Raw genomic sequence first — 115343 nt, forward strand, 5'->3', positions numbered from 1 at the left:
GGATGATGCGGGCGAAGACGTTGAGCGTGAGCATGATCGCGATGATCGATCCGAACACGCCGGCGGCCTTGTTTCCGGAGAAGAGGTTGACGAGCACGGTGGAGAAGTTGATGAGGATGAGGAACGCGGTCGCGCCGATGAGGGAGCCGCGGTTCTTCGCCTGTCTGTCCACCGGCTTCTCCGGCAGCATCGTGAACAGGAACCAGAAGATCAGCCAGGCGGCGGCGAACGTGAGCAGCAGCGGAACGATGAAGAGCAGACTCCCGGCGAATCCGGAGAGACCGAGGAGGTCAGCGATCATCGACCGCAGACCGGTGCCGACGACCGTGAGTGCCACGGCCAGCAGGAGGCCGATGATGAGGCCGATGAGCGTGACGACGTTGTTGATGACCTTGCTGACGAAGGACTTCTCCGGCACGGCATCGTCGAAGTCGTCGTGCAGCTGTGCCCGCACCGCGGAGCCGAGGTTGCCGATGAACCCCTGACCCGTGTAGAGGCCGGTGAGAATACCGATGATTCCCACTGCCTGCCACTGCAGCAGGTAGCTCTCGAGCTGCTCCGTCAGCGAGTCGTTGCCCGCCGTGAAGGTCTCGATCTGCTCGGTCACCTCGGGGAGGAGCTCGGGACGCGCGATGTCGAGGACGAAGCCGATGGACGCGAGGGCGACCATGGCGATGGGCATGACCGCGAGCACCAGGAAGTAGGTGATGGCGGCACCGAACTGATTGCCCAGACGCTGACCGAAACGTTGGACCGCGCGCATGAGATGGGCTGGTCCAGGTCTGTTGACGGCATTGTGTCCGACCTCAGCGACGGTGTTGCGCGAGGCCAGTACTTTGGCAGGTGCCACGTGTGCTCCTTCGATGCGTATCCGCAAGGTGCGTTCGTTTTCCGGTCCGAGGTGTTCGTTTCCACACTAGCCGCTGTGAGCGCACTGTGAGCGACAGGCCGCGCCCTTATCTACACTTTTGACCATGCCGATCACCGATTCATTCGCCTCCGCCGCCGGTTTCACACCCGCCGCAGCCGGCAGCCTCTCCAGCGGCGCGCCTGCAGGCGGAGTCTCCTCCGACGTGCTCGCAGCCGGCGGCAGCGCGGCGGACAGCCTCAGCGGGTTCTCGGCATGGACCGTGACGATCATGGAGACCCTGGGCCCGATCGGCGTCGGATTCATGGTCTTCCTCGACAACATCTTCCCGCCCATCCCCAGCGAACTCGTCCTCCCCCTGGCCGGCTTCACCTCGAGCCAAGGGCAGATGAACATCGCGGCCGCGATCGTCTTCGCCACGATCGGCTCGGTCGTCGGCGCGGTTCTGCTGTGGGCTGTGGGCAAATGGATCGGCATCGAACGCATCGCCCGCATCGCCGTGAAGATGCCGCTGGTCGATGTCGATGACGTGCACAAGACCGTCGACTGGTTCGACAGGCACGGGGACAAGGCCGTGTTCTTCGGGCGGATGATCCCGATCTTCCGGTCCCTCATCTCCATCCCAGCCGGGATGCGGGACATGCGACTGGCCAAGTTCCTGCTGCTGACCACGGCCGGCAGCACGATCTGGAACACGATCCTCATCGTCGCCGGTTTCGCCCTCGGTGAGAACTGGTCGGTCGTCGAGACGTACGCGGGCTACTTCCAGAACCTCGTCATCGTCGCAATCGCCGTCTTCGTCATCGTGTGGATCGCGCTCAAGGTCCGCAGACAGCGGCGGAAGAAGGCCGCCGGGCTCGATACGACCGAAGACGACCATATCGAGCCCGGACAGTTCGATTCCTGAGACCGAGGTCTCAGCTCACCCAGGAATCAACTGGCCCAGGTCTCAGCTCATCCAGGCAGATGCCGTATGAGCAGGTGAGACCTCCTCACCGGGCTTGACCGGGCCGGGAGCAGTCCCGTCGCCGAAGGGCGAACCGCCGAACTTCCGGTCACGGCCGTGATCGCTGAGCCAGCCGGAGAGATCCGGACCCTTGGGCACGATCTGCGTCGGGTTCACATCCTCGTGGACGATGTAGTAGTGCTGTTTGATCTGCTCGAAGTCGACCGTGTCCCCGAATCCCGGGGTCTGATAGAGGTCGCGGGCGTAGCCCCACAGGTTCTCGAAGGCCGTGAGCGGCTGACGATTGCACTTGAAGTGGCCGAAGTAGACGGGATCGAAGCGGACGAGGGTCGTGAACAGACGGACATCCGCCTCGGTGATGGTCTCACCCATGAGGAACCGTGATCGGCTCAGCCGGTCCTCGATCGTGTCCAGGGCGGTGAACAGGCGGTCGAACGCGGCATCGTAGGCGTCCTGGGAGCCGGCGAATCCGCAGCGGTAGACGCCGTTGTTGATCTCCGTGTAGATCAGCCCCATCACCTTCTCCATCTCCTCCCGGGATCCCTCGGGCCAGAGATCCGGCGCACCCTCACGGTGGTAGTCGGTCCACTGAGTGGAGAAGTCCTCCGTGATCTGCAGGAAGTCGTTGGTCACGACGACGCCAGTGGGCACGTCGACGACAGCCGGCACGGTGATTCCCCGCGGATAGTCCGGGTACCGGGCGAAGAACGCCTGCTGCAGCCGTTCGATGCCGAGCACCGGATCCACCCCGCCCGGGTCGAGGTCGAAGGTCCACGACCGCGCATCATGAGTGGGACCCGGCAGGCCGAGGGAGATGGCGTCCTCGAGGCCGAGGAGACGACGGACGATGATCGTCCGGTTCGCCCACGGGCAGGCGCGGGCGGCGATGAGACGATACCGGCCCGGTTCGACGGGCCACTTGGCATTCGGATCATTGAGGATCCGATCGTCGATGTAGTTCGTATCGCGGTTGAATTCCGCGCCCTCGGTCACGTAGCTGGGCGTGTGATCGGTGTTGTCGGACATGACGCTGCCTCCAATGAGCTCGGTTCGAACGACTTCTGCCCTCAGCTTACGACGCTGAGGCAAGCCCTCGCCGAGGCGGCCCGACGTCACCGTCGCCACGTCCGCACCGGTGGGGGAGCCGACCCCCGCCGAGGCGGGACGGCGACGGCCCGGGTGCGGACGATCGACGTCCGTGCCCGGGCCGTGCCCCGAGGCTGTGCTCAGCGATTCATCGTCGTCGGCAGCGGCTGTGTCTCAGCCGGCGTAGAGCGCGTCGATTTCGGCGGCGAAGTCCTTGCTGATGAGATGACGCTTGACCGACTGCTTGGCTGAGAGATAGCCGTTCTCCTCGGTGAGTTCGATCGGCAGGATCGTGAACTTCTTGACCCCCTCGGCACGCGAGACGGTCCTGTTCATCTGCTCGACGGCCTTGGCCACTTCGGCCCGGATCGCATCATCGTCGGCGGCCTCGCGCAGATCCATCGGCGGCAGATCATGGTTCTTCAGCCAACCCGGCAGCATCTCCGAATCGAGGAAGATCAGTGCGGAGACGAACTTGCGGTTCTCACCGACGAGCACCGGCTGGCCGATGATCGGGTGACGGCGCAGCACGTCCTCGAGCGGCGCCGGGGCGATGTTCTTGCCGCTGGAGGTCACGATGATCTCCTTCTTGCGGCCGTTGATCGTGAGATACCCGTCTTCATCGAGGGAGCCGAGGTCACCGGTGCCGAACCAGCCGTCGTGGAACTCCTTGGACGTGGCCTCCGGGTTGTTCCAGTATTCGCGGAAGACCGGCACGCCCTTGGTCAGGATCTCACCGTCGGGAGCGATCGCCACCGAGACACCCGGCAGCGGCACGCCGACGGTGCCGATCTTCGACTTCTCCGGAACGTTGACGGTGATCGGGGCGGTGGTCTCGGTGAGGCCATAGCCTTCGAGGACGATGATGCCGAGCCCGCGGAAGAAGTGGCCGAGGTGAGCGCCGAGCGCACCGCCTCCGGAGACCGCATGAGTGACATTGTCGCCCATGACCGCACGCAGCTTCGAATAGACGAGCTTGTCGAACAGGGCGTGCTGGAGCTTGAGGCTGGTCGGAACCTTGCCGGTGTCCAGAGCCTTGGAATACGCGACGGCGACCTGCTCGGCGCGGCGGAAGATCTTCTCCTTGCCGCCTGCCTGAGCGGTCGCCAGTGCAGAATTGAAGACCTTCTCGAAGACGCGGGGCACACCGAGGATGAACGACGGGCGGAAGCTGCCCATGGCATCGGTGAGCTTCGTCAGGTCCGACTGATGGGCGAGTAGAGCGCCGTTGCTGATGGCCAGGACCTCGATGAACCGGGCGAAGACGTGGGCCTGCGGCAGGAACAGCAGGCAGCGCATCTTCGTGTCCAGAACACTGGGGATCTGGTGGCGGGCGGCCTGGGACGTCTGGACGAAATTCGCGTGGGTGAGCACGCAGCCCTTGGGCTTTCCGGTGGTGCCGGAGGTGTAGATGATCGTGGCCACCGACTCGGAACCGACCTGCGAGCGGGCGGCTTCGAGTTCCTCGTCGCTGATGTCCTTGCCGGCCTCGGCGAGATCGGCGAATGCACTGTCCTCCCAGACCCGCAGGGCCGGCTCTTCGCGTCCGCCGGCCGCAGCCGCGGCCCGCACCCGATCGGCATGGTCGCCGGTGGCGACGAGCCCACGCGTGACATCGGCGTCGGTGAGCATCCACGTGAGCTGGCTCTCTGAGGAGGTGTCGTAGAACGGCACGGAGATTCCGCCGGCGTACCAGATGGCATAGTCGCTCAGCGTCCATTCATAGGAGGTGGGCCCGAAGATCGCGATCCGATCGCCGACTCCCACGCCCAAGGCGATGAGCCCCTTCGCCGCGGCTTTGACCTCGGCGAGGAATTCGGCACCGGTCGTGTCGATCCACCCGTCACCGTCGGGCTTGGCGACCAGAGGGCGGCTGGGATCCTCCGCGACTGTGCGGAGGAAGACATCGGTGGTCGACGAGGTGGTATCGACCTCGAAACCGACGACGGGTGTTGACGACTGCGGCATGGTCGTTGAGCTCATGGGTCTCCTTCGAGGACGTAAGTTACTGCTCGGTTATCTTACAGTTCGGCCGGGTCTCAGTGAAATCGGTCACGTTTGCCGAGATATCCGGCGTCCGCTGCCCTGTGGGCAGTCTAGCCAAGTCGAATCAAGGGGCGTTCAGAGTACGATGGTCGGAACCCGCTCACGTCTGTTCAGCGAAGGAAGGTAATGACGACGAACCCTGAGGAGACCGGTTTCCGCTACGATGCGGCGCTGGCCGAAGAGATCGAGAAGTCTTGGCAGCGCACTTGGGAGGAATCGGGCACGTTCCACACCCCGAACCCCACCGGAGACCTCGGCGAGCTTGACTCCCAGGACACTTCGTCGCCCTACGGCCCTCCGACCGACCTCAGCGAGCGCGAGTCCCTGTACATCATGGACATGTTCCCCTACCCCTCCGGAGTGGGACTGCACGTCGGCCACCCGCTGGGCTATCTGGGCACCGACGTCTACGGCCGCTACCAGCGGATGCGCGGACTCAACGTCATGCACGCGCTGTCCTATGACGCCTTCGGGCTGCCCGCCGACCTCTACGCCGTGCAGACCGGTCAGCACCCGCGCATCACCACCGATGCCAATATCGCGAACATGACCGAACAGCTGCGTCGTCTGGGGCTGGCCCATGATGTGCGCCGTCGCTTCGCCACGACCGACGACGAATTCGTCAAGTGGACCCAGTGGATCTTCCTGCAGATCTTCAACTCCTGGTACGACCCGGAGGCGACGACCCCCGATGGTGAGGCCAAGGGCGCGGCCCGTCCGATCGAGACGCTCATCGAACAGTTCGCCTCCGGCACCCGACCCACCCCCGATGGTCGCGCCTGGTCGGATCTGAGCCCGGCCGAGCGAGAGAACGTCCTGCAGGGATTCCGCCTCGCCTACGTCTCCGAATCCCCGGTCAACTGGTGCCCCGGACTGGGCACGGTGCTGGCCAATGAAGAGGTCACCGCCGACGGCCTGTCCGAACGTGGGAACTTCCCGGTCTTCACACGTCGTCTGCGGCAGTGGAACATGCGGATCACCGCCTACGCCGACCGCCTCATCGACGACCTCGACGTGCTGGACTGGCCGCATGCGATCCACGCGATGCAGGTCAACTGGATCGGCCGGTCGAAGGGTGCGCTGCTGCGACTGCCCATCGCCGGTGACGATTTCGCCGGTGACGACGTCGCCGACATCGAGGTCTACACCACCCGCCCGGACACCCTGTTCGGCGCCACCTACCTCGTCCTCAGCCCCGAACACCCGCAGGTCGCCCAGCTGACCGCGCAGGCATGGGATGAGTCCACGCCCGAGTCCTGGCGTGGGGGAGAAGCCACCCCCGCCGAGGCGATCGCCGCCTACCAGCGCGCCGCAGCCGCCAAGACCGACGCCGACCGGCAGCAGAGCCGGGAGAAGACCGGCATCTTCACCGGCTCCTATGCGCTCAACCCGGCCACAGGGGACCGGGTGCCGATCTTCGTCGCCGACTACGTGCTGATGGGGTACGGGACCGGCGCGATCATGGCCGTGCCCGCCGAAGACGCCCGTGACTGGGACTTCGCGAAGGCCTTCGGACTGCCCTATATCCGCACCGTGCAGCCCCCGGCCGACCACGACGAGGATGCACCGTTCACCGGCACTGGCGTGATGATCAACTCGGCCAACGCCGAGATCGACATCAACGGCCTCGGCATCGACGCGGCGAAGGCCCGAGTCACCGCATGGCTGGCCGGCAGGGGACTGGCCACCGAATCGACCCAGTACCGTCTGCGCGACTGGCTGTTCTCCCGCCAGCGCTACTGGGGTGAGCCCTTCCCGATCGTCTACGACGAGAACGGCACCCCCATCGCACTGCCCGACGAGATGCTGCCCGTCCAGCTGCCCGAGGTCGACGATTTCGCACCGCGGACCTACGCACCCGATGATGCCGACAGCCGTCCCGAACCGGCGCTGAGCCGAAACCAGGAATGGACGAGCATCGAGCTCGACCTCGGTGATGGTCCGAAGACCTACCAGCGTGAGACGAACACGATGCCCAACTGGGCCGGATCGTCGTGGTACCAGCTGCGCTACGCCGACCCGCACAATGACGAACGCCTCGTCGATCCGGCCAATGAGAAGTACTGGCTGGGGCCGCGGGCCTCGAAGCCGCGCGGCGGTGCCGACCTCTATGTCGGCGGGCAGGAGCACGCTGTGCTCCACCTGCTCTATGCCCGGTTCTGGCACAAGATCCTCTTCGACCTCGGCCACATCTCCTCGTCCGAGCCGTTCCACCGTCTGGTCAACCAGGGCTACATCCAGGCCTATGCGTACACGGATTCCCGTGGTGTCTACGTCCCCGCCGCCGAGGTGGAGGAGCGGACCGAGTCGAACGGTGAGCTGACCTTCTGGTTCGACGGCGAGCAGGTCAACCGGGAGTACGGAAAGATCGGCAAATCGCTGAAGAACTCCGTCATGCCCGACGAGATGTACGACGCTTTCGGGGCCGACACCTTCCGCGTCTACGAGATGTCGATGGGCCCGCTGGAGCAGGACCGACCGTGGGACACCCGTGCCGTCGTCGGCGCGCAGCGGTTCCTGCAGCGGGTGTGGCGGCTCTTCGTCGATGAGACCACGGGCGAGTCCGTGATCTCCGACGACGAGACCGATGCCGAATCGCTCAGGGTCCTCCACCAGGTCATCGACGGCGTGCGCGAGGACATGGACCATCTGCGGTTCAACACTGCGATCTCCAAGCTCATCGTGCTCACCAACCATGCCACCAAGCAGGGCGGTGCGACCCGGGAGGTCCTCGAACCGCTGTCCATCATGCTCGCGCCCTTCGCCCCGCACCTGGCCGAAGAGCTGTGGTCGCGTCTCGGGCACGAGTCGACCGTCACCTATGCGTCCTTCCCCGCGGCGGATCCGAACCATCTCGTCGCCGAGACGGTGACCTGTGTGGTTCAGGTCAAAGGCAAGGTGCGTGCACGCCTCGAGGTCGCTCCGGACATCTCCGCCGAAGAGCTGGAGACGCTGGCCCTCGAGTCGCCGAACGCCGTCAAGGCCCTCGGCGGTGCCGGAGTGCGCAAGGTGATCGTGCGCGCACCGAAACTGGTCAACATCGTTCCCGACGCTTGAGCAGCGGCCGGGGCATCCGCAGGAGCAGGAGTCTATGAGAGTCGAAACCGTTCAGGAGCAGATCCGTGCCCAACTGGGGGTCCGGCCGACGATCGACCCGGCCACCGAGGTCGCCCGGAGGGTCGAGTTCCTCGTCGACTATGTGCTGACCACCGGTGTCAAGGGGCTGGTGCTCGGCATCAGCGGCGGGCAGGATTCCACCCTGGCCGGCAGGCTCTGCCAGCTGGCGGTGGAGGATCTGCGCGACCGCGGCGCCGATGCCGAGTTCTGGGCCGTGCGTCTGCCCCATCATGTGCAGACCGATGAGGCCGATGCTCAGGACGCATTGTCCTTCATCGCCGCCGATCATGAGCTGGCGATCAACATCGGTGCCGCCACGGATGCGGCCGCCGAGGAGTACGAGAAGGCCACGGGCACGCCGATCACCGACTTCGGCAAGGGCAACGTCAAGGCCAGGATGCGGATGATCGCCCAGTTCGAACTGGCGGGGGAGAAGAAGGCCCTCGTCGTCGGAACCGATCATGCCGCCGAGGCGGTCACCGGCTTCTTCACGAAGTTCGGAGACGGTGCGGCCGACGTCGTCCCCCTGGCGGGTCTGAACAAACGGCAGGGACGGGAACTGCTGCGCCACCTCGGCGCTCCCGGCCATCTCATCGTCAAGGCTCCCACCGCGGATCTGCTCGACGACGAACCGGGACAGACCGACGAATCGTCACTGGGCCTGACCTACGACCAGATCGATGACTTCCTAGAGGGGAAGGAGATCGAGCCCGCGGCCGCCTCGGCGCTCATCGAGAAATACCGCAGGTCAGAACACAAACGCCGCACCCCTGTGGCCCCGTTGGATTCGTGGTGGATCCGGCACTGATCCTCAGTCGTTGAACGGCGGGGTGCCCGAGACGAGCCCGAGTTCGAGTGCTGTCTGATTGAACTCCCACCGGGAGGAGACGAAGTCGTCGCTGAGGCGTTCGCCGCGGCTCTGGGCCTCGGTGTAGCCGCGCCAACCGTCCTTGCGGGCATCGCCGGGTCGGATCTCACGGGTCCCGGAGTCATCGGGCGAGATCTGGGTCTCCTCCTTCACCCAGATCGACAGACCTTCGGCCGCCCGATAGAGGTTCATGAACGCCGTGTGCGAACGCGGATTGTCGAAGCTGGCCGTCTTGAACTCGGCGCAGAAGGTGTAGAGCGGTTCGAGCTCGTCGACGGCGACGGTGGCGAAGGTCGCATCGAGTCGCAGGGACTGGACGAGGCCGGACGAGTCAGGGATGAGTTCGAGGATCCGGCGGGCGCGACGCTCGTCGGGAAGCAGTTCGACCGTGTTCTCCACCGGAGTCAGTCCGGGCGTGTCCATCCGGCCGCGTTCGAGGCTGAGCTGCTGCCGCAGCGCGTCGATCTGGTGCTGAGCGCGCCGCCATTCGCCGTGGAACATCAGCAGCGCCGCGATCACGCCGAGGCACAGCACAAGCCCGATGATCCACGCCGCAGAGTGCAGCCCCGGAATGGCGAAGGCCACGATGCCGAGCACGGTGAGCACCGCAAACGTCACGGCGGCCGGTGAGTTGGTGAGGAAATCAAGGAAACGCTTCACATTCCCAAGCGTACTGTTTCAACCTCCACATATCGTGCAACCGGGTGGCATATAGTGTGGTGCGAAAACGCATGCCAATTCCCAGGAGAGCTCGGTTTGAAGATTTCAGTCGTCGGTTGCGGATATCTGGGCGCGGTCCATGCGGCGGCCATGGCGTCCCTGGGCCACGAGGTCACGGGAGTCGACGTCGACACAGAGAAGGTCGAGGCCCTGACCTCCGGCCGGCCGCCCTTCTTCGAACCGGGACTGAGTGAACTCCTCGTGAAGGCTCAGGAGCGCGGGAAGCTCGTTTTCACCACCGACATCTCCCGTGCCGCCGACGCCACCGTGCACTTCGTGTGCGTGGGCACTCCGCAGAAGCCCGGCGAGTTCGCCGCCGATGTCACCTATGTCGATGCGGCCGTGGGGTCGCTGCACCCGCACCTGACTGAGACGTCAGTGGTTGTGGGCAAGTCGACCGTTCCCGTGGGCACCGCCGAGCGCCTGGCCGGCATCATCGCCGACACCGGGGCCGCGATGATGTGGAACCCGGAGTTCCTGCGCGAAGGCCATGCCGTCGAGGACACGCTCCACCCGAATCGGCTGGTCTACGGAGTCGCCGACGGCGAGCCCGGCCACGCCGCTGCCGCGACCCTCGATGAGGTCTACGCCTCGATCCTCGCCGACGACACCCCGCGGATGATCACGGACTTCGCGACCGCCGAGCTCGTCAAGACCGCGGCGAACTCGTTCCTGGCCACGAAGATCTCATTCATCAACGCCATGGCCGAACTCTGCGAGGCCTCCGGTGCCGATGTCACCCAGCTCGCCGATGCGATCGGCATGGACGACCGGATCGGCCGCAAATTCCTCAACGCCGGGCTCGGGTTCGGCGGCGGCTGCCTGCCCAAGGACATCCGCGCCTTCATGGCCAGGGCCGGAGAGCTCGGCGCCGATCAGGCGGTGGCCTTCCTCAAGGAGATCGATTCGATCAACATGCGCAGGCGGGTGCGGATGGTCGACATCGCCCGTGACGCCCTGGGCGGGTCGTTCATCGGCAAGAAGATCACCATCCTCGGTGCCGCGTTCAAACCCGACAGCGACGATGTCCGTGACTCCCCGGCCCTTGCCGTGGCCCGACTCATCGCCACGCAGGGCGGACTCGTGACCGTCACCGATCCGCAGGCACTCGGCAATGCGCAGAAGTCGTTCCCCGAACTCGCCTACGTCGCCGACACCGGTGAGGCGCTCACCGGGGCCGAAGCGGTGCTGCTGCTGACCGAATGGCGCGAATACCGCGATCTCGACCCGGCGGCGACCGCTGGACTCGTGAGCGGAAAGGTGCTCGTCGACGGCCGCAACGTGCTCACTCCGGAACTGTGGCGGGCAGCGGGCTGGACGTATCGGGCCCTGGGCCGTCCATGAGAATCGGACTGGTCACCGACTCCACGGCACAGCTGTCCGCGGCCGAACGCGAGGAGCTGAGCGGGGCCACCGGCGGCCTCTTCGCGGTGGTGCCGCTGACCGTGCTCATCGGCGGAGTCGCCTTCGCCGACGGTGAGGTCGGTGCCGGGCATCTGTGCGCGAAGATGACCGACGGCACCGAGGTCACCACCTCCATGGCCACGCCGACGCAGTTCTCCGACGCCTATGCGCGGCTGCGCGAGGACGGGGCCGAGGCCATCATCGTCGTGACCATGTCCGCGGAGCTCTCGGGGACCCGCGATTCCGCGGTCAGAGCCGCCGAAGCCGAGGACATCCTCGTCGATGTCGTCGACTCGAGGACGACCTCGGCGGGTTTGGCCGGGGCGCTGGCCGTGGCCGTGGCCGGGATCCGGCAGGGACTCGACGTCGAATCGATCGCCGGCACCATCGCCGACTGGTGCGCGGGCGAGACCCGCTCGGTGTTCGCCCCCGGCAGCCTCGAACACCTGCGCCGAGGCGGCCGGATCGGTGCCGCATCCTCCTTGCTGGGCAGGGCCCTGCAGATCGTTCCGGTGCTCGGTCTCAACGCCGGCATCGTCGTTCCGCTCGCCCGGGTGCGCACTCGCGCCAAAGCGCTGGAGAAGATCGTCGCACTCGCCGCGCAGGCCGCCCCCGAGGTCGCCGACCCCGAGGACACCGTGGAGGTCGAGGTGCAGAATGCCGAAGGGGAGATGGACACGGCCGATGCCGAACTGCTGAGCTCACGGCTGCGCGACCTCGGATTCGACACCTCGTTCAGGACGCTGTCGACGATCATCACCGCGCATGTGGGCCCCGGCACCGTCGGCGTGACCGTGCAGACGAAACCCTGACTCACACACCGCTGCCTGGGGACGCTCACGTGACTTGACCGCCTCAGCCCTGTGGATGCTGGGGCCCTTTCCACAGGCGACTTCAGCTTCCTGGCAGTGAATCGACGCGGGCCTTAGCGTCGGACCATGGCTGTGTCCCCGGATGATCGCTTCGCCGGCCTCCTCAACGCCAGTGCCGAGCGCGGCGGTTGGGTGCCGGGCGATATCTACACCGCCGACACCGCCGGTGAGGAAGAACCCGTCGAGGCCCGTCGGGTGCGTCTGCCTGTGCTGGCGGCGGTGGGCATCGCCACGGTCGGAATCCTCGTGCTCGCCTTCTTCCTCTTCCGACCCGCGCCACAGCATTCGCCGGCCGGGGAGGGCAGCGGCCCCGGACAACCCGCAGAGGCCGGACAGTCGCCTGCCGCGACAGCCGGTGGGGTCGAATCGGGTGACGCCGGCGCACCCGGTGCGGGAACGACCGGCGGCCAGGAGGGAGCCGCCTCGGCGAAAGGGACGACGGCCGATGCGAACGGGGAGGTGATCGTCCACATCACCGGGGCGGTGAGGAATCCCTCCGTGGTCACCCTCAAAGCAGGAGCGCGGGTCCACGACGCAGTCGAGGCCGCGGGTGGGCTGAGCGCCGGAGCCGACGGCGAATCGGTGAATCTGGCGCGAGTGCTCGCCGACGGTGAGCAGATCCATATCCCGAAGGAGGGAGAGGAACCGGCAGACGGTGTCGACGGTGCTGGGGCGGAGGGGGCCGGACCGGAGGGAACGACGCAGGACGGGGCCGGGGGAGCGGAAGCGGGACCAGGAGGAGCCGGAAATTCATCCGCTGGTGCCGCGAACGGTTCAGCCGGGGCCGATGGCGGGGCGCCAGGTCAGGCCGGAAAGGTCGATCTCAACACCGCCGATGCCACCACCTTGGAGACTCTGCCCGGAGTCGGTCCAGTCACCGCCGAGGCGATCATCAGCCACCGCACCCAGCAGCCCTTCGCAAGCGTCGAGGATCTGCTGCTCGTCAAAGGCATCGGACCGAAGACCTTCGAAAGCCTCAAAGACCTTGTCACCGTCGGCTGACCCGGACCGCCGGACACCGCACTCGCGGCCGCGCAGGCGACAGCCCCCGCGAGCGCAGTCGCTGAGACACAGACTCGGGGCGCTGCGCCGAGCGAGTGAGTCCCTGCTCGCGTGGGTGCGGGAACGGGGTGCGCTGTGGCCGGGCTCCGTTCGTCTTCTCTGCTGTGCCGCCGGCCTGTGGGCCAGCGCACTCCTGTCACCGGAACCATGGGCGCTGTTCGGCATTCCCGTGCTCGGGCTCGTCGGGATCCTGACCCTGAGACGCCATCACCACCTCGGTGTCGGTGTCCTCGTCTTCACCTGTCTGCTGACGATCCAGATCACCGCTCTGGCCGCCGCTCACGGACCGGACAGACAGGTCGAGACCACGGGGCTCGTCGTCGGCCACAGCGAACCCGGCGCCTCCGGGTGGACCAGGCTGACACTGCTCACACCCACCGGCTTCACCCACGTCCTCAGCCCCGACGTCGTCGCGGACGGAGCGAAGGTGCGGATGCCCACGGAACGCCTCGACGACATCCGCTCGACCGACGCAGAACCCCAGGTGCTCGAAGAACCTGACGGGCTGTGGCAGTGGCGAGACCGCCTGCGCACCGAACTGCGCGACGACTCGCTGGCCGCCGGCAGCGATGGAGGTCGTCTGCTGCCCGGGCTCGTCGTCGGCGACACCTCTCCGCAGGACGATCGGATGGTCGACGACATGCGAGTCGTCTCCCTCACCCACGTCTCGGCCGTGTCGGGCAGCAACGTCGCGATCGTCAGCCTCGGTGCCGGACTGCTCGCCGGAGCCTGCCGAGCAGGACCCCGACTGCGCGTGAGCATCGGGGTGCTCACCTGCATCGGCTACGTCTTCATCGTCGGATTCGAACCCAGTGCCATCCGAGCCGCCGGTATGGCGATCGCGGCGGCACTCGTGTTCCTGCGCGGCGGCGGGATCTCCCCGGTCGCGGTCATGTGCTCGACGGCGAGCCTGCTTCTGGCATTCGTGCCCGTGTTGGCCACCTCGGTGGGGTTCGTCCTGTCCGTGGTCTCCACGGCGGCGATCATGTTCGTCGTTCCGATCCTGCTGCGCCGCCTCGCCGTGCACCTGCCGTTGCTGCCGACGGTGCTCGTCACCGCGCTCATCGTGCCCTTCGTCGCCCAACTCGCGTGCACCCCGGTGCTCGTGGCGATCGATCCGCGCATCGGACTGTGGTCGGTGGCCGCCAACGCCCTGGCCGCACCAGCGGTCATGCCGGCGACGGTGGCCGGCTTCCTCAGCCTCGTGACCACCGGCATCGGAACATCGGGCCTGCCCGGAGCGGACTTCGCCTCCGCTCTGCTGGCGTGGATCGGATCCTTCCCGGCGTGGTGGATCGTCGTCGTGGCCCGAGTCTGCGCCGCACTGCCCGGAGCCGCCCTCGACTGGCCGCTGCCGCCGGTCGGAACACTGCTGGCACTCGGTCTGCTCGGACTGGCCGTGGCCGGAACATGGATGCTCGTGCGCCGACGCCTCTGGGGTCTGCCCGTGCTCGTCCTGTGCTGCCTGCTCACCGCCGCCGTCATCGTCACGGTCAGGGCGAAGCCGCCGGCGGCGGACTGGCTGGTGCTCGTCTGCGATGTCGGTCAGGGCTCGGGGGCGGTGATCAACCTCGGTGACGGTCGGGGTCTCGTCGTCGACACGGGGCGCGAGCCGAAACCCATCGACACCTGCCTCGACGAATCCGGCATCGAGGAGTTCGACCTGCTCATCTCCCACTTCGATGCCGACCACTTCGCCGGATACGCGGGCACGACGTGGGGGCGGAAGGTCGACCGGCTGTTCGTCTCCGTGAATGTCGTGGGCTCGCCGGAGGCGCAGCGCATGATCACCGACACCGGCGCCGAGGTGGTCCCCACCCACCGCGGCCAGACGCTGAGCCTCGATACGGCCACCGTGGAGGTGCTGTGGCCGCCGCTGCGTTCGGTCGTGTCGGCGGAGGACGAAGAGCTGCGCAACGAAGACTCCCTGGTGGTGCGGGTCGAACAGGCTGGGCTGAGCACTCTGCTGCCCGGCGATGTCGGGGCCGAGGAGCAGTATCTGCTGGCCCAGCAGGTGCGGCCGGTCGATGTGCTCGTCGCGCCGCACCACGGCTCCTCCGACCTGGCGCCCGAATTCTTCGCCGCCGCGGCTCCCCGTCTCGGCGTCATCTCGGTCGGGGAGAACAGCTACGGGCATCCGAGCACGAAGTCGGTGCGGTCCTTCGGCCCCGTTCCCGTGCTGCGCACCGATCGCTGCGGTTCGGTCGCGCTCTACGCGCAGAGCCGATACAGCACAGGACAGAGCTGTCCCGAGAGCAAGGGCTGAGACTCCCGTCGCCCAGCGGCTCTCATCGAGGACCGGTCGGGCCGAGATCGTACGCCGGTCGGGCCGCGAAGGCACTGGTGGTGACTGTCGTGTCGGTCGGCCACGATAGGCTGGGGACCATGGCAGCGAAGAAGACCCTGATCCCGTGGAGTTCGGCGAAGCCCGCCCCCGTCGTCATGATCTCCGGTGGCGAATCGGTGCTCGTCCGCATGGCCAAGGACCGCATCGTGTCGGCCGCGCGGAAGCAGGATCCCGAAGAGATCGAACTCGACGCTGCCGGATACCAAGCCGGTGAGCTGGCGATGGCGGCCTCACCATCCCTGTTCTCCTCCTCGAAGCTCATCATCGTCGATGCCGTCGAGAAGTGCTCGGAGGACTTCTTGGGCGACGCCGTGGCTTATCTGGACGCACCGAACGACGACGCAGTAGTGGTGCTGCTGCACGCCGGCGGCAATCGGGGAGCGAAGCTGATCAAGAAGCTCGACTCTGCCGGCTTCCCCCGCATCGACGCGGCAGTGCTGAAAAACGAAAGCGATCGGGCGAAGTTCGCGCAGACCCGGTTCAAGACCGCGAAGCGGCGCATCGACGAAGCCGGAATGGCCGCTCTCATGTCGGCGCTGGGCTCCGACCTCGCCGAACTCAATGCCGGAGTCGACCAGCTCATCGAAGACACCGAAGGCACCATCACCGCCGAGGTCGTCGACCAGTACTACGGCGGCCGCGTCGAGGCCACCGGCTTCAAGGTCGCCGATGCGGCAGTGGTCGGAGACGCGAAGAACGCACTCAGTCTGCTCCGACATGCGCTGTCGACCGGTTCCGATCCGGTCCCGCTCGTGGCGGCAGTGGCGATGAAGCTGCGCGGCATGGCGAAGGTGCAGGGATTCTCCGGCACCAGCGGCGAGCTGGCATCCGAGCTGAAGATGGCTCCGTGGCAGGTCGACCGTGCCCGCCGCGAAGTCCGTCGGTGGAATGAGGTGGCACTCGGCCAGTCGCTCATCGCCGCGGCCGAAGCCGACGCTGCCGTCAAGGGCGGGGGACGAGACCCCGTCTACGCCGTCGAATGGTTCGTCTCCGAAGTCTCTCGCCTCGCCCGCCTCCGCTGACCAATTACTACCTGACGGCGGCCCAGCAACCTCGCGCGAGGTTGCTGGGCCGCCGTCAGGTAGTAATTGGGGAAAGAATCAGGGCCCGACCCTTTCGGATCGAGCCCTGAGAAGCTACAGCCTCAGTCGTCTGCTCAGAGAGCGTTGATCTGCGTGGCCAGGCGCGACTTGCGGTTCGCAGCGTTGTTCTTGTGCAGAACACCCTTCGAAACAGCCTTGTCGAGTCTGCGGGCAGCCACAGCATAAGCCTGCTGCGCCTCTTCCTTGTTGCCGGCAGCGATGTTCTCGCGAACGACGCGGACGTAGGACCGAACCTCGGACCGGACAGCCTTGTTGCGCTGACGAGCCTTCTCGTTGGTCTTGTTCCGCTTGATCTGGGACTTGATATTAGCCAATTTCAACACTCTTCCGTGTTAGTGGTACATGGTCGTGAGGGCGCATCGAACCGACATGATCATCTCCGCGGGGAAACACATCGACGACATCGAATCCGACGGCATCTTCACCCGACCTCGGCGAGACACACGCCTTGATGAAGACACAATCACCCATGATACAGGCTCGGGCCCCGGGCCGGAAATCTCTGTCCTGTCCTGCCCCGCCGCGGATGCAGGGGCGCGATCCAGCTGCTCTGCCGGGTCTCAGCCGGCGAGGTTCTCGGCCACGTGATCGAACACTTCACGGGGCATGACCGCACCTTCCCGGCGGATCGAATCCGGGTCGAGTCGGATGACCCGATCAAGACGGAGCTCAGAGGGCCGACCCCGCGAATCCCAGTCCCCGGTGCCGATGTTCATCCACTTGGCATGCCGGTCCTCACGGACCTCGCCGATCCCGCCTGGAATGTGATCTTGGCTGGTGAGCATGAGCGCGAGCACCCATCTGCCGTCGCGACCGACGACGAGGGACGGCCGATCCTTGCCCTGCGAATGGTCCTCCTCGAAGGGGATCCACCCCCAGACGACCTCGCCCGGATCGGCGTCGCCGTCGAGATCGGGAGAGTAGCTGACCGTGAGCGGACCCGTGTAATCACCGGGGTACGAACCCGCCCCGCCCGAGACGGAACGCTCACCAGGCCGCGCCGAGGCGGCACCGCCTCCGCCGTCCGACTGCGCGGGAGTCTGCCGGCGGGCATCCGTGGGCTGCGAGGCACCCCCGGAGCTCTTCCTCGACTGCGACTGACGCAGGTAGCGCAGCCCCTGACGGACTCCGATTCTCGCGGCCCGATTGACCAGTGATCTCCAATTCATACGTCCAGCCTAAACGAGTCGCCTGCCACGGACCTGAAGAACAGCGAACCCGAAGAACAGCGAACCGGTCGGGCAGGGGGATGCAGCGCGCCGACACGGTCATGTGAAGTCGAGAACCGCCTCGACGGGGAAGTGGTCGGAGGGATACTTCCCGTCGTCGTCGAACGTGTCGATGCGAGTGGACACCGTCCGCAGGCCCGGGGTGGTGAGGATCCAGTCGATGCGCGGTTCACCGACTTTCGGACCCTTGTAGCGGTGGAAGGTGCCGATGTCCTCACCGGGCATCTCGGCGGCGGTGTCGGTGAGCCCGAGCTCGGTGCAGAAGAAGTCGTAGACCGGGGAGCCGGTGGCGACGTTGAAGTCACCGGTGACCACGCAGGGGTGGGCCGCCTCGGCGATGGTGTCGGCCATGAGCCGACCGGATTCGAGTCGGGCGCGCTCGGACTTGTGATCGAGGTGGGTGTTGAGCACCCGCAGCCGCCGGTCGGAGCCGATATCGCGGACGTCGACCGTCGTCAGGGTGCGCGCATGGGAGACTCCCCACGATTCCGAAGCCACGGTGTCGGGCTGTTCCGAGAGCCAGCTGATGTCCACGGCTTCGACGTCGAAGCGCTTCGAATCGAGGATCACGGCGGTGAACTCACCGGAATTGCCGCCGGAATGCCCCTCTCCGAGCCAGATGTACTCCTCGGGCAGGAGGCTGATGAGCGTCTCGAGCTGGTCGAGTTCGCCCTCCTGGGTGCCGATGATGTGGGGGTGGGCGCGCCGGATGAGCTCGGCGGCGATCGGCAGCCGCTCGGCCACCGGATGACCGTCCATGGCGGGATAGCGGAGGTTGAAGCTCATGACCCGGAAATCGCTCATGACACCATCTTCCCCGATCTGTGCCGACCGGCAGAGGTCCGAACGGAGAAAGTCAGGGATGATCATGATGCGCACGCCGCGGATTCCAAGTCCGTGCGCAAGTCATGAAAGAATGGGAGATCGGGTCTGTCTGGGGACCTGGTCTGTCAAAGGAAGGGCGTTCATGTCACCTCAGGTGAATAAGGAAGCTGCACAGCGGATCTCACCGTCTGCCACCTCACCCGAGCTGATTCGCAATTTCTGCATCATCGCTCATATCGACCACGGCAAGTCGACCCTGGCCGACCGCATGCTCCAGATGACCGGTGTCGTCGAGAACCGCGATATGCGTGCCCAGTACCTCGACCGGATGGACATCGAACGCGAACGCGGAATCACCATCAAATCACAGGCCGTGCGCATGCCGTGGGAACACGAGGACACCCCGTACGCGCTCAACATGATCGACACTCCCGGCCACGTCGACTTCAGCTACGAGGTCTCGCGTTCCCTGGCCGCCTGTGAAGGTGCGCTGCTGCTCGTCGATTCGGCTCAGGGCATCGAGGCCCAGACGCTGGCGAACCTGTACCTGGCCATGGAGAACGATCTGACGATCATCCCCGTGCTCAACAAGATCGACCTGCCCGCCGCACAGCCGGAGAAGTACGCGGAAGAACTCGCCAACCTCATCGGCTGCGAACCCGAGGACTGCCTGCTCGTGTCGGGCAAGACCGGCGAAGGCGTCGAAGAGGTCCTCGACCGCATCATCACCGATATCCCCGCCCCCGTCGGCGACGCCGACGCACCGGCACGCGCGATGATCTTCGACTCCGTCTACGACACCTACCGCGGTGTGGTCACCTATGTCCGCGTCATCGACGGTTCGCTGGCCCCGCGCGAGAAGATCGAGATGATGTCGACCGGCACCACCCATGAGCTGCAGGAGATCGGTGCCTCCATGCCCGAGCCCAAGGCGACGAAGGGCCTGGGCGTCGGCGAGGTCGGCTACCTCATCACAGGGGTCAAAGACGTGCGACTGTCGAAGGTCGGTGACACCGTCACCGCCGCGGCCACCCCGGCCGATCAGCCTCTCGACGGCTATCGCGAACCCAAGCCGATGGTGTTCTCCGGACTCTTCCCGATCGACGGCTCCGACTATCCAGTGCTGCGAGACGCCCTCGACAAACTCAAACTCAATGATGCCTCCCTGGCCTACGAACCCGAGACCTCGACGGCTCTGGGCTTCGGATTCCGCTGCGGATTCCTCGGTCTGCTCCACCTCGAAGTGCTGCGTGACCGCCTGGAACGCGAGTTCGACCTCGATCTCATCTCCACCGCACCGTCGGTGATCTACGACGTGACCATGGAAGACGGCTCGGAGGCCGTGGTGACGAACCCGAGCGAATACCCCACCGGCAAGATCAGGGAAGTCCGCGAACCGATGGTTCAGGCCACCATCCTCACCCCCAGCGATTACATCGGTGCGGTGATGGAACTGTGCCAGGACCGCCGCGGCAAACTTCAGGGCATGGACTACCTGTCCTCGGACCGGGTGGAGATCCGCTACCGGCTGCCTTTGGCAGAGATCGTCTTCGACTTCTTCGACCAGCTGAAGTCCCGGACCAAGGGCTACGCCTCTCTCGACTACTCCGACGACGGTCAGGATGCCTCCGACCTCGTCAAGGTCGACATCCTGCTGCACGGCGACCAGGTCGACGCGTTCTCCGCGATCGTCCACCGTGACAAGGCGTACTCCTACGGGGTGGCGATGGCCGGGAAGCTGCGCAAGCTCATCCCGCGCCAGCAGTTCGAGGTGCCCATCCAGGCGGCCATCGGATCCCGGATCATCGCCCGTGAGACCATCCGCGCCATCCGCAAGGACGTGCTGTCGAAGTGCTACGGCGGCGACATCAGCCGTAAGCGCAAGCTGCTCGAGAAGCAGAAGGAAGGCAAGAAGCGGATGAAGATGGTCGGCACGGTCGAAGTGCCGCAGGAGGCATTCATCGCGGCCCTGTCCTCGGACGAGCCGGAGACGAAGGACAGCAAGAAGTAAGTGCCCGCACAACCGACCGGCGAGGTCCCTCCGCGCGACGGTTCCCTGCCGCCATCGGCAGGAATCGGCGCCGCCGAGCGGGGACTGAGCCTCTACGTCCACGTCCCGTACTGCCGGGTCCGCTGCGGCTACTGCGACTTCAACACCTATACCGCCGAGGACCTCGGACCGGGCGCCTCCCGGGAGGACTACCGCAGCAATCTCGCCCGTGAGCTCGACCTGTCCGTGTCCACCCTCGCCGAGGTGGGGGCAGGCGATCGTGAGGTTTCGACGATCTTCTTCGGCGGAGGCACCCCGACGCTGCTCGCAGCCGACGTGCTCGCCGGGGTGATGGACGATATCCGTTCTCGCTTCCGCCTGGCGGAGAACGTCGAAGTCACCACCGAAGCCAACCCCGACACCTTGGATCCCGCGTACATCGCGACGCTGGCCGGAGCCGGTTTCAACCGCGTCTCCATGGGCATGCAGTCGGCTGTGCCGCATGTGCTCGCGACTTTGGATCGCACGCACGATCCGAAGAAGATCCCCGAGGTGGCTCGCTGGGTCAAGGAAGCCGGCCTCGAACTCAGCCTGGACCTCATCTTCGGCACCCCGGGGGAGTCGATCGACGATTGGCGCAGATCCCTCGACGTCGCGCTGGGAAACGACGTCGACCACATTTCGGCCTATTCCCTCATCGTCGAACCGGGCACGAAGATGGGCTCGCTGGTGCGCCGCGGGCAGCTGCCCATGCCCGATGAGGACGATCTGGCCGACAAATACGAGATCGCCGACGCCGCGATCTCCGCTGCCGGTCTGCACTGGTACGAAGTGAGCAACTGGTCGACCGGTTCCGATACGCGCTGTGAGCACAATCTGGCCTATTGGCGCAATGCCGACTGGTGGGGCTTCGGCCCCGGCGCTCACTCACACGTCGGGGGAGTCCGGTTCTGGAATGCCAAACACCCACGTGCCTGGGCCGACCGGCTGTTAGCGGGGGAGTCCCCGTCGATCGGCCGTGAGGTCCTCGACGACCAGACCCGGGAGATCGAACGGATCATGCTCGCCGCCCGAATCGACCGGGAGCTGCGTCTGGATTCCCTGGCACCAGGCAGCGAGCAGGCGATCAGAACATTCGTCAGACAGGGACTGCTCGACGCCGATGGCGTGGAGGCCGGCTGGTTCCAGCCGACTCTGCAGGGACGTCTGCTGGCCGACCACATGGTCCGCGTCCTCACCGAATACGTGTGAATGAGTTTCGCCCCGCCACCCGGACCGGGCGGTGGGGCGAACTGCTCAGCGACTCTGCTGGGGTGAGACCCTCGCGGAGCGACAGATCACTTGATCCAGTTCGGAGTCATCGGGATCCGGTAGCCCTCACCTCGGTTGGCTGCCAGTCCGGCGATGATCTCGATGACGATCATGTAGATCGAGAGCACCGGCAGGAGCAGCAGGATAAGCAGTCCGATGCCGACGATGGAGAGAACCCCTCCGATCAGCCCGATGCCGAACCCGGCGATGACACCGATGATCAGCAGGTTGAGTGACTGCGCACCATGATGGCGGAGGAACGGCGACTTGTCCTTGTTGATGATGAAGAGGATGAGAGTGACGATCCAGCCGAGTCCGATGACGTAGGTGGCCGCGTGGGCGAGGTGCGACCACAGGGCCGTCGTCCGTTCGGTCTGGTCGGCTTTCCAGAACCCGACAGAGCTCGGACCATAGGCCGCATCAGGCAGTTCGGAGCCCATGGGCACACCGGCCGCAGGTGAGTGCGCGGAGGACGCTCCCTGGAATCCGTACCCGGCCTGAGGCTGACCCTGCGGAGCGTCGTAGGGCTGCTGAGGCCCGTAACCGGGCTGACTGCCATAAGCCTGCTGCGAGCCGTACCCCGGATGGCCCTGCTGAGGGTTCTGCGGCTGAGAACCGTACGCCGGGTTCGGCGGCTGGGAGCCGTACTGAGGTCGGCTTCCCTGTTGAGGCTGCTGAGTGTGCGGCTGCTGCGGGCCCGACTGCGGCGAATAGTTCGGCGGCATCGGCTGCGACTGTCCGTTGTTCGGCTGCTGCGGGTTGTCCGACATGAGAGTCCCTTCAGAGTTTGCGATCACCCCACACTAGTCCAGAGAGTGCGGGGTGACGGGGAATGGTCACTTCACGAAGTTGATGGTGAGCGGGAACTTGTAACCCTCGCCCTTGTTCGCTGCGACGGCCGCGATGATGTAGAGGACGACGTAGAAGAGCGGGACGATGAGCGCTGCATACACGAGGAGGATGCCGATACCGAATGTCACAAGTGCCAGCATGAAACCGAGGATGCCGAAGACGAAGAGGGCCCCGAAAGTGACGATCGTGTTCGTGATCAGCGCGTTGAGGCCCTGACGGGAGTGCTCCCGGACGAAGGGCGATTCGTCCTTCTTCACGAGGAACATGATGAGCGGCATGAAGCCGAAGATGATCGCGCCGAGGTGGGTCCACAGTGCCGTGGTCCGGTCGGGTTCGTGAGCCATCCAGAACTGTTCGGAACCAGGGCCGTAGGCCTGCTCGGGCAGAGAGCGGAGTCGAACATCGCCGGATTGTGCATCTGCGGCATTCCGTACCCGGGCTGAGCGCCGTAACCCGGCTGACCGCCGTAACCCGGTTGAGCGCCGTAGCCGGGTTGCGAGCCGTAGCCGGACTGGCCGCCGTAGCTCTGCGGCTGAGAGTACTGCTGGTTCTGCGGAGCGTAGGGCTGTTGTGGTCCGGAGGCCTGAGAGTAGTTCGGGGGCATCGGACGGCTGCCGGGCTGTTCGGGGGTGAACGACATGGGGATCCTTTCGACGGACGCTTGCCATTCACCCTAGCGGAGCGACTCACACCGAGGATGTCGGGAAAGCCTCACTCCTGTGACAGTTTCGGCACACGGCGACCGCGTCGGGCCACCGGAGACGCTCAGCCGACGGTGACGAAATCGATGAGCTCCTCGACCCGCCCCGACAGCGTCGGTTCGACATCGGCGATGGTGCTGACCTTCCCGAGGATGCGCACCCACCCGCGAGCGACATCCCGATGGTCGGCATGCGGCCACCCGATGCGACGCAGGATTCCCGTCTTCCAGTCCTCGCCCCGGGGGACGACCGGCCATTCGCGGATTCCGACGACATGGGGCTTCACCGCCTGCCAGATATCGACGTAGGGGTGACCGATGATGTGGACGACGTCGCGATAGCGCGGATCGGCGCGGACCGCCTCGGCGATCTTCGATTCCTTCGTCCCACTCACCAGGTGGTCGGCGAGGACACCCACCCGGTGGTCCTGGTCCGGACCGAAGGCCTCCAGCTTGTCGGCGACATCGTCGAGACCGCCCAGAGGTTCGACGACGACGCCCTCGATGCGCAGATCATCGCCCCAGATCTTCTCGACGAGTTCGGCATCGTGCTTGCCTTCGACCCAGATCCGCGATCCGCGTGCCACCCGTGCCTTGGCACCGGCCACGGCGCGAGAGCCCGAAGCGGTCCGTCCGGGCTCTCGCGCCCGCTTCTTCGGCAGCTGCACATCGACCGGCTGACCTTCGAGGAGGAACCCCGGCCCCAGCGGGAAGGCGCGCACCTTTCCGACGCGGTCCTCAAGCTTGACGACGACCCCGGCCGTGGTCTTCTCCGCACCGACGACAGCGCCGACATAGCCGCTCACGGCATCCTCGAGGACCATGCCCAGGCCGAGCTCGACCTGGCGGGACTTCTTCGGCCGGTGTGACGAGGGTGAGGAACCGGAGAGCACATCGGGGCCATAGCGATCAAAAGCATTCACGGGCAACCACCCTAGTCAAGGACGGTCCCGCATGGGCGCAGACCCGCAGGCCACCCCAGAAATGAATTCCTGGAACGAGAGGCGTAGAATTGGCACTCAGGCCCAAGGAGTGCCAAGCGCAGGCGCGGAACCGCGATCGGCCCGGCGAGACGGAGAGGAGACCCGCGATGAACGACAGCAGACGAGCACAGGTGCTGCGCGCCATCGTCGAGGACTTCGTCGCCACCAACGAACCCGTGGGATCGAAGGCGATCGTGCAGCGCCACACCCTCGGCGTCTCTCCGGCCACGATCCGCAACGATATGGCCCAGCTCGAACTGGAGGGCTATATCGCCCAGCCCCACACCTCGGCCGGCCGGATCCCGACCGACCTGGGGTACCGGATGTTCGTCGATCGCATCGACGAGTTCAAACCGCTGACCACCGCAGAACGCCGCGCGATCCTCCAGCTCATCGACGGTGACGTCGAACTCGACGAGATGCTCGACCGCACCGTCCGCGTCCTCTCCGGCCTCACCCGCCAGGTGGCCCTCATCCAGTACCCGACGGTGTCACGGGCCCGCATCAAACACATCGAGATCGTCGGTCTCGGTCCCGGCCGGATCCTCGTCGTCCTCATCACCGATGCCGGACAGGTCGAACAGAAGACCGTGATCACCCCGACCCCGGTCGACGAAGACGCCGTGCGCGGGCTGCGCGATCAGATCAACGCCGAGTTCGCCGGGCGCACACTCGCCCAGATCTTCGGATCGACCTCCGCCGCCGAGGCGGCCGCCCCCGAACCGAGTGAGGCGGCTGCTCGTGACGACTCCGGACTCAAGCAGGTCCGCGCCGCCGTCGTCGACCTCGTGGCCGCGACCCGTGAAGAGCGCATCATCATGGCCGGCACTGCGAATCTCGCCCGCTCCGGGAGCGAATTCGGAGAGAAGATGGCCCCGATCCTCGAAGCCTTCGAGGAGCAGGTGGTCCTGCTCAGGCTGCTCACCTCGATGGCCGAAGACCACGAGGAGATCAGCGTGCGCATCGGGCGTGAGAATACTCACGAATCGTTCAGCTCGACTTCCGTCGTCGCCGCCGAATATGGTCATGACGCGGGTTCCTCGGCCAGACTGGCAGTGCTCGGCCCGACCCGAATGGACTATCCGACGACGATCTCGGCAGTCCGTGCCGTCGCGAAATACGTGTCCTCGATCCTGGATCGAGGGTAGGGCCCGAAGTGACGACGACCAGAGGCGCCCGGAGCCGGGCAGCACAACATCGGTGAGGACCGCGCAGCAGCGCAGCCGCCACCACCACGAACAGAGAACACCACTACGTCAGGGAGAGAGAAGTTTCTGTGGCCGATCACTATGAAACACTCGGAGTGTCCAAAGATGCTTCCGCGGCTGAGATCAAGGCGTCGTACCGGAAGCTGGCACGCAAGTACCACCCGGACGTCAATCCAGGTCACGAAGACGAATTCAAAGCCATCTCACTGGCTTACGATGTGCTCTCCGATCCGGACAAGCGCCGCAACTACGATATGGGCGGCGGCGAGAACGGCCAGGGCTTCCCCGCCGGCGGCGGATTCGGCGGATTCGGCGACATCTTCGAAACCTTCTTCGGCGGTGGCGGCGGCCAGGCCGGGGGCCCGATCCCGCGCACACAGCGTGGCAAGGACGCCCTCGTCGGCGTCAACATCGACCTGAAGACCGCAGCCTTCGGCGGCACCGTCGACCTCGATGTGACCACCGCGGTCGTCTGCGACACCTGTTCCGGTGCCGGCACTCAGGAGGGCACCAAGATCGAGACCTGCTCACTGTGCCACGGTGCCGGCAGCGTCCAGCGCATGACCCGGACCCTGCTGGGACAGATGGTCACGAACCAGACCTGCAACTCCTGCCACGGCTTCGGCACCGTCATCCCGAACCCCTGCCTCAACTGCCAGGGCGACGGACGTGTGCGCAAGCAGCGGACCATGAAGATCCGCATCCCCGCCGGCGTCTCCGACGGCACCCGCATCCAGCTGTCCAGCCAGGGCGAGGTCGGCCCCGGCGGCGGACCCGCCGGTGACCTCTTCGTCGAGGTCATGGTCACCCGCCACGAGGTCTTCCAGCGCGACGGCGACAACCTCCGCGCCGCCGTCTCGGTGCCGATGACCGCCGCGACTCTGGGCGCGACCATCCCGTTCGAGACCTTCGACGGCACCCAGGACCTCAACATCGCCTCCGGCACCCAGTCCGGCACCGTCGTCAAACTCTCCGGACTCGGTGCCGCCCGTCTGCGTTCGGAGACCCGCGGGGACCTGCTCATCACCATCGATGTCCTCACCCCGGACAAACTCGACGACGACCAGCGGGAACTGCTCGAGAAGCTCGCCCAGCTGCGCGGAGAGGAGACACCGCGCGCCCAGATATCGACCGAGAACCGGGGAATGTTCTCCCGCATGCGTGAGAGGTTCGCCGGTCGGTGAGTCGTCCCGTCTTCCGCTCCGCCACGGCCGCCGAGGCTGCCGTCGGTTCCGCACTCACCCTCGGTGAGGACGTGGCCGGGCACGCGGTGCGGGTGCGTCGGATCGGTCCCGGCGAGGAGATCGACATCGTCGACGGCGCAGGCACACGGGCCCGCGGAACCGTCACGGCCGCCTCGCCGAATGAGGTGACGATCGACGTCACCGCGGTGACGAACGAGGACAGCACGGGTCCGCGCCTCGTCCTCGTCCAGGCACTGGCGAAGGGCGACCGGGACCTGCAGGCCATCGAGACGGCCACGGAGATCGGCGTCGACGAGGTCATTCCCTGGGCCGCCGAACGCTCGATCGCGGACTGGCCGGCCAAGAAGCGGGAGAGGATGGCCGCAAAATGGGAGAACCTCTTGGCTGCGGCCTCCCTCCAGGCCAGACGTTCACGGTTCCCGGTCCTCCACGATCTCGTCCGCGGATCCTCCCTGGCCCAGACCGTCGGCGACACCGATGCCGTCTTCGTCCTCCACGAGACCGCGCAGCGCAGACTCTCCGACGCCCTGGCCGACCTGGCCGACCTGGCCGCAGGTGACCCCGCCCAGCTGCCGGCACGCATCGTCTTCGTCGTCGGACCCGAAGGCGGCATCAGCGACGGAGAACTCGACGCCCTGACCGGTCGCGGAGCGCTGCCGGTGTGCCTCGGTCCGACGATCCTGCGCTCATCATCGGCGGGATCGGCGGGTCTGGTCCTGGCCCAGAATTCATTGGGCCGTTGGTGAGGCGTCGGACTAGGATGGAAGCACATTCAGGCGCCGCCGGTGACGGTGCGCTCACTCGCAAAGGAACATTCTGGACATCACCCCACCCAATTCGAACCCCATGAACCCCACCGACCCGGACACCGCACACAACGACGGTGCCGTTGAGAATGACACCGCGACGGACACACGCGGCTCCGCACGCGACACCGTGCGCCTCGTCATCCCCGACTCCATCGACCTCGTCGCCTTCTTCGGCCCCGGAGAGTCGAACCTGCGCGCTCTGGAGAAGACCTTCGACGACCTCGACATCCACGTCAGGGCCAACCAGGTCCAGGTCACCGGCGACCCGAAACGCGTCGAAGCTTTCGTCAGCGTCATCGGGGAACTCAAGAAGCTCTACACCGCCGGCCATCGCATCAACGAAGAGACGATCGACCGGGTCGCGACATTCTCCTCCGAAGGCGCGGCCGCCTCGACGGTGCTGGGCACGAACATCCTCTCCACCAGGGGCAAGTCGATCCGTCCGAAGACGATGGGCCAGCACGACTACGTCAAGGCCATCCGCAATCACACGATCACCTTCGGCATCGGCCCGGCCGGAACCGGCAAGACCTACCTGGCGATGGCCATGGCCGTCAACGCCCTCCAGCACAAAGAGGTCTCGCGGATCATCCTCACCCGGCCCGCCGTCGAAGCCGGGGAATCGCTGGGCTACCTGCCGGGCACTCTCAACGACAAGATCGACCCGTACGTGCGTCCGCTCTACGACGCCCTGCACGACATGGTCGATCCCGAGTCGATCCCGCTGCTCATCGAGACCGGCACGATCGAGGTCGCTCCCTTGGCGTACATGCGCGGTCGGACCCTCAACGACGCCTTCATCATCCTCGACGAAGCCCAGAACACGACGGCCGAGCAGATGAAGATGTTCCTCACCCGCCTCGGATTCGGATCACGCATGGTCGTGACCGGCGACATCTCCCAGATCGATCTGCCGGGCAAGACCCGCAGCGGGCTCAAGGTCGTCCGCGACATCCTCGACGGGATCGAGGACCTGCAGTTCTGCGAACTGGGCAGCAAGGACGTCGTCCGGCATTCGCTGGTGACGAAGATCGTCGATGCCTACGACCTGTGGGGGAATGCCGAATGAACACCGAGATCCTCAACGAGACCGACGCCGAGGTGGACCTCGACGAAGTCGTGGCCCTGAGCGAATACTTAGGCGTTGCTCTGCACATGCACCCCGGTGCGGAGCTGGCCGTGACCATGGTCGACTCGGCGGCCATGTCCGAACTCCACGTCACCTGGATGGACCTCGAGGGCCCGACCGATGTCATGTCCTTTCCCATGGATCAGCTCCACCGTGGCGAACCGGACGATCCGACCGAAGGCCAGATGGGCGATGTCATCATCTGCCCCGAGGTGGCCGAAGCCCAGGCTCGAGCGGCCGGCCATTCGACGATGGATGAGATCCTGCTGCTGACCGTCCACGGATTCCTCCACCTGCTCGGCTACGACCACGGTGAGCCCGAAGAGCGGGAAGAGATGTTCGCCCTGCAGCGGCATCTGCTGCTGACCTTCTTCGCGGCCCGCTATGACGGTCGCACCGACATCCCCACCCCCACCGAGGTCTGACCGTGTTCGCGTACTTCCTCGGTGCGGCCCTGTGCCTGATCATCGCCGCCACTCTCTCGGCCGTGGATGCGGCCCTGCTCAACGTCTCCCACCACGCGGTCGAAGAGGCCAAGGAGGAAGGCAGACGGGCGGCAGTGCGCGTGGAGAAGATCCTCGCGGACCTGCCGACGAACATCAACGTCATCATCTTCGTCCGCAACTTCCTCGAAGCACTCGCCACGGTGTTCATCGCCCTGGCCTATGACTCCTACTACTCCGTGGGCCCGCTCATGGTGTTCCTCACGGTGCTCACCGCCTCGGTGGCGGTCTTCATCATCGCCGGAGTCTCTCCGCGCACGATCGGCAAACGCCGGTCCCTGGCCGTGAGCCTCAACCTCAGCTGGGTCGTGCGCATCGTCCTCGTCGCGCTCAAACCGCTGACCCGCATCCTCGTCGTGCTCGGCAATCTGCTCACCCCGGACCAGGTGTACAAGGACGGTCCGTTCGTGACCTCCGAACAGCTGCGCGACCTCGTGGAGCGTGCCAGCGAATCCGACATCATCGAAGACGGCGAACGCGAGATGATCCAGTCGGTGTTCAACCTCTCGGACACTTCGGCGAACGAGGTCATGGTTCCGCGCACCGACCTCATCACCGTCGACGCCGAGGTGAGCCTGCAGAAGACGATGAACCTGTTCTTCCGCTCCGGCTTCTCCCGCATCCCCGTCTGCGGCGAGGACCTCGATGACGTCCGCGGCGTCGCCTACCTCAAGGACGTCGCCCGCCGCCTCCACCTCCACCCCGAGGAAGCCGACCGACCTGTGGGCAACCTGGCCCGCACCGTTCTGTTCGTCCCGGAGACGAAACCGGCCGATGACCTGCTGCGGCAGATGCAGGTCGACTCCACCCATCTGGCGATCCTCATCGACGAATACGGCGGCACCGCCGGACTTGTGACCATCGAGGACATCGTCGAAGAGATCGTCGGTGAGATCGAAGACGAATACGACAACGGCGATGACGAACTCGTCGCCGCCGCAGACGGATCGTTCGTCATCAGCACCCGCATGTCGATCTCCGATTTCGCCGAGTACTTCGATGTGCGCATCGACGAAGACGATGTCAACAGCGTCGGCGGTCTGCTCTCGAAGCTCATCGACCGGGTGCCCATCGACGGATCGCGCGCTCATATCGCAGGGCTCGACATCGAAGCCATGGAGGGTCAGGGTCGCCGCCACCGGATCACCCATGTGCGGGTCACCCGCACCCACGACGACAGCAGAGACGACGTGCAGACCGCCGCAGCCGATGGTTCGGGGACGAAGGAAGAGGACTGAGATGGAATTTCGCACGGACTATCCCGAGGACTACCGGGCCGGCTTCGCCTGCTTCGTGGGACGGCCCAACACAGGCAAATCGACGCTGACGAATGCGCTGGTGGGGGAGAAGGTCGCGATCACCTCGGCCAAGCCTCAGACGACCCGGCACACGATCCGTGGAATCGTCCACAAGGACGACCACCAGCTCATCCTCATCGACACCCCCGGACTGCACAAACCGCGCACCCTGCTCGGTGCCCGGCTCAACGACCTCGTGGCCTCCACGCTGGGCGAGGTCGATGTCATCGGCTTCTGCCTGCCCGCCGACGAGCCGATCGGTCCGGGAGACCGCTATATCGCCTCCCAGCTGGCGCTGTTGGACGGGCGGACCCCGATCGTGGCGCTCGTGACGAAGGTCGACCGGGTGCCCAAGGACAAGATCGCCGAGGCGCTGCTGGCTGTCGGCGAACTCGCCGACTTCGCCGATGTCGTCCCCGTCTCCGCGGTCGAGGACTTCCAGGTCGAGACCGTCGATTCGGTGCTGGCGGCCCATCTGCCGAAGTCTCCTCCGCTCTATCCCGACGGGGATCTCACGGATGAGCCGGAGGAGAAGATGATCGCCGAGCTCGTCCGAGAAGCGGCACTCGAAGGGGTGCGTGACGAACTGCCGCACTCCCTGGCCGTGCAGGTCGAGGAGATGTACCCGCGTGAGGGTCGCAGCGAGGACAACCCGCTGTGGAACGTCCACGTCAACCTCTACGTCGAACGTCCCAGCCAGAAGGCCATCATCATCGGCAAGCGCGGCAGCCGACTCAAGGCCATCGGTTCGGAATCCCGTCAGGGCATCGAACGGCTCCTCGGCACGAAGGTCTACCTCGACCTGCACGTCAAGGTGGCCAAGGACTGGCAGCGCGATCCCAAGCAGCTCGGCCGCCTGGGCTTCGACTTCAACAACTGACCGTCTGCGTCGTGCGTCACTGACCGCTCTGTGACGGGCGCCACCTCGCTCGGGCCGAGTTGAACCGGGCGCTTCAGCCTGCCTTAGACTGGGCCGAGTGAATGCCGAGCAGACTCTGGTCGCACTGAGCGACCGTTCCCCACAGGTTGCCCCCGAAGAGCTCATCGCAGGTCTCGTCCCGCCGCCTCAGTTCGAGGACGTGTCCTTCGACAGCTATCGCACCGATCCGGCCGAGCCCTCGCAGGAAGAGGCACGGAACAAGCTGCGGGAATTCACCGAACGCTCGACGAGCAAGGGATTCTTCGGCAGACTCTTCTCGAAGGGCCGAACCGGTGCCAAGGGCGTCTACCTCGACGGCGGCTACGGCGTCGGCAAGACCCACCTGCTGGCCTCGGCCTGGCACGCGAATGAGAAGCCGGCCACCTTCGGCACCTTCGTCGAATACACGAATCTCGTCGGAGCCTTGGGCTTCGCCCGGGCCCGCGACGACCTGTCGAAGATGAAGCTCGTCTGCGTCGACGAGTTCGAACTCGACGATCCCGGCGACACCGTGCTCATGTCGCGGCTGATGCGGGAACTCACCGACGCGGGAGTGAAGATCATCGCCACATCGAACACTCTGCCCGGATCTCTGGGGGAGGGGCGCTTCGCCGCTCAGGATTTCCTGCGCGAGATTCAGGCGCTGGCCGAACAGTTCGAGGTCTACCGCATCGACGGCAAGGACTACCGTGCCCGTGAGCTCACCGCTCCGGCCGATCCGCTGTCTGAGTCCGAACTCGACGCGGCCGCGAGCCGGCTGGAGGGAGTCGTCGCCCGGGATGACTTCTCCGAGCTGCTGAGCCACCTGTCCACCGTCCACCCCTCACGCTACGGGCGGATGGTCGACGGCATCGATGCCGCTGTGTGGGAGAACGTGCGCACAATCGACAACGAGAGCGTGGCTCTGCGCTTCGTCGCTCTCGTCGACCGGCTCTACGACCGCAATGTCCACATCATCAATTCCGGAGCCGCCCTCGACGCTGTCTTCACCGAGGAGTCGCTGGCCGGCGGGTACAAGAAGAAGTACATGCGTTGCCTCTCGCGCCTCACCGCCCTGTCGTCCTGAGCAGGGTCGGTGTTCTGCAGAACCCCGCCGGCGAAGACAGGTGATCGCCGGCGCTCATCTGCCTCTGCCGGAGGAGACCGCCCGGACGACCGACGCCCGTCACAGCTGCGATCGAGGTGTGATGGGCGTCGGTCGTCTCAGCGCAGGCCGATCACATCGAAGATGCGCAGGTCCGGGACCCAATCGGGCAGACCCGTGAGCCTGAGAGCGAACCACACGATGACGGCCACGAACGCTGCCGTCACCGCACCGACGGTCCACCGCACCCACAGCCGCTGCGCCATGATCCAATGCGTCCAGCGTTCGACATTCACCCGGACGAAATGCAGAAGGCGCTGAGCCCAGCGGAACTCGCTGGAGATGATGAACAGACCGATGATGACGATGAGCCAGCCGGGGCCGGGCAGCGGAACGAGCACGAGGCCGATGAGCACGATGAGCGTGCCGAGACCGCCGACGATGCTGCGATAGATGCGCGCAGTGTGCGGATTGGCCAGCACCGTGCGACGCCAGCGGAGGAAACCCAGACGCAGCTTGCGCCACGGACGGGGGCCTTGTCGATGGTGGCGTGACAACCAGCCCTTGGGGCGGGTCTGCGGACTCTCTGGGTTCACCCAACCACTATAAGAGGGTGACCCTGAAAGCTTGATCGACGGTTGTGACCACGATCACCCGATTCTGATTTTGCGTATGCCTCCACCTGCGTATAGAGTTATATCTCGTTGCCAGGGAAACCGGGCAGCGAGAAATGCGGATGTGGCTCAGTTGGTAGAGCATCACCTTGCCAAGGTGAGGGTCGCGGGTTCGAGTCCCGTCATCCGCTCGGAGGCGTCATGGCACTGCCTTGGCGGTGGCGTGGCCGAGAGGCGAGGCAGCGGCCTGCAAAGCCGTATACACGGGTTCGAATCCCGTCGCCACCTCGGAAGGTCAGCAGAAATGCTGATCGACCAGCGCGATTGGCGCAGCGGTAGCGCGCTTCCTTCACACGGAAGAGGTCACTGGTTCGATCCCAGTATCGCGCACAGGGACCCTCGGGTTCCGGTGCAACAAATGAATAGAGCGCGATTGGCGCAGCGGTAGCGCGCTTCCCTGACACGGAAGAGGTCACTGGTTCGATCCCAGTATCGCGCACAGAAGAAGCCCCGAGTGATCCACTCGGGGCTTCGTGCATTCACGCTTGGGTACTCTCTCAGTACCTGCTTCTTCGCTGCAGCCCAGTTTCGGACGAATAGCCTGCGTGAGGCTGAGTAGGGGTCCCTGTTGTGGTCGTGTCTTCTCTGAACTCATCACGTTCTTCGGTGGGCAGTTCGGAAGAAGGTGCACCGATTCGCCGGATCGTACCGTTGCCACGACGCCGCTGGGACCATGCCAGGGTCGAAATGCGGCGGTTCGGCCCGCCGACGCGAACGGATGTGACTCAAGTGGGCTCCGGGGCCGGCGAAAGTATGTCGTGGTGCGTGGGCCAAGGCCCCAGGCAATCGCACCGGTGTCCCATGTACACAGACGTGCCGAAGAAGTGTGTCAGGACTGTGTCCGGTAGGTGTGCAGGGACACTGTCCGAGAAGAGTGTCAGGACCGTGGCCGGTCGGTGTGCTGGGGCACTGTCAGTGCCTGCTCTTTCGCCGCAGCCCAGTTTTGGACGAATAGCACAAGTTTGAACATGGGCTGCTCACCTCAGAGCGTGCTGAACGCACGAAGCTGGGCTGTGTGCCTCCGCCGTCTGCGAACGATGAGTGGATGACTCTCGAAGCTCAGAACGCTGATGCAGGCTCAGGTCGCTGATGCGGATTGTGTACGAATTGTTCACCGTGTTCCAGGGCTGAAACGCAGTAGGCATGCGGTATCACACAGGTTTGCTAGTACGCTAGGCGTTGTACAGAACGACGATGACTTCGGAGCACCTATGTCTACTCCTCAGAACCCGTACGGATCGGGTGACGGTTCGCCCGACAACCCCAACGGGCAGAACCCGAACAACCAGCCGCCGAACGCCCCCGATTACGGCAACGATCAGAACGCCGGACAACAGCCCGGTCAGTACGGCGCGGAGCAGTCCGGTCAGCAGTACGGATCGTCAGGCAACCAGCCCTACGGCTCGCAGCCGAACTACGGTCAGGGCGGCAACGACGGCTCGCAGCAGTACGGGCAACAGCCTCCCCAGTATGGCTCGCAGCCGAACTACGGTCAGGGCGGCAACGACGGCTCGCAGCAGTACGGGCAGCAGCCTCCCCAGTATGGCTCGCAGCCGAACTACGGTGCGTCGTACGGCCAGGATCCGAACAGCCAGAACCCGTACGGCCAGGGACAGCCTGACCAGAACCCGTACGGCCAGAATCCCTACGACGCCAACGCGCAGGGATACGACGCCAATCAGTACGGCCAGCAGCCGGCCTACGCTGGCGCCGAGGGGTCCTCCGATCAGTTCATGCCGGCCAACCCGAACGCCGCCTACGGTCAGTACCCGTCGGGCAGCGGCGGCAACACGTCGAAGAACATCTGGGGCATCCTCGCTCTCATCGGCGGCATCGTCGGCATTCTCGGGGCCTTCGTCTTCGGCGGCGGCGCACTCTTCGGCATCGCCGCGGTGATCTTCGGCTTCGTCGGCCTCTCTGCGGTCAAGAAGGGCCTCGCCAGCAACAAGGGCCTCAACATCACCGGCATCATCCTCGGCATCGTGTCGGTCGTCATCTCGATCATCGTGATCGTTGCGACCATCATGTTCGGCGCGTTCATCTTCAAGGCCGCCGACGAAGCCGCCAGCTCCTCTGCTTCGCCCGGCACGAGCCAGGGCGCCGGTCAGGACCCGAGCCCGGGATCGGACGGCGGAGAGGCCGCACCCGCTCAGGCAGGCGAGGTCGAGATCGGTGACGACGTCACCGCCGCGATCAATGTCCGCCCGGGCACCGCATCGTCGTCCGCTTCCGGTGCCGAGTCGACGAATGGTGAGATCGCCGTCGTGACGATGACCGTGAAGAACAATTCGAGCTCCGACGTGGAGATGACTCTCACGAATCTCGCTGCCACCGACGGAGGCAGCAAGGAATACGACGACGTCTTCGACGGGTCGAACTACAAGGGCTCGCTGGCCTTCACCGATCCCGTGCCTGCCGGCGGCGAAACGACCTATGAACTCGCCTATGCCGTTCCCAGTGCAGAGATCGATGGGATGCACCTCAAGCTCGAGCTCGTCGACGACCTCGGCAAGGGCAAGGACTTCGAGTTCTACAAGCAGTGACGGTCTGAACGCCGAGGTGACAGGGCCCACAAGGTCCTGACACTGCGGGCGCACGGATCAGCGGAGTCGGTATGGGTGGCAGTCGAACGACTGCCACCCAACTGATCTGTCCCAGCGAAATCGGTACTAGAATCTCAGGGTGAGCAGCCCACCGGACGGGCTGCTCGAATGAACACTCAACGAACGGAGAAGATCAGTGGCAGACAGCATTGACTGCGCGGGCGAAAGCATTCCCTGGAAAGAGGGGCTGACCGGAACGGAGATCTTCTCCGCCGACCGCACGGTCGTTGCGATGTGGTTGAACGGCGAACCCGCCGACCTCAGCCGCGAACTGCAGCCAGGTGAGCGGATCGCACCGATCACCATCGACTCCGACGCCGGACTCGACATCCTGCGCCACTCCACCGGTCACGTCACCGCTCAAGCCGTCCAGGAGCTCTTCCCCGGCACCAAGCTCGGCATCGGGCCCTACATCACCGACGGGTACTACTTCGACTTCGACGTCGCCGAGCCCTTCACCCCCGAAGACCTCAAGGCGATTCAGAAGAAGGCCGCCCAGATCGTCAAGTCCGGTCAGACCTTCAACCGCGTCGTCGTCACCGAGGACGAGGCACGGGAGCGCATGGCGAACGAGCCCTACAAGCTCGAACTCATCGACGACAAGGGCAAGGGCGCCGACGAGGAGACCTCCGTGGAGGTCGGCGGCGGTGAGCTCACCGTCTACGAAAACGTCGACCGCAAGGGCGAAGTCGTGTGGCAGGACCTGTGCCGCGGCCCTCACCTGCCAAACACCAAGCTCATCGGCAACGGCTTCGCCATCACCCGATCCTCGGCCGCCTACTGGCGCGGCGACCAGGCGAATGCGAGCCTGCAACGCGTGTACGGAACCGCCTGGGCCTCGAAGGACGACCTCAAGGCCTACCAGGACCGCATCGCCGAGGCCGAACGCCGCGACCACCGCAAGCTCGGTGCCGAAATGGATCTGTTCTCCTTCCCCGAGGAGCTCGGCTCCGGTCTGCCCGTCTTCCACCCCAAGGGCGGTGTGATCAAACGGGAGATGGAGGACTACGTCCGCGCCCGCCACATCGACGAGGGCTTCGAATACGTCGGCACCCCGCACATCTCGAAAGAGACTCTCTACTTTACCTCGGGCCACCTGCCCTACTACGGCGAGAACATGTTCCCCTCGATCGCCGTCGATGAGGTCCGCGACGAATCCGGCGAGGTCGTCAAGGAGGGCACTCCGTACCGGCTCAAGGCCATGAACTGCCCGATGCACAACCTCATCTACCGGTCCCGCGGCCGCTCCTATCGCGACCTGCCGCTGCGCCTGTTCGAGTTCGGCACCGTCTACCGCGACGAGGCCTCCGGAGTCATCCACGGCCTCACCCGCGTCCGTGCCCTGACTCAGGACGACTCGCACTCCTACGTGGCCCAGGAAGACGCCGCCGCGGAGATCCGCCACCTGCTGGGCTTCGTGCTCAGCCTGCTGCGCGACTTCGGCCTCGACGACTTCTACCTCGAGCTCTCCACCCGAGACGAGGACGGGAAGAAGGCCGACAAGTTCATCGGCTCCGACGAACAGTGGGTCGAAGCCACCAGCGTGCTCGAGGAGGTCGCCCAGGAGACCGGGCTCGAACTCGTCCCCGACCCGGGCGGCGCGGCCTTCTACGGACCGAAGATCTCCGTCCAGGCCCGCGACGCCATCGGCCGCACCTGGCAGATGTCGACCGTCCAGCTCGACTTCAACCAGCCCGAGCGCTTCGGACTCGAATACGTCGCCGCCGACGGCTCCCGCAAGCAGCCGGTGATGATCCACTCCGCGAAGTTCGGCTCCATCGAACGCTTCCTCGGCGTGCTCACCGAGCACTACGCCGGCGCCTTCCCCGTGTGGCTGGCACCCGTGCAGGTGACCTGCATTCCCGTGGCCGATGAGTTCGACGACTACCTCGCCGAGGTGGCCGACCAGCTGCGCAGGGCCGGAGTCCGGGTGGAGATCGACGACAGCGACGACCGGTTCCCGAAGAAGATCCGCAACGCATCGAAGTCGAAGGTGCCCTTCACCCTCATCGCCGGAGGAGAAGACCGCGACGCAGGTGCCGTGTCCTTCCGCTTCCGCAGCGGCGAACAGGAGAACGGCGTGCCCGTCGCCGAGGCGGTGCGACGAATCCTCGACGCGATCGAGACCAAGGCCCAAGTATGAGCGGAGGCGACGAGGACCCGTCCGCATCGGAGCACCGAGGCGGCCGCCTCGGCGAGGGGATTCCCTATCCCGAGGCCGCCGCCGGGTTCCCCGGGGAACCCGATGGATTCCAACGCCTGTGGACCCCGCACCGGATGGTCTACATCGACGGTCAGGACAAACCGAAGGACGACGGTGCCGGCGAATGCCCGTTCTGCACGGCCCCGTCGAAGACCGACGAGGACGGCCTCATCGTCGCTCGCGGCCGGAACGTGTTCGCGGTGCTCAACCTCTATCCGTACAACCCCGGCCACCTGCTCATCTGCCCCTACCGCCACGTTGCGGACTACACGGACCTGACCGCGGACGAGACCGTCGAACTCGCCGAATTCACCCAACAGGCGATGCGCGTCATCCGGGCCGTGTCCGGACCCCACGGATTCAACCTGGGCATGAACCAGGGACCGGTCGCCGGAGCCGGAATCGCCGCGCACCTGCACCAGCACGTCGTCCCGCGCTGGGGCGGAGACGCGAACTTCCTGCCCGTGATCGCCCAGACGAAGGCCCTGCCGCAAGTGCACGCCGATGTGCAGGCACGCCTGTCAAAGGAATGGAACCGATGAACCCTGAAGACCTCGGCACTCTTGCCGAGTACTCCTCGCCCGTGCTGCGCGGCGCTGACACCGTCATCACGATCCGGCGACCCGATCTGGAGACCAACAGCTACCTCGCGCAGCTGTTCTCCCTGACCGAGGACGGCTCCCGGCGGCTGACCCACTCATGGTCGGACTCGGCCCCGCAGTGCGGCCGAAGCTGGTCGGGCTACCTGAGTGCAGAGAGGAAAACCGCCCCGCAGCTCTTCGTCGGCGACAGCCTCGAGACGGCGCACCAGATCACGGACAGCCACCTCGGCGTCTCCGAGTTCGCCCTCGACGACTCCCGGGCCAGGGCTCTCTACGTCGCCCGGGTCGCCGAACCCGGCCGCTACGGACTCGACGAGTCCATCCCGGAGACCGAAGAATCCCCACGGCGGATCACCTCGGCGTCCTACCTGGCCAACGGCCTCGGCTATACGAACGACCGACCGGCCCGTGCCTTCCTCGTCGACCTCTCCGAACCCGGTCTCGGCACGGTCGGCCTTCGCGGAGCCTCCGAAGTGCCGCTGTCGACTCTGCTGACCACCCCGGACACCGATGTCCACGATCCGCAGTTCTCCCCGAACGGCACACGCGTGTCCGTGGTCTCCGCTCTCCACCCCGACCAGGGACAGCCCGATCTGCGCTCCACGGTATGGCTGCTCGAGGGTGAGGGCCCGACCCCGCTCGAGCTGCCCTCCATGGACGTCGGTCTGCACCGGTGGCTCGACGAGGACACCGTGCTGCTGCTCGGCAACGCTCTGACCCGAGACGAACTCGACTTCGTCGGGCAGATGCCCGGACTCTTCGTCCACGACCTGACAACGGCTTCCACGAGGCGGCTGACGGACCCGGAGACTGTGGCCATGGCATCGATCCCGCCGCGAATCGACGGGGGAGCGATCATCGCCGCCGTCGACACCGACGGAGCCACCCGTGTCGTTCGCATCGGCCTCGACGCCGCAGAGATCGGCTTCGACGAACTCGAGTTCCTCACCGACGACACCACAGTCGTCAACGGCTTCGACCTCAACGACGCGGCCCTCGTCTTCACCGGGGCGACCCCGCAGTCCCCGGCGGTGCTCGGCCGCATCCCCATCGATGGCCGCCCGGATTCCGGGACCGCCTCGGCGCCGGGCGACGTTGTCGTCGTCAAGGAACATCCGGGGCCGGCGAACTCCGTCCTGCCCCAGGTGCTGCGTGTGCCCGGCGAATCCGGCACGATCACCGGCTGGCTGGCCAAACCGCACGGTGAGGGGCCCTTCCCGGTCATCCTCAACATCCACGGCGGACCCTTCGCCCAGTACACCCACTCGTGGTTCGACGAGACCCAGGTGCTCACCTCCGCGGGATATGCAGTCGTGTTCTCGAACCCGCGCGGCTCCGGCGGGCGCACCCGCAGCTGGGGGATCGCAGTCCAAGGCGACATGGCGGCACCGGCGATGGCCGACGTGCTCGCCGTCCTCGACCACGCCCTCGAATCCGATCCCACCCTCGACAGCAGCCGTCTGGGCATCCAGGGCGGATCGTATGGGGGATATCTCACAGCCATGACGATCGCCGCGGACCAGCGCTTCCGCGGAGCCATCGTCGAACGCGGCTACCTCGACCCCGACAGCTTCGTCGGAACCTCCGACATCGGCCGCTTCTTCACCGAGGAGTACACGAGCCGCAGCCGTGAGGCGATCGTGCGCCAATCGCCCCTGGCCCATGCCCCGCAGGTCGGCACACCGACCCTGGTGATGCATTCGGAACGCGACTTCCGCTGCCCGCTGGAACAGGCCCAGCAGTACTATGCGGCCCTGCAGCGAGCCGGAGTCGACACCGAGATGCTCATCTTCCCAGGCGAGAACCACGAGCTCTCCCGGGCCGGCCAGCCTCGCCACCGCAGGCAGCGCTTCGAAGCCATCCTCGACTGGTGGGATCGGCATCTGAGCGGCCGGAAACGGACGCAGCCAGAGGGCGAGCGACATCGCCCGCAAGCGGCTGACCCGAGCGCCGCCGCAGCGCCCGACTCCGCGTCATGAGCGTCGAGTTGGTCGGGAAAGCACAGAGCCGATATCGTTCTCTGGACCGCTGTCGCGCTCTTGCCGAAATCCCCCAGCATCATTATTCTGCAAACACTTGCCTCCTCTCGCCGCCGACCACTGGAGAAACATGAAACCTCGTAAAGCCTCAAGGGTCGTTTTACTCAATGAGCGCGACGAGGTTCTCCTGATCCGGGCCCAAGATCTGCTCACACCCAGTCACCAATGGTGGATGACCTGCGGCGGCGGCTCCGAACTCGGCGAGTCGGCTGCGCAGACGGCGGCCCGGGAGCTGGCGGAGGAGACCGGGATCGAATGCGAACCGCACGAACTCATCGGCCCCCTGGCCACTCGTGACGAGGTCTTCGAGTTCACGGAGAAGTCGCTGCGCCAAGTCGAGACGTACTTCGCGTTCCGCACCGCTGAGGACATCGAACTCGAAGACGCGGTCTGGACGGACATCGAGAAGCGCAGCCTGCTCGAATTCCGCTGGTGGACCCGCGAGGAGCTTCTGGACACGACGGAGACGATCTATCCGAAGAATCTGCTGGGCCTCATCGATCTGGCCACCGCCGGGTCCGTTCCCGAAGTGCCGCTGGTCATCGACTGAACCCGCGTCTGCGGCCGAACACCGGCCGGCGCAGACCTCCGCACGGGCGTCTGCACAAGTCTCCTCGGTCAGCGTATAGACTTGAGAGGCTGTAACTACAGGAAGGAACACCAGTGTCAGGTCATTCCAAATGGGCAACGACTAAACACAAGAAAGCTGCCATCGATGCCAAGCGCGGCAAACTCTTCGCCAAGCTGATCAAGAACATCGAGGTTGCCGCTCGCAACGGTGGACCTGACCCCGACGGCAACCCGACGCTGTTCGATGCGATCCAGAAGGCGAAGAAGAACTCGGTCCCCGCCGACAACATCACCCGCGCGGTCAAGCGCGGCGGCGGCCTCGACGGTTCCGGAGTCAACTACGAGACGATCATGTACGAAGGCTACGCCGCCGGCGGTGTGGCGCTGCTCATCGAGTGCCTCACCGACAACCGCAACCGTGCGGCCTCCGAGGTGCGCGTGGCCGTGACCCGCAACGGCGGGAGCATGGCCGATCCGGGCTCCGTGACGTACAACTTCAACCGCAGGGGCGTCATCACCGTGGGTGCGGACGAGACCGATGAAGAGGCCATCCTGCTGGCGACCATGGACGCCGGAGCCGAAGAGGTCAAGGAAGTCGGCGAGAAGTTCGAGATCATCTGCGAGGCCACCGACCTCGTGGCCGTGCGCACCGCCCTCGTCGACGCCGGAATCGACTACGACTCGGCCGAAGCCTCATTCGTTCCCGAGCTCGAGGTCAGCCTCGACGCGGAGACCGCGCAGAAGGTCTTCACCCTCATCGACGCGCTCGAAGACAGCGACGAGGTGCAGAACGTCTACTCGAACGCCGATGTCAGCGATGAGGTCCTCGCCGAACTCGATGCCTGATGCGCATCCTCGGCGTTGATCCCGGTCTGACCCGGTGCGGGCTCGGTGTCATCGACACCCTGCCCGCCCGGAAGGCGAAGATGGTCGCCGTCGACGTTCTGCGCACCCCTTCGGCCGACTCTGTCGACCTGCGTCTCGGATCCATCGCCGAGTCGTTCGACACCTGGTTGGACAGGTACCGTCCCGACGTCGTGGCCATCGAACGGGTCTTCGCCCGCAACGACGTGTCCACGATCATGGGTACGGCCCAGGCATCGGGACTGACCATGGGGCTGGCGGCCCGCCGCGGACTGCCCGTGGCCATGCACACCCCGTCCGAGGTCAAGGCCGCGATCACCGGCTCCGGTCGTGCCGACAAGAAGCAGATCACTTCGATGGTGACGCGGATCCTCGGACTCGACGCACCGCCGAAGCCCGCCGATGCCGCCGATGCTCTGGCGATCGCCATCTGCCATTCCTGGCGCGGGGCCCTGTCGGCCCAATCGACACCGGGCATGAACAAGGACCTCACCGAACGCAAGGCCGGCGGCCGCCAGGGCAGCGGACTGACGAAGGCCCAGCAGCAGTGGGCCGAGGCTATGCGGCGCGCCAAATGAGTGTGGGGGAGCGGGTGCCTGCTAACCTGGATTCGTACACGTGTTCCCTTAAGAAAGGCTGTTCGTGATCAGTTTCCTCAGCGGTACGGTGCATCGGATCGCAGCTGACCACCTCGTCGTTCTCACCTACGGAGTCGGCCGCAAGGTCCACGTCACCCCCGATACACTGGCCGGAACCCGGCACGGCGCCGAGATCGAACTGGTCACCAGCCTCGTGGTGCGCGAAGACTCGATGACCCTCTACGGCTTCACCACCGAAGACGAGAACCACACCTTCGACGTGCTCCTGTCGATCTCCGGAATCGGCCCCCGTCTGGCGATGGCGATCCTGTCGGTCATGGGACCCGACGAACTCGCCGCCGCGATCACGAATCAGAACGCCGATGCGCTCACCCGGGTGCCGGGAATCGGGAAGAAGGGCGCCTCGCGCATCATCCTCGAACTCGAGAACAAGCTGCCCAAACTCACCGCGTCCGCTCCCGGACCGACTCTGTCCTTCGGCGGCGGCAATCAGCAGGTCGTCGACGCTCTCGTGGGCCTCGGCTGGAAGGAACCGCAGGCCGAAGAGGTCGTCGCCGAGGTCGTCAAGGAGACCGGCGCTGAAGCCGGCACTTCTGTGGTCCTCAAGGCCGCACTGAAGGTCCTGGGTGCGAAGAGATGACGAGTTCCTTCGATCCTGGCTCCTACGAGATGGACTTCGGTGATCAGGACCTGACCGGGGCCGAACAGGACAGACTCGTCTCCGGCCGCGCCGAGACCGCCGAACGCGATGCCGAAGCTGCACTGCGCCCGAAGGGCCTGGCCGACTTCATCGGCCAGCCGCAGGTGCGGGAACAGCTCTCACTCGTCCTCGATGCGGCAAAGGCCCGGCAGAAAGCACCCGACCATGTGCTGCTCTCCGGTCCTCCCGGACTCGGCAAGACCACTCTGGCGATGATCATCGCCCATGAGATGAACTCGAGTCTGCGGGTGACGTCCGGACCGGCCGTCCAGCATGCCGGTGACCTTGCGGCCATCCTGTCCTCCCTCGAAGAGGGCGAAGTCCTCTTCATCGACGAGATCCACCGGATGGCCCGCGCCGCCGAAGAGATGCTGTATGTGGCGATGGAGGACTTCCGGGTCGACGTCATCGTCGGCAAGGGCCCAGGTGCCACCGCGATCCCGCTCGACCTCCCGCAGTTCACCCTCGTCGGGGCCACCACCCGGTCCGGTCTGCTGCCGGCACCGCTGCGCGACCGCTTCGGCTTCACCGCCCTGCTCGATTTCTATTCGAGTGCCGACCTGCTCACCGTTCTGCAGCGCTCGGCCCGGATGCTCGGCATCGATTCCGAGCTCGCCGGGCTCGAAGAGATCTCCACCCGTTCCCGCGGCACCCCGCGTATCGCGAACCGACTGCTGCGACGCGTCCGCGACTGGGCGCAGGTGCGCGGGAGCGGAATCATCGACGAGGAAGCCGCCACCAAGGCCCTGCGCGTCTACGAGGTCGACGAACTCGGTCTCGACCGCCTCGACAGATCGGTTCTGCAGGTGCTGTGCCGGCGTTTCGGCGGCGGACCGGTGGGCCTGGGAACCCTCGCAGTCTCCGTCGGCGAAGAAGCCGACACGGTCGAAACCGTGTCCGAACCCTACCTCGTGCGGGAGGGCCTGATCAGTCGGACTCCACGCGGACGCGTGGCCACCTCTGCGGCCTGGAAGCACCTGAAAATGCAGATCCCAGCAAACTATGAGTTCTGAACCCCGCATTTGAGTTCGCTATGAGAGGTGAGGACGAACTAAGCTGGTTCACTGATTCATTCATATGAAAGGCTGATATCTGTGGATTTGCTGATCCCTCTTGCGCTTGCCGCGCTGCTGATCTTCTTCCTGTTCAATTCTCGGCGTAAGCAGAAAGCGCGTGCGGAGCAGATCAAATCGGGTCTCGTGCCCGGCGCAACCGTGATGACGACCTTCGGTGTCTTCGGCACCGTGCTCTCGATCGACGAAGAGAACAACCAGGTGACGATCGAATCCGGCCCCGGAACGGTTCTGCGCGTCCACCGCCAGGCCATCGGCCAGGTCGAGAACAACGAGGCCGCACCCGTCGACGCCCCCGGCGCCGCCGCTCCCGCCGCCGATTCCGATATCGACGCCGACGCCGTCGAGGAGAAGCCGGCCATCACCGATGCCGAGCTCGACGCCATGAACGAACGCAAGCGCGCCGAGACGGACGCTCCGGACGAGGACGCCGCTGAGGAAACAGTCGCGGACGACTCCGCTGCGGGTGCCGAGGACGTCGACGCCGAGACCACCGCTGAGATCGATGCCGATTCCGCCGATGCGGACGACGATTCCACGGACTCCACGGACTCGGATTCCGACAAGAAGAACTGATCCGTTCTCGCACTCTGCTCCCGACTGAAAGCTGAAACGTGTCCGATATCGAAGAAAAACCACGACCTGGTTTGCGCTTCCTGTGGCTGACTATCGTCACCGTGGCTCTCGCCGCAATCATCGCCGGCGGTGTCATCTGGTCGAATGCCACGACGACTCCCAAACTCGCACTTGACCTCGAGGGCGGAACGTCGATAATTCTGGAACCGCAGGTGTCCGAGGGCACGGATATCAGCAAGGAGCAGCTCGATCAGGCGGTGGCGATCATCCGCCAGCGTGTCGACTCGACCGGTGTCTCCGAAGCAGAGATCACGACGCAGGGCGACCGCAATATCGTCGTGAATCTTCCGGGCAACCCCGACGAGGAGACACGTAACCTCGTCCGGTCGTCGGCTCAGCTGGTGTTCCGCCGCGTGGCGCTGGTCGGTGACCCGCGTTCGCAGGAGCAGATCCAGAAGGAGCAGGAGAAGAGCGGCGAAAGCGGAGACAGCGGGGATTCCTCGGGATCCGATGACGGACTGAGCGACGAAGAGCGCAAACGCCTCGAGGATCTCACCGGTGCCGATTCGAAGGGCGATGGCCAGGGCGAGGAACAGGCACCGTCCGGCGGCGGCGATGCCGTCAACGCCGGCGGCTCGACCGAGAAACAGGCCGATGAGGCCCCCGAGCAGACGAAGACCTCGGAGTCGGAGAGCAAAGACGCGGAGAAGTCCGGCGAAGGCAGCGGGTCGAGCGAAGGCACGAAGGTCACCGACTCGACACCGCGGCCTCTCTTCGATCCCGAGAAGGACTCCTCCGAGTGGCAGACCGAAGGGATCATCAAGGAATACACGGAGCTCGACTGCACGAACAAGAAGAACCGGACGGGAGGCGAACAGCAGCCTTCCGACAAACCGGTCGTCTCGTGCTCCCAAGACGGACAGGCGAAGTACATCCTCGGACCAGTCGAACTCTCCGGTGATCACCTCGCCGATGCCAACGCGGGCTATGCCTCAGGAGCAAATGGCGTGCAGACCAACAACCCTGCCGTCAACCTGTCCTTCGATGCCACCGGGCGTGAGATCTTCAAGCAGATCACCTCGGACATCACCGGCAAGCAGCAGCCGTACAACCAGTTCGCGATCGAGCTCGACGGCCTCGTGCTCTCGGCTCCGTCCTCGAACGCGGTGATCACCGACGGCAACGCCCAAATCACGGGTGACTTCAGCCTCGACGAGGCGCAGACTCTGGCCAACCAGCTCAAGAACGGTTCGCTGCCGCTGAGCTTCCAGGTCCAGAGCGAGGATCAGATCTCGCCGACCCTGGGTTCGAACTACCTCAAGATCGGTCTGCTCACCGGACTCGTCGGACTCATCCTCGTCGTCGTCTACTCGCTGCTCCAGTACCGGGTGCTCGGCCTCGTCACCGTCTCGAGCCTCGTCGTCGCCGGTGTGCTCACCTATCTGCTGCTGCTGTTGGCATCGTGGAGATACGGCTACCGCCTGTCCCTGGCCGGTGTCGCCGGTATCATCATCGGCATCGGCATGGCGGCTGACTCGTTCATCGTCTACTTCGAACGTGTGAGAGACGAGCTGCGCAGCGGGCGCAATCTGCTCTCCGCAGTCGAAGTCGGCTGGGACCGGGCCAAGCGGACGATCTACGCTTCGAAGGCCGTGAACATGCTCGCCGCGGTCATCCTCTACATCCTGGCCGTCGGATCGGTGCGAGGCTTCGCCTTCACCCTGGGTCTGACCGTGATCATCGACGTGCTCATCGTCTTCCTATTCACCCACCCGATGCTGCAGGTCCTGGCCCGCACGAAGTTCTTCGGCGAAGGCCACCCGCTGTCGGGTATGGACCCGCGTCTGCTCGGAGTCAAACCAGCCGCATATCGCGGTGCCCTCAACCTGTCCATCGATGACCAGGACAAGACGCCCGAGGCCAAGCGTCGTGAGAAGGCGCGGATGCGCAAGGCGGGAATGACCGCCGAGGACACATCCGGCACGACCGCAGCGGCGACGGCTGCGGCCGAGTCAGAGGAGAGCACGACGACGTCCACGACCGACAAGGCCGAGTCCGGGAAGTCGAAGGCCGCGAAGTCGAAATCCGCGAAGACCGCAGCGTCGACGGGCGGTATGACCATCGCCGAGCGGAAGGCCGCGGCCCGACGCGCCGAAGAAGAGGATGCCGCCGAAGACTCGGCGGCTCAAGACGGCAAGGAGGCTGACAAGTGAAACGGTTCTTTGCCTGGGGCAACCGGCTGCACAGCGGCGAATCATCGATCCCATTCGTCGGCAAGGCGAAGCTGTGGCTGAGCATCGCCGGAGTCCTCGTCCTCCTCTCCCTCCTCGTTCCCCTCATCTTCGGATTCAACTTCGGCATCGCCTTCAAGGGCGGTTCGCAGTTCCAGGTCGACCATGTCACCGACACCTCCGCTGCCAAGGGCGAAGGCATCGTCAACGACGTCGTCTCCGGGTCCGAGCCGCGCCTGACGCCGACCAGTGACACGGCCGTCCAGATCGAGACGAACCAGCTCACCGACCCGCAGATGCAGGAAGTCCGCGACGGTCTCGTCGCCGGCTACGACGTGAAGGTCGAAGACGTCACCTCGACGTTCGTCGGGCCCGAATGGGGCCAGGACGTGACGTCGAAGATGATCCGCGCGCTCGTCATCTTCGTGGCCATCGCGCTCATCGTCATGGCGCTGTACTTCCGCACGTGGAAGATGTCGGTCGCGGCGATCGTGGGCCTCTTCGCCGTGATGATCGTGACCATGGGCATCTACTCGGCCACCGGCTTCGAAGTCACTCCGGAGGCCATCATCGGCTTCCTCACCGTGCTCAGCTTCTCGCTCTATGACACGGTGGTCGTCTTCGACAAGATCCGAGAGAACACGACCCGATTCGGGGAGAAACGGAACCTGAAGTTCTCCGAGCTGGTCAATCTCGGTGTGAATCAGACGACCGTGCGCTCGATCAACACCTCGGTGGTGTCCGTGCTGCCGATCGCCTCGATCCTCTTCATCGGTGTGTTCCTGCTCGGTGCGGGAACACTGGTCGATATCTCGCTGTCCCTGTTCATCGGTACTATAGTGGCAGCCGCTTCGACGCTGTTCGTCGCGAGCCCCCTCTACGCCGTCCTCCGGGCAAACGAACCGGCGGTCAAGGAACAGGAGGAGGCCGTGCGTGAATTACGCTTGAAGAACGGGGGAGCAGACGTCCCACCGGTGATGCACGCCGAAGTCTGATTCCCGAGAGAGGAGATGTTGTGGCTTCGTCCGCCGATTCGCGCCGTCCGCGAGGCATCTCCCGCTTAGCGTGGTGGGCGGCCAGGGCGCAGAACAACCCCGGCTACCCGAGAGTGCTCGGTCCGATGATCCGGGCTCTGCAGTCGAACCATCCGAAAGCGGACATCGACCTCGTCGTCCGAGCCTATAAGGTCGCCGAGGAGGCTCACCGCGGGCAGACCCGGAAGTCCGGTGACGCCTATATCACCCACCCCATCGCGGTCGCGACCATCCTCGCCGAGATCGGCATGCTGCCGGTCACGCTCGCCGCCGCGCTGCTGCACGACACGGTCGAAGACACGTCGTATTCGCTCGCAGAGCTCACCGAGGAATTCGGGGCCGAAGTCGCGGCCATGGTCGACGGGGTGACGAAGCTCGACAAACTCACCTACGGCCAGGCCGCGCAGTCCGAGACCGTGCGCAAGATGATCGTGGCGATGGCCAAGGACATCCGCGTGCTCGTCATCAAGCTCGCCGACCGTCTCCACAACGCGCGCACCTGGCGTTTCGTCCCGGCCTCGTCGAGCACGAAGAAGGCCCGCGAGACCCTCGACATCTTCGCCCCGCTGGCACACCGGCTGGGCATGAACACGATCAAATGGGAACTCGAAGACCTGTCCTTCCAGGTCCTCCATCCCAAGGTCTATGACGAAGTGGTCCGGCTCGTCGCGGACCGGGCTCCCGAACGCGAGAAGTATCTGGCCACGGTCTCCGAGGAGCTCCAGGGCGAGCTCAAGGAATCCGGGATCGAGGCCTCCATCACGGGACGACCCAAGCACTACTACTCGATCTATCAGAAGATGGTCGTGCGCGGACACGAGTTCGCCGACATCTACGATCTCGTCGGAGTCCGCGTCCTCGTCGAATCCGTGCGCGAGTGCTATGCCACCCTCGGCATCGTCCACGCCCGCTGGAACCCGGTTCCCGGGCGGTTCAAGGACTATATCGCAATGCCGAAGTACAACATGTACCAGAGCCTGCACACCACGGTGATCGGGCCGGCCGGCAAACCCGTCGAGATCCAGATCCGCACCCACGAGATGGATCGACGCGCAGAATTCGGCGTCGCCGCTCATTGGAAGTACAAGGACCTGAACAAGTCGTCGAAGGCCGTGACCTCGAACACCGCACGCTCGGTGAAGGTCTCCGACGCCGGCGAGGTCGACGACGCGGCCTGGCTGCGGCAGCTGCTGGACTGGCAGCGTGAGGTCTCCGACCCCGATGAGTTCCTCGACAGCCTCCGCTATGAGGTGAATTCGAAGGAGGTCTACGTCTTCACTCCCAAGGGCGAGGTGATGAGCCTGCCATCGGGAGCCACCCCCATCGACTTCGCCTATGCCGTGCACACCGAGGTCGGGCACAAGACCATGGGTGCCCGCGTCAACGGCCGCCTGGTCGCTTTGGACACGGAGCTGAAGAACGGGGACTCCGTCGAGGTCTTCACCTCGAAGGACGAGAACGCCGGGCCCAGCCGCGACTGGCTCGGCTTCGTCAAGAGCCCGCGGGCCCGGAGCAAGATCCGTCAGTGGTTCTCGAAGGAGCGCCGCGAAGAGGCGATCGAGAACGGCCGCGAACAGCTCGCCAGAGCGATGCGCCGCCATACCTTCTCCGCGGCCACGCTGATGAGCCAGGAGGCCCTCCAGGTCGTCGCCACAGAGATGCGTCTGCCCGATGTCAGCGCCCTCTACGCCGCGATCGGCAACGGTGTGTCCTCGGCCCAGCACGTCGTCGACCTGCTGGCCAAGGAAGTCGGGGAGGACGACGAGTCGGTCGCGCTGCCTCCGGAGCCGCGCAACCGCACCGGTCAGTCCTCGGGGCACCATTCTTCGTCCGAAGGCGTGATCGTCAAGGGCGTCGACGACGTGCTCGTCAAACTCGCCCGCTGCTGCACCCCGGTGCCGGGAGACGAGATCCTCGGCTTCGTCACGCGCGGCTCGGGCGTGTCCGTGCATCGTGTCGACTGCCCGAACGTGGCCTCACTCAGACGTGAACCCGAACGCATGGTCGAGGTGTCCTGGGGTGAGAAGACGAGCGGAATCTACCTCGTCCAGATCCAGGTCGAAGCTCTCGACCGTGCCGGTCTGCTCTCCGACATCACGAAGGTCCTCACCGAGACCCATGTGAACATCCTGTCGGCGACGGTCGGCACGTCCCGGGCACGCGTGGCCCAGTCGAAGTTCGTCTTCGAGATGAGCGATGCCAGCCATCTGGACACGGTGCTCTCTGCCGTGCGCAAGGTTGAAGGCGTCTTCGACGTCTACCGCATCTCCGGCGGCTGATCCTCCCGGTCGATTCCGATCCCGTCGAGGGCATGGCCGTCTGCGGCGGCACTGTCCAAGGCGGCGCGCATCTGGGCGACGAATGGTCGACGGGCCACCTGAGAGAGGTAGTCCCGGAGACGATGGCGCAGGCCGGTGGGGATCTCCGCAATGATTCCCCGCAGCGCCTGCGGTGACTCTGCGGTGCGGAACCGGAAATGCGGGAAGAGCAGATCGTAGAGCGTCCGTTCCTCCGTTGTGATGGGCAGTCCGTCGATGAGGCACCATTCGTCGTCCGCCAGCGTCGTCTCGTGGACGTCGAAACCGTCATCGGCGATCCACCGTCTTCTGGGCAGAGTGATGCAGTTCAGCGGAGCGGGAGCCCGGCCGAGACCGCGATGCACCCACCAAGCGCTGTCATGGGAGACTGCGAGCCCCGGTGGGATGAGCGAATGCAGAGCGGCCATCCGCTCCGCGGGGGAGAGGATCGCGCCCTTGCGCACCCACGTCGATTCGGTCAGTCGGATGAGCAGACCGTCGAGGGTGAGCTCGGTGAGCTGCTCGTACCCGAAGTCCCGCAGATGAAACAACGCCTCCATACCCGCACTATCGTCGGGTGTGGAGGCGTTGACAAGACGTCGGCTGCCGCCTGTGGACAGTTGGGGACTCGAACGCCCGAACCTGTGGACGAGCGGAGAGTCCTCAGTCGAGCTCCGCGGCGGTCTGTGCGAGCTGATCCCTCCAGGCGCGGCGGGCGTCAAGAGCTTCCTGCGCCTCCGCGACGGCTTTCCCATCGCCACCGGACTTCGCGGTCTCGAGCTTCTTCTCGAGTTCGACGATCGACTCGTCGAGCTGATTGAGCGCACCCGAGGTGCGGGCCTTCGTCTCCGGGTTGCTGCGCTGCCAAGCGGCTTCCTCGGCATCGGCGAGCGCACGCTCGACATCGCGCAGACCGTTCTCCATCCGGGAGACATCGGCACGGGGGACCTTCCCGGCTTCCTCCCACTGGTCCTGGATGGTGCGCAGATCACGCTTGGCCGCCACCGGATCGGTGATCGGCAGCAGCGCCTGCGCCTTCTTCAGCAGCTCTTCCTTGACGACGAGGTTGCCCTTGAACTCCTCGTCCAGCGCGGCGTTCTCCGCATCGCGAGCGGAGAAGAACACGTCCTGTGCGGCTCGGAACCGTGCCCACAGAGCGTCATCGTCCTTGCGGGACGCACGCGGGGCACGCTTCCACTGGCTCATCAGGTCCTTGTACTTCTGGGACACGGTCCGGAAATCGGTCGAGGCCGACAGCGACTCCGCCTCGGCGACGATCTTCTCCTTGATCCGCTTGCCCTCGGCATTGACCTTGTCGAGTTCGGCGAAGAACTCCTTGCGCTTGTGTTCGAAGCTGTTCCGGGCCTGCGAGAACCGGCCCCAGAGCTCCTGATCGACGGCACGCGGCAGACGCGGTCCGCTGCGCTGCATGTCCTTCCACTGTGCGAAGAGCTCGCGCAGACGGGCACCCGACTGCTTCCACTGGATCTTCGACGGATCCTGTTTGGCCAGGGACTCGGCCTCGACGACGAGAGCCTCACGGTCCTCGGCGGCGGCGAGCTTCGCAGCCTGGGCGCGAGCGGCCTGTCGGGACTCCGTGGCCTCGGCATCGGAGATGAGAGTGTCGAGGGTGGTGCTCAGCCCTTTGAGATCACCGACGACATTGGCCTCCGGCAGCGACTCCTGCAGCGTCTTCGCCGCCGCCACGATCTCACGGCCGGGAGCACCGGCGGAGAGGCGATTGCGCAGCAGGACCGCACTCTCGGCGAGTTCGACGTACTTCTTCGCGAAGTACTCGAGCGCCTCATCGGGAGTGGCATCCGGGTACTGACCGACGGCCCGCTCGCCCTCAGCGGTGGTGACGAACACATTGCCTTGTGCATCGGCCCGACCATGAGTCACTGCGCGAGCCACCTCGGCGTCGTGGTCGATATGGCTGGCGTTGACCACCTGCGCCGCCTGCGGACGCGGCAGCGACGACGGACGGGGGGTCGGCTTCGGTGTCGGGGTCGACATGGTTCTCACCTTGTTTCCATCGGTCGAACCGGCAGGTCTTCACACCCGCCGATCACTCGATTGTGGGATAGACGTTATCCCAGCATAACCATCGGCGCGCGTGTAGATAGACTTTGCACATGGATGTGTTCTCGACCAACGCCGAATTCCTCGACGTCAACTGCTATGCCGTGCGCGCAGACGGCTCCAGCGACTGCATTCTCATCGACTCCGGATACGACTGCGCCCCCGGACTCGACAAGCTGCTGAGCGAAGAGGGACTGGAGCCGCAGGCGATCTTCCTCACCCACGGCCACCCCGACCATATCCTGGGCCTGACCAACGTGCTCGCCCGCTGGAACGTGCCCGTCCACCTCGGCACCCCGGACAAGTACCGGCTGGACTCACCGGCGACGACGCTCAATCCGCAGTTCGCGGCGATGCTCGCCCCGCTGGTCGAAGACTGGAACGCACCCGCGGCCGAGGACATCACCGACGGGCAGAGCTTCGAGATCGCGGGGCTGACCATCACCGCGGTCGCCGCACCCGGCCATACCGAAGGCTCCATGCTGCTGCGCGTCGTCGACGGCGAGGAAGAGGCCATCTTCACCGGTGACGTCGTCTTCGCCGGAGCCGTCGGCCGTGTCGACCTGCCCGGGGGAGACCCGCAGGCGATGCAGGAGTCGCTGCGGGCATTCACGACGCTGCCCGATGCGCCGATCTATCCTGGACACGGCCCGGCGACACGGGTCAGCACGGAAATCGCGACGAACCCGTTCTTCTGAGCGGATCCGACCGAGCGGTCGCACCCGCCCGACCAGCCACCGGAACTCACCCGAGACCACCCGATTCAGCGGTGCCCCACGGCATCGCATCAGCACCGAAAGCAAGGAGCACCATGGCGAAGTCAGCCCGTCTGTCCGGATTCCCGGAACGACTCCCGGCCGAACGCGTGATCGAGAAGGCCATCATCGACACCCTCGAACACACCTTCGCCCTGCACGGGTTCTCCGCCCTCAACCACCGCGCCGTCGAACCCATCAGCCAGCTGGCCAAGGACGGAGAGATCGACAAGGAGATCTTCGCCGTCTCCCGTCTGCACTCCGACGGCGCCGAACGCAACCCGCTCGGCCTCCACTTCGATCTCACGGTTCCCCTGGCCCGCTATATCGCCGACAATGCCAACGAACTGAGCTTCCCGTTCAAGGCCGCCCGCGTCCAGCCCGTCTGGCGAGGCGAACGGCCACAGGCCGGCCGCTACCGCGAGTTCATCCAGGCCGATATCGACGTCATCGCCGATGGTGAGCTGCCCGGACACTTCGAAGTCGAGATCCCCCTGGCTGTGGCCGACGCATTCTCCCGGCTCGCTCCTCTCGGCGTGCCCGGAATCAAGATCCTCGTCAACGACCGCAGGCTGCTCGAAGGCTTCGCCCGCGGAATCGGACTGACGGACATCCAGGCCGTGCTGCGCTGCCTCGACAAGTACGACAAGATCGGCCCCGCCGAGGTCGGTGAGCTGCTCGCCGCCGAAGCCGGCGCCGACGAGGAACAGCAGCATCTGTGCCTGGCGCTGGCCGCCATCGAATCCGACTCCCCGGACTTCGCCGATCAGGTGCGCGCCCTCGGCGTCGACCACCCGCTGCTCGACGCCGGACTCGAATCGCTGACGACCCTGCTGCGTGCCGCAGCCGAACGGGCGCCGGGAGTCGTCGTCGCCCAGCTCAAGATCGCCCGCGGCCTCGACTACTACACGGGAGCGGTCTACGAGACCCAGCTGATCGGCCACGAAGAGCTCGGCTCCGTGTCCTCCGGCGGACGCTACGATTCGCTGGCGACCGTGGGCAAGAGGAACTATCCCGGGGTGGGCATGTCCATCGGCGTCTCGCGTCTCATGGCGTTCATCCTCGGCGAAGCTTCGGAGATCCGCGCCACCCGCGGCACCCCCTCGGCCGTCGTCATCGCCGTCACCGAGGAGGCCCGGCGCGGAGAGGCCGACGCCGTGGCCGCGACTCTCCGGTCCAGGGACATCCCCTGTGAGGTGTCGCCGAACGCCGCGAAGTTCGGCAAGCAGATCCGCTACGCCGAACGCCGCGACATCCCGTTCGTCTGGTTCACCGACGGTGAGTCCGGCCACGAGGTCAAGGACATCCGCTCGGGAGAGCAGACCACCGCCGATCCGGCCACGTGGACTCCTGCAGAGGACGACCTCTGGCCACGCGTGTACCGGAGCTGACGGAAGGGCGACTATCATTGTTCAGGCGCTAGACCACAACATCACAAAGGAGCCCTAGGTGCTGCGAAGCCACGAAGCCGGAAGCCTGCGAGCCGCGAACGCAGGAGAAACCGTCACCCTCACCGGGTGGGTCGATCGTCGTCGCGATCACGGAGGTGTGGCCTTCATCGATCTGCGCGACGCTTCGGGAATCGTGCAGGTCGTCGTCCGCGAGGACGACGCCCACCAGCTGCGCAACGAGACCGTCGTCAAGGCCACCGGCACCGTGTCGGTCCGCCCCGAGGGCAACACGAACCCGAACCTGCCGACCGGTGAGATCGAGATCATCGACACCAGCGTCGAAGTGCTCTCGCAGGCGGCTGCGCTGCCGTTCCAGGTCTCCGACCACGCCGAGGACTCCGGTGCCGTGGGTGAGGAGACCCGTCTGCGCTACCGGTACCTCGATCTGCGCCGCTCCGGCCCGGCGAAGACCATCCGCCTGCGCTCCGACGTCAACAAGGCGGCACGGTCGGTCCTCGATGCCCACAGCTTCGTCGAGGTCGAGACCCCGACCCTGACGAAGTCCACTCCGGAAGGCGCCCGCGACTTCCTCGTGCCCGCCCGCCTCAAGCCCGGCTCCTGGTACGCCCTGCCGCAGTCGCCGCAGCTGTTCAAACAGCTGCTGCAGGTCGCCGGCATGGAACGGTACTACCAGATCGCCCGCTGCTACCGCGACGAGGACTTCCGCGCCGACCGTCAGCCCGAGTTCACCCAGCTCGACATCGAAGCCTCCTTCGTCGAGCAGGAGGACATCATCGCTCTGGCCGAAGAGATCCTCACCGCACTGTGGAAGCTCATCGGCTACGACATCACCACGCCGATCCCGCACATCACCTACCACGAGGCGATGGAGAAGTACGGTTCGGACAAGCCGGACCTGCGCTTCGGCCTCGAGCTGCACAACCTCACCGAATTCTTCAAGGACACCCCGTTCCGCGTCTTCCAGTCGCCGTACGTCGGTTCCGTCGTCTACCCCGGCGGCGGATCGCTGCCGCGCCGTCAGCTCGACGGCTGGCAGGACTGGGCCAAGCAGCGCGGCGCCAAGGGACTGGCCTACGTGCTCGTGGCAGAAGACGGCACGCTGTCCGGCCCCGTGGCCAAGAACATCTCCGAGGAGGAGAAGACCGGACTCGTCGCCGCCGCCGGAGCGAGCCCGGGCGATGCCATCTTCTTCGCCGCCGGTGAGGCGAACTCCTCCCGCGCCCTGCTCGGCGCCGCACGCAACGAGATCGCTGCCCGCACCGGTCTGATCAAGGACGGCGACTGGGCCTTCGTGTGGGTCGTCGACGCGCCCCTGTTCGAATCGGCTGCCGACGCTCAGGCCGCCGGAGACGTCGCCGTCGGCGGTGGTCAGTGGACGGCCGTCCACCACGCCTTCACCGCACCGAAGCCCGAATTCCTCGACACTCTCGAAGAGGACCCGGGCGCGGCACTGGCCTACGCCTACGACATCGTGTGCAACGGCAACGAGATCGGCGGCGGCTCCATCCGCATCCACCGCAAGGACGTGCAGGAACGCGTGTTCGAGATCATGGGCATCTCCGAAGAGGAAGCCCAGGAGAAGTTCGGCTTCCTCCTCGAAGCCTTCAAATTCGGTGCACCCCCGCACGGCGGCATCGCCTTCGGCTGGGACCGCATCGTGTCCCTGCTGGCCGGGGTCGACTCGATCCGTGAGGTCATCGCCTTCCCGAAGTCCGGCGGCGGATTCGACCCGCTGACGCAGGCACCGGCCCCGATCACCGACGCCCAGCGCGCCGAGGCCGGAGTCGACTTCGCACCGGAAGACGACGACGCCGAGGCCTGATGAGCCAGGAACCGAATCTGTTCTCCGCCGGCCCGGACCAGGAACCTCCTGGTCCGGGCTTCGCCGGTTCCTCCGGAGCCTCCTCGGGGCGGGCCCTGGACCCGCTCGCGGTGCGGATGCGCCCGCGGACATTGGACGAGGTCGTCGGCCAGGAGCACCTGACCTTCCCCGGATCCCCGCTCAACCAGCTCGTCGAAGCCAGCGGGGGAGACCGGGCGGGGGCCTCCTCGGTGATCCTGTGGGGCCCACCCGGAGTCGGGAAGACGACTCTGGCCCATGTCATCTCCCACGCCCCGGGCCGCACCTTCGTCGAGCTCTCCGCGATCACCGCGGGAGTCAAGGACGTGCGTCAGGTGATCGAGAACGCCCGCCGTGAACGGGAGATGTACTCACGCACGACAGTGCTCTTCCTCGACGAGATCCACCGCTTCTCCAAAGCCCAGCAGGACGCCCTGCTGCCGGCAGTGGAGAACCGACTCGTCGTGCTCGTGGCCGCCACCACGGAGAACCCGTCGTTCTCCGTCATCTCACCGCTGCTGTCGCGGTCGCTCATGCTCACTCTGCGACCGCTCGACGACGAAGCCGTCGGCAAGCTGCTCGACCGCGCCGTCGACTCCGACCGCGGTTTGGCCGGGCAGTTCACCCTCACCGAGGAGGCCCGGAACTTCATCGTCCGCATCGCCGGAGCCGACGCCCGCCGGTCACTGACGGTCCTCGAAGCCGCCGCCGGCATCGCCGCCGCCCAGGCCGATGCCGCTCAGCTCGCCGAGGATGCCAGCGAGGACACTCTGTCCGACGACAGCCACGGTGAAGGGGATGACGACGGAGACGGCAAGACCGGTCCGATCCTCATCACCGAATCCGCCTGCGCCGAGGCGAGCAGTGAGACCGTTCTGCGCTACGACAAGAACGGCGACCAGCACTACGACGTGGTCTCCGCGTTCATCAAGTCCATCCGCGGCTCAGACGTCGACGCGGCATTGCACTATCTGGCGCGGATGATCGTCGCCGGTGAAGACCCTCGCTTCATCGCTCGACGAGTCGTCATCTCCGCCGCCGAAGACATCGGCATGGCCGACCCGCAGGCGCTGCCCATTGCCGTGGCCGCCTCGACGGCAGTGCAGAACATCGGCATGCCCGAAGGACGGATCCCGTTGGCCGAGGCGGTCACATACCTCGCCCTGGCACCGAAGTCGAACGCCAGCTACCGGGCCCTGGACGCCGCGATCGCCGATGTGAAGAACGGACTCGCCGGACAGGTGCCGATGCATCTGCGCGACGCCCACTACCCGGGTGCGAAGGAACTCGGCCACGGTGAGGGCTACAAGTACTCGCACGACTTTCCGCACGGAGTCGCCGATCAGGAATACCTGCCCGAGACTCTGCGCGGAAAGCGCTACTACACTCCGACGACGAACGGGATGGAACGGTCCATGGCCGAGAGGTTGGAGAACCTCAGGCGTCTGCTCCGCCCCTGATAGCTTTGTAGTGAGACGCGGTGACGGGCTGGGCCGTCGCCGACGGCGCCGAGCGAGGAGGACGGCATGGCAGACATCGTCATCACCATCGCTGCCGCGCTGGCGCTGGGACTCATCGCCCATGAGCTGCGCATCCCGCCCCTCGTGGGATTTCTCGCGGCAGGTTTCCTGCTGCACGTCGTCGGCTTCACCGCGTTCGCAGGACTGCAGCAGGTATCGGACATCGGCGTCGTCCTGCTCCTCTTCACCATCGGATTGAAGTTCGACCTGCGCTCCCTCCTCCAACCCGAAGCACACGGCACGGCGGCCCTGCACATGATCACGGTGGTCCTCCTCGGCGCCGGGACGATCGGCGCAGCAGCCGCCATCGGCATCGTCAGCGTCAGCGGGGGAGCGGGCACCTTGGCACTTCTCGGCTTCGCCCTTTCGTTCTCCTCCACGGTGCTCGTGGTCAAGGTGCTCGAGGACCGCTCCGACGACGGGTCCTATTACGGTCAGATCGCCATCGCGATCCTCGTCCTCCAGGACCTCGCAGCGGTCGCCTTCATCACGATCGCCGGCGAAGAGCCGCCGAGCCTGTGGGCGTTCGCTCTCGTCCTGCTCATTCCCGCCGTGTGGGTGCTGCGACGGATCCTCGACCGCGTCGGACGTGGTGAGCTGCTCGTCCTCTTCGGCGTCGTGATGGCGTTGGGCCCGGGCTATGTCGCCTTCGAATCCGTCGGCATCCACGGCGACCTCGGTGCCTTGGTGCTCGGACTGCTCTTCTCCAACCACCCGCGGGCCGTAGAGATGTCGAAGTCTCCCTCTTCAGCGTCAAGGAGCTCTTCCTCGTCGGATTCTTCGTCGTCATCGGACTCCAGGCGGTTCCCACCTGGTCGGATCTGTTCATGGCGCTGCTGCTGTGCGTCATCCTGCTGCCATTCAACTTCGCGAGCTTCTATCTCATGGGCCGCCTCTTCGGGCTGCGCAACCGCACCAGCGTGCGCACCAGCCTGGCCCTGAGCAACTTCTCCGAATTCGCCCTCATCGTCGTCGCGGTCGGCGTCGACAACGGACTCTTCGAGGACAATTGGCTGACCGTCATCGCACTCGCCGTGGCCCTGGGCATGATCGGCTCCTCCCTGGCCAATGCCTACAGTCTCCAGATCGTGGCGAGACTCGACGCGATCCTGCCGGACGAGAACGAGGACCGGCTGCGGGCCAACGACCGACCGCTGGACACCGGAGATGCGGAAGTCGTCGTCCTCGGCATGGGGCGCATCGGCCGAGGCGCCTACGAGCGTTTCGTCGAACGCGGAGACCGCAGCGTCATCGGCCTCGACAACGACCTCAACGTCATCGAATCCCTGCGCGCCGACGACTTCACGGTGCTCGAAGGCGATGCCACCGACCACGAGTTCTGGCACCGCCTCGTCGTCGGCGGCAGTGCCCACACCGTCGTGCTGGCCATGGCGCTGCATGATTCGAACACCTTCGCCCTCGAACAGCTGCGCATCGCCGGCTTCCCGGGAACCATCGCCGCCGTCGTCCAGCGTCCCGACCAGGCCGAGCATTTCGCCCATGCCGGAGTCCACGCGGTGATCAACATCTACAGCGGTTCCGGAGCGGCCGTGGCCGACGCCGCCATCGACAGCCATGAAGACGACTGTCGGCAGTGAGAAGAGAAGTCGGTCGAATCGAATCGGCTGCTCGAGCCGATGGTACGGTCGAGCAGGTCGAGCCGACGGTACGGTCCGGCAGATCAGGTCGACGGCCCAGTCGCGAAGATCACAGCCGCGAGTCCGCCGATCGGCTTTGCGGCGGTCCGCCTGCACCCGCTAAGATAGACAGCTGTTGTGCCTGCACCCTAAAGGCGGTCGGTGCGAGCGGATCTCGACGCTCAACCCCTCTTTCCCATCCGGGGAAACAACAGTCGCGTTCGGGGCGAGAACCTCATGGGCCCTTCGTGACAGAACTCATTGATGAAAGGTAATACAGTGCCAGCACCAGCACGTAATCGCCGGATGACGCGCCTCTCGCGCGCCCTCGGCATTGCTCTGACACCCAAGGCCGAGAAGTACTTCGAGCGTCGACCGTACCCTCCAGGCGAGCACGGTCGCGCCCGCCGTCGCAACGACAGCGACTACTCGGTCCGCCTCAAGGAGAAGCAGCGTCTGCGGGCGCAGTACGGCATCCGCGAGGCACAGATGCTCAAGACCTACAAGGAAGCCAGCCGTCTGCCCGGTCTGACCGGTGAGACCATGGTCGAGCTCCTCGAATCGCGTCTCGACGCGCTCGTCCTGCGTGCCGGCTTCGCCCGCACCATGGCCCAGGCTCGTCAGTTCGTCGTCCATCGTCACATCACGGTCGACGGACAGCGCGTGGACCGGCCCTCCTTCCGCGTGAAGGAAGGCCAGACCATCCAGGTGCACGAGCGTTCGGCTTCGATGGATCCGTTCCAGGTCGCCGCCGCCGGTGGTCACAAGGACGTCCTGCCCGCCACGCCGGGTTACCTCAACGTGAACCTCGAGGGCCTGCAGGCGACCCTGCTGCGCACCCCGAAGCGCGAAGAGGTGCCGATCACCTGTGACGTTCAGCTCGTCGTCGAGTTCTACTCGCGCTGATCGGCTGACTACAGCGCACCGCGCCACCACGACTGCCCGGGACCACAGGTTCCGGGCAGTCGTGCATTCACCCTGGCGAGTGTGCATTCGCTTTGGGCACTCGTGCAGCCACCTCCAGCACGCCGACGGCGCATCGCACCAGCCTCGGCGAAGGCTGTGTTGTCACATCCTCCTCTGAAATCACCACTTTCCTCCCTGAGCATTTCAGAGAAAGGTGTACCGAACCGCCGGACAGGACCGGGAATGACTTGCCGACACGGGAGCGGTCTGCCGCGAGGCGCAAGCGCGGCGTAGGCCGGCACCGGCCCCGGCACGCCGCGCCACATCGCATATTGCGACGGAGCCATTAAACTGGTCTCTGTTGAGTGCAGGTGCGCACGAGTGAGTGTCGTGCCGGGCGCAACAGTCACGCGACTCACAGGCAATATCTGAAAGGCCCAGGATTGAAGACGGCAGAGATCAAGCAACGCTGGTTGGACTACTTCGAAGCGAACGGGCACATCGTGGTCCCCTCGGCGTCGGTGATCAGCTCCGATCCGTCCATCCTGTTCAACATCGCGGGAATGGTGCAGTTCATTCCCTACCTCACCGGCCGTGAACCGGCACCGTTCAACCGTGCCACCAGCGTGCAGAAGTGCGTGCGCACCGGAGACATCGAAGAGGTCGGCAAGACGACCCGCCACGGCACGTTCTTCCAGATGAACGGCAATTTCTCCTTCGGCGACTACTTCAAGCGCGACGCCATCAAATTCGCTTGGGGACTGCTGACGAACCCCGTCGCCGAGGGCGGACTGGGCTTCGACCCGGAACTGCTGTGGGCGACGGTGCACGAGGACGATGCCGAGACCATCGACATGTGGCTCGACGAGACGTCCGTGCCCCGTGAGCGCATCCAGCTGCGCGACAACGAAGACAACTTCTGGCACACCGGCCAGCCCGGACCGGGAGGCTACTGCTCCGAGATCTACTACGACCGCGGCCCCGCCTACGGCGTTGAGGGCGGACCGGTGGCCGACGAAGACCGGTATATCGAGATCTGGAACCTTGTGTTCATGGAGTTCGAACTCTCCGAGGTCCGCTCGAAGGTCGATTTCGACATCGCCGGCGACCTGCCCGCGAAGAACATCGATACCGGTATGGGGCTCGAACGTGTCGCCTTCCTGCTCCAGGGCGTGGAGAACATGTACGAGATCGACGAGGTCTACCCCGTCATCGAAGCCGCCAGCCGCTTGGCCGGTCGGACCTACGGCGAGGACGAGCACACCGACGTGCAGCTGCGCGTCGTCGCCGACCACGTCCGTTCGGCCCTGATCATCATCGGTGACGGAGTCCGCCCCGGCAACGAGGGCCGCGGATACATCCTCCGCCGACTGCTCCGCCGTGCTGTGCGTGCCATGCGTCTGCTCGGAGTCAGGGACGAAGTCCTGACCGAGCTGCTGCCCGTATCCATGCACGCCATGAAGCTGTCCTACCCCGAGCTCGAAACCGACTTCGACAGGATCTCCCGGGTGGCCTTCGCCGAGGAGAAGGCGTTCCTGCGCACCCTCGAATCCGGCACCCAACTGTTCGCCAACGCCGCACAGTCACTGAGCGGTGGAGACACGACCATCAGCGGAGACATCGCCTTCGCCCTCCACGACACCCACGGATTCCCCATCGACCTCACCCTCGAAATGGCCTCCGAGGCCGGGCTGAACGTCGACGAGGCCGGATTCCGTGACCTCATGAGTGAGCAGCGCACGCGCGCCAAGGCCGATGCCAAGGCGAAGAAGGGCGGCGGTCACACCGACCTCTCCGCCTATTCGGCGCTGCTCGACGACGGCGCCAGCGAATTCGTCGGCTACGACCGGCTCGAAGCCGATTCCAGGATTCGGGGAATCGTCACGGACGGTGTCGCAACCGAGGTGCTCACCACCGGTCAGAGCGGGGACGTCGTCCTCGACCTGACGCCGTTCTACGCCGAGTCCGGCGGCCAGCGCGCCGATATCGGACTCATCTCCGGTCATGGCTTCACCGCCCGGGTCACCGACGTGCAGAACCCGGTCAAGGGTCTGCCCGCCCACCGCGTCGAAGTCATCGACGGAGAGCTCCACGTCGGTGACGAAGTCCTCGCCGCCGTCGATCACGACCACCGGTTCCAGGGCGCCCAGGCCCATACCGCCACCCACCTCGTCCACGCGGCGCTGCGGGAGATCCTCGGCAGCCACGCCGTGCAGGCCGGGTCGCTCAACCAGCCCGGATACATGCGCTTCGACTACTCGTTCCCCGAAGCCCCGAGCACCCAGATGCGGGCCGAGATCGAAGAGGTCGCGAACCTCGCGGTGCGCTCGAACTACGAAGTCGGCACCGAATACATGTCCTTCGACGACGCGAAGAAGTCCGGTGCCATGGCCCTCTTCGGGGAGAAGTACCCGAACGTCGTGCGCGTCGTCGACATCGGCGGCCCCTTCTCCCGCGAACTCTGCGGCGGCACCCACGTCGGAGCCTCTGCCGAAGTCGGACCGATTTCAGTGCTCTCCGAAGCCTCCGTCGGCTCCGGAGTCCGCCGCATCGAGGCCGCCGTCGGCATGGACGCCTTCCGTTCCCTGGCCACCGAGCGGACCATCGTGTCCTCGCTCTCCGAGATGCTCAAGGTCCCCGGAACCGATGTCACCTCACGAGTCTCCGACCTGATGAGCAGGCTCAAGGACGCGGAGAAGGAGATCGCCCGACTGAACGCCCAGCAGCTGCTGGCCTCGGCCGGGAGGTTCCTCGACGAGGCACAGACCGTGGGCCAGACCCTGTTCGTGCAGGCCGAACTCGGCGACATCGCCAACGCCGGAGACATCCGCACACTGGTGACCGACCTGCGCAACCGGGTTTCGGACCGTCAGGCCGTGATCTTCGGCATCGGTGTCAGCAACGGCAAACCCGTCGTCGTCATCGCCACCACCGAGGCGGCCCGGGCCGCCGGTCTGCAGGCCGGCAGGCTCGTGTCGCTGGCCTGCGGCGAACTCGGCGGCGGAGGCGGCGGCAAGCCCGACCTCGCGCAGGGCGGAGGCAGCAACCCCGGCGCCATCCCGTCCGCCATCGCGGCGGTCAAGGCAGCCATCCAGTGAGTTTCCGCCGAGGTCGCCGGCTGGGTCTCGACATCGGTTCCGTGCGGATCGGTGTCGCCTCCAGCGATCCCGACGGGATTCTGGCCACCCCGCTCACCGTCGTCCGGCGCAGAGACGAACCGGCGGCGCTGGGACAGCTGCGCGACATCGTCGACGAGTACGAACCCATCGAGCTCCTGGTGGGGGACCCGAAGTCGCTCGACGGGGCCGCCCGGGCCGCAGCCGCCTCGGCGCTGGAGTTCGCCCGCCGGATCGCCGCGGCCACCGGCACATCGGTCCGGCTCGTCGACGAACGATTCACCACGGTCGAAGCCCACCAGGCTCTCGCCGCAGCCGGAAAGTCATCGCGCCAGCGACGCGAGATCGTCGATGCCCAAGCCGCCGTGATCATCCTTCAGAACGCCCTCGAGTACGAACACAACACCGGTGTTCCCGCCGGTCGTGAGATGCCCGACGAGGAGAGCGACGTATGAGCCCCATCACCGAAGAGTTCTCGTCCGACGAAGGACTGACCCGGGCGGAGATCCGTGCGAAGAAGCGGCGCAGGATGATGCGCCGGCGACGGACGACGACGATCGTCATCATCTGCGTCCTCGTCTTCGGCATCGGCGGATTCTTCGGCGTGCGCGCCGCCGGGGGCGTCTTCGACGACCTGTTCGGACCCAAAGGCGACTATGAGGGTCAGGGCACGAACGAGGTCTCGATCGAAATCGCTCCCGGCTCCTCGGCCCGCACTGTGGCCAACCAGCTCGTCGAAGCCGGAGTGATCATGAATTCCGAGCCCTTCCTCGACGAGATCGAAAGCCGTGACGCGACCATCCAAGCCGGAACGTGGACGATGCGGGAGAAGATGAGCTCGAAGGCCGCGGTCGAAGCGCTCATCAACCCCATCGCCCCGCCGAAGATCACAGTCGCCGAAGGCAAGCAGGTCGAAGAGATCAAGGCGATCATGATCGAGTCGGGGATGAACGCCGATGAGGTCGACAGAGCCATCGACGACAAGACCCCGAAGGACTACGGACTCGACATCGAGGCCCCGAGCCTCGAAGGCTACCTCTACCCGGCGACGTACGACCTGAACAAGCAGAAGACTGCCGAAGACATCGTCCAGGAGATGGTCGACAAGACCGAGACCGAGCTCGACGAGCTGGGAATCGAGAGCAAGGACGCCAACCGCATCCTCACCCTGGCGAGCCTCGTGGAGAAGGAGTCCCCGGGAGACCCCGAGGTGCGGTCGAAGGTGGCCCGGTCTTTCCTCAACCGCATCTCCGATGAGTCGCGGACCGGGGGACTGCTCCAATCGGATGCGACAGTGGCTTATATCCACGGAGCCCGCTCCGACCTGACGACGACGAAGAAGGAACGCCAGTCGGACTCGCCGTACAACACGTACAAGAAGAAGGGTCTGCCTCCCGGACCGATCAATTCGCCGAGCCGAGGCGCTGTCGAGGCAGCGCTCGAACCCGCCGACGGCGATTGGCAGTTCTTCGTCGCGACGAACCCAGACACGGGGGAGACGAAGTTCGCCGACACCTACGAGGACCACAAGAAGAACGTCGAGATCTACCGCAAGTGGCTGCGTGAGCACAGCAAGGACGACGGATAGCCAGTGAGGATTCTCGCCGCGGTGCTCGGCTCGCCCATCGCACACTCGAAGTCCCCGCTGCTCCATCGGGCTGCCTTCACGGCCCTCGGCATGGAATCCAGCGAGTACTCCCGGTTCGAGCTCGGAGCCGATGAGCTCGAGGGATTCCTCGACTCCCATCCCGACCACACCGGGTTCTCGCTGACGATGCCGTTGAAGGACCGGCTCGTCTCTCTCGCCGCCGAACGCGGGTGGAGGGTCGACGAGACGGCCGCACTGACGGCAGCCGGCAATACCCTGGTCCGCCGCGGCGGTCGGGTGCAGGTGGCGAATACCGACGTCGAAGGCATCGTGCGTGTGATCTCTGCGCGCGCGGATGCGGAAGTCGAAGGTGCGGGAGACGGTCGGGCGACGATCCTCGGGGCCGGAGCCACGGCCGCCTCGGCGCTCGTGGCCTGCCGCGATCTCGGGATCACCCATGTGGACCTGCGCGTCCGCAACCCCGACCGCGCCCGCCGGGTCCTCGACCTGGCCGAGCGGATCGGACTGACCGCCTCGGTGGGGGATCTGACCCGGATCGGCCCGTCGGCGATCGTCATCTCGACCCTCCCCGCCGAGGCGGCCCCCGACCCGGTCTGGGACGATTCCCGCACGAGGGGCGGCATCGCCCTCGACGTCGCCTACGCCGGTGATTCGACCTTCCTCACCGGGGCCGCCGCCCACGGTCTGCGACCTGTCGCCGGAACCGCCATGCTCGTCGAACAGGCCGTCGCCCAGTTCGAGATGTTCCTCGGTGCGGCACAGTCGGCAGCGGGAGACGCCGGGAACGGATCCGCGATCGACATCCGGGATCCGGGACTGCGGGAACGCATCACCCGCGCCATGTACTCGGCCCTCGACGATCACGCTCCTTCGGCCCAAGGCTGAGACGGTCACAGTGGTGGAGACCGGGGTGATGCATGGGATGGTCATCGGCGTGTCCGTACTCATCGCTGTGGTCGTCGGCCTGGTGCTGGCGCGGACTCTGCGCACCTGGATCGCCGATGACGCTCACGCCGCCGTTCTCGAGGGCTCCCGCGGGAACGTCGGACTCGTCATCGTCGGAACCCTCATCGCGGCGATCGGCAGCCTCGCGCTGCCCGTCGGTGAGGCGCTGAAGACTCCGGCCGACCACATCGGCGCAGCACTTCTGCTGGGCGCCGTCGCCGGGAGCACTCCGTTCCTCGTCCGCGCCGACGTCCTGGTCCGGCGACTGCCCGATCGGATCGTCTGGCCTCTCATCGGCATCGGTCTCGTCACCGCTGTCGTCGCCTCGGTTCTGGGCGGTTCGAGCGTCTGGTTCCTCGTCCTCTTCGCCGGGGTCACCGCCGCACTCCTCTTCGCCGGTCTGCACCTGCTGGGACGGGCCATGAACGCACGGACCATGGGGCTCGGCGATGTCAAACTCGCCTTCGTCGTGTTCTCCACCGCCACCCTCTTCGATCCTTTCGCACCGGCCCTCGTCCTCGTGGCCATGATGTTCATCAGCGGGATCTGGGCGCTCATCGGCGCGATCCGGGCCGGTCGGGTGCGCGGGGTGACCATCGCCTTCGGACCCGCGATGCTATCCGGCATGTGGCTCGGGTGCCTGTTCGCACCGATCCTTTTGTAGAATCGGTGGAATGTTGAGATGGCTGACTGCAGGCGAATCCCACGGCGAAGCGCTGACCGGGATCATTGAAGGGCTTCCCGCCCATGTACCGATCACCAGGGACGATATTCGTGCGAGCCTGGCTCGCCGCCGACTCGGCTATGGTCGCGGCGCACGAATGAAGTTCGAAGCCGACGATGTGCGCCTCCTCGGCGGCGTCCGACACGGGGAGACCTTGGGCTCACCCGTGGCGATCGAGGTCGGCAACACCGAATGGCCGAAATGGGAATCCGTGATGAGCTCGGACCCCGTCGACGCGTCCGAACTCGAAGGACTCGCGCGCAACGCCCCACTGACCCGTCCGCGCCCGGGCCATGCCGATATCGTCGGCATGCAGAAGTACGGCTTCGACGAAGCCCGCCCCGTGCTCGAACGGGCCTCGGCCCGGGAGACCGCGATGCGCGTGGCACTGGGCACGGTGGCCGCGAAGTTCCTCGGCGAGCTGGGCATCACCCTCGTCTCCCACACCGTCGCCATCGGCGGCGCCGAACATGCCGCAGATGCGCTGCCCGAACTGCCGACCGCAGCCGATGTCGACGCTCTGGACGCCGATCCGGTCCGCTGCTTCGACGCCGAACTCTCGGCGGCGATGGTGACCGAGATCGACGCGGCGAAGAAGTCCGGGGACACCCTCGGCGGAGTCGTCGAAGTCCTCGCCTACGATCTGCCTCCGGGACTCGGCTCCCATGTCCATTGGGACCGTCGTCTCGACTCCCGCCTGGCCGGTGCCCTCATGGGCATCCAGGCGATCAAAGGAGTCGAGGTCGGGGACGGGTTCCTCACCACGAAGCGTCCCGGCTCGAAAGCCCATGACGAACTCGCCGTCGGCGAGGACGGTCTCCGCCGCACGAGCAACCGCGCCGGCGGCACCGAGGGCGGAATGTCCACGGGCGGTCCGCTGCGTGTGCGGGCGGGAATGAAGCCGATCGCCACCGTCCCGCGCGCCCTGTCCACCGTCGACGTCGAAACCGGTGAAGCCGCGAAGGCGAACCACCAGCGCTCCGACGTCTGCGCGGTGCCCGCCTCCGGAGTCGTCGCCGAAGCCATGGTGGCTCTCGTGCTCGCCGAGGCGGTCGTCGAGAAGTTCGGCGGAGACTCCGTCGCCGAGACGAAGCGGAACCTGGACGCCTACGTCGCGGCCATTCCGGAGAACCTCCGTATCGGGCGATGAACCACACCCCGCTGCCCAAACCGGTTCCACCCCTGGAACCGGTCCCCGCCGCGCTGTCGCGCATCGTGCTCTCCGGCCCGCCGGCGGCAGGGAAGTCGACGATCGGTCGGCTGCTCGCCGATCGCCTCGGCCTGCCGCTGACGGACACGGACGCGAATATCGTCGACAAGTACGGGGTCATCTCGGAGATCTTCGTCGAACGCGGCGAAGACCACTTCCGGCGCATCGAACGTGAGGTCGTGCGCAGAGCACTGCGTCGTCTGCTCGATCGGCCGGGCATCGTGTCACTGGGCGGAGGGGCGATCCTCAACCCGGGCACGCGGGCACAGCTGAAGCATCCGGCGATCAAGGTCGTGCACATCGATATCGACCTCGACACCGTGGCACAGCGGCTCACCGCCCCGCATCGGCCGCTGCTGCGCGGCGCCGGAAGCCCGGTGGAGAACTGGCTGGCGCTGGTCACCGAACGCGAACCGCTGTACGAACAGGTCGCGACCTTCCGGGTGCAGGCCTCGAACTCACCGCCGTCGACGGTCGTCAACCGCGTCGTCGACGTGCTCACCGGTCTGCAGCGGGCCGAGGAGTATGCGAAGTACGCCAGCCCGGACGAGGACGGACTCCGACCCGAGAACTGAGCTCAGACCCGGCGGTGAGACGGTTCCGACCAAACCGGTCAGGCGTTTCGCCGCCGGGTGCCTGTGAGGGCTAGGCTGGGTCCGGCCGGCGGATTCGGTTCCTCGACCCCGTGCACCCACCGGCCGACAAGCGCTTGAGAGAAGACGATGAACGATCAGGAAGACGGACGAATGAGCCTCACACGCATCAATGTGGACGCCGGCGGGAACTACCCCGTCCTCGTCGGCCAGGGCCTGCTCGGCGAACTGCCGGAGCTGCTCGGAAACCGCGTCGAGAAGGTGCTCGTCATCCACCCCCGCGCCCTGCGCACCACCGGCGAGACCGTCCGCGACGACCTCTCCGCAGCCGGCCTCGAGGCCGTGGCCGCGGAGATTCCCGACGCGGAAGAGGCCAAGCACGTCCAGGTCGCGGCCTTCTGCTGGCAGGTCCTCGGCCAATCCGACTTCACCCGCAGCGATGCCATCGTCACCGTCGGCGGGGGAGCCGTGAGCGACCTCGGCGGGTTCGTCGCCGCCACCTGGCTGCGCGGACTCAAGGTCATCCACATCCCCACCACCGTCCTCGGAATGGTCGACGCCTCCATCGGCGGCAAGACCGGAATCAACACCGCCGAAGGCAAGAACCTCGTCGGTTCCTTCCACGCTCCCGCCGGAGTCCTCGTCGACCTCGACACGCTGGGAACTCTGCCGGAGAACGAACTGTTCACCGGACTCGCCGAGGTGGTCAAGACCGGATTCATCGCCGACCCCGCGATCCTCGATCTCGTATCGAACCATTCGAAGGACGAGATCGCCGATGTGCACGGTCCCGTTCTGCGCGAACTCATCGAACGCTCCATCCGGGTCAAGGCCGATGTCGTCTCCAGCGACTTCAAGGAATCCGGACGCCGGGAGATCCTCAACTACGGACACACGCTCGGCCATGCGATCGAACACAAGGAGCGCTACCAATGGCGCCACGGCGCCGCCGTATCCGTGGGCATGGTCTTCGCCGCCGAGGTGGCCTCGATGATCAAGAGCCTGCCCTACGAAGTCGTCGACCTCCACCGTGAGCTGCTCGGCAAGCTCGGACTGCCCGTCGGCTACCGCTCCGATGTGTGGCCCCAGCTGCTGGACACGATGAAGAGGGACAAGAAGGCCCGCGGAGCGATGCTGCGGATGGTGCTGCTGGGCGGTATCGGTGAACCCAGCACGGTCGAGATCCCCGACGCCTCGATCCTCTTCACCGCCTACCAGGAGATCGGCGAGGATTCGCCGACGGTTCCCCTCGGCATCGGCCTCGGGCTCAACTGACCTCGCCGGGATGGAAGGCTCCCGCTGAGCTTGCTAGACTTGCCCAGTGGCGCGTTCGTCGACCCCGCACCCCGGGGCGATCAGGCGCGTCTTGCCGACTGCGATCACCGTTCGGTGATCAGGACTGAACCGAAGAAGGACGAATTAGTGGCGACAACGAACGACCTGAAGAACGGCCTTGTGCTCAACCTCGACAACCAGCTGTGGCAGGTGCTGGAGTTCCAGCACGTCAAGCCCGGCAAGGGGCCGGCGTTCGTTCGCACCAAGCTCAAGAGCGTGACGAGCGGCAAGATCATCGACAGGACCTTCAATGCCGGCACCAAGGTCGAGACCGCGAACGTCGACCGCCGCGATATGCAGTACCTCTACCATGACGGCACCGATTACGTGTTCATGGATTCCGAGGACTACGATCAGGTCAACATCTCCGCAGAGCTCGTCGGCGATGCCGCGAACTATATGCTCGAGAACCAGCAGCTGCAGATCTCCTTCCACGAAGGCACCCCGCTGTCGGTGGAGCTGCCGCCCTCGGTGGAGCTGACCATCACCCACACGGAACCCGGACTCCAGGGCGACCGTTCGACCGGCGGTTCGAAGCCGGCGACCCTCGAGACCGGCTACGAGATCCAGGTGCCCCTGTTCCTCGAAGAAGGCGTGAAGGTCAAGGTCGACACCCGCAGCGGCGACTACCTCGGACGCGTCAAGTAAGTGGCATCGGCACGTACTCGAGCCCGCCGCAGGGCTCTTGAGCTGCTCTTCGAAGCCGGGCAGCGTCGGATGGCCATGGACGAACTCGTCACCATGCGATCGAACGATCCCGACTACCCGATGAAGGAATACGCGGTCGAGATCGTCAGGGGCATCACCGAGAAGCAGGCGGAGATCGACGAGATCATCTCCACCTACGCGCAAGGCTGGACCCTGGACCGCATGCCGGCCGTCGACCGGTCGCTGCTGGAGATCGGAACCTGGGAGATGCTGTTCAACGACGAGGTCCCCGACAAGGTGGCCATCGACGAAGCAGTGTCTCTGGCCAGGCAGTTCTCCACAGATGACTCACCGGGCTTCGTCTCGGGGCTGCTCTCGCGCATCCTCGACGTCAAACCGACACTCATCTGAGTCGGCGGGTCCGCACTCCGGACCCGACCGCCGGTGGGCGTCCCACCGGGTCTACAATCGAATCGAACCACTCCTTTAACCACCGTCCAGAGAGGCGGAGAAGGGGAAATATGACACAGCGAACAGTGCTGGACGCCCCCGATATCTCGCGGGCGATCACCCGCATCGCTCACGAGATCATCGAATCCAATAAGGGCAGCGACGATCTCGTCCTCCTCGGCATCCCGCGCCGCGGAGTACCGCTGGCCCACCGGCTCGCCGAGGCGATCGCCTCGATCTCCGGGCCGCCCGCGACCGCAGCAGAACTGGCCGGCAGCCTCGACATCACGATGTACCGCGACGATCTGCGCGGCGGCTCGTACCGGGCACCGGAACCCACATCCATCCCGACCGCGGGCATCGATGCGAAGACCGTCGTCCTCGTCGACGATGTGCTCTTCTCCGGACGCACCATCCGCGCCGGTCTCGATGCTCTCGCCGATGTCGGCCGTCCCGCCAAGGTCCGCCTCGCCGTCCTCGTCGACCGCGGGCACCGGGACCTGCCCATCCGCGCCGACCATGTGGGCAAGAACCTGCCGACGTCGAGCAGCGAACGCGTCAACGTCTCCCTGACCGAAATCGACGGAGACGATGCCGTGACCATCTCGGGGGGCCGCGGATGAAGCATCTGCTCGACACCGCCTCACTCAGCCGCGAGGACGCCATCGCCATCCTCGACATCGCCGAGGAGATGACTCTCGTCTCCGAACGCGAAGTCAAGAAGCTGCCCGTGCTGCGCGGACGCACCGTGGTCAACCTGTTCTTCGAGGACTCCACCCGCACACGACTGTCCTTCGAGGCCGCGGCCAAACGGCTGTCGGCGGACGTGCTCAACTTCTCCGCCCAAGGCTCGTCCGTGTCGAAGGGCGAGAGCCTCCAGGACACCATCCAGACGGTCTCGGCCATGGGCGCCGATGCCATCGTCGTCCGCCACTCCGGGGCCGGCACCGCTCATCGCCTCGCCCACACCGGGTGGATCGACGTCCCCGTCGTCAACGCCGGCGACGGCACCCACGAGCACCCCACCCAAGCCCTGCTCGACGCGTTCACCCTGCGCCGGGCACTGGCCGGAGTCCCCGCCTCGGGACCGGTGACCGGAGGACCGCGCGGTCAGGGACTCGACGGCGCGAAGGTCGCGATCGTCGGAGACGTCCTGCACTCCCGGGTGGCACGATCGAACGTACACCTGCTCGCCCGCCTCGGTGCAGACGTCCACCTCATCGCCCCACCCACCCTGCTGCCCTGGGGAGTGGAGGACTGGCCGGTGACCGTTCACTTCGACTTCGATTCGGCACTGAGCTCCGAGGACTTCGCGGCAGTGATGATGCTGCGGGTCCAGCACGAGCGGATGCACGAATCCTTCTTCCCCAACGAACGCGAGTACGCCCGTCTGTGGGGACTGAGCGCGGCCCGACTGGCCACCCTGCCCGAGTCGACCTTCATCATGCACCCGGGCCCCATGAACCGCGGTTTCGAAATCTCCGCTGCCGCAGCGGACTCACCCCGCGCCCTCGTCCTCGACCAAGTCGAGAACGGAGTGAGCGTGCGCATGGCGGTCCTCTACCGTCTGCTGACCGGTCAGGAGGAGACCAATGACTGATTACCTCATCCGCGGTGCCGATGTGCTCGGACGCGGCGTCGCCGATGTCGCGATTAGCGACGGACGCATCGTCGACCCCGAACTCCTGGGCTCAGGCGACTGCGAGACCGTCGATGCCGCAGGCCTCGTGGCCCTGCCGGGACTCGTCGACATGCACACCCACCTGCGCGAACCGGGCAAGGAAGATGCCGAGACCGTCCTCACCGGATCCCGGTCGGCGGCGTCGGGCGGATTCACCTGCGTCCACGCCATGGCCAACACCGCGCCCGTGGCCGACACCGCCGGAGTCGTCGAACAGGTGCACCGCCTCGGTCGCGCCGCCGGATTCACCGAAGTCGTGCCCGTCGGTGCCGTGACCACCGGGCTCGAAGGCCGGCAGCTGGCCGAACTGGGTGCCATGGCACGTTCGGGTGCCCGCGTGCGGATGTTCTCGGACGACGGCATCTGCGTCTCCGATCCGCTGCTCATGCGCCGCGCCCTCGAATACGTCAAGACCTTCGACGGGATCATCGCCCAGCACGCACAGGAACCGCGTCTGACCGAAGGCGCGCAGATGAACGAGGGAACGGTCTCGGCCGAACTCGGACTGCCCGGCTGGCCCGCCGTCGCCGAGGAGTCGATCATCGCCCGCGATGTGCTCCTGGCCGAACACGTCGGGTCCCGACTGCACATCTGCCATGTCTCCACGGCCGGCAGCGTCGACCTGATCCGCTGGGCCAAGGCCCGGGGGATCGCCGTGACCGCCGAGGTGACTCCGCACCACCTCATGCTCACCGACGAACTCGTGCGCACCTTCGACCCTGTGTTCAAGGTCAATCCTCCGCTGCGCACAGATCGGGACGTGCAGGCGCTCCGGGCTGCCCTGGCCGACGGCACGATCGACGTCGTCGGCACCGACCACGCCCCACACACCTCCGAACACAAATGCAGCGAGTGGACCGCCGCAGCCATGGGCATGGTCGGTATGGAATCCGCCCTGTCCATCGTCGTCGCCGCCATGGCCGACCACGACTTCGACTTCGGCGATGTGGCCCGTGTGATGTCCGCGGCCCCGGCCCGCATCACCGGAGCCTCCGGGCACGGCAGCCTCGAGATCGGGGCGAGCGCGAACATCGTCCTCGTCGACCCGGCCGCACCGCACCGCATCGAACCCGCCGACCACGCCACGAAGGGACGCAACAATCCCTTCGCCGGCATCGCCGTGACCGCACAGGTCACCGACACCTTCTTCTACGGCCACCGGGTACTGGCCGCAGGGGCTCTCACCACACCCCACCCGGCAGGAGCAACATGGACCGAACAGTAGGCACACTCATCGTCGCCGCAGTCATCCTCCTCGTGATCGTCGCGATCGCATGGGGATGGAGCCGACGCAAACGGGCCCAGGCGCAAGTCGTGATTCCGCCGAAGCCCCATCTGGGGATCAAGCCCGTGGCCGATCCCGTCGAAGGCTCCTATGTGTCGACGACGAAGGCCGGTCATCCGCTCGAACGCGTCGCCGTCCACGGTCTGGGCATCCGCACCACCGGGGAACTCGTCGTCACCGACGGGGGAGTGATCATGGACCTGGCCGGCCGCGAAGACTTCCTCATCCCGCGCCGCGACATCGTCTCCGTGGACACCACGAACGGGATGATCGGCAAATTCGTCGAACGCGGAGGCATCATCCGCATCACCTGGCACCTCGGCGACACCCTCGTCGACACGGGCTTCCGCGCCCGCTACGCCGCGTCCACCACCCCCACCGTCGACCGCATCCGCGACATGATCGAAGAGGCACAATGAGCTTTTCCACCACCCCCGCCGTCCTCGTCCTCGAAGACGGCCGGACTTTCCACGGATCCGCCTACGGACACCTCGGCGAGACCACCGGTGAGGCCGTGTTCGTCACCGCCATGTCCGGCTACCAGGAGACGCTGACCGACCCGTCCTACCACCGGCAGATCGTCATCCAGGCCGCTCCGCACATCGGCAATACCGGCGTCAACCGCACCGACGACGAATCCGCCCGGATCTGGGCTGCCGGCTACGTCGTCCGTGACGCCTCCCGGATCTCCTCGAACTGGCGATCCGAAGGCGACCTCGTCGACTGGCTGACCGAGTCCGGGATCGTCGGCATCTCCGATGTCGACACCCGGGCCCTGACCCGACACCTGCGCGACAAGGGCGCCATGCGAGTGGGCATCTTCTCCGGCCCCGCCGCAGCGGCGTCCGAGTCCGAACTCCTCGCCCGGGTGCGGGCCTCCCCGCAGATGGCCGGAGCCAACCTCGTCGATGAAGTCTCGGTCACCGAACCCACGTTCTTCCCCGCCCGCGGGGAGAAGAGATTCAGCGTCGCCGCCGTCGACCTCGGCATCAAATCGATGACCCCGGAAAGACTGACCGAACGCGGAATCGACGTCCACCTGCTGCCGTCGACGATCAGCATCGAAGAGATCCGTGCCCTGGGCGTCGACGGAGTCTTCTTCTCCAACGGCCCCGGCGATCCCGCCGCCGCAGACGACCAGGTCGAACTGCTGCGTGCCGTGCTCGACTCGGGCCTCCCGTTCTTCGGCATCTGCTTCGGCAACCAGCTGCTCGGTCGCGCCTTGGGCTTCGGCACCTATAAGCTGCCGTTCGGCCACCGCGGCATCAACGTGCCCGTGATGGATCGGACCACCGGCAAGGTCGAGATCACCTCGCAGAACCACGGCTTCGCCGTCGACGCACCTCTCGAGGGAGAGACCATCGCCCCGCACAAGGCCGACTACGGCCGGGTCACCGTCTCCCATGTGTGCCTCAACGACGATGTCGTCGAGGGACTCGCCTGCCTCGACATCCCCGCCTTCTCCGTCCAATTCCACCCCGAGGCTGCGGCCGGCCCGCACGATTCGAGCTACCTGTTCGATCGCTTCGTCGACCTCATGTCCGCTTCCCAGGCCGATTCGGCTGCCCAGGCCTAAGGAGAACCCCCAATGCCACTGAGACAAGACCTCACCTCCGTCCTCGTCATCGGCTCCGGCCCGATCGTCATCGGCCAAGCCTGCGAATTCGACTACTCGGGCACCCAGGCCTGCCGCGTGCTGCGCTCCGAAGGGCTGCGTGTCATCCTCATCAACTCGAACCCGGCGACGATCATGACCGACCCGGACATCGCCGACGCCACCTACGTCGAACCCATCGACCCGGAAGTGATCGAGACGATCATCGAGAAGGAGCGCCCCGATGCTCTCCTGCCCACCCTCGGCGGACAGACCGCACTCAACGCGGCCATCGCCCTCCACGACGCCGGAGTGCTCGAGAAGTACGGCGTCGAACTCATCGGCGCCGACGTCGATGCCATCCAGCGCGGTGAGGACCGTCAGAAGTTCAAGGACATCGCCGAGGCCTGCGGTGCCGAGGTGGCCAAGTCCGCCATCTGCCACAGCCTCGACGAGGCGCTGGCCGCCGCCGAGGAACTCAGCTACCCGGTCGTCGTCCGCCCCTCTTTCACCATGGGCGGCCTGGGCTCGGGCATGGCCTATGACGAAGCCGATCTGCGTCGCATCGCCGGTGCCGGACTCTCCGACTCCATCACCCACGAGGTGCTGCTCGAGGAATCGATCCTCGGGTGGAAGGAATACGAACTCGAACTCATGCGCGACAACAAGGACAACGTCGTCGTCGTGTGCTCGATCGAGAACGTCGACCCCGTCGGCGTGCACACCGGCGACTCGATCACCGTGGCCCCGGCACTGACCCTGACCGACCGGGAATATCAGTCGATGCGCGATATCGGCATCGCCATCATCCGCGCCGTCGGCGTGGACACCGGCGGCTGCAACATCCAGTTCGCCGTGGACCCGAAGACCGGACGCATCATCACCATCGAGATGAACCCGCGCGTGTCCCGGTCCTCGGCGCTGGCCTCCAAGGCCACCGGCTTCCCGATCGCGAAGATGGCCGCGAAGCTCGCCGTCGGCTACTCGCTCGACGAGATCCCCAACGACATCACGAAGGTCACCCCGGCCAGCTTCGAACCGACCCTGGACTACGTGGTCGTGAAGATCCCGCGCTTCACCTTCGAGAAGTTCCCGGCAGCGGACCCGACCCTGACGACGACGATGAAATCCGTCGGCGAAGTCATGGCCCTGGGGCGCAACTTCACCACCGCACTGCAGAAGGCGATGCGCTCACTCGAGCAGAAGGACTCCTCCTTCAGCTGGGCCGACCTGCCCGACGTCTCCGACGAGGATGTCCGCGAATCCGTCCTCGAAGCCATCTCGCATGCCACCGCCGACCGCATCCATTCGGTCCAGCGCGGACTCGCCGCCGGACTGAGTGCGGCAGAGGTCTTCGACGCCTGTGAGATCGACCCCTGGTATCTCGACCAGATCCAGCTCATCAACGAGGTGGCCGCCTATATCCGCGACGCCGACGAACTCGACGAGCAGGTGCTGCGGCTCGCGAAGAACCACGGCTTCTCCGACGAGCAGATCGCGGCCCTGCGCGTCCTCGACACCGGTGTCGTCACCGGCATCCGCCACGCCCTGCGCGTGCGCCCGGTGTTCAAGACCGTCGACACCTGCGCCGGCGAATTCGAGGCACACACCCCGTACCACTACTCGAGCTACGACGCCGAGACCGAGGTCGCTCCCCGCGACCGGCCCGCAGTGATCATCCTCGGCTCCGGACCGAACCGGATCGGCCAGGGCATCGAATTCGACTACTCATGCGTCCACGCCACGATGGCGATCGGCTCGGCCGGATACGAGACGATCATGGTCAACTGCAACCCCGAGACCGTGTCGACCGACTACGACACCGCCGACCGCCTGTACTTCGAACCCCTGACGTTCGAAGACGTCATGGAGGTCTACCACGCCGAGCTCGCCGCCGGTGAGGTCCTCGGCGTCGTGTGCACACTCGGCGGACAGACTCCGCTGGGACTGGCCGACAAGCTCAAAGCCGCAGGCGTGCCGGTGCTCGGCACCCAGCCCGAAGCCATCGACCTGGCCGAGGACCGCGGAGAGTTCGGCACCGTCCTCGACCGGGCCGGACTCACCGCACCCAAGCACGGCACCGCGGTGACCGCTGCGGAGGCCGCCGCGATCGCCGAGAACATCGGCTACCCGGTGCTCGTGCGTCCCTCCTACGTCCTCGGCGGACGGGGAATGCAGATCGTCTACGACCGCACTCAGCTGTTCGACTACATGGCCAGCGCCACGGAGATCTCGACCGACCGTCCGGTGCTCGTCGACCGGTTCCTCGAAGACGCCATCGAGATCGACGTCGACGCCCTCTTCGACGGCCACGAGGTCTACATCGGCGGGATCATGGAACACATCGAGGAGGCCGGAATCCACTCCGGCGACTCCGCCTGCGTGCTGCCCTCGCTGACCCTGGGCGACGACGTGCTCGAACGGGTCCGCCAGGCCACGTCGGCCATCGCCGAAGGTGTGGGTGTGCGTGGACTGCTCAACATCCAGTTCGCGATCGCCGCCGATGTCCTCCACGTCATCGAAGCCAACCCGCGGGCCTCCAGGACCGTGCCCTTCGTCTCGAAGGCGACCTCCACCCAGCTGGCCAAGGCCGCGGCGCTCATCGCCGTGGGCCGCACGATCGACGATCTGCGCGGTGACCTGCTGGCCGCAGAGGGCGATGGCTCGACCCTGCCGCTCGATCATCCGATCGCCGTCAAGGAGGCGGTCCTGCCGTTCCGCCGGTTCACCACCGTCGAAGGCAAGATCGTCGATTCGATCCTCGGCCCCGAGATGCGGTCGACCGGCGAGGTCATGGGCATCGACCACAACTTCCCGACGGCCTTCGCGAAGGGCCTCCTCGGCGCATCCGTGAAGCTGCCGACCTCCGGCACCGTGTTCGTGTCCGTGGCCGATCGGGACAAGCGGGCCATGGTTCTGCCGGTCAAGGAACTCGTCGACATGGGCTTCGACGTCGTCGCGACCACCAGCACCGCGGCCGTGCTCTCCCGCTACGGGATCAAGACCACTCAGGTGCACAAGCACTTCGAGGCCGACGCCGAAGACCGTACGGTCATCGACTACCTCGCGGCGGGCACCATCGGCATGGTCATCAACGTTCCCTCGGGCCGACAGGAACGTGCCGACGGCTATGAGATCCGGGCCGCCGCGACCGCGAACTCCGTGCCGCTGATCACGACTCTCGCCGAATTCGCCGCCGCCGTGACTTCGCTCGAGGTCATCCGGGACTCGAAGTTCGACGTGCGGAGCCTGCAGGACTGGAGCGCCTGATGTTCGGCACCCGGCTGGCAGCCGCCATGGCCGAGCACGGACCGCTGTGTGTGGGCATCGACCCGCATGAGCATCTCCTGGCCTCCTGGGGACTGCCGGCCAGCGCCGCAGGAGTGCGGGAGTTCGCTCTCCGCGCGGTCTCCGAGCTCAAGGGTTCGGTGGCCGCGGTGAAACCGCAGTCGGCGTTCTTCGAACAGTACGGCTCCGCCGGGGTCGCTGCTCTCGAAGAGACCCTGGCCGCGGCCGGGGAAGCCGGGCTGCTCACCGTCCTCGACATCAAACGCGGTGACATCGGGTCGACCATGGGCGCCTACGCGAAGGCCTATCTCGATCCCGCGTCGGCGCTGGCGGCGGATTCGATCACGGTCTCGCCCTACCTCGGATTCGGGGCTCTGGAACCGGCATTCGAACTCGCCGCCGCCCACGGCAAGGGCGTGTTCGTCCTCGCACTGACCTCGAATCCGGAAGGCGCAGAGGTCCAGCACGCCGGAGGCGGAGGCGGTTCGGTGGCGGGATCGATCGTGTCCCGGGTGCGGCAGCGCAATGCTCACGCGCTCGGCTCCGTCGATGGTCTCGGTCCCTTCGGACTCGTCGTCGGCGCGACCATCGGCAGTGCGGCGAAGGACCTGGGGTTCGACCCCAACGACTGCGGGGGACCGATCCTCGCTCCGGGCGTCGGCGCGCAGGGAGCCGGTCTGGCCGAGCTGCGCGAGGTCTTCGGTGACCGGGCCCTGGCGTCGGGACAGGTGCTCGCCACGGCGTCCCGGGCAGTGCTCGGTGCCGGGCCCGACGGCCTGGCCGACTCCGCGGCCGCACTCAATCGTGCGCTGACGGCACTCGACTGACCCCCGGTGTCCGGATCGCTGGTCGGTCCGGACACCGGATTCGCCGGTCTGCCCATAGGTGAATTCCGGCTCGCCGGGCCATTAATTCTGCCCATATCGCCTCTCGGCAGGGATTTTGTCTTAGACTGAGACAACTTCCCTACCTGCCCGTTCATGGTGACAGAGGAGATAATGTGGCACTCGAACCGTTGACCCCGCAACAGCGTTCCGCTGCGCTGGACAAAGCGTTCAAGGCACGTCAGGCACGAGCCGAAGTGAAGTCGGCGCTGAAGAACGGTGATACCGATCTCGCGGCCGTGCTCAAGAAGGCGGCAGACGACGAAGCACTGGCGAAGATGCGTGTGCTCGATCTGCTGAGGGCTCTGCCCGGAGTCGGTGACCGGCGAGCCGAAGCCGCCATGGATGAGGTCGGCATCGCCACCTCTCGGCGGATCAAGGGGCTGGGCGTCCACCAGAAGTCCGCCCTGTTGGAGAAATATTCCTGAGTGTGACAACCTCAGATCTGTGAATAATCGACTCACCGTCCTCGCGGGTCCGACCGCCGTCGGAAAAGGCACAATCAGCACCTATATTCGGCAGAACCACCCCGAGGTCTGGTTCTCCGTGTCGGCCACGACCAGGCCCAGGCGCCCCGGTGAGATCGATGGTGTCCATTATCACTTCCTCTCCGACGATGCCTTCGACGCCCTCATCTCCGATGGCCGGCTGCTCGAATACGCCGTCGTCCACGGGCGCCACCGCTACGGCACCCCCGCGGCCCCGGTGGAGGAGAAGCTCGAACAGGGGATTCCGGCTCTGCTCGAGATCGACCTGCAGGGCGCCCGCCAGGTCAAAGAGAAGATGCCCGACGCCCGCTTCGTCTTCCTCGCCCCGCCCAGCTGGGACGAACTCGTCTCCCGACTGACCGGTCGCGGGACCGAAACGGATGAGGAGCAGGAGCGACGACTGGCCACCGCGAAACGCGAATTGGCCGCAGAATCGGAGTTCGACGTGACCATCGTGAACGACCACGTTCGCACTGCGGCCGAAGAACTCCTATCATTGATGGGTATATCCACCTCCGATTAGATGGGAATCTCCTTGCCCGCACAGCCTGAAGGCATCACTAATCCTCCGATCGACGATCTGCTGGGCGTGACCGGTTCGAAGTACGAACTGGTCTCGATCGCGGCAAAGCGCGCCCGTCAGATCAACTCGTACTACGCCCAGCTGCAGGAGGGACTGCTCGAGAACGTCGGTCCGCTCGTCACGCCCGGCACCAACGAGAAGCCTCTGTCGATCGCTCTGCGTGAGGTCAACGAGTCGAAGATCGTCGCCCGCGAGGTCTCCGAAGCCGACTTCATCCAGGCCGCACCCGAGGCCGAAGCCACCGCTCCTGTGAGCAACGACGGCGCGATCGACTTCAGCGACCAGTGAGAATCGTACTCGGCGTCGCCGGTGGGATCGCCGCCTATAAGGCGGCACACGTCATCCGGCGACTCCGGGAGCTCGACCACAGCGTCAAGGTGGTTCCGACGGCCAACGCGCTGAAATTCATCGGTGCCCCCACGCTCGAGGCCCTGTCCGGCCAGACCGTGACCACCGACGTCTTCGACGAGGTCGACACCGTCAACCATGTCCGGATCGGACAGGAAGCCGAACTCGTCATCATCGCCCCGGCGACGGCTGACCTGATCGCGAAGATCACCGCCGGAATGGCCGATGATCTGCTCACCGCCACCGTGCTCACCACAACCGCCGAGGTGGTCGTGGCTCCGGCCATGCACACGGAGATGTGGCTCAATCCCGCCACCGTGGCGAACATCGCGACTCTGCGCGCCCGCGGCATCCATGTCCTCGACCCCGCCGTCGGTCGCCTCACCGGTCCCGACTCCGGTCCCGGACGCCTGCCCGAACCCGATGACATCGTCGACTTCGCCCTCTCCGTGGAGACCGGCCGGACGACGGCCGAACAGCCTGGCGAAGAGACTCGGGCGCTCTCGGGCCGCCGCATCGTCATCAGCGCCGGAGGCACCCGGGAAGCACTCGACCCCGTCCGATTCCTCGGCAACCGGTCTTCGGGCAAGCAGGGCATCGCCCTGGCCAAGGCCGCCCATGCCGCGGGCTCGCACGTCGAGCTCGTCGCCGCGAACATCGACTCCGGACTGCTGGCCGGACTGCCCGCGGACATCACGATCACCCCGGTCGAATCCACGCTGGAGCTGCAGGCTGCGATGCACACGGCCCAGACAGGTGCCGACGCGATCATCATGGCCGCGGCCGTCGCCGACTACCGGCCGGCCGAGACCACCGACTCGAAGATGAAGAAGTCCGGAGACGACGGACTGACTCTGCGGCTCGTGCAGAACCCGGATATCCTGCGCGGACTCGTCGACGAGCGCAGCCGACAGACCCGCCACGGTCGCCAGATCATCGTCGGATTCGCCGCCGAGACCGGTGACGCCGACACCGCCGCGCTCGACTACGCTCGGGCCAAGTTCCGCCGCAAGGGCGTCGACCTGCTCGTGTTCAACGACGTCTCCGACGACCGTGCCTTCGGTCACGACGACACCATGGTCCAGATCATCTCCGCCGAGAACGGCGAGGTCGTCGTCGGTGATGAATCCCACGGGTCGAAGGACGATGTTTCACAAAAGGTCATCGCGGCCCTGTCCGACCAGTTCACCCACGTAGAATCGACGACGTGACACAAACAAATCTGCGTTTCTTCTCATCCGAGTCCGTCACCGAGGGACATCCCGACAAGATCTGCGACCAGATCAGCGATGCGGTGCTCGACGATCTGCTCCGGCAGGACCCCAATGCCAAAGTGGCCGTGGAGACCATGGTCACCACCGGACTCGTCCACGTCGCCGGTGAGGTGAATACGGCCGCCTACGCCGACGTCGCCGGAATCGTGCGCAGCCTCATCACGGGGATCGGCTACGACTCCTCTGACACCGGCTTCGACGGACACTCCTGCGGAGTCTCCGTCTCCATCGGCAGCCAGTCCACGGACATCCACTCCGGTGTGACGAACCCGCTGGACTTCCGCGAAGCCGTCGCATCCTCCGACCACGGCACCAGCCTCGGCGCGGGAGACCAGGGGCTGATGTTCGGCTATGCCGACAACTCCACCGATGTGCTCATGCCGCTGCCCATCCACCTCGCCTCCCGGATGGCGGAGCAGCTCTCAGCCGTGCGCAAATCCGGCCGACTCGACTACCTGCGCCCGGACGGGAAGACGCAGCTGACCCTCGGCTACGACGGGGACGAAGCCGTGTCGATCGAGAACGTCGTCGTCTCCACCCAGCATTCGGCGGAGACCAGCCAGTCCCAGCTGCACACGGAGATCAGGGAACTCGTCATCGACCCGGTGATCGCGACCTCCGGCCTCGACCTGTCGGGCACGAACATCCACATCAACCCCGCCGGCCCCTTCGTCACGGGCGGACCGATGGGTGATGCCGGTCTGACCGGACGGAAGATCATCGTCGACACCTACGGCGGATTCTCCCGCCACGGCGGCGGAGCGTTCTCCGGCAAGGATCCCTCGAAGGTCGACCGTTCGGCCGCCTACGCAATGCGCTGGGTGGCGAAGAACGTCGTCGCCGCCGGTCTCGCCGCCCGTGCCGAAGTGCAGGTGTCCTATGCGATCGGACGTGTCGACCCGATGGGTCTGTACGTCGAGACCTTCGGAACGGAGAAGGTCGACCCGGCGGCGATTTCGGCAGCCATCCGCGAGGTCTTCGACCTCCGCCCGGCGATGATCATCCAGGAACTCGACCTGCTCCGCCCGATCTACTCGCAGACCTCGACCTACGGCCACTTCGGTCGCGAACTGCCCGACTTCACCTGGGAGGTCACGGACCGCGCCGAGGACCTGCTGCGCGCCGTGTCCTCCCGCTAGTCTGCCGTCGGCGTGGACGAACCCCTCCCGATCGACACCGGCACCTCGGCCGAAGGCCAGGTGCCCCTGGCGGCGACCGATCCGGTCGCGCAAGTGCTCATCGACCATCCCGTCCCGCACCTGGCGCGGACCTTCGACTATGCGGTCCCGGAAAAGCTCGCCGAGGCGGCCCTGCCCGGTGTGCGCGTGAGAGTGAAGTTCGCGGGGAAGCTGCGCGACGGCTATCTGCTCGACCGCGTCGGGTCCTCGGACCACATCGGGCCGCTGGCCGCGATCCAACGCGTCAGCGGGCCCGTTCGGGTGCTCCGTGACGATCTGCTCGCCCTGAGCGAAGCCGTCGCCCGCCGCTACGGGGGCACGCTGGCCGATGTGCTGCGCCTGGCCATCCCACCGCGACACGCGCGCGGGGAGAAGTCCGTGCTCAAGGCGGAGAAGGCAGCCGAAGCAGCCGGGAAACAGGCTGATGCTCAGGCGACAGGTCCCGCGAACGATCCGGAGCAGGCGACAACGGACGACTCCCCGGAGGAACCGCGGCTCCTGGGCCGCCTCGGCGAATGGGTTCTCGCAGCGGCGGGGGAGTCTCCGGGACCGACGGGAGAGGCTGCGACACAGGCTCCGGAAGCCGACGGAACGTCGGGGCCGCCTCGGCGCAGGGCCTTGGCCTGCACACCCGGGCCGACACCGGGACTCAGCTGGATCCGTGCCGGGCTCGATGCCGCACGGGCGACCCTCGAGGCCGGCAGATCCGTGCTCTGGCTCGTGCCCGACCATCGCGAACTCACCGTGCTCCGATCGAGTCTCGCCGCCGCCGGGATCGCGGAGGTCTCGGTGCTCAGCGCCGATCAGTCACCGGAGCTGCGGTGGCAGGCCTGGCTGCGCGGGCTGCTCGGTCACACGCGCATCACGATCGGCACCCGCGCCGCCGCCTTCGCTCCCGTCGCGGACCTCGGGCTCATCATCTGCACCGATGATGCGAACCTCAACTACCTCGACCAGCATGCCCCGTACCCGCACGCTCGGGAGGTCTGCCTGCTGCGGTCGACGATCGAGGACGCCGAACTGCTCTTCGTCTCCACCGATCGCAGCGCCGAAGTCCAGCGCCTCGTCGAAATCGGGTGGCTGGCCGATGCCACGCCGATCGGCCCCGCACGACGGCACGCCGCCCCCGTCGTCTTCGTCCCCGACGAGGAACGAGACCCCTTCGCCTGGCAGCGCATCCCGAGCCGGGCCTGGCAGATCATGCGCACGGCCCTGCGCCCGCGTGCCCGTGACGGGGGAGTGCCGGGCCCGGTTCTCGTGCAGGTGCCGCGGTCGGGCTACTATCCGGTCTTCGCCTGTGCCCGCTGCCAGGAAGTCGCCCGCTGTCCCCAGTGCCAGGCGACTCTGACCACGCAGTCGGAAGTCGGACCGTTCGCCTGCCGATCCTGCGGATACCACTCGGAGACGTTCAGCTGTCTGCGCTGCCGCTCGAACCGCGTGCGGTCGATCGTGCGCGGCCGGGCCCGCACCGTCGAAGAGCTCGCCAGAGCGCTGCCGGACATCGAGATCGTCGAATCCGGAGGTGACCACATCTCCACGGTGCTCGACGAGACACCGCGCCTCGTCGTGGCCACGACGGGCGCCGAACCCTATGTGCTCGGCGGCTATGCCGCAGCGATCCTCTTGGATTCGCTGTGGCCGGGTCCGTGGATGCGTTCGATCGACGAAAGCGTGGCACGCCGACTGCGAGCCGCCTCCCTGGTGCGCTCACGCGATGAGGGCGGAGCCGTCTACCTCGGCGATGAGGACGAACTCATCCGGCAGACCCTGACCTCCTTCGATCCCACCACCTTCATGTCCCGGCAGCTGAGCGACAGGAAGGTCCTCGGCTTCCCGCCGTACCGTCGGATCCTCGAACTCACAGGAGCCGGCGTCGACATCGACACGGTGCTCGGCGAGATCGGCGAGGTCGAGGAGCTGCTGCGCGAGGACGCCGAGGACGGCCAGCGCAGCGTCAGCGCCTACCCGTTCTCCGCCGGAGACCGCGTCGGGACGAGAGCGGCAGAGATCATCGCCTCACGGTCGGCGAAGAAGCAGCCGCAGGTGCGAGTGCGAATCGATGATCCCCGGTCGCTGTGACGGACCGACGAACCAGTAGAATCCAAGTCGTGGATATCGTCTTCGCCGGCACCCCTGATGTCGCAGTTCCCGCCCTCGAGGCACTCGCCGAATCGGACCACCGCATCCGGGCGGTGCTCACCCGACCCGATGCGCCCGTAGGACGCAGACGAGTCCTCACCCCGTCACCGGTGAAGACCCGCGCCGTCGAACTCGGACTGCCCGTGATCGAAGCCGACCGACTGCGTGGCGACGTCATCTATCAGCTGCGGGACCTCGACGTCGATGCCGTCGCGGTCGTCGCCTTCGGCGCCATCGCCGGACCCGCTGCGCTGGGCATCGCCAGGCTCGGCTGGTTCAACCTCCACTTCTCCCTGCTTCCCGCCTACCGCGGGGCCGCCCCCGTCCAACGCGCCCTCATAGGCGGTGAGACCACGAGCGGAGTCAGCGTGTTCCGCATCGACGAGGGCATGGACAGCGGTCCCGTGCTGCGCAGTCTCGAACTGCCGCTCGACCACCCGGACGTCGCCTCCGCACTCGAGGACTATGCGCACCGAGGCGCTCCCGAGCTCGTCGCCGCCTTCGACGAACTGGCCGCCGGCACTGCGACCGAGACCCCGCAGACCGGTGAGTCCAGCCATGCGGAGAAGATCACCGTCACCGACGCCCACCTCGACCTCTCCGCACCCGCAGCCCGCGTCATCGACCGGGCTCGCGGGACCAGTCCCGCACCGGGACCGTGGGTGGAACTCGACGGCAAGAGGACGAAGCTCTTCGGACTCACCCCCGCCCCCGAGGTGACAGCCACCGGCGAGGTGGGCGAACTGACCACCTGGCAGCAGCAGCCGGTGCTGCGCTGCGGTGACGGCTGGGTCCACGTCGAGGCGATCCAACCCTTCGGCAAGGCCCGCATGAACACCGCCGACTTCCTGCGCGGCCGGCAAGACGTGACCTTCGACCCCTATACCGAAGAGAAAGCATAAGAGCTATGGCTGAGTCAGCAGGCAGAGATCGCCGAGGCGGCAGCCGCGGACACGACGGCAATCGCGGACAGCGCCGAGGCGGTCCCCGAGACACCGCCCGACGCGGCGGGCCCGGCCGCGGACGAGGCGATCGAGACCGCGCACCGCAGGATCGCGGAACACCGCATGCCGAACGGGCGGGCAAGAACCTGCCGCGGCGCATCGCCTGGGAAGTCCTCCTCGACGTGGCGACGAAAGACGCCTACGCGAACCTGCTGCTGCCTGCCAAACTCGCCCGCACCCATATGGGCGCTCAGGACGCCGCCTTCACGACCGAACTCACCTACGGTGCCCTGCGCCGACAGAAGTTCTACGATGCGGTCATCGAAATCGCCTCATCCCGCGCCATCGACAAGATCGATCCCGAACCCCTGGCCGCGATGCGCCTCGGCGCCCACCAGCTGCTGTCGATGCGCGTGCCGAACCATGCGGCACTGTCCGAGACCGTGGCTGTGGTCAAACGCTCCGCGGCGAAGACCGCCGGATTCGTCAACGCCGTGCTCCGGCGCATCTCGGAAGCCGAACCCGCCGTTTGGCTCGACCGCGTCACCGCCGAGGCATCGGAGACCACGCGGCTGGCCATCGAACACTCCCATCCCGAATGGGTCGTGCGCTCCCTCACCCAGGCACTCAAGGGACACGGCCGCGACGCCGCCGAACTCGAAGCGCTCCTCGCAGCCGACAACGCACCCGCGAAGGTCGGTGTGTCCGCCCTGCCCGGGCTCATCGACCGCAGCGAACTGCCGGGAGAGCCCACCCCGCTGTCACCGATCGGCGTCACCCTGGACACCGCGGTGCCGCGGGACGTCGCAGCCGTGGCCGACGGACGCGCCCGCGTCCAGGACGAAGGATCGGCCCTCGTCGCCCTCGCCCTGGCCGAGGTCGAAGCGCCCACCGGAACCTGGGCCGACCTGTGCGCCGGACCCGGCGGCAAGGCCGCCGTCCTCGGTGCCGCTGCCGCCGGCGAAGCGACGACGCTGGATGCCTTCGACTCCAGCGAGCACCGCGTCGACCTCGTCCGCGACTCCACCCAGGCACTGACCAACGTCACCGCCGCCATCCGCGACGGACGCGAGGCCCGCGGGCCCTACTCGAAGATCCTCGTCGACGTGCCCTGCTCCGGGCTCGGCGCGCTGCGCCGTCGCCCCGAAGCCCGCTACCGCAGACGGCCCGAAGACATCACGGCCCTGACCGGACTGCAGCGCGAACTGCTCGCCGCAGCCCTCGACGCGTGCGCGCCCGGGGGAGTGGTCGCCTACTCGACCTGCTCCCCGCACTATGCCGAGACCGTGCTCATCGTCGACGAAGTGCTGCGGCTGCGCACCAAGTCCGGTACCGCGGACATCGAGATCCTCGACACCCCGGCCGTGCTGTCGGCGATCACCGGCACCGAGGCGGAATCGTTCGCCTCGGTGACCCGGGACGGAGGACGATACGCTCAGCTCTGGCCCCACGTGCACAACAGCGACGGAATGTTCCTGGTCCTCCTGCGAAAGGCGAAATGACCCATGCCCATCGACATCAACCCCTCCATCCTGTCCTCGGACTTCTCCGATCTGCGTGGTGAGCTTACGAAGATCAGCACCGCCGATATGGCCCATATCGACGTCATGGACAACCATTTCGTCCCGAATCTCACCTTCGGCCCGCCCGTCGTCGAACGCATCCGGGCGATCTCTCCGATTCCGCTCGACGCCCATCTCATGATCGCCGACGCCGATCGCAACGCACCCGTGTACGCGGAGATCGGCTGCGCCTCGGTGACCTTCCACGCCGAGGCAGCCGCCGCCCCCGTCCGCCTGGCCCGGGAGCTGCGCCGCCTCGGAGCGAAGGCGAGCCTCGCACTCAAACCGGCCACCCCGATCGAACCCTTCATCGACCTCCTCGGCGAGTTCGACCAGATCCTCATCATGACCGTCGAGCCCGGGTTCGGCGGTCAGAAGTTCCTCGACGTGTGCCTGCCGAAGATCGCTCGGACCCGCGAGGCCATCTCGGCCTCCGGACTCGAGATCAGGCTGCAGGTCGACGGGGGCGTCTCCGCATCGACGATCGACCGAGTCGTCGACGCCGGAGCCGACGTCCTCGTGGCCGGCTCCGCCGTCTACGGCGCCGAGGATGCCGCAGCGGCCATCAGTCAGCTGCGCACCCTCGCCGACGCACACACCCACTGACCGATCCGGGCCGGATGAACTCACCGGCCCACACCTGAAGAGAGCCTGCGATGGACCTGTTCGACTGGTTGAACACCCCGGCATTCGAACTGCTGGGCAAACCCGTGCCGTACTCCGACCTGTTCGGAAACATCTGTGCCCTGGCCACGGTCGTCCTCGCGCTGCGCCGGAACATCCTGTCCTGGCCGGTGCAGATTCTGGGCTCCATCCTCCTCTTCTCCGCCAGCCTGTCCGCCGGCCTCGGCGGCAACGCCTCCCGGCAGGTCGTCATCATCGTCGCCGCGATCTGGGGATGGACGCAATGGAAGAAGTCCAAGGCCGCCGCCGGCGAAGTCCTCGTCCGCTGGGCCACCTGGAAGGAACGGGCGATCCTGCTCGCGGCTCTCGTCATCGGCACGGGAGTCTTCGGCTGGGTCCTCGCCCTGGGCGGGTGGTCCTGGAACCCGTACCCCGACGCGTACATCTTCATCGGCTCGATCGTGGCCATGTACGCCCAGGGCCGGGCCATCGTCGAATTCTGGTTCGTCTGGCTCGCCGTCGACCTCGTCGGCATCCCCCTGGCGATCTCCGGCGGACTCGTCTTCTCCGGAGCCGTGTACCTGTTCTTCCTCGTCATGGTCGTCCTCGGACTCATCGACTGGTCGAAGCGCTCACGCCAGACGATCTCGGCGCCCCACCGTCCGGCCACCGATATCGGCCGCGACCCCGAGGACTGACACTCACCGACCGCAGCGCCGGTGCGAGCCGGCCCGCGGCGTTTTGGAACATGAGACCCCGAATGCTGCGGTCGATGAGGATGCATTAGGCTGGAGAAGTGAAGACCTTTGAGACTCTCTACGCCGAACTCCAGCAGAAATCCCTCGATCGACCGGCCGGTTCGAAGACCGTGGCCGAACTCGACGCCGGAGTCCATGCGATCGGCAAGAAGGTCGTGGAAGAGGCCGCCGAAGTGTGGATGGCCGCCGAATACGAAACCGAGGAAGAGCTCGCCGAGGAGATCTCGCAGCTGCTCTACCACCTGCAGGTGATGATGATCGCCAAGGGACTGACCCTCGACGACGTCAACACCCACCTCTGAGACCCTCCCACGAACCCGACCGACCCGACGCCATCGAACTCCAAAGGGACCCCATGCTGCGTGTAGCCGTGCCCAACAAGGGCGCACTGTCCGAAGCCGCCTCCGACATGCTCAGCGAGGCCGGATACTCCACTCGACGCGGAACCAAGACACTGGTCCATCAGGACGAAGTGAACGGAGTCGAGTTCTTCTACCTGCGCCCCCGCGACATCGCCATCTACGTCGGCTCCGGCATCCTCGACGCCGGAATCACCGGCCGTGACCTGCTGCTCGAATCGCAGGCCGAAGCCGACGATGTGCTCGGGCTCGGATTCGGCGCCTCCCGCTTCTTCTACGCCGGCACCACCGGCTCCTTCACCTCACCCGACCAGTTGGCCGGCGCCCGCATCGCCACGAGCTTCCCGAACCTCGTCGACGCCGACCTGCAGCGACGCGGAATCCCCGCGACGACCGTGCAGCTCGACGGAGCGATCGAGGTCTCCATCCAGCTCGGAGTCGCCGACGCCATCGCCGATGTCGTCGAAACCGGTTCCACCCTGCGCGCCGCGGGTCTCGAGACCTTCGGCGAGCCGCTGCTCGAATCCGAAGGCGTGCTCATCCAGCGCGCCGGAGCCGAATCCCGCATCGGCGTGCTCAAACGCCGCCTCGAATCGGTCATGGTCGCCCGCCAGTACGTGCTCGTCGACTACAACATCGAACACCGACTGGTGCCCGAAGCGATCTCGCTGACCCCGGGACTCGAATCCCCGACCGTGTCGCCGCTGCAGGAGACCGGTTGGGTCGCCGTGCGCGTCATGGTCGAAGCGAAGGAAGTCAACAACGTCATGGACCGACTCTACGGAGTCGGCGCCCGTGCGATCCTGGTGACGAACATTGGCGCCTGCCGAATCTGATCTCGCCGTGTTCCGGCCCCGACAGGTGCGCATCATCAGCATCGTCGGTGCCATCGCCGTGACCGCCGGGTTCGCGGTCCTGTCCGTGGCGCTGTTCGTCGTGGACTGGGAACCGTGGACCGTGCTCGACATGGTATGGATGAACCTGCTGGGCATCCTCTTCGGAGCCGCCCTGCTGCGCATCTCGGATATCCAGGCTCGGCCCACCGAGGAGGGACTGGTGGTCAAGAACATGGTGCGCACCCGCCGGTTCGACTGGGGGCAGATCCTCGGAGTGACGTTCTCACCCGTCGGTGACGACCCCTGGCCCTCGCTGGACCTCACCGACGGCACCACCTACGCGGTGATGGCGATCCAGCATGCCGACGGTCCCCGCGCCCATGCGGAGGTCGCACGATTGCGTATGCTCGTCAGCAGACGCACCCACTTCAAGGAGGATTAGGAATGGCGAACGAGACACCCGAGACCGAGTCGGCGCCCCTGACCGGATACACCGTGGTCGATCTCTCCCGAGCCCTGGCCGGCCCCCATGCGGGAATGATGTTCGGCGACCTCGGGGCGCGAGTGATCAAGGTCGAGAACCCCGGCAAGGGCGATGATTCGCGGTCCTGGGGCCCTCCCTTCGTCGGCCCCGAGGACAACCCCCAGGCCACCTACTTCTTCTCCTGCAACCGCAACAAGGAATCCATCGCCCTCGACCTCAAATCCGAGACGGGCACGAACACGCTGACCGGACTCATCGCACGTGCCGATGTGCTCATCGAGAACTTCCGCTCCGGCGTCCTCGATCGGCTCGGCTTCTCCACCGCCCGATGCATGGAGATCAACCCGCGCCTGGTCATCCTCTCCATCACCGGCTTCGGCCACGACGGGCCGGAGGCCTCCCGCGCCGGCTACGACCAGATCGCCCAGGGCGAGGCCGGACTGATGTCGCTGACCGGGTCCGGACCCGATGACATGCAGCGTGTGGGTGTGCCGATCGCCGATCTGCTCGCCGGGATCTACGGCTCCTTCGGCGTGCTGGCCGCTCTGCTCGAGCGCGAACGCACCGGCCAGGGCAAGGTCGTGCGCACCTCGCTCATCGCGGGAATGGTCGGCGTCCACGCCTTCCAGGGAACACGGGCGACCGTGGCCGGGCAGGAACCCCAGCCGGGCGGCAACCACCACCCGTCGCTGTCGCCGTACGGACTCTTCAACTGCCGCGACGGCGCCGTGCAGATCTCCGTGGGCAACGAGAACCTGTGGCAGAAGTTCTGCGCCGCCTTCGACATCGACCCCGCCACCGAAGGTCTGGCCGACAACGCCTCACGCGTGGCCAACCGGCCGGAACTCATCGAACTCATCGAAGACCGCTTCTCCGCCTTCGACGCAGCCGATCTGCTCGCCAAGCTCACCGAGGCGGGAATCCCGTCCGGCACTGTCCGCAGCCTGCCCGAGGTCTACCAGTGGGAGCAGGCGCTCAGCCAGGGACTCAAGGTCTCCGTCGACCACCCGGTGCTCGGCGACATCGATCTGCCCGGACCGCCACTGCGCTTCTTCGACGCCGGCGCCTCCGGCGAGGTCGAAACCACTCGCACCGCCCACGACGCCCCGCCGCTGCTGGACGAAGACGCGGACTCCATCGTGGCGTGGCTCGCCGACGGAAACTGAACGGGACCGTCATGACGCGTCTGAACGCATACGAACTCGTCGACATCGTCCTCGACCAAGGATCCTTCCTGTCCTGGGACTCCACGCCCATCCGACCGGCCGGCGGGATCTCCGCAGACTATGCCGCGGAACTCGATGCCGCGGCGCAGAAGTCCGGAGTCGACGAAGCCATCATCACCGGTGAAGGCACCATCGACGGCCGCCGGGTGGCCGTGGTCGCCGGCGAATTCCGGTTCCTCGCCGGCTCCATCGGCGTGGCCGCGGCCGAACGCCTCGTCGACGCCATCGAACGCGCCACCCTCGAGGGACTGCCCCTGTTGGCCGGACCCGCCTCGGGAGGCACCCGCATGCAGGAAGGCACCATCGCCTTCCTGTCGATGGTGAAGATCACCAACGCCGTCATCGCCCACCGCAAGGCCGGACTGCCCTACCTCGTCTACCTGCGCCATCCCACCACCGGAGGGGTCTTCGCCTCCTGGGGATCGCTGGGGCATGTCACCGTGGCCGAACCCGGGTCCCTCATCGGGTTCCTCGGCCCCCGAGTGTTCGAGGCCATCTACGGAGAGAAGTTCCCGGAGAACGTGCAGACCGGGGAGAACCTGCACAAGATGGGCATCGTCGACGCCGTCATCGGTCCCGAACGCATCGCCGGCACCGTCTCCCGCGTCCTCGATGTGCTCATGGGCGGCAAGGAGGTCCCGGGCCAGGTGCCGGATCCGGACACCGCACCGGCCACCGTCGATCCGACCTCCGATGCCTGGGCCGCGATCACCAGCTCGCGTCGCCCCGAACGCCCCGGAGTCCGTGACCTGCTGCGGACCGCCGCGAACACCGTCCTGCCGCTCAACGGCACCGGGGAAGGGGAGAAGGATCCCGGACTGCTGCTGGCCCTGGCGAAGTTCGGTTCCGCGCCGTGCATCGTCCTCGGCCAGGACCGCTTCCGGCAGGACTCCCGTGCCCCGATGGGGCCGGCGGCCCTGCGTGAGGCCAGGCGCGGAATGCGGTTGGCCGCAGAACTGCACCTGCCGCTCGTGACCGTCATCGACACCCCCGGTGCGGCCCTGTCGAAGGAAGCCGAAGAAGGCGGAATAGCCGGCGAGATCGCCCGCAGCCTCGCCGACCTCGCGAACCTCGACGCCCCGTCCGTCTCGCTCATCCTCGGTGAGGGATCCGGGGGAGGGGCACTGGCACTCATCCCCACCGACCGGGTGCTCAGCGCCGAACACGGCTGGCTCTCGCCCCTGCCGCCCGAGGGTGCATCGGCGATCGTGCATCGCACCACCGAGAGGGCCGCCGAGATGGCGCAGAGTCAGGGCGTGCACGCGCCCATGCTGCAGGCCAGCGGAGTCGTCGACCGGATCATCGCCGAACACCCCGATGCCAGCGACGAACCTCTCGACTTCGTCGCCCGGGTCGGACAGACACTCGAATACGAACTCATCTCGCTCATGCGCGAACCGTCGGCCAGGCGCCTGGCCCGCCGAATGGATCGCTACCGGGGCCTGGGAATCTAGGAGGACTGCGTGGTAGCTGTCAGAGTCATCCCCTGTCTGGACGTCGACGGCGGACGCGTCGTCAAGGGAGTGAAGTTCGCCGACCTCAAGGACGCCGGCGACCCCGTCGAGCTCGCCCGCCGCTACGGCGAATCCGGTGCCGACGAACTCACCTTCCTCGACGTCACGGCCAGCAGCGGTGACCGGGAGACCGTCCATGACGTCGTCCGCGCGTGCGCCGAAGAGGTCTTCATCCCGCTGACCGTCGGCGGCGGCATCCGCAGCGTCGCCGACGTCGACCGTCTGCTGCGCGACGGAGCCGACAAGGTGTCGGTCAACACCTCGGCGGTGGCGAACCCGGAGCTCATCAGCGAGATCTCCCGACACTTCGGCAACCAGGTCCTCGTCCTGTCCCTCGACGCCCGTCGCACGCAGGGAACGAGCACGGAATCCGGATTCGAAGTCACCACCCGCGGCGGCAGAGAAGGAACGGGCCGATGCGCGATCGACTGGGTCCGGGAAGCCGCGGAGCGCGGGGTCGGCGAGATCCTGCTCAACTCCATCGACGCCGACGGCACACGTGAGGGCTTCGACCTCGAACTCATCAGTGCCGCCCGCGCCGCCGTCGACGTACCGCTCATCGCCTCGGGCGGAGCCGGCAAGGTCGAACACTTCGCTCCGGCGGTCGAAGCAGGAGCCGATGCGCTGCTGGCCGCCAGCGTCTTCCACTTCGGCACGCTGAGCATCGCCGAGGTCAAGGACGCACTGCGTTCGCAGGGAATCGACGTCCGATGAGCAGCGATATCGACGCCACTCCGCACAACTGGCGGGAGATCATCGGACTGGGCGACGACGGTCTCATCCCCGTCATCGTCCAAGAGGCCACGAGCCGCGAGGTGCTCATGCTCGCGTGGATGGACGTCGAAGCCGTCTCCCGCACACTGGAGACGAGGCGGGCCACCTACTGGTCGCGGTCCCGGCAGGAATACTGGGTGAAGGGGGAGACCTCCGGCCATGTCCAACATGTCCGCTCGCTCAGCCTCGACTGCGATGCCGACGCCCTGCTCATGCTCGTCGACCAGACCGGACCCGCCTGCCATACGAACACCCCGACCTGCTTCACCGGAAGGACCATCAGTGTCGACTGACCCAGCGGCGAACCCGACCGACCTGCCGATCCGACCCAGCCTCGACCAGTTCCGCGCCCTCGGCGCCGACCATCGGCTGGTGCCGGTCCACACCCAGGTGCTCGCGGACTCGGAGACCCCGCTGAGCCTCTACCGCAAACTCACCGACGGCGGACCGGGAAGCTTCCTCTTCGAATCCGCGGTCGCCGGATCCTGGGCCAGGTACTCCTTCATCGGATCGGCACCCGTGGCCACACTCATCTCCACCGAGGACGGATTCCACTGGACCGGCACTCCGCCGGTGGGCGTGCCCACCGACGGCGACGTCCTCGACGCGGTCACCGCCGCCCTCGACCTCCTCGCCGTGGCCGCAGCGGAATCGGGGCTGCCGCCCATGGTCTCGAGCTTCGTCGGCTACTTCGGGTGGGACATCGTCCGCCGCTTCGAACGGCTCGGCCCGCCGCGGCCCAACGAACACCACCTGCCGACCGTGCAGCTGATGATCCCCGGCGACATCGCCGTCTTCGACCACTATTCGGGAACGGTCACCCTCGTGGCCAATGTGTTCAACGTCAACGGCGCCGACACCGGCATCGAGGAGGCCCACGCCTCAGGCGTCGCGCGCATCACGGCGATGCTCGACCGTCTGCACCAGCCCAGCCCGGCCGATGTCCTCCGTCCCCGCAAGGCCGACCCCGAGGTGGCCACCCGCACCCAGCCGCAGGTGTACCTCGACGGTGTGGAGACGGCGAAGCAGAAGATCGTCGATGGGGAGATCTTCCAGGTCGTCGTCGGCCAGCGCTTCGACACCCCGTGCGATGCCGATCCGCTCAGCGTGTACCGGATGCTGCGGCATGCGAACCCCAGCCCATTCATGTACCTGCTCAACCTCCACGATGACGGCGGCGACCCGGTGAGCATCATCGGCTCCTCGCCGGAGGCACTCGTCACCGTCCGCTCCGGAGAGGTCCTCACCCACCCGATCGCCGGTTCCCGACCCCGCGGCACCACCCCGGAGGCCGATGACTCCCTGGCCCGAGAGCTCCTGGCCGATGAGAAGGAACGCGCCGAGCACCTCATGCTCGTCGACCTCGCCCGCAACGACCTCGCGAAGGTGTGCACGGCCGGAACCATCGACGTCAGCGAGTTCATGGACATCGTCCGCTACAGCCACATCATGCACATCAGCTCCACGGTGCGCGGCGAACTCGAACCCGGAACCACCGCCGTCGACGTGCTGCGGGCGACCTTCCCCGCCGGCACCCTGTCCGGGGCACCCAAACCGCGGGCACTGCAGATCATCGACGAACTCGAACCCGTCGGGCGCGGAATCTACGGGGGAGTGGTCGGCTATATGTCCTTCACCGGCGACCTCGACCTGGCCATCGCCATCCGCACCGGAGTGCTCAGCCACGGCACGATGAGCGTCTACGCCGGAGGCGGGCTCGTCGCCGACTCCGTGCCCGAGACCGAATACCAGGAATCCGAGAACAAGGCCGCGGCCGTGCTGCGCGCCGCCGCCGCAGCGAACGCCCTGCACACAGCCGAAGGAACCCAGAGGTGAGGCCATGACGAAATCACGCGGAGTCCTCATCGTCCTCGTCATCGCCGCAGCACTGTGGGCACTGACGATCTCCGCCTGGCAGGTGGGCGCCGCCGGCGACACGCTCGGACCCAGCGGTGTGGCAGAGGTCACCGAGGATGCGAGTTCGCAGGCCTCACCCGTGGCCACCTCCTGCGTGGCGATCATCGCGGTCTCGGGACTGCTCGCCGCGATGCTCGGGCGGATCGGACGCTTCGTCGTCCTGGGACTGGCCGGGATCGCCGGAATCGGCTACGGGATCACCGCCCTGACCGCCGCCTCGGCGCCGGGAGCCACCTCATGGGCGATCATCGCGGCAGTGGCTGCGGGAATCGGCGTCATCGGCATCGTCTGGGTCTCCGTCGCCTCGAACGGGTGGGCGAACTCCAACCGCTACGCCCGCAGCGCCGAGGCCGCCGGCGGAGAATTCGACTCGGCCGCGACCTGGGATGCCCTCTCCCGCGGGGAAGACGTCGACGAGGCACCCGACGGCGAGGATCCGAGCGATCCGGACTCCGAGCCGGATTCGAAATGACCTTGTGACCGGGTCGGTGTCCGGTCGACCGAAGAAGCGTGACACAATGGAGGAAAGTTTCCACACGCGTGTCACGCAGTCACTCTAAGGAGCGCCATGTCGCAGTCCATCGCCCGCAACGGGGCCGCAGATCTCGACAAATCCACGATCGACTACGCAGCGATCGCCGATCCCGGTCACGGCAACTCGGTGGCGGGATGGACCGGTGTGATCATAATGCTCCTCGGCGTGTCCGTCGGCTGCGTGGGCTTCACGATCCACAACCCCACGATCACCTACATCTCCATCGGCATCGTCGCCCTCGGCGTCGTCGTCGGCCTGATCCTGCGTGCCGTCGGACTGGGCAACAAGCCGAAGAAATGACAGTTCTCCATGACATCGTCTCCGGCGTGCGGGAAGACCTGCAGGCACGCCGGAACGAGGTTCCGCTGAGTGAGATCACGGCTCGTGCCGCGGCGGCCGAGCCCGTCCGCCGCTTCGACCTGCGTGCCGACTTCGGCGTCATCGCCGAGGTCAAACGGAAGTCGCCCTCCCGCGGAGACCTCGCCCGGATTCCCGACCCCGGAACGCTGGCCGGCCTGTATGCCGCCGGCGGTGCCCGCGCCATCAGCGTGCTCACCGAAGCCCGCCGCTTCAACGGCAGCCTCGACGACCTCGACTCGGTGCGCGCCGCCGTCGACATCCCTGTCCTGCGCAAGGACTTCATGGTCGACGAATACCAGTTCCATGAGGCTCGCGCCCACGGCGCCGATATCGTCCTGCTCATCGTCGCAGCCCTCGACCCCGTGCAGCTGGGCGAATTCCATGCCCTCGCCACGGAACTGGGGATGACGGCGCTCGTCGAGACCCACAATCGCGAAGAGCTGGACATCGCGGCCGAACTCGGTGCCGAGCTCATCGGGGTCAACACCCGCAACCTCAAAGACCTCAGCGTCGACACCGACCGGTTCGCGCCCTTGGCCGACCTGGCCCCCGACGAGTGCACCCTCGTCGCCGAATCCGGGGTGGCCGGCGCCGCCGAAGTGGCGAAGTACGCGGATGCCGGAGCCGATCTCGTGCTCGTGGGCGAAGCCCTCGTCACCGGCGGCCCCCCGCAGGCCGCAGTCGAGGAGTACACCGCGCTCGGCCGGGAACGCCGCTCTCTGTCCGCATCCTGAACCCCGCCCGCGACGGCCGCCGCAAGTGGCCGACGATGGGCCAATACTGCACCCATTCGGTCGTCCGGCAGGGCCGAGGCTCCTCGCCTCACCCGCCGACGCCACGAGGAGATCGAGAAGGACCGCAATGACCGATTTGAGCCAGGAGACCGGACCGTACTTCGGCGAGTTCGGAGGCAGGTTCATCCCCGAAGCGCTGATCCCGGCACTCGACGAGATCGATGAGACCTGGCGCAAATCCCAGGTGGACCCGGCCTTCACCGACGAACTCCTCACCCTGCAGCGCAACTACATCGGCCGTCCCTCGCTGCTCACCGAGGCCACTCGCTTCGCCGAGCACTGCGGCGGAGCCCGCGTCTTCCTCAAACGCGAAGACCTCAACCACACGGGCAGCCACAAGATCAACAATGCACTGGCCCAGGCGCTGCTGGCCAAACGGATGGGCAAGACCCGTCTCATCGCCGAGACCGGAGCCGGACAGCACGGAGTCGCCACGGCGACCGCCGCCGCCCTGCTCGACATGTCCTGCGTGGTCTACATGGGTGAGGAGGACACTCAGCGTCAGGCTCTCAACGTCGCCCGCATGCGGCTGCTCGGAGCCACGGTCAATGCCGTGACCAACGGCACCCGCACGCTCAAGGACGCGATGAACGAAGCCATGCGCGACTGGGTGGCCAATGTCGACGACACCCACTACGTCATCGGCACGGTCGCCGGCCCCCACCCGTTCCCGGCGATGGTCCGCTCCTTCCAGAACGTCATCGGCGTCGAAGCCCGCGAACAGATCCAGGACATGGTCGGCCGTCTGCCCGACGCCGTCTGCGCCTGCGTCGGCGGCGGTTCGAACGCCATGGGCCTCTTCGCCGCGTTCCTCGGCGATGCCGACGTGAAGATCTTCGGCTTCGAAGCCGGCGGCGAAGGAGTCGACTCCGGCCACCATGCCGCCCGGTTCTCCGGCGGACGCCCCGGCGTCCTCCACGGCTCGGCCACCTACATCCTCCAGGACTCCGACGGACAGACGCAGGCCTCCCATTCGGTCTCCGCCGGGCTCGACTACCCCTCGGTCGGCCCCGAACACTCCCACCTCCACGACATCGGGCGCGTGACCTACGAACCCGTCGTCGACGACGAGGCGATGGAGGCCATGCGGCTGCTCTCCCGCACCGAAGGCATCATCCCCGCCATCGAATCCGCTCACGCCCTGGCCGGAGCCATGCGCATCGGCCGTGAGCTCGGACCCGACGCGGTCCTGCTGGTCAATCTCTCCGGCCGCGGCGACAAGGACATGACGACCGCCGCGAAATGGTTCGACTACATCGACGAAGGAGCGGTGCAGGTATGACGCACTCAGGACCACGCACAGGAACCACCCTCGACGCCGTCGCCGAGGCGGGCCGCAAGGCCGCGCTCATCGCCTACCTGCCCGTCGGATTCCCGACGGTGCCCGGATCGCGTGAGGCGATGGTCGAACTCGTCCGCAACGGCGTCGACATCATCGAGGTCGGCATGCCGTACTCCGATCCCGGGATGGACGGACCCGTCATCCAACGCGCCGGCGAAGCGGCGCTGGAGAACGGGGTGCGCACCACAGACATCTTCACCGCCGTCGAAGCGATCGCCGAGGCCGGGGGGACCGCTGTCGTCATGAGCTACTGGAACCTCGTGCTCCAGTACGGCATCGACAGATTCGCCCGCGACCTCGCCTCGGCCGGAGGCGGCGGAATCGTCACCCCCGACCTCATCCCCGACGAAGCCGGACCCTGGCTGGCGGCGTCGGCGAAGCACGACCTCGACCGGATCTTCCTCGCCGCCCCCTCGTCGACGCCCGAACGTCTGGCCCGGATCGTCGAGCACAGCTCCGGATTCGTCTACGCCGCCTCGACCATGGGGGTCACCGGTGTCCGCTCCGAGGTCGACAACCACGCCCGTGACCTCGTCGCCCGGCTGAAGGAAGCCGGAGCCGAACGCGCCTGCGTGGGCCTCGGCGTGTCGAACCGCGAGCAGGCGGCCGAGGTCGCCGAATACGCCGACGGCGTCATCGTCGGCTCCGCCCTGGTCCGGGCGCTGGACTTCGACGGAGTGGCCGGAGTCGGTCGTCTCGCCGCCGAGCTCGCAGAAGGGTGTGCATGAGCTTCAGCCCGGCATGGGTCGTCTTCACCGTCCTCGGCATCGGCCTCGCCCTGTGGATGACGAGCATCCAATGGCGCGCCCGCGGCGGCCATAAGGGAGACCTGTGGGCCATCACGGTCGTCGGTCTCCCGGCAGCCGTCGTCGGCGGACGCCTCGGACATCTGCTCTCGGCACCGGACACCTACTTCGGCCCCGAGGGCAGTCCCCTGCGGACGCTGGCCGTCTGGGACGGCGGATTCAGCTTCTGGGGAGCCACCATCCTCGGCTTCCTCTCCGTCTGGGTGCTCACCCGCTTCCAAGGCATCAGGTTCCGACCGCTGCTCGACTCGGTCGCGCCGGGGCTCATCCTCGGCCACGTCGCCGGTGCCTTCAGCGACTGGTTCGACGGTCGCCTCGAACTGGTCACGGTGCTCACCGAATCGGTGTGGAACCTCATCGCCTGCGTCGTCCTCATCACCGTGTCCAAACGCCTCCGGCTCGGCTACGGTCAGGTCTTCGCCCTCTACCTGTGCCTGTTCGGCCTCGGCCGCATCCTGCTCGAGGCCCTGCGGATCGGCACTCCCGCCGCCGAGGATGCGCGCCTCCTCCTCGGACTGCCGATCAACGTGTGGACGGCCATCCTCGCCCTGCTCATCGGCCTCGGCTGGCTCATCGTCTCCCGTCTGCGCCATCGCACCTATGAGACCGGTGTCTACACCCACGGATCCCGCACCCTGCTGCGCCGTCACCGCCGCGGAAAGCACACCTTCGATGTCAATGCGCCCAATATCGCCGACACGTCCGGGGCCCCGCTGCCGTCGGTAGCGCGCGTGGCCGCCCCCGACGGCCCGCACGGTCGCGTCGACACAGGGACACCGATCCGTCGCCGTTCGACGACCACCGCATCCTCTGCCGATGCTTCCGGAGCAGCTGCAGGGGCATCTGCGGGCCCGGCAGACTCCGACGATTCGGCGTCTGCGACGGTGAGCGGCGCCGCGAACGACGCCGGCACGAACGACGCGGAGACCGCGGACGAACCGGGCATCGATCTCAACGGCCGCCACAGCTTCGGATTCTTCGGTGCGGTCACCTCCGCGATCTCGATCGTGCCCGATGTGCGCGGAACATCGGCCCCCGAACCACGCGAAGACAGCCCCCGCTCGTCCGAAACCTAAGACGAATAGGTTCGCACTTCGTTCCTTTCTCTGCTTCTTCTGAAATTGCACATGGTGTAAGTTGAGACTCCGGCTGTGAGAGTGATCTCACAGCCGGGTTCGGAAAACCCCTTTCCGGACTCGTCCATACCGCAGAGGACAGCGCCGTCTTTTCGGGAAACACTCAACACCGAGAAGGCAGAACATGAACCACAGCGCTCAGCCGACCCTCAACACCACGGCCCCGCCAGGTCGAATCGGGCTCTACGATCCGGCGCTCGAACACGATGCCTGCGGTCTGGCGCTCATCGCCCGCTACCGGGGCGGAGCCGACCACGCGGTCATCACTCAGGCTCTCGATGCCCTGCGCAGGCTCGAACACCGCGGCGGAATCGGCTCCGACGACGGCACCGGCGACGGCGCCGGACTGACCATCCAGATCCCGCACGACTACTTCGCCGCCCGTCTCGCCGAATCCGGAATCTCCCTGCCGACCCCCGGCACCTACGCCATGGGCATCGGCTTCTTCGCCCAGGACTACGCCACCGACCTCAACGCGGTCACCGCCCCGCTGACCTCGGAGACGCAGCCCGACTTCAGCCGCGAAGACGTCGGGAAGGACCAGGACGCGCTGGTGTCCCGAACGGCCGCGGAAGAAGGACTGCAGGTCCTCCATGTGGAGCCCGTGGCCGTCGACCCCGGAGTGCTCGGCCGCATCGCCGCCGAGACCATGCCGTCCATGCGCTATGTGTTCTTCGGCCTCAGCGCCGAGCATCCCGCCCGTGACGAGAACGATCTGGCCCGCCGGGCCTTCATCGTTCGGAAACGGCTCGACCACGCCGGCCTGTACTTCCCCTCGCTGTCGCCGACGACGCTGACATTCAAGGGCATGCTCTCGACCGCGCAGCTCGACCGCTTCTTCACCGAACTCGGCGACGAACGCCTCACCTCGGCGATCGCGCTCGTCCACTCCCGATTCTCCACGAACACCTTCCCCTCCTGGCAGCTCGCACAGCCGTTCGGCACCATCGCCCACAACGGCGAGATCAACACCGTGCGCGGCAACCGCAACTGGATGCAGGCACGCGAATCGGCCCTGGCCAGCGACCTGCTCCAATCGCCGGTCGCGGACACGGACAAGCGACTCGAACGCATCGCCCCGATCATTCCCGCCGGGTCCTCGGACTCCGCCTCGTTCAACTCCGTCCTCGAACTCATGGTCGCCTCCGGGCGATCCCTGCCGCAGGCGATGCTGATGATGATTCCCGAAGCCTGGGAGAACAACCCGGCCATGTCCGAGGAACGGCGGGCCTTCTACGAATACCACTCGCTGCTCATGGAGCCCTGGGACGGGCCCGCCTGTGTCGCCTTCACCGACGGTCGCCTCGCCGGAGCCGTGCTCGATCGCAACGGACTGCGCCCGGCCCGGTACATCATGACCGAGGACACGGTCGTGCTCGCCAGCGAAGCCGGAGTCGTCGACCTGCCCGAAGCCGAGGTCACCGCCCGCGGTCGACTCACTCCGGGCCGGATGTTCCTCGTCGATGTGGAAGCCGGACGCATCATCTCCGACACGGAGATCAAGAACAGCCTCGCGACCGAACATCCCTACCGCGAATGGGTCGAGGCCTCGGCCACCCGACTGGGCGAACTGCCCACCCGCGTCCATGTCAGCCACCCCAGCTCCTCCGTCCGGCGCCGACAGCGGACATTCGGCTACACGGAGGAGGAGCTGCGCATGCTCATCGCCCCGATGGCCGAGACCGGAGCAGAACCCCTCGGCGCGATGGGCAGCGATACCGCGATCGCAGCCCTGAGCACCCGCCCGCGACTGCTCTTCGACCACTTCCACCAGAACTTCGCCCAAGTGACGAACCCGCCGCTGGACTCCATCCGCGAGGACATCGTCACGAGCATGTCGGCAGGAATCGGCCGCGAAGGCAACCTCCTGTGCTCCACTCAGCCCGACTCCGCCCATATCCTGCTCGAGCGGCCCGTGATCGACAACGACGAACTCACGGCGATCGCGCACCTGGCCGGGCACCACCTCGGCGAGGGAATCACCCGCCCCTCGGTGACGCTGTCGGGTCTGTACCCGGTGGGCGCCGGAGAGGACGCGATGACCCGTCGTCTCGCGGACCTGTGCGCGGAGGCGAGCGCCGCGGTCTCAGACGGTGCGGTGTTCCTCATCCTCACGGACCGGGAATCGAATTCGGAGTACGCGCCGATCCCGTCCCTGCTGCTGACCTCCGCTCTGCACCACCACCTCGTGCGGGAGCGGACCCGGACCCGAGTGAGCATCATCGTCGAGGCCGGAGACGTCCGCGAGGTCCACCATGCGGCCACGCTCGTGTCCTTCGGTGCCTCCGCGGTCAATCCGTACCTGCTGATGGAATCGGCCGAGGACCTCGTGAAGTCCGAACGGATCCGAGGCATCAGCGCCGAGGCGGCCGTGGCCAATGTGCTCACCGCGCTGAACAAGGGCCTGCTGAAGATCATGTCGAAGATGGGCATCTCGACCGTCCAGTCCTATCACGGGGCGCAGACCTTCGAAGCCCTCGGCCTGGCCGAGTCGGTCATCGACGAACACTTCACCTCGACCCCGCATCAGCTCGGCGGCAAGACGCTTGACGACATCGCGGACGAGACCACGGCCCGACACGCCGATGCCTACCGGGAGGACCATCCGCGACCGGCCCACCGGAACCTGCTCGTCGGCGGTGAGTACCAGTGGCGGCGGGAAGGTCCGGGGCACCTGTTCAACCCGGAGACGATCTTCAAACTGCAGCACTCGACGGCGACCGGTCGCTTCGACATCTTCCGGCAGTACACGCGTGCCGTGGACGAACAGTCCGCGGAGCTGATGACTCTGCGCGGGCTCTTCGACCTCGTCCCGACCGAATCGGGCCCGATCGACGTCTCCGAGGTCGAACCCGCCGAGGCGATCATGCGCCGCTTCTCCACCGGGGCGATGAGCTACGGCTCCCTGTCCGCCGAAGCCCACGAGACGCTGGCGATCGCGATGAACCGGATCGGTGGGAAGTCGAATACCGGAGAGGGCGGCGAGGACGCCGAACGTCTGCTCGACCCGCAGCGCCGGTCGGCGATCAAGCAGATCGCCTCCGGTCGGTTCGGCGTCACCAGCCACTACCTCACCGCAGCCGATGACCTGCAGATCAAGATGGCCCAGGGCGCCAAGCCCGGTGAGGGCGGTCAGCTGCCGGGGGAGAAGGTGTACCCGTGGATCGCGAAGACCCGCCACGCCACCCCCGGAGTCGGACTCATCTCACCGCCTCCGCACCATGACATCTACTCCATCGAAGACCTCGCCCAGCTCATCCACGACCTCGGCCGGGCCAATGCGGCCGCGCGTGTCCACGTCAAACTCGTCTCCGGGATCGGGGTCGGGACGGTGGCCGCGGGAGTGGCGAAGGCCGGAGCCGACGTCGTGCTCATCTCCGGCCACGACGGAGGAACGGGCGCCAGTCCGCTGAACTCGCTCAAACACGCGGGCACCCCGTGGGAGCTGGGACTGGCCGAAGCCCAGCAGACGCTCGTGCTCAACGGTCTGCGCGAACGCATCAGCGTCCAGGTGGACGGGCAGCTGAAGACCGGGCGCGACGTCATCATCGCCGCCCTGCTCGGGGCCGAAGAGTTCGGATTCGCCACCACCGCCCTCGTCGTCTCGGGATGCATCATGATGCGCGTGTGCCATCAGGACACCTGCCCGGTCGGTGTGGCCACACAGAACCCGAAGCTGCGCGAACGGTTCCACGGCCAAGCCGACCATGTCGTGAACTTCTTCACCTTCATCGCCGAGGAGGTCCGCAGCTACCTCGCCCAGCTGGGGCTGCGCAGCCTCGACGAAGCGATCGGAGCGGTCGAACGTCTGCGCATCGACGCGGACCGGGCGGCCGCCTCGGGACTGGATCTGGACCTGACCCCGATCCTCACCGTCCCGACCGACCTCCACGGCAGTCCCGCCTCGGCGAGGGTGAGCGATCCGCGCACCCCACGCGACTTCGCAGACGAACTCGACGAGCGCCTGCTCGAGCAGGCCGGAGCCGACCTCAACGCGGGAGCCCCGGTGCACCTGAGCGCGAAGGTGGCGAACACGGACCGGTCGGTCGGCACTCTGCTCGGGCACCGGGTGACCCAGGCCCACGGCGGGGACGGTCTGCCGGCGGGAACCGTGCGCGTGTGCCTCGTCGGGACTTCCGGCCAATCCCTCGGCGCGTTCCTGCCGCGGGGGGTGAGCATCGATCTGCGCGGAGACGCCAACGACTACGTCGGGAAGGGGCTGTCGGGAGGCACGATCAGCATCGCACCCCGCCCGGAGAACCCCACCCGGCCAGAACACAACGTCATCGCCGGAAACGTCATCGGCTACGGGGCGACATCCGGGTCGATGTTCCTGTCCGGGATGGTCGGGGAGAGATTCCTCGTGCGCAATTCCGGGGTCGAGGCCGTCGTCGAAGGCATCGGCGACCACGGACTGGAGTACATGACCGGGGGAGTGGCGGTCATCCTCGGAACCACCGGACGCAACTTCGCGGCCGGAATGTCCGGGGGAACCGCATTCGTGCTCGACTTCAATCCCAGTCGCCTCAACCCGAAGGAACGGGCCGCAGGCGTCTTCCGATTCGGCGGCATCGGAGACTCCGACGCCCCGGTGCTGCAGAGGCTGCTGGCCGACCACGTCGCGGCCACCGGATCCCCGCTGGCCGGCGAACTGCTGGCGGGCCTCGACCGGGGCCAGGACATCCTGTCCCGCTTCACCAAGATCATCCCCGTCGCCTACGCACGGGTCAAAGACATCCAGGACGAGATCGCGAACAGCGGCGAAGCCACTGACTCCGAACAGACCTGGCAGACCATTCTGGAGGCCGCTCATGGCTGATCCGCGAGGATTCCTCACCACCACCGAACGCGAACTCCCTGCCCGCAGGCCCGTGCCGCTCCGGCTGATGGACTTCTCGGAGGTCTACGAGAAGGGCGACTCCGCACAGCTGCGCCGACAGGCCTCTCGCTGCATGGACTGCGGTGTGCCCTTCTGCCACCAAGGATGCCCCCTGGGCAACCTGATCCCGGAGTTCAACGACGCCATGTACCGCGGGGAGCTGGCGCGCGCCGTGGAGCTGCTGCATGCGACGAACAACTTCCCCGAATTCACCGGTCGGGCCTGCCCGGCCCCCTGTGAGAGCGCCTGCGTGCTCGGCATCAACCAACCCGCCGTGACGATCAAACAGGTCGAAGTCTCCATCGTCGACGACGGATTCGCCGCCGGACTCATCACCCCCGTCGTCCCCGACCGGATCACCGGTCACACCGTCGCCGTCATCGGCTCCGGACCGGCCGGGCTCGCCGCCGCCCAACAGCTGACCCGAGCCGGACACACCGTCGTCGTCTTCGAACGCGAGGACCGCCTCGGCGGACTGCTGCGCTACGGGATCCCGGACTTCAAACTCGAGAAGCACCATATCGACCGCCGACTGACCCAGATGCGTGCCGAGGGGACCCGGTTCGAGACCGGCGTCGAGATCGGCCGCGATATCGACTTCGCCGCACTGCAGACTCGCTTCGATGCGGTGCTGGTGGCCACCGGAGCCACTGTGCCCCGCGAGATGGACCTGCCGGGACGCGGACTCGACGGCATCGAATTCGCGATGGACTACCTCGTGCCGTCCAACCGGGCACAGGCGGCAGACGGAACCCCGGGCGCAGACCCGGCACAGCTCATCGATGCGGCCGGGAAACACGTCATCATCATCGGCGGAGGAGACACCGGCGCCGACTGCCTGGGCACCGCTCTGCGCCACGGCGCCGCCTCGGTGACAACCCTGGCCATCGGCAGTCAGCCGCCGCTCGAGCGCGGTGCGGACTCACCGTGGCCGACGGTGCCGCGGATCTTCGAGGTCCAATCCTCACACGAAGAAGGCGGCACCAGACGCTATCTGGCATCGACGACGCGGTTCGTCGGAGACGATTCAGGCCGGGTGTGCGGAATCGAGGTCGCGCAGACGCAGTTCGTCGACGGCCGCCGCATCCCGACACCGGGCACCGAACACGTCATCCCCGCCGATCTCGTGCTGCTCGCCCTCGGATTCAGCGGCCCGGAGACAGCGGCGATCGACCTCGAAGCCGCGGCTAAGGGCGGGTTCTCTCGAGACGAGGACTATTCCGCGCGTCCGGGCGTCTTCGTCGCCGGCGATGCCGGGCGCGGACAGTCGCTCATCGTCTGGGCCATTGCCGAAGGACGTGCCGCAGCCGCCGAGGTCGACCGGTTCCTCACCGGGTCGACCCGGCTGCCGGCGCCCGTGCGACCCACCGACGACGGGTTCAAATGTTAAGATAGTGCATGTCAGAAAATGAGAAGAGGCGGTGGTGCGGCACAGCGAAGTGCCGCACCCACACCGCCCGTGACCAGCGCAGAGCGGTGGCAGCCGTCCGCTGAGACTTTAGGTAGGGTGGAGCGTATGAGGCGTGCAAAGATAGTCGCAACTTTAGGTCCGAACCAGAACTCCTATGAAGAGATCCGCGAGCTCGTCGATGAAGGCGTCGATGTCGCCCGATTCAATCTGAGCCACGGCAGACGAGAAGAGCACGAAGAGAAGTTCGCTTGGGTCCGCCAGGCCGCCCTCGACACCGGACGGCCCGTCGCCGCCCTCCTCGACCTCCAGGGGCCGAAGATCCGCGTGGGCACTTTCGCGGACGGCAAGGAAGAGCTAGTCGAAGGTGCCGCCTTCACCATCACCAGCCGTGACGTCCCCGGCACCGCAGAACTCGTGAGCACGACACTGCCGACCCTGGCGGAAGACGTCTCCGTGGGTGATCCGCTGCTCATCGACGACGGTCGCCTGCGCCTGCGCGCCACCGAGGTGACCGCCACCGACGTGGTCACCGAGGTCGAGATCGGCGGAACCATCTCCAACCACAAGGGCATCAACCTCCCCGGAGTGCCGGTGTCCGTCCCCGCTCTGTCCGAGAAGGACATCGACGACCTGAGATGGGGTCTGCAGCTCGGCTTCGACTGGGTCGCCCTGTCCTTCGTCCGCAGCCCGGAGGACATGAATGACGTGCGGGCGGTCATGGACGAGGTCGGAATCACCGCCCCCGTCATCGCCAAGCTCGAGAAGCCGCAGGCAGTCAACCAGCTCGACGAGGTCATCGACGCCTTCGACGGAATCATGGTCGCCCGCGGCGACCTCGGCGTCGAACTGCCGCTCGAGCAGGTGCCGATCGTGCAGAAGCGGGCGATCGAGATCGCCCGCCAGCAGGCCAAGCCCGTCATCGTGGCCACGCAGATGCTCGAGACGATGATCGATGCACCGCGGCCAACGCGCGCCGAAGCCAGCGACTGTGCAAACGCCGTCCTCGACGGTGCCGATGCACTCATGCTCTCCGGGGAGACCTCGGTGGGCGCTCACTGGGTCGAGGCGATCAGGACGATGAGCCGGATCATCAGCTCGACCGAGGAGCACGGCCTCGAGCGGATCCCCGCACTGGGCACCGTCCCGCATACCAAGGGCGGGGCGGTGACCGCGGCAGCCGTGCAGATTGCTCAGCAACTCGATATCGACCTCCTGTGCACCTTCTCGCAGACCGGCGACTCGGTGCGTCGCATGTCGCGCCTGCGCCCGGCCTGGCCGATCCTCGGATTCACTCCCGACCCGCAGGTGCGCCACCAGCTGGCACTGACCTGGGGAGTGCACCCGTACCTCGTGAAGACGGTGCGACACACCGACCAGATGGCCCGCCAGGTCGATGCCGTTCTGCTCGCCGACGGCACTGCTGCCGAAGGCGATCAGAGCATCCTCGTGGCCGGTTCGCCTCCCGGAATCCCCGGATCGACGAACGCCCTGCGCATCCACACCATCGGTGATGCCGCGAAGGGTGTGACGGCCGCCTACCAGGACTCCTCGGACTCCGAGGAGGATCCGCTGGCCGGATACGGAGTAGTCGCCGAGGCGCCGATCACCCGTGAGGTGCCGATCGTGCGCGAAGGCCACTCGCCCCGCCACTGACCACATGCCGAAACGCCGGCGGCGTCCGCCCCTGTCACAGGAGCAGACGCCGCCGGCGTCGTCGTGTCGCGAGATCGAGCGCCTCGAGACCGTGTGTCGGCAGGCCGTGTGACGCTGGAATCCCGACTGCCTCCGGAATCCCGTCTGCGATGCAAGTCACATCGAATCACGGAATATCGCAGATTGCTCAACAGTTGTGCTCTCTGTTGCTCAATCCTCCCTGCGGATCTCAGGGGAGGTCCCGCTAGGAGAGGAAAACAATGAGACTGCCCGCCTGGAGCAAGTCCTTCGGAGTGCAGGTGACCATCGCACTCATCGCCGGTGTCATCCTCGGGCTCATCGCCCGATCATGGGGACCGGTCAGCGACACCACGGACAACTGGCTCGGCCAGACCCTGGACACCATCGGCTCGTCGTACGTCACCCTGCTCAAGGCCGCAGTCGTACCGCTGGTCATCACCGCGATCATCGCGAGCATCGGCAACCTGCGCAAGGTCACCAATGCCGCCAGGCTCGCCATGTCGACCCTGCTGTGGTTCGCCCTCACCGCCCTCATCGCTGTCGTCCTCGGACTCATCATCGGCGTCGTCATGCAGCCCGGCGCCCATGCCGACGCCGCTTCGCTCAGCGCCGGTGCGCCCGATTCTCAGGGCAGCTGGCTCGGCTTCCTCACCGGACTGGTCCCGGTGAACTTCCTCGGACTCGAGGTCGCCACCTCACCGGATGATGCCGGAGGCTTGACCTCCGAGGTCAACTTCAACATCCTCCAGCTCATCATCGTCTCCGGAGCCATCGGCATCGCAGCGGTCAAGGTCGGCAAGGCCGCAGAACCGTTCCTCCAGTTCACCGAGGCGGCTCTGGCCGTAGTCCAGAAGGTCGTCTGGTGGATCGTGCGCATCGCCCCGATCGGCACGCTCGGCCTCATCGGCAACGCCGTGAATTCCTACGGCTGGTCCACGATGGGATCGCTGCTGTGGTTCGTCGTCGCCGTCTACATCGGGCTCGCGATCGTGTTCTTCATCGTCTACCCGGCCCTGGCCCGAGCCAACGGACTGTCCGTGCGCCAGTACTTCTCCGGCGTCTGGCCGGCCACCCAGATGGGCTTCGTCTCCCGGTCCTCGATCGGCACCATGCCGGTGACGCAGAAGGTCGCCACTGACAACTTCGGCGTGCCCCACTCCTACGCCGCCTTCGCCGTGCCCTTCGGTGCGACGACGAAGATGGACGGCTGCGCGGCGATCTACCCGGCGATCGCAGCGGTGTTCGTCGCACAGTTCTTCGGCATCGATCTCTCCCTGATCCAGTATCTGCTCATCATCTTCGTCGCCGTCATCGGTTCGGCCGCCACGGCCGGTACGACCGGTGCGACCGTGATGCTCACCCTGACCCTGTCGACCCTGGGCCTGCCGCTCGAGGGTGTGGGTCTGCTGCTGGCCATCGAGCCGATCGTCGACATGGGCCGCACCGCGCTCAACGTCTCCGGTCAGGCGCTCGTCCCTGCCATTGTGGCCAAACGGCATGAGATCCTGGACGTCGAACGCTTTGATGCGCCGCGCGTCAACGGCTACGTTCCGCTCGCGGAGGAGGCAGATGTCGACGAGACCCGCACCGAGGATGCCGGATCCCGAGAAACCGCACCCGCAGACGCGATCTCTTCGGAACCCGCGCAAGCGAATGCCGGAGAGGCCGTCAGCGGAGCACAGCGGGACTGACCTCGCAGCCGCTGACGCACCGTCGGGAGCCGGTGTCGAACTCCTCCCCGCCGAGGGACTGGCCGAGCACGATGTCCAGCAGGTGACATCGTTGCTCGGCCGCCTCGTCGACGCAGGCGCGGCCCTCGGCTGGGTCACGGCACCCGCGACCGTCGAGATCGAAGGACTCGTCGAGCGTCTGGCCGCAGGCACGGAAGCCGGTGAGACAGCTGCAGCCATTGCTCGCCGCGGCGACGAGATCACCGGCTTCGCGTACTGGACCCGGTACTCCCGGCCCACCTTCCGACCCCATGTCGACATCGAAAAGGTCGCGGTCGCCCCTGAGGCTCAAGGCCGAGGCGTGGGGAAGGGACTGATGGAGGCGCTCATCCGGGCGGCGCGTCAATACGGCACCGAGGTCATCACCCTCGATCTGCGCGGTGACAATGCGGTGGCCATCGGCCTCTACGAGTCCCTGGGCTTCACCCGATACGGTCGGCTGCCGGACTTCGTGGCGGTCGGTCGGAAGCGCTTCGATACGCTCCTGTACTCTCTGGACCTCCGCCGCTGAATCGGCCGAATGGCGTGTTTGAGCGGTTTCAGAATTCATATGTGGTGATCTTGATCAGTGCGTATGAACTTTGAACCCGCGGATGCTGGCACACCGGGTCGATGCACACCGGGTCGATGTGCATAACCCTGGAGTCACTCGCCCATTGGTTCCAGGGGATGCAAGAAGGCACTGTCGACATCACGTTCGACAGTGCCTTCGTCCGTACCGGATGCGGGACTCGAACCCGCACGTCTTTCGACAATGCATTTTGAGTGCACCGCGTCTACCGATTCCGCCAATCCGGCGCGTCACGAGCAGGCCCGAGGGGCCGTCTGCGCGACGGGGACGATTCTACTGTGCGCGCGAAGGGATTGCACAATCGACGCCGGCCCGACCAGTCTGTGTGCCCGGCCGGGGCCCGCTCCCGGATCGTCGACAGCGCCCGTCGGTGGCCGTCGTCACCGGGGGTGGCCACCCTCACAGAAGAAACTTGCGGGTCCGCTGGCCACGACGCTGAGCGCCTGGTCTAGACTGGTGACGTGCTTTCAAACAGCGAAGAATCAACTTCAGATGAGTCCGTGCCGGTCCGCCGCGTAGTCGTGGCCGAAGACGAGGCCGTGATTCGTCTCGATATCGTAGAAATGCTCCGCGAGGTCGGCTACGACGTCGTCGGTGAGGCCGCGGACGGCGAATCCGCCATCCGCCTGGCCGAGGAGCTGCGCCCGGACCTCGTCGTCATGGACATCAAGATGCCCATCCTCGACGGAATCTCCGCGGCCGAGCGCATCGCCCGGGCCCGCATCGCCCCGGTCGTGCTGCTCACCGCCTTCTCGCAGAAGGAGCTCGTCGAGCGTGCCCGCGACGCCGGTGCCATGGCCTATGTCGTCAAGCCGTTCACCTCGGCCGACCTCATCCCGGCCCTGGAGATCGCCCTCTCGCGGCATGCCGAGATCAGCTCGCTCGAGTCCGAGATCTCCGATCTCACCGAACGCTTCGAGACCCGCAAGCTCGTCGAGCGCGCGAAGAGCCTGCTGCAGACCTCCATGGGTCTGAGCGAGCCCGAAGCCTTCCGCTGGATCCAGAAGACCTCGATGGACCGTCGCCTGACGATGCGTGAGGTCGCTGAGACCGTGCTCAAGCAGATCGGCACGAAGAAGTAACGACCTCCCGGACCGAGCAGGTCCGGACCCGGAACCTGAGAGAGGGCCGGCGAATCCGAGATGGATTCGCCGGCCCTCTGCTCGCTGCGGTTCGCCGCTGTCGCTGATCCGACGCGGTCAGGTGCCTGAACCTCGGCCCTCAGCCCCTCGGCTTGGTCCCCAGGATCATGTTCGTGATCCGCACGATCGAGAGCAGCCGCCCCGTCTCGTCGGTCATCTTCACCTCGTGGGAGACGATCGTGCGTCCCTGATGGAGCACCTCGGCGCGACCGGTGACCACACCGTCACGGGCGGCACGCAGATGAGTGGCGTTGAGGTCGACGCCGACGACGTTCTTGCCTCCGGAGAGCAGATAGGAATGCATCGAAGCCAGCGACTCGGCGAGAACGACGTGGCCGCCTCCGTGGAAGAGACCCATCGGCTGCCGATTGCCGACGACCGGAGCCGTGGCGACGACATGATCTGGGGTGAGTCCGACGAACTCGATTCCCATCCTCTCGGCCAACTCACCTCCGGAGCCCGGCGAGCGCAGCTGCTCGAGCAGCGTGTCGATCTCCTCAGGTGTGGTGTGAGCGGTCAGGGACACGTCGGGACGCAGCATCGGTTCTCCTTCAAGTCAGCTTCGAACGATAGGCTATGCCATGTGAGTCACTCAAACGAATCCCTCCTGCTCATCGACGGACACTCCCTGGCGTACCGGGCCTTCCACGCCCTGCCGGTGGAGAACTTCTCCACCAGCACCGGCCAGACGACGAACGCCATCTACGGCTTCATCTCCATGCTCATCAACGTCCTCCGCGACGAAGAGCCCAGCCATGTGGCCGTGGCCTTCGACCTCGGACGGCAGACCTTCCGCCTCGAGGACTACCCCGAGTACAAGGCGGGCCGGGCGAAGACTCCGCCCGAGTTCCACCCGCAGATCGACCTCATCAAGGACATCGTCACGGCGATGGGCATCAGGGTCGTGACGAAGGAGGGCTTCGAAGCCGACGACGCCCTGGCCACCATGGCGAAGATGGGCACCGAGGCCGGCTTGTTCGTCGAGGTGATGAGCGGTGACAAGGACTCGTTCCAGCTCGCCTCCGACCGGGTGACGATCCTCTACCCCAAACGCGGAGTCAGCGATCTCAATCGGATGACTCCGGCCGCGGTCGAGGAGAAGTACGGGGTGAGCCCTGCGAACTACCGCGGACTGGCCGCGCTCGTCGGTGAGAAGGCCGACAACCTGCCCGGCGTGCCCGGGGTCGGCGACAAGACTGCCGCGAAATGGCTGACCGCCCACGGTGACCTGCCCGGTGTAATCGAGAACGCCGACAAGATCGGCGGCAAGGTCGGGGAGAAGCTGCGCGACCATATCGCCGAGGTGGAGCGGAACTATCGACTCAACCGCCTCCTCGACGACGTCGATCTGGGGTTGAAGTTCGACGACCTGACCTGGGGCGACGGCGACCCGGCGGAACTGTCGAGCCTGTTCGACCAGCTCGAGTTCCAGGCTCTCGGCAGACGCCTGGCCGCGATCTTCCCCGAAGCCGGTGCCGATTCCGAACCGGTGCCGGCGCGGGAGACGGCCATCGAGACCGTCGACATCGACACTCTGCTGACCAAGATCACCGACCACGATGTGCTGGCACTCGATTCCGATGCGTCCTTCGAGCTCGGCCACGGTCAGGCCCGGATCCTCGCCGTCTCCGCCGAACCAGGTCAGGCCTGGGTCGTCGACCTCGCCGAGGCGGGGCAGACGTCCGTCAGCAATCTCGGTTCAGCACTGGGCGGACATCCGCTCATCCTCCACAGCTCGAAGCTGCAGATCAAAGCTTGGGCGTCGATGGGACTGTCAGTGGCCGATATCGCCGGGGACACGGCTCTCGCCGCCTACCTCCTCGTCCCCGATGCCCGCTCCTACGAACTCGGGCAGATCGCCGCCGACCGCG

General features: G+C 66.3%; 99 protein-coding genes, 5 tRNA genes and 1 pseudogene (2 of these 105 running past the window's edge). 90 read left to right on the forward strand and 15 right to left on the reverse strand.

Annotated features, from left to right (window positions below; all coding sequences use genetic code 11):
- Nucleotides 1-850: the 5' portion of a YhjD/YihY/BrkB family envelope integrity protein gene (locus tag GUY37_RS08175; RefSeq protein ID WP_152349306.1), read on the reverse strand. Its footprint begins 188 nt before the window's first position; the window shows 850 of its 1038 coding nt (coding positions 1-850); the start codon lies at nt 848-850; the stop codon falls past the left edge of the window.
- Between the two features lie 289 nt (nt 851-1139).
- Here GUY37_RS08175 and GUY37_RS08180 point away from each other — a divergent pair, with 289 nt between their 5' ends.
- A complete protein-coding gene (locus GUY37_RS08180; protein WP_166829535.1) occupies nt 1140-1775 on the forward strand; it encodes a DedA family protein in 636 nt (211 codons plus the stop codon).
- Nucleotides 1776-1817: 42 nt separating this feature from the next.
- On the opposite strand, the gene GUY37_RS08185 is transcribed toward GUY37_RS08180, so the two are convergent.
- Nucleotides 1818-2861, reverse strand: a complete 1044-nt coding sequence (locus GUY37_RS08185; protein ID WP_166824335.1) for a glutathione S-transferase family protein — start codon at nt 2859-2861, stop codon at nt 1818-1820.
- Between the two features lie 234 nt (nt 2862-3095).
- Complete coding sequence (locus GUY37_RS08190; protein ID WP_166824338.1) at nt 3096-4904, reverse strand: AMP-dependent synthetase/ligase; 1809 nt, start codon at nt 4902-4904, stop codon at nt 3096-3098.
- A gap of 189 nt (nt 4905-5093) precedes the next feature.
- Between GUY37_RS08190 and leuS the strand changes: the two genes are divergently transcribed.
- Both leuS and nadE read left to right on the forward strand, forming a co-directional pair.
- Nucleotides 5094-8024 (forward strand): leucine--tRNA ligase, encoded by a 2931-nt coding sequence (gene leuS / locus GUY37_RS08195; protein ID WP_166824341.1) that lies wholly within the window; start codon nt 5094-5096, stop codon nt 8022-8024.
- 34 nt (nt 8025-8058) lie between these two features.
- Nucleotides 8059-8892 carry an ammonia-dependent NAD(+) synthetase gene (nadE, locus tag GUY37_RS08200; protein ID WP_166824344.1) on the forward strand — a complete coding sequence of 278 codons (834 nt, stop codon included), beginning with the start codon at nt 8059-8061 and terminating at the stop codon, nt 8890-8892.
- 3 nt (nt 8893-8895) lie between these two features.
- On the opposite strand, the gene GUY37_RS08205 is transcribed toward nadE, so the two are convergent.
- The gene (locus tag GUY37_RS08205) at nt 8896-9612 is read right to left on the reverse strand and encodes a hypothetical protein (RefSeq protein ID WP_166824347.1); all 717 of its coding nucleotides are present in this window, start codon (nt 9610-9612) and stop codon (nt 8896-8898) included.
- Nucleotides 9613-9708: 96 nt separating this feature from the next.
- On the opposite strand from GUY37_RS08205, the gene GUY37_RS08210 reads away from it, so the two are divergent.
- The 5 genes from GUY37_RS08210 to holA all read left to right on the forward strand — a co-directional run bounded on the left by GUY37_RS08210 (nt 9709) and on the right by holA (nt 16379).
- Nucleotides 9709-11016 carry a UDP-glucose dehydrogenase family protein gene (locus GUY37_RS08210; RefSeq protein ID WP_166824350.1) on the forward strand — a complete coding sequence of 436 codons (1308 nt, stop codon included), beginning with the start codon at nt 9709-9711 and terminating at the stop codon, nt 11014-11016.
- On the forward strand, nt 11013-11888 hold the full coding sequence (locus GUY37_RS08215; RefSeq protein ID WP_166824353.1) for a DegV family protein: 876 nt from the start codon (nt 11013-11015) through the stop codon (nt 11886-11888). Before GUY37_RS08210 ends, GUY37_RS08215 begins: the two co-directional genes overlap by 4 nt.
- 126 nt (nt 11889-12014) lie before the next feature.
- Nucleotides 12015-12950, forward strand: coding sequence for a ComEA family DNA-binding protein (locus GUY37_RS08220; RefSeq protein ID WP_166824356.1), 936 nt, complete (start codon nt 12015-12017; stop codon nt 12948-12950).
- Between the two features lie 115 nt (nt 12951-13065).
- Nucleotides 13066-15276 carry a ComEC/Rec2 family competence protein gene (locus GUY37_RS08225; protein WP_166824359.1) on the forward strand — a complete coding sequence of 737 codons (2211 nt, stop codon included), beginning with the start codon at nt 13066-13068 and terminating at the stop codon, nt 15274-15276.
- A gap of 119 nt (nt 15277-15395) precedes the next feature.
- Complete coding sequence (holA, locus tag GUY37_RS08230) at nt 15396-16379, forward strand: DNA polymerase III subunit delta (protein WP_166824362.1); 984 nt, start codon at nt 15396-15398, stop codon at nt 16377-16379.
- A gap of 134 nt (nt 16380-16513) precedes the next feature.
- Here holA and rpsT read toward each other — a convergent pair whose 3' ends face one another.
- The 3 genes from rpsT to GUY37_RS08245 form a co-directional block, all read right to left on the reverse strand.
- Nucleotides 16514-16774: a 30S ribosomal protein S20 gene (gene rpsT, locus GUY37_RS08235; RefSeq protein ID WP_135808426.1), complete on the reverse strand. Its 261-nt coding sequence runs from the start codon at nt 16772-16774 to the stop codon at nt 16514-16516.
- Between the two features lie 246 nt (nt 16775-17020).
- Entirely contained in the window at nt 17021-17629 is a 609-nt protein-coding gene (locus GUY37_RS08240) for a type II toxin-antitoxin system PemK/MazF family toxin (RefSeq protein WP_166824365.1), read from the reverse strand.
- Between the two features lie 99 nt (nt 17630-17728).
- Nucleotides 17729-18493: an endonuclease/exonuclease/phosphatase family protein gene (locus GUY37_RS08245; RefSeq protein WP_166824368.1), complete on the reverse strand. Its 765-nt coding sequence runs from the start codon at nt 18491-18493 to the stop codon at nt 17729-17731.
- A 163-nt stretch (nt 18494-18656) separates the two neighbouring features.
- Here GUY37_RS08245 and lepA point away from each other — a divergent pair, with 163 nt between their 5' ends.
- Nucleotides 18657-20525 (forward strand): translation elongation factor 4, encoded by a 1869-nt coding sequence (gene lepA, locus GUY37_RS08250; RefSeq protein ID WP_228278436.1) that lies wholly within the window; start codon nt 18657-18659, stop codon nt 20523-20525.
- Complete coding sequence (hemW, locus tag GUY37_RS08255) at nt 20526-21755, forward strand: radical SAM family heme chaperone HemW (protein ID WP_166824371.1); 1230 nt, start codon at nt 20526-20528, stop codon at nt 21753-21755. It abuts the gene before it with no gap.
- 86 nt (nt 21756-21841) lie between these two features.
- On the opposite strand, the gene GUY37_RS08260 is transcribed toward hemW, so the two are convergent.
- From GUY37_RS08260 to GUY37_RS08270, 3 genes are all read right to left on the reverse strand, one after another.
- Nucleotides 21842-22585, reverse strand: coding sequence for a DUF4870 domain-containing protein (locus tag GUY37_RS08260; RefSeq protein ID WP_166824374.1), 744 nt, complete (start codon nt 22583-22585; stop codon nt 21842-21844).
- Nucleotides 22586-22651: 66 nt separating this feature from the next.
- Nucleotides 22652-23011 (reverse strand): DUF4870 domain-containing protein, encoded by a 360-nt coding sequence (locus GUY37_RS19175; RefSeq protein WP_228278437.1) that lies wholly within the window; start codon nt 23009-23011, stop codon nt 22652-22654.
- A 421-nt stretch (nt 23012-23432) separates the two neighbouring features.
- Nucleotides 23433-24296, reverse strand: a complete 864-nt coding sequence (locus tag GUY37_RS08270; RefSeq protein ID WP_166824376.1) for a DUF3097 family protein — start codon at nt 24294-24296, stop codon at nt 23433-23435.
- A 161-nt stretch (nt 24297-24457) separates the two neighbouring features.
- Between GUY37_RS08270 and hrcA the strand changes: the two genes are divergently transcribed.
- The 8 genes from hrcA (at nt 24458) to zapE (ending at nt 32487) form a co-directional block, all read left to right on the forward strand.
- Nucleotides 24458-25498, forward strand: a complete 1041-nt coding sequence (hrcA, locus tag GUY37_RS08275; protein ID WP_152346294.1) for a heat-inducible transcriptional repressor HrcA — start codon at nt 24458-24460, stop codon at nt 25496-25498.
- 128 nt (nt 25499-25626) lie between these two features.
- A complete protein-coding gene (dnaJ, locus tag GUY37_RS08280; protein WP_166824379.1) occupies nt 25627-26742 on the forward strand; it encodes a molecular chaperone DnaJ in 1116 nt (371 codons plus the stop codon).
- The gene (locus tag GUY37_RS08285) at nt 26739-27509 is read left to right on the forward strand and encodes a 16S rRNA (uracil(1498)-N(3))-methyltransferase (RefSeq protein WP_166824382.1); all 771 of its coding nucleotides are present in this window, start codon (nt 26739-26741) and stop codon (nt 27507-27509) included. The genes dnaJ and GUY37_RS08285 overlap by 4 nt, the downstream gene beginning before the upstream one ends.
- 100 nt (nt 27510-27609) lie before the next feature.
- Nucleotides 27610-28641 carry a PhoH family protein gene (locus GUY37_RS08290; RefSeq protein ID WP_166824384.1) on the forward strand — a complete coding sequence of 344 codons (1032 nt, stop codon included), beginning with the start codon at nt 27610-27612 and terminating at the stop codon, nt 28639-28641.
- Nucleotides 28638-29126, forward strand: coding sequence for an rRNA maturation RNase YbeY (ybeY, locus tag GUY37_RS08295; protein WP_166824387.1), 489 nt, complete (start codon nt 28638-28640; stop codon nt 29124-29126). Before GUY37_RS08290 ends, ybeY begins: the two co-directional genes overlap by 4 nt.
- Before the next feature lie 2 nt (nt 29127-29128).
- Nucleotides 29129-30442 (forward strand): hemolysin family protein, encoded by a 1314-nt coding sequence (locus GUY37_RS08300; protein ID WP_166824390.1) that lies wholly within the window; start codon nt 29129-29131, stop codon nt 30440-30442.
- A gap of 1 nt (nt 30443) precedes the next feature.
- Complete coding sequence (era, locus tag GUY37_RS08305) at nt 30444-31382, forward strand: GTPase Era (protein ID WP_166824393.1); 939 nt, start codon at nt 30444-30446, stop codon at nt 31380-31382.
- Nucleotides 31383-31479: 97 nt separating this feature from the next.
- Nucleotides 31480-32487 (forward strand): cell division protein ZapE, encoded by a 1008-nt coding sequence (zapE, locus tag GUY37_RS08310; RefSeq protein WP_166824396.1) that lies wholly within the window; start codon nt 31480-31482, stop codon nt 32485-32487.
- Between the two features lie 137 nt (nt 32488-32624).
- On the opposite strand, the gene GUY37_RS08315 is transcribed toward zapE, so the two are convergent.
- Nucleotides 32625-33101 carry a TIGR02611 family protein gene (locus GUY37_RS08315; protein WP_228278438.1) on the reverse strand — a complete coding sequence of 159 codons (477 nt, stop codon included), beginning with the start codon at nt 33099-33101 and terminating at the stop codon, nt 32625-32627.
- 136 nt (nt 33102-33237) lie between these two features.
- On the opposite strand from GUY37_RS08315, the gene GUY37_RS08320 reads away from it, so the two are divergent.
- The 17 genes from GUY37_RS08320 to GUY37_RS08400 all read left to right on the forward strand — a co-directional run bounded on the left by GUY37_RS08320 (nt 33238) and on the right by GUY37_RS08400 (nt 50552).
- A tRNA-Gly gene (locus GUY37_RS08320) sits at nt 33238-33310 on the forward strand.
- 26 nt (nt 33311-33336) lie between these two features.
- Nucleotides 33337-33407 (forward strand) — tRNA-Cys (locus GUY37_RS08325).
- A 30-nt stretch (nt 33408-33437) separates the two neighbouring features.
- Nucleotides 33438-33509: transfer RNA gene (locus GUY37_RS08330), tRNA-Val, on the forward strand.
- A gap of 37 nt (nt 33510-33546) precedes the next feature.
- Nucleotides 33547-33618 (forward strand) — tRNA-Val (locus GUY37_RS08335).
- 772 nt (nt 33619-34390) lie between these two features.
- Nucleotides 34391-35722: a DUF4190 domain-containing protein gene (locus GUY37_RS08340; protein ID WP_166824399.1), complete on the forward strand. Its 1332-nt coding sequence runs from the start codon at nt 34391-34393 to the stop codon at nt 35720-35722.
- Nucleotides 35723-35918: 196 nt separating this feature from the next.
- Complete coding sequence (thrS, locus tag GUY37_RS08345; RefSeq protein WP_166824403.1) at nt 35919-37925, forward strand: threonine--tRNA ligase; 2007 nt, start codon at nt 35919-35921, stop codon at nt 37923-37925.
- Nucleotides 37922-38527, forward strand: coding sequence for an HIT family protein (locus GUY37_RS08350; protein WP_166824406.1), 606 nt, complete (start codon nt 37922-37924; stop codon nt 38525-38527). The genes thrS and GUY37_RS08350 overlap by 4 nt, the downstream gene beginning before the upstream one ends.
- Nucleotides 38524-40566: an alpha/beta hydrolase family protein gene (locus GUY37_RS08355; RefSeq protein ID WP_166824409.1), complete on the forward strand. Its 2043-nt coding sequence runs from the start codon at nt 38524-38526 to the stop codon at nt 40564-40566. Before GUY37_RS08350 ends, GUY37_RS08355 begins: the two co-directional genes overlap by 4 nt.
- A gap of 130 nt (nt 40567-40696) precedes the next feature.
- Nucleotides 40697-41176 carry an NUDIX hydrolase gene (locus GUY37_RS08360; RefSeq protein WP_152346306.1) on the forward strand — a complete coding sequence of 160 codons (480 nt, stop codon included), beginning with the start codon at nt 40697-40699 and terminating at the stop codon, nt 41174-41176.
- Between the two features lie 113 nt (nt 41177-41289).
- Nucleotides 41290-42042, forward strand: coding sequence for a YebC/PmpR family DNA-binding transcriptional regulator (locus GUY37_RS08365; RefSeq protein ID WP_152346307.1), 753 nt, complete (start codon nt 41290-41292; stop codon nt 42040-42042).
- A complete protein-coding gene (ruvC, locus tag GUY37_RS08370; RefSeq protein ID WP_166824412.1) occupies nt 42042-42638 on the forward strand; it encodes a crossover junction endodeoxyribonuclease RuvC in 597 nt (198 codons plus the stop codon). The genes GUY37_RS08365 and ruvC overlap by 1 nt, the downstream gene beginning before the upstream one ends.
- 64 nt (nt 42639-42702) lie before the next feature.
- Complete coding sequence (ruvA, locus tag GUY37_RS08375) at nt 42703-43299, forward strand: Holliday junction branch migration protein RuvA (protein WP_166824415.1); 597 nt, start codon at nt 42703-42705, stop codon at nt 43297-43299.
- Complete coding sequence (ruvB, locus tag GUY37_RS08380) at nt 43296-44372, forward strand: Holliday junction branch migration DNA helicase RuvB (protein WP_228278439.1); 1077 nt, start codon at nt 43296-43298, stop codon at nt 44370-44372. Before ruvA ends, ruvB begins: the two co-directional genes overlap by 4 nt.
- Nucleotides 44373-44453: 81 nt before the next feature.
- Nucleotides 44454-45008 (forward strand): preprotein translocase subunit YajC, encoded by a 555-nt coding sequence (gene yajC / locus GUY37_RS08385; RefSeq protein ID WP_228278440.1) that lies wholly within the window; start codon nt 44454-44456, stop codon nt 45006-45008.
- Between the two features lie 101 nt (nt 45009-45109).
- Entirely contained in the window at nt 45110-47221 is a 2112-nt protein-coding gene (secD, locus tag GUY37_RS08390; RefSeq protein ID WP_228278441.1) for a protein translocase subunit SecD, read from the forward strand.
- The gene (gene secF, locus GUY37_RS08395) at nt 47218-48234 is read left to right on the forward strand and encodes a protein translocase subunit SecF (protein WP_152346310.1); all 1017 of its coding nucleotides are present in this window, start codon (nt 47218-47220) and stop codon (nt 48232-48234) included. The genes secD and secF overlap by 4 nt, the downstream gene beginning before the upstream one ends.
- Before the next feature lie 20 nt (nt 48235-48254).
- Nucleotides 48255-50552, forward strand: a complete 2298-nt coding sequence (locus GUY37_RS08400; RefSeq protein WP_166824418.1) for a RelA/SpoT family protein — start codon at nt 48255-48257, stop codon at nt 50550-50552.
- Here GUY37_RS08400 and GUY37_RS08405 read toward each other — a convergent pair.
- Together GUY37_RS08405 and GUY37_RS08410 are read right to left on the reverse strand one after the other, a co-directional pair.
- Nucleotides 50531-51130, reverse strand: coding sequence for a hypothetical protein (locus GUY37_RS08405; RefSeq protein WP_208094803.1), 600 nt, complete (start codon nt 51128-51130; stop codon nt 50531-50533). The two genes, GUY37_RS08400 and GUY37_RS08405, sit on opposite strands and share 22 nt — an antisense overlap.
- Before the next feature lie 103 nt (nt 51131-51233).
- Nucleotides 51234-52586: a DUF349 domain-containing protein gene (locus GUY37_RS08410; RefSeq protein ID WP_166824421.1), complete on the reverse strand. Its 1353-nt coding sequence runs from the start codon at nt 52584-52586 to the stop codon at nt 51234-51236.
- Between the two features lie 119 nt (nt 52587-52705).
- Between GUY37_RS08410 and GUY37_RS08415 the strand changes: the two genes are divergently transcribed.
- From GUY37_RS08415 to GUY37_RS08670, 53 genes and pseudogenes are all read left to right on the forward strand, one after another.
- On the forward strand, nt 52706-53350 hold the full coding sequence (locus GUY37_RS08415; RefSeq protein WP_166824424.1) for an MBL fold metallo-hydrolase: 645 nt from the start codon (nt 52706-52708) through the stop codon (nt 53348-53350).
- Nucleotides 53351-53463: 113 nt separating this feature from the next.
- Nucleotides 53464-54798 carry a histidine--tRNA ligase gene (gene hisS, locus GUY37_RS08420; RefSeq protein ID WP_166824427.1) on the forward strand — a complete coding sequence of 445 codons (1335 nt, stop codon included), beginning with the start codon at nt 53464-53466 and terminating at the stop codon, nt 54796-54798.
- 58 nt (nt 54799-54856) lie between these two features.
- Nucleotides 54857-56641 carry an aspartate--tRNA ligase gene (aspS, locus tag GUY37_RS08425; protein ID WP_166824430.1) on the forward strand — a complete coding sequence of 595 codons (1785 nt, stop codon included), beginning with the start codon at nt 54857-54859 and terminating at the stop codon, nt 56639-56641.
- Nucleotides 56641-58119 (forward strand): replication-associated recombination protein A, encoded by a 1479-nt coding sequence (locus GUY37_RS08430; RefSeq protein ID WP_166824433.1) that lies wholly within the window; start codon nt 56641-56643, stop codon nt 58117-58119. Before aspS ends, GUY37_RS08430 begins: the two co-directional genes overlap by 1 nt.
- 66 nt (nt 58120-58185) lie before the next feature.
- Nucleotides 58186-58842 (forward strand): annotated as a pseudogene (locus tag GUY37_RS19340) (cation:proton antiporter domain-containing protein); the annotation flags it as partial.
- The gene (locus GUY37_RS19345) at nt 58833-59777 is read left to right on the forward strand and encodes a cation:proton antiporter (RefSeq protein ID WP_323127534.1); all 945 of its coding nucleotides are present in this window, start codon (nt 58833-58835) and stop codon (nt 59775-59777) included. The pseudogene GUY37_RS19340 and the gene GUY37_RS19345, both read left to right, overlap by 10 nt.
- A 303-nt stretch (nt 59778-60080) precedes the next feature.
- Nucleotides 60081-60722, forward strand: a complete 642-nt coding sequence (rpsD, locus tag GUY37_RS08440) for a 30S ribosomal protein S4 (protein ID WP_407645400.1) — start codon at nt 60081-60083, stop codon at nt 60720-60722.
- 443 nt (nt 60723-61165) lie between these two features.
- The gene (gene alaS, locus GUY37_RS08445; protein ID WP_166824455.1) at nt 61166-63820 is read left to right on the forward strand and encodes an alanine--tRNA ligase; all 2655 of its coding nucleotides are present in this window, start codon (nt 61166-61168) and stop codon (nt 63818-63820) included.
- Entirely contained in the window at nt 63817-64293 is a 477-nt protein-coding gene (gene ruvX, locus GUY37_RS08450) for a Holliday junction resolvase RuvX (RefSeq protein WP_166824458.1), read from the forward strand. The genes alaS and ruvX overlap by 4 nt, the downstream gene beginning before the upstream one ends.
- Complete coding sequence (gene mltG, locus GUY37_RS08455; protein ID WP_152346321.1) at nt 64290-65426, forward strand: endolytic transglycosylase MltG; 1137 nt, start codon at nt 64290-64292, stop codon at nt 65424-65426. The genes ruvX and mltG overlap by 4 nt, the downstream gene beginning before the upstream one ends.
- A 3-nt stretch (nt 65427-65429) precedes the next feature.
- Nucleotides 65430-66332, forward strand: coding sequence for a shikimate dehydrogenase family protein (locus GUY37_RS08460; RefSeq protein ID WP_166824461.1), 903 nt, complete (start codon nt 65430-65432; stop codon nt 66330-66332).
- A 25-nt stretch (nt 66333-66357) separates the two neighbouring features.
- Nucleotides 66358-67056 carry an A24 family peptidase gene (locus tag GUY37_RS08465; RefSeq protein ID WP_166824464.1) on the forward strand — a complete coding sequence of 233 codons (699 nt, stop codon included), beginning with the start codon at nt 66358-66360 and terminating at the stop codon, nt 67054-67056.
- 10 nt (nt 67057-67066) lie between these two features.
- The gene (gene aroC, locus GUY37_RS08470) at nt 67067-68266 is read left to right on the forward strand and encodes a chorismate synthase (protein ID WP_166824467.1); all 1200 of its coding nucleotides are present in this window, start codon (nt 67067-67069) and stop codon (nt 68264-68266) included.
- Nucleotides 68263-68901 carry a shikimate kinase gene (locus GUY37_RS08475; RefSeq protein WP_166824470.1) on the forward strand — a complete coding sequence of 213 codons (639 nt, stop codon included), beginning with the start codon at nt 68263-68265 and terminating at the stop codon, nt 68899-68901. The genes aroC and GUY37_RS08475 overlap by 4 nt, the downstream gene beginning before the upstream one ends.
- Nucleotides 68902-69072: 171 nt before the next feature.
- Nucleotides 69073-70194 carry a 3-dehydroquinate synthase gene (gene aroB, locus GUY37_RS08480; RefSeq protein WP_166824473.1) on the forward strand — a complete coding sequence of 374 codons (1122 nt, stop codon included), beginning with the start codon at nt 69073-69075 and terminating at the stop codon, nt 70192-70194.
- A 147-nt stretch (nt 70195-70341) separates the two neighbouring features.
- Complete coding sequence (gene efp, locus GUY37_RS08485) at nt 70342-70902, forward strand: elongation factor P (RefSeq protein WP_152346327.1); 561 nt, start codon at nt 70342-70344, stop codon at nt 70900-70902.
- Entirely contained in the window at nt 70903-71313 is a 411-nt protein-coding gene (gene nusB / locus GUY37_RS08490; RefSeq protein ID WP_152346328.1) for a transcription antitermination factor NusB, read from the forward strand. It begins immediately after the preceding gene.
- 110 nt (nt 71314-71423) lie between these two features.
- Nucleotides 71424-71975, forward strand: coding sequence for a bifunctional pyr operon transcriptional regulator/uracil phosphoribosyltransferase PyrR (pyrR, locus tag GUY37_RS08495; protein WP_166824476.1), 552 nt, complete (start codon nt 71424-71426; stop codon nt 71973-71975).
- The gene (locus GUY37_RS08500; RefSeq protein ID WP_166824479.1) at nt 71972-72952 is read left to right on the forward strand and encodes an aspartate carbamoyltransferase catalytic subunit; all 981 of its coding nucleotides are present in this window, start codon (nt 71972-71974) and stop codon (nt 72950-72952) included. The genes pyrR and GUY37_RS08500 overlap by 4 nt, the downstream gene beginning before the upstream one ends.
- Nucleotides 72945-74258 carry a dihydroorotase gene (locus GUY37_RS08505; RefSeq protein ID WP_166824482.1) on the forward strand — a complete coding sequence of 438 codons (1314 nt, stop codon included), beginning with the start codon at nt 72945-72947 and terminating at the stop codon, nt 74256-74258. The genes GUY37_RS08500 and GUY37_RS08505 overlap by 8 nt, the downstream gene beginning before the upstream one ends.
- On the forward strand, nt 74243-74737 hold the full coding sequence (locus GUY37_RS08510) for a PH-like domain-containing protein (RefSeq protein ID WP_166824485.1): 495 nt from the start codon (nt 74243-74245) through the stop codon (nt 74735-74737). Before GUY37_RS08505 ends, GUY37_RS08510 begins: the two co-directional genes overlap by 16 nt.
- A complete protein-coding gene (carA, locus tag GUY37_RS08515; protein WP_166824504.1) occupies nt 74734-75894 on the forward strand; it encodes a glutamine-hydrolyzing carbamoyl-phosphate synthase small subunit in 1161 nt (386 codons plus the stop codon). Before GUY37_RS08510 ends, carA begins: the two co-directional genes overlap by 4 nt.
- Nucleotides 75895-75906: 12 nt before the next feature.
- A complete protein-coding gene (gene carB, locus GUY37_RS08520; RefSeq protein ID WP_166824524.1) occupies nt 75907-79182 on the forward strand; it encodes a carbamoyl-phosphate synthase large subunit in 3276 nt (1091 codons plus the stop codon).
- A complete protein-coding gene (pyrF, locus tag GUY37_RS08525) occupies nt 79182-80027 on the forward strand; it encodes an orotidine-5'-phosphate decarboxylase (protein ID WP_166824528.1) in 846 nt (281 codons plus the stop codon). The genes carB and pyrF overlap by 1 nt, the downstream gene beginning before the upstream one ends.
- Nucleotides 80028-80200: 173 nt before the next feature.
- Nucleotides 80201-80512: an integration host factor, actinobacterial type gene (mihF, locus tag GUY37_RS08530; RefSeq protein WP_152346336.1), complete on the forward strand. Its 312-nt coding sequence runs from the start codon at nt 80201-80203 to the stop codon at nt 80510-80512.
- A gap of 19 nt (nt 80513-80531) precedes the next feature.
- On the forward strand, nt 80532-81095 hold the full coding sequence (gene gmk, locus GUY37_RS08535) for a guanylate kinase (RefSeq protein ID WP_166824531.1): 564 nt from the start codon (nt 80532-80534) through the stop codon (nt 81093-81095).
- Nucleotides 81096-81107: 12 nt separating this feature from the next.
- Entirely contained in the window at nt 81108-81443 is a 336-nt protein-coding gene (rpoZ, locus tag GUY37_RS08540; protein ID WP_228278442.1) for a DNA-directed RNA polymerase subunit omega, read from the forward strand.
- Nucleotides 81440-82714 (forward strand): bifunctional phosphopantothenoylcysteine decarboxylase/phosphopantothenate--cysteine ligase CoaBC, encoded by a 1275-nt coding sequence (gene coaBC / locus GUY37_RS08545; RefSeq protein ID WP_166824534.1) that lies wholly within the window; start codon nt 81440-81442, stop codon nt 82712-82714. Before rpoZ ends, coaBC begins: the two co-directional genes overlap by 4 nt.
- Nucleotides 82711-83916: a methionine adenosyltransferase gene (gene metK / locus GUY37_RS08550; RefSeq protein ID WP_166824536.1), complete on the forward strand. Its 1206-nt coding sequence runs from the start codon at nt 82711-82713 to the stop codon at nt 83914-83916. The genes coaBC and metK overlap by 4 nt, the downstream gene beginning before the upstream one ends.
- A 12-nt stretch (nt 83917-83928) precedes the next feature.
- Nucleotides 83929-86034: a primosomal protein N' family DNA-binding protein gene (locus tag GUY37_RS08555; protein WP_166824539.1), complete on the forward strand. Its 2106-nt coding sequence runs from the start codon at nt 83929-83931 to the stop codon at nt 86032-86034.
- Between the two features lie 29 nt (nt 86035-86063).
- A complete protein-coding gene (fmt, locus tag GUY37_RS08560) occupies nt 86064-86996 on the forward strand; it encodes a methionyl-tRNA formyltransferase (RefSeq protein WP_166824541.1) in 933 nt (310 codons plus the stop codon).
- Between the two features lie 5 nt (nt 86997-87001).
- Entirely contained in the window at nt 87002-88540 is a 1539-nt protein-coding gene (locus GUY37_RS08565) for an RsmB/NOP family class I SAM-dependent RNA methyltransferase (protein WP_166824543.1), read from the forward strand.
- Nucleotides 88541-88543: 3 nt separating this feature from the next.
- Nucleotides 88544-89206: a ribulose-phosphate 3-epimerase gene (rpe, locus tag GUY37_RS08570; protein WP_166824545.1), complete on the forward strand. Its 663-nt coding sequence runs from the start codon at nt 88544-88546 to the stop codon at nt 89204-89206.
- A 50-nt stretch (nt 89207-89256) separates the two neighbouring features.
- The gene (locus GUY37_RS08575; RefSeq protein WP_152346344.1) at nt 89257-89922 is read left to right on the forward strand and encodes a nicotinamide mononucleotide transporter family protein; all 666 of its coding nucleotides are present in this window, start codon (nt 89257-89259) and stop codon (nt 89920-89922) included.
- A 98-nt stretch (nt 89923-90020) separates the two neighbouring features.
- Nucleotides 90021-90284 (forward strand): phosphoribosyl-ATP diphosphatase, encoded by a 264-nt coding sequence (locus GUY37_RS08580; protein ID WP_166824548.1) that lies wholly within the window; start codon nt 90021-90023, stop codon nt 90282-90284.
- Between the two features lie 53 nt (nt 90285-90337).
- Nucleotides 90338-91177, forward strand: a complete 840-nt coding sequence (gene hisG / locus GUY37_RS08585; RefSeq protein ID WP_166824550.1) for an ATP phosphoribosyltransferase — start codon at nt 90338-90340, stop codon at nt 91175-91177.
- 7 nt (nt 91178-91184) lie between these two features.
- The gene (locus GUY37_RS08590) at nt 91185-91619 is read left to right on the forward strand and encodes a PH domain-containing protein (protein WP_227492528.1); all 435 of its coding nucleotides are present in this window, start codon (nt 91185-91187) and stop codon (nt 91617-91619) included.
- A gap of 2 nt (nt 91620-91621) precedes the next feature.
- Nucleotides 91622-92827 (forward strand): CaiB/BaiF CoA transferase family protein, encoded by a 1206-nt coding sequence (locus GUY37_RS08595; protein ID WP_166824552.1) that lies wholly within the window; start codon nt 91622-91624, stop codon nt 92825-92827.
- An 11-nt stretch (nt 92828-92838) separates the two neighbouring features.
- Nucleotides 92839-94341: a carboxyl transferase domain-containing protein gene (locus GUY37_RS08600; protein WP_166824555.1), complete on the forward strand. Its 1503-nt coding sequence runs from the start codon at nt 92839-92841 to the stop codon at nt 94339-94341.
- A 9-nt stretch (nt 94342-94350) separates the two neighbouring features.
- Complete coding sequence (gene hisF, locus GUY37_RS08605) at nt 94351-95115, forward strand: imidazole glycerol phosphate synthase subunit HisF (RefSeq protein WP_152346350.1); 765 nt, start codon at nt 94351-94353, stop codon at nt 95113-95115.
- Nucleotides 95112-95468 carry a phosphoribosyl-AMP cyclohydrolase gene (hisI, locus tag GUY37_RS08610; RefSeq protein ID WP_166824558.1) on the forward strand — a complete coding sequence of 119 codons (357 nt, stop codon included), beginning with the start codon at nt 95112-95114 and terminating at the stop codon, nt 95466-95468. The genes hisF and hisI overlap by 4 nt, the downstream gene beginning before the upstream one ends.
- Entirely contained in the window at nt 95371-97011 is a 1641-nt protein-coding gene (gene trpE, locus GUY37_RS08615) for an anthranilate synthase component I (RefSeq protein WP_166824561.1), read from the forward strand. The genes hisI and trpE overlap by 98 nt, the downstream gene beginning before the upstream one ends.
- A 4-nt stretch (nt 97012-97015) precedes the next feature.
- Nucleotides 97016-97564: a Trp biosynthesis-associated membrane protein gene (locus tag GUY37_RS08620; protein WP_166824564.1), complete on the forward strand. Its 549-nt coding sequence runs from the start codon at nt 97016-97018 to the stop codon at nt 97562-97564.
- Between the two features lie 96 nt (nt 97565-97660).
- Nucleotides 97661-97927, forward strand: coding sequence for an HGxxPAAW family protein (locus tag GUY37_RS08625; RefSeq protein ID WP_166824567.1), 267 nt, complete (start codon nt 97661-97663; stop codon nt 97925-97927).
- Nucleotides 97924-98721: an indole-3-glycerol phosphate synthase TrpC gene (gene trpC, locus GUY37_RS08630; protein ID WP_166824570.1), complete on the forward strand. Its 798-nt coding sequence runs from the start codon at nt 97924-97926 to the stop codon at nt 98719-98721. Before GUY37_RS08625 ends, trpC begins: the two co-directional genes overlap by 4 nt.
- 127 nt (nt 98722-98848) lie before the next feature.
- Nucleotides 98849-100063, forward strand: coding sequence for a tryptophan synthase subunit beta (gene trpB, locus GUY37_RS08635; protein WP_166824573.1), 1215 nt, complete (start codon nt 98849-98851; stop codon nt 100061-100063).
- Entirely contained in the window at nt 100060-100851 is a 792-nt protein-coding gene (gene trpA / locus GUY37_RS08640; RefSeq protein WP_166824576.1) for a tryptophan synthase subunit alpha, read from the forward strand. Before trpB ends, trpA begins: the two co-directional genes overlap by 4 nt.
- Nucleotides 100848-102005 (forward strand): prolipoprotein diacylglyceryl transferase, encoded by a 1158-nt coding sequence (locus tag GUY37_RS08645; protein WP_166824579.1) that lies wholly within the window; start codon nt 100848-100850, stop codon nt 102003-102005. Before trpA ends, GUY37_RS08645 begins: the two co-directional genes overlap by 4 nt.
- 184 nt (nt 102006-102189) lie before the next feature.
- Nucleotides 102190-106884, forward strand: coding sequence for a glutamate synthase large subunit (gene gltB / locus GUY37_RS08650; protein ID WP_166824582.1), 4695 nt, complete (start codon nt 102190-102192; stop codon nt 106882-106884).
- Nucleotides 106877-108334 carry a glutamate synthase subunit beta gene (locus GUY37_RS08655; RefSeq protein WP_166824585.1) on the forward strand — a complete coding sequence of 486 codons (1458 nt, stop codon included), beginning with the start codon at nt 106877-106879 and terminating at the stop codon, nt 108332-108334. The genes gltB and GUY37_RS08655 overlap by 8 nt, the downstream gene beginning before the upstream one ends.
- 126 nt (nt 108335-108460) lie before the next feature.
- The gene (pyk, locus tag GUY37_RS08660) at nt 108461-110008 is read left to right on the forward strand and encodes a pyruvate kinase (protein WP_166824588.1); all 1548 of its coding nucleotides are present in this window, start codon (nt 108461-108463) and stop codon (nt 110006-110008) included.
- 260 nt (nt 110009-110268) lie between these two features.
- Nucleotides 110269-111720, forward strand: a complete 1452-nt coding sequence (locus tag GUY37_RS08665) for a dicarboxylate/amino acid:cation symporter (protein ID WP_166824591.1) — start codon at nt 110269-110271, stop codon at nt 111718-111720.
- Entirely contained in the window at nt 111683-112270 is a 588-nt protein-coding gene (locus GUY37_RS08670; RefSeq protein ID WP_166824594.1) for a GNAT family N-acetyltransferase, read from the forward strand. The genes GUY37_RS08665 and GUY37_RS08670 overlap by 38 nt, the downstream gene beginning before the upstream one ends.
- Before the next feature lie 205 nt (nt 112271-112475).
- On the opposite strand, the gene GUY37_RS08675 is transcribed toward GUY37_RS08670, so the two are convergent.
- Nucleotides 112476-112557, reverse strand: a tRNA-Leu gene (locus GUY37_RS08675).
- 234 nt (nt 112558-112791) lie between these two features.
- Between GUY37_RS08675 and GUY37_RS08680 the strand changes: the two genes are divergently transcribed.
- A complete protein-coding gene (locus GUY37_RS08680) occupies nt 112792-113412 on the forward strand; it encodes an ANTAR domain-containing response regulator (protein WP_373284070.1) in 621 nt (206 codons plus the stop codon).
- A gap of 139 nt (nt 113413-113551) precedes the next feature.
- Here the strand turns inward: GUY37_RS08680 and GUY37_RS08685 are convergent, their stop codons facing one another.
- Nucleotides 113552-114013 carry a PaaI family thioesterase gene (locus GUY37_RS08685; protein ID WP_166824597.1) on the reverse strand — a complete coding sequence of 154 codons (462 nt, stop codon included), beginning with the start codon at nt 114011-114013 and terminating at the stop codon, nt 113552-113554.
- Nucleotides 114014-114055: 42 nt separating this feature from the next.
- On the opposite strand from GUY37_RS08685, the gene polA reads away from it, so the two are divergent.
- A protein-coding gene (polA, locus tag GUY37_RS08690) for a DNA polymerase I (protein ID WP_166824600.1) crosses the window boundary here: on the forward strand, nt 114056-115343 show its start. Its footprint extends 1376 nt past the window's final position; only the first 1288 of its 2664 coding nucleotides appear in the window; its start codon is at nt 114056-114058; its stop codon lies off the right edge, out of view.

Source organism: Brevibacterium limosum (assembly GCF_011617705.1).
Taxonomy (GTDB): Bacteria; Actinomycetota; Actinomycetes; order Actinomycetales; family Brevibacteriaceae; genus Brevibacterium; species Brevibacterium limosum.

What these genes read in the sequence shown, in the direction of transcription:
- GUY37_RS08180 (WP_166829535.1), top strand. Translation starts at nt 1,140, where the DNA reads ATGGAGACCCTGGGCCCGATCGGCGTCGGATTCATGGTCTTCCTCGAC.
- GUY37_RS08185 (WP_166824335.1), bottom strand. Translation starts at nt 2,861, where the DNA reads ATGTCCGACAACACCGATCACACGCCCAGCTACGTGACCGAGGGCGCG.
- GUY37_RS08190 (WP_166824338.1), bottom strand. Translation starts at nt 4,904, where the DNA reads ATGAGCTCAACGACCATGCCGCAGTCGTCAACACCCGTCGTCGGTTTC.
- leuS (WP_166824341.1), top strand. Translation starts at nt 5,094, where the DNA reads ATGACGACGAACCCTGAGGAGACCGGTTTCCGCTACGATGCGGCGCTG.
- nadE (WP_166824344.1), top strand. Translation starts at nt 8,059, where the DNA reads ATGAGAGTCGAAACCGTTCAGGAGCAGATCCGTGCCCAACTGGGGGTC.
- GUY37_RS08215 (WP_166824353.1), top strand. Translation starts at nt 11,013, where the DNA reads ATGAGAATCGGACTGGTCACCGACTCCACGGCACAGCTGTCCGCGGCC.
- GUY37_RS08220 (WP_166824356.1), top strand. Translation starts at nt 12,015, where the DNA reads ATGGCTGTGTCCCCGGATGATCGCTTCGCCGGCCTCCTCAACGCCAGT.
- holA (WP_166824362.1), top strand. Translation starts at nt 15,396, where the DNA reads ATGGCAGCGAAGAAGACCCTGATCCCGTGGAGTTCGGCGAAGCCCGCC.
- GUY37_RS08240 (WP_166824365.1), bottom strand. Translation starts at nt 17,629, where the DNA reads ATGAATTGGAGATCACTGGTCAATCGGGCCGCGAGAATCGGAGTCCGT.
- GUY37_RS08245 (WP_166824368.1), bottom strand. Translation starts at nt 18,493, where the DNA reads ATGAGCGATTTCCGGGTCATGAGCTTCAACCTCCGCTATCCCGCCATG.
- lepA (WP_228278436.1), top strand. Translation starts at nt 18,657, where the DNA reads ATGTCACCTCAGGTGAATAAGGAAGCTGCACAGCGGATCTCACCGTCT.
- GUY37_RS08260 (WP_166824374.1), bottom strand. Translation starts at nt 22,585, where the DNA reads ATGTCGGACAACCCGCAGCAGCCGAACAACGGACAGTCGCAGCCGATG.
- GUY37_RS19175 (WP_228278437.1), bottom strand. Translation starts at nt 23,011, where the DNA reads ATGGCTCACGAACCCGACCGGACCACGGCACTGTGGACCCACCTCGGC.
- hrcA (WP_152346294.1), top strand. Translation starts at nt 24,458, where the DNA reads ATGAACGACAGCAGACGAGCACAGGTGCTGCGCGCCATCGTCGAGGAC.
- GUY37_RS08290 (WP_166824384.1), top strand. Translation starts at nt 27,610, where the DNA reads ATGAACCCCACCGACCCGGACACCGCACACAACGACGGTGCCGTTGAG.
- ybeY (WP_166824387.1), top strand. Translation starts at nt 28,638, where the DNA reads ATGAACACCGAGATCCTCAACGAGACCGACGCCGAGGTGGACCTCGAC.
- era (WP_166824393.1), top strand. Translation starts at nt 30,444, where the DNA reads ATGGAATTTCGCACGGACTATCCCGAGGACTACCGGGCCGGCTTCGCC.
- GUY37_RS08340 (WP_166824399.1), top strand. Translation starts at nt 34,391, where the DNA reads ATGTCTACTCCTCAGAACCCGTACGGATCGGGTGACGGTTCGCCCGAC.
- GUY37_RS08350 (WP_166824406.1), top strand. Translation starts at nt 37,922, where the DNA reads ATGAGCGGAGGCGACGAGGACCCGTCCGCATCGGAGCACCGAGGCGGC.
- GUY37_RS08355 (WP_166824409.1), top strand. Translation starts at nt 38,524, where the DNA reads ATGAACCCTGAAGACCTCGGCACTCTTGCCGAGTACTCCTCGCCCGTG.
- GUY37_RS08360 (WP_152346306.1), top strand. Translation starts at nt 40,697, where the DNA reads ATGAAACCTCGTAAAGCCTCAAGGGTCGTTTTACTCAATGAGCGCGAC.
- ruvC (WP_166824412.1), top strand. Translation starts at nt 42,042, where the DNA reads ATGCGCATCCTCGGCGTTGATCCCGGTCTGACCCGGTGCGGGCTCGGT.
- ruvB (WP_228278439.1), top strand. Translation starts at nt 43,296, where the DNA reads ATGACGAGTTCCTTCGATCCTGGCTCCTACGAGATGGACTTCGGTGAT.
- GUY37_RS08405 (WP_208094803.1), bottom strand. Translation starts at nt 51,130, where the DNA reads ATGGAGGCGTTGTTTCATCTGCGGGACTTCGGGTACGAGCAGCTCACC.
- GUY37_RS08410 (WP_166824421.1), bottom strand. Translation starts at nt 52,586, where the DNA reads ATGTCGACCCCGACACCGAAGCCGACCCCCCGTCCGTCGTCGCTGCCG.
- GUY37_RS08415 (WP_166824424.1), top strand. Translation starts at nt 52,706, where the DNA reads ATGGATGTGTTCTCGACCAACGCCGAATTCCTCGACGTCAACTGCTAT.
- hisS (WP_166824427.1), top strand. Translation starts at nt 53,464, where the DNA reads ATGGCGAAGTCAGCCCGTCTGTCCGGATTCCCGGAACGACTCCCGGCC.
- GUY37_RS08430 (WP_166824433.1), top strand. Translation starts at nt 56,641, where the DNA reads ATGAGCCAGGAACCGAATCTGTTCTCCGCCGGCCCGGACCAGGAACCT.
- rpsD (WP_407645400.1), top strand. Translation starts at nt 60,081, where the DNA reads ATGAAAGGTAATACAGTGCCAGCACCAGCACGTAATCGCCGGATGACG.
- mltG (WP_152346321.1), top strand. Translation starts at nt 64,290, where the DNA reads ATGAGCCCCATCACCGAAGAGTTCTCGTCCGACGAAGGACTGACCCGG.
- aroC (WP_166824467.1), top strand. Translation starts at nt 67,067, where the DNA reads ATGTTGAGATGGCTGACTGCAGGCGAATCCCACGGCGAAGCGCTGACC.
- GUY37_RS08475 (WP_166824470.1), top strand. Translation starts at nt 68,263, where the DNA reads ATGAACCACACCCCGCTGCCCAAACCGGTTCCACCCCTGGAACCGGTC.
- aroB (WP_166824473.1), top strand. Translation starts at nt 69,073, where the DNA reads ATGAGCCTCACACGCATCAATGTGGACGCCGGCGGGAACTACCCCGTC.
- pyrR (WP_166824476.1), top strand. Translation starts at nt 71,424, where the DNA reads ATGACACAGCGAACAGTGCTGGACGCCCCCGATATCTCGCGGGCGATC.
- GUY37_RS08500 (WP_166824479.1), top strand. Translation starts at nt 71,972, where the DNA reads ATGAAGCATCTGCTCGACACCGCCTCACTCAGCCGCGAGGACGCCATC.
- GUY37_RS08505 (WP_166824482.1), top strand. Translation starts at nt 72,945, where the DNA reads ATGACTGATTACCTCATCCGCGGTGCCGATGTGCTCGGACGCGGCGTC.
- GUY37_RS08510 (WP_166824485.1), top strand. Translation starts at nt 74,243, where the DNA reads ATGGACCGAACAGTAGGCACACTCATCGTCGCCGCAGTCATCCTCCTC.
- carA (WP_166824504.1), top strand. Translation starts at nt 74,734, where the DNA reads ATGAGCTTTTCCACCACCCCCGCCGTCCTCGTCCTCGAAGACGGCCGG.
- carB (WP_166824524.1), top strand. Translation starts at nt 75,907, where the DNA reads ATGCCACTGAGACAAGACCTCACCTCCGTCCTCGTCATCGGCTCCGGC.
- pyrF (WP_166824528.1), top strand. Translation starts at nt 79,182, where the DNA reads ATGTTCGGCACCCGGCTGGCAGCCGCCATGGCCGAGCACGGACCGCTG.
- GUY37_RS08565 (WP_166824543.1), top strand. Translation starts at nt 87,002, where the DNA reads ATGGCTGAGTCAGCAGGCAGAGATCGCCGAGGCGGCAGCCGCGGACAC.
- rpe (WP_166824545.1), top strand. Translation starts at nt 88,544, where the DNA reads ATGCCCATCGACATCAACCCCTCCATCCTGTCCTCGGACTTCTCCGAT.
- GUY37_RS08575 (WP_152346344.1), top strand. Translation starts at nt 89,257, where the DNA reads ATGGACCTGTTCGACTGGTTGAACACCCCGGCATTCGAACTGCTGGGC.
- hisG (WP_166824550.1), top strand. Translation starts at nt 90,338, where the DNA reads ATGCTGCGTGTAGCCGTGCCCAACAAGGGCGCACTGTCCGAAGCCGCC.
- GUY37_RS08595 (WP_166824552.1), top strand. Translation starts at nt 91,622, where the DNA reads ATGGCGAACGAGACACCCGAGACCGAGTCGGCGCCCCTGACCGGATAC.
- GUY37_RS08600 (WP_166824555.1), top strand. Translation starts at nt 92,839, where the DNA reads ATGACGCGTCTGAACGCATACGAACTCGTCGACATCGTCCTCGACCAA.
- hisI (WP_166824558.1), top strand. Translation starts at nt 95,112, where the DNA reads ATGAGCAGCGATATCGACGCCACTCCGCACAACTGGCGGGAGATCATC.
- trpE (WP_166824561.1), top strand. Translation starts at nt 95,371, where the DNA reads ATGCCGACGCCCTGCTCATGCTCGTCGACCAGACCGGACCCGCCTGCC.
- GUY37_RS08620 (WP_166824564.1), top strand. Translation starts at nt 97,016, where the DNA reads ATGACGAAATCACGCGGAGTCCTCATCGTCCTCGTCATCGCCGCAGCA.
- GUY37_RS08625 (WP_166824567.1), top strand. Translation starts at nt 97,661, where the DNA reads ATGTCGCAGTCCATCGCCCGCAACGGGGCCGCAGATCTCGACAAATCC.
- trpC (WP_166824570.1), top strand. Translation starts at nt 97,924, where the DNA reads ATGACAGTTCTCCATGACATCGTCTCCGGCGTGCGGGAAGACCTGCAG.
- trpB (WP_166824573.1), top strand. Translation starts at nt 98,849, where the DNA reads ATGACCGATTTGAGCCAGGAGACCGGACCGTACTTCGGCGAGTTCGGA.
- trpA (WP_166824576.1), top strand. Translation starts at nt 100,060, where the DNA reads ATGACGCACTCAGGACCACGCACAGGAACCACCCTCGACGCCGTCGCC.
- GUY37_RS08645 (WP_166824579.1), top strand. Translation starts at nt 100,848, where the DNA reads ATGAGCTTCAGCCCGGCATGGGTCGTCTTCACCGTCCTCGGCATCGGC.
- gltB (WP_166824582.1), top strand. Translation starts at nt 102,190, where the DNA reads ATGAACCACAGCGCTCAGCCGACCCTCAACACCACGGCCCCGCCAGGT.
- GUY37_RS08655 (WP_166824585.1), top strand. Translation starts at nt 106,877, where the DNA reads ATGGCTGATCCGCGAGGATTCCTCACCACCACCGAACGCGAACTCCCT.
- pyk (WP_166824588.1), top strand. Translation starts at nt 108,461, where the DNA reads ATGAGGCGTGCAAAGATAGTCGCAACTTTAGGTCCGAACCAGAACTCC.
- GUY37_RS08665 (WP_166824591.1), top strand. Translation starts at nt 110,269, where the DNA reads ATGAGACTGCCCGCCTGGAGCAAGTCCTTCGGAGTGCAGGTGACCATC.
- GUY37_RS08670 (WP_166824594.1), top strand. Translation starts at nt 111,683, where the DNA reads ATGCCGGAGAGGCCGTCAGCGGAGCACAGCGGGACTGACCTCGCAGCC.
- GUY37_RS08685 (WP_166824597.1), bottom strand. Translation starts at nt 114,013, where the DNA reads ATGCTGCGTCCCGACGTGTCCCTGACCGCTCACACCACACCTGAGGAG.